The sequence below is a fragment of the Variovorax sp. PMC12 genome (assembly GCF_003019815.1).
In the GTDB taxonomy this organism is placed as follows: Bacteria; Pseudomonadota; Gammaproteobacteria; order Burkholderiales; family Burkholderiaceae_C; genus Variovorax.
In genome coordinates, this window is the sequence record NZ_CP027773.1 from 2858636 (window position 1) to 2972887 (window position 114252).

Below are 114252 nucleotides of genomic sequence, written 5' to 3' on the forward strand. Positions count from 1 at the left end.
CACGGTGTATTCGGCGTTCTGGCCACCCAGGCGCGGGTATTGGGCCGGCAGGCCGGCACCGTTGGGGCTGTGGCAGCCGGCGCAGGCGGGAATGGAGCGCTCGCCGATGCCGCCGCGGTAGATCTTCTCGCCCAGCGCCACGGTGTCCTTGTCCTTCGAGAAGCCGGTCTTGATCTTCTTGGAGGCCACGAACCAGGCGATGTCGCGCATGTCCTGGTCGCTCAGGTTGGCGGCCATGGGGCTCATGATGCTGTTCTTGCGCTTGCCGGACTTGAAGTCCTGCAACTGCTTGAGGATGTATTCGGGGTGTTGCTGCGCCAGCTTGGGGTTCGCCGCGATGGTCGAGTTGCCGTCGGCGTTGTGGCACGAGGCACAGCTCTGGACCGTGGGCGTGCTCGCGCTGAACAGCGTGTCCCCCTTGGCGGGGTCCGGCTTGGCCGGTTTGGCCGGCGCCGCAGCGGGAGCCGCGGCGGGTTCATCGGCTGCAGAACTCACGCTGGATGCGAGGCCCACGAGGGCCGCAAGCACAATATTGGCAAACAACTTCATATCGGGGGCTTCGAATTTATTGGCGCAAAACCTCACGATTCTACAATGTGGGTCTAGTTTCGAAAGTCCGTAGATGCCCTCCCCGCGCGCCAAGCCCGCTGCCTATCCTCCCCGCGCGGCGCCCGCCGCGGACCCCCAGGTCGCCGAACGCGAGCGCGTGGCGCTGGGCTGGCTGCACACAGCCCACTTCCTCACCAGCGCCCCGCAGCTGGAGCACCTCCCCCCTGTAGACCTGCCCGAGATCGCCTTCGTCGGCCGCTCCAACGCGGGCAAGTCGACCGCCATCAACACGCTCACGCAGCAGACGCGCCTGGCCTTCGCCTCCAAGACGCCGGGCCGCACGCAGCACATCAACCTGTTCGGCATCGGCAAGCAGAAGGTCGACGACGCCGTGCTGGCCGACCTGCCCGGCTACGGCTACGCGGCCGTGCCGCGCGAGGCCAAGCTGCGCTGGCAGCGCGTCATGGGCAACTACCTGATGACGCGCGAGAGCCTGCGCGGCGTGGTGCTGATGTGCGATCCGCGCCACGGTCTGACCGAACTCGACGAAATCCTGCTCGACGTCATCCGCCCGCGCGTGGAACAGGGCCTGAAGTTCCTGGTGCTGCTGACCAAGTCCGACAAGCTCACGCGCAGCGAAGCCGCCAAGGTGCTGTCGATTACGCGACTGAACGCCGGCGGCGGCGAGGTGAAACTGTTCTCCGCGCTGAAGAAGCAGGGCGTCGGCGAGGCTGCCGAACTGCTGTGGCGCTGGGTGCACCCGGAAGGCGGCGAGGCGCCGCCGGAGCCACCCGCGCCACCACCGGAGGCCTGACCCGGCAACAGGCTGCACCGGTCGTCCCATCTGCATAGTTCACTATCAAAAGAATAGCGACAGTCAACCCGAAGGAGACAAGAAGCATGATCGAGACATTCCAACGCAGCCTGCCCAATGGCACCACCCTGAGCTGCCGCGCCACCGGCGAGCCGGGCCGGCCGCTGATGGTGTTCCTGCACGGCTTTCCGGAGGCCGCGTTCATCTGGGACGAACTGCTCGAATATTTCGCGGATCCCGCCCACGGCGGCTACCGCTGCGTGGCACCCAACCTGCGCGGCTTCGAGAAGTCGAGCGCGCCGACCGACGTGGCGGCCTACAAACCGCACCTTCTGATCCAGGACATCCAGCAGCTCGCCGCCACCGAGAGCGCCGACGGCACCATGGCCGCGCTGGTGGCCCACGACTGGGGCGGCGCCTTCGGCTGGGGCTACGCCAACGCTTACCCGCAGCAGGTCGGCAAGCTGGTCATCATCAATTCGCCGCATCCGGGCACCTTCACGCGCGAACTGCGCAACAGCGCGGCGCAGCAGCAAGCCAGCGCCTACATGAACTTCCTCGCGCGCCCCGACGCCGAGGCGCTGCTCGCGGCCGACGACTTCAAGCGCATGTGGCCCTTCTTCACGCTGATGAAGGCCGGCCCGGACGGCTTCGGCTGGCTCACCGAAGAAGTGAAGCAGAAGTACCGCGAAGTCTGGGGCGCGGGCCTCACGGGCGCCTGCAACCTGTACCGCGTGACGCCCATGAAGCCGCCGCTGCCGGGCCAGACCATCGACGGCATTCCGGTGCTGCCGCGCGAACGGCTCACGGTGAATGTGCCGACCTTCGTGTTCTGGGCGCTCGACGACGCGGCGCTGCTGCCCGGCCTGCTCGACGGCCTGGAGGACTACGTGCCGAAGCTCGAGATCAAGAAGGTGCCGGACGCGACCCACTGGATCGTGCACGAGCAGCCGCAGTTGGTCGCCCGCGAGATCGAGGGCTTCCTGCAGCGCAACTGAGGCGGCCGCCGCCGGGCCGCCCCTAGGCGAGCCGCGCCTCCCCCATGGGGGGTGGAGTTACACGCAGCGAAGCGAAGTGAAAAGCCGGGGGGCTTTCAATATATAGGAGGCTCGCCCTCGGGGCGCGTTTTGAAGCGGCGGTGCACCCAGTAGTACTGGGAAGGCATCGTGTCGATGTAGCCCTTCAGCCGCTCGTTCATGAGCGCCGTGTCGGCCTCGACATCGTCGGTCGGGAAGTTCTGCCAGGTCGGCAGCACCTGGATCTCGTAGCCGTCGCGCGTGAGCTTCGACACCACCGGCACCACCTTGGCCTTGCCCAGCCGCGCAAAGCGCGACAGCGAAGGCACGGTGGCCGCCTGCACGCCGTAGAACGGCACGAAGATGGTCTGGTCGCGGCCGAAGTCCATGTCGGGCAGCAGGTACAGCAAGCCGCCCTTGCGCAGGCCCTGCAGCACCGGCTTGATGCCGTCCACCCGGTTGAGCGCCGCCACGTCGCCGAAGCGGGTGCGGCCTTCGCGGATCCAGGCATCGACCATCGGGTCGCGCTGGGTCGTGTAGATGGTGGCCGAGGGGCGCGCCGTGTGCATGGTCAGCGCGGTGGCCGCGGCGTCGAGGCCGTAGAAGTGCGGCGCGAACAGGATCATCGGCGCGTCGCCCTCGGCGATCTCGCGGATCTCCGAAGCCGCGCCGACCACCTTCAGCCGGCTCGCCACCACCTTTTCAGGGGCATGCCAGAGCCAGCCGCGGTCGAGCCACGACTGCGCCACGAAGACGAAGGTCTCGCGCGCGATGGCGCGGCGCTCGGCCTCCGACTTCCCGGGGAAGCAGACCGCGAGGTTGGTGTCGACCACGCGCCGCCGCGGCACGGCCACGGTATGCAGGATGCGGCCGAGGATCGCGCCGAAGCCGCGCACCAGCGGCAGGGGCAGCGGCGCGATCGCGCGCATGAAGCCGATGCCGAGTCGGGAACCGAGGCTCATGCGGCCTCTCCGGTGGCGGCGGCCACGCGCTCGCCGCGCGGCTCCTTGTAGCGGGCGTAGTCCCACACGTACTGGCCGGGCAGGCTGTGGATCAGCCGGCCGATGCCGTCGTTCATGGCCGCGGCGGCCTCCTCGATGGAGGCGGAGGGGTCGGTCAGCGCGGTGCCGACGATCGGCTCGAAGCGGATCACGTAGCCGGCACCCTTGGGCAGGCGTTCGCAGACGCTCAGGAAGCAGGCCGCGCCGGTCTGTTGCGCGAGGCGGGGAAGCAAGGTCATGGTGTAGGCGGGGCGGCCCAGGAACGGCGCCCAGACGCCCTGCCCCAGCGGGGGCACCTGGTCCGGCAGGATGCCGGTGTAGCCGCCACTGCGCAGCGTGCGGATGAGGCCGCGCACGCCGCTGTTGTTGGTGGGAAGCGTCTGCAGGCCGGGCCGGTCGCGCGAGCCGGCGGCGATCAGGTCGGCCATCCATTTCTTGCGCGCCGGGCGGAACAGCGCGGTGATGGGCCCGTAGGCCGCCAGGAAGCGTTCGCCGATGGCCTGGCCACACATCTCCCAGCTGCCCAGGTGCGGCGCGACGAGGATCACGCCCTTTTTCGCCTGCATGGCGGCCTCGAAGGCCTCGACGCCTTCCCAGCGCACCACGCGGTCCAGCACGGTCTGGCCGTGCGGGCGCAGCCAGAGCCAGGGCAGTTCGGACGCCATCTTGCCGGCGGCGGCGATGGCGGGACGGTATTGGCCCGGAGCGAAGCCCGCGCTCTCGGCGTTGGCCTTGAAGCGGCGGCGGTAGCCCGGCGCGCACCACCAGACCAGCCAGCCCAGCATGGCGCCGAGACGATGCATCAACGGCATCGGCAAGCGGGCAAGCAGGCGAAACAGGGTGATCATTGAAAACGGGAGGGGGTCAAAAAACGGACGCGCGCGCATGGTAGGCACGGCTCGAATAGAATTCAAATTGTCGCCGAGTTACGGAACAACTTGCAGGGCGACAAACACAAGCGCCGAGGCGATTGTGCCCCGCCGGGCAACCGGCATCTGCTAAAGCGTTCGCCAGGGCTCCGCAGAGTTGGCAACGCGCCAAATCACTTCAAGGAGTTTTGAACAAATGGCGAACGATTTCCTCTTCACTTCCGAATCCGTCTCCGAAGGCCACCCCGACAAGGTCGCCGACCAGATCTCGGATGCCATCCTGGACGCGATCTTCGAGCAGGACCCCCGCAGCCGCGTGGCCGCCGAGACGCTGACCAACACCGGCCTCGTGGTGCTCGCCGGCGAAATCACGACCAACGCGCACGTCGACTACATCCAGGTCGCGCGCGACACCATCAAGCGCATCGGCTACGACAACACCGACTACGGCATCGACTACAAGGGTTGCGCCGTGATGGTCTGCTACGACAAGCAGTCCAACGACATCGCCCAGGGCGTGGACCACGCATCCGACGACCACCTGAACACCGGCGCCGGCGACCAGGGCCTGATGTTCGGCTACGCCTGCGACGAAACGCCCGAGCTGATGCCCGCGCCCATCTACTACGCGCACCGCCTCGTCGAGCGCCAGGCCCAGCTGCGCAAGGACGGCCGCCTGCCGTTCCTGCGCCCCGACGCCAAGAGCCAGGTCACGATGCGCTACGTGGACGGCAAGCCGCACAGCATCGACACCGTGGTGCTCTCCACCCAGCACAGCCCCGACCAGAGCGAGACGCCGACCAAGATGAAGGCCTCGTTCAACGAAGCCATCATCGAGGAGATCATCAAGCCCGTGCTGCCCAAGGAGTGGCTCAAGGACACGCGCTACCTGATCAACCCGACCGGCCGCTTCGTCATCGGCGGCCCGCAGGGCGACTGCGGCCTCACCGGCCGCAAGATCATCGTCGACACCTACGGCGGCGCATGCCCGCACGGCGGTGGCGCGTTCTCGGGCAAGGACCCGTCCAAGGTCGACCGCTCGGCCGCCTACGCCGCGCGCTACGTGGCCAAGAACATCGTGGCCGCCGGCCTGGCGCGCCAGTGCCAGATCCAGGTGGCGTACGCCATCGGCGTGGCCGAGCCGATGAACATCACGGTCTACACCGAAGGCACCGGCGTGATCTCCGACGAGAAGATCGCCGAACTCGTGCGCGAGCACTTCGACCTGCGCCCGAAGGGCATCATCCAGATGCTCGACCTGCTGCGCCCGATCTACCAGAAGACTGCCGCCTACGGCCACTTCGGCCGCGAAGAGCCCGAGTTCACCTGGGAAGCCACCAACCAGGCAGCCGCCCTGCGCGCAGCCGCCGGCATCAAGGGCTGACGAGCCCCGGCCGCCGCTTCCTCAGGCAGCGGCGGCAGCCGAAGGAAAACGCACAGTGACCAGCAGCCCCCGCGCCTCGCGCGGATTGGCTGCCAGGTCCACGTTCGCATCGAAGGCGCGTGCGATCTCCCGCACGATGGCCAGCCCCAGGCCCGTGCCCTCGGTGTCCTGCGACACCCGGTAGAAGCGCTCGAACACGCGCTCGCGCGCCTCGGCCGGAATGCCGGGGCCGTTGTCTTCCACGGTCAGCTCGACCACCCCTTCCACCTTCCGCACGCCGACCGTCACCCGGCCGCCTTCCTGCGTGTAGCGCAAGGCGTTGTCCAGCAGGTTGGTGGCCAGCGCATCGAGCAGCGCCGGCTGGGCCTGCACCACGGCCTCGCCCGGCCCGGCCTCCGACTCCAGCCCCAGGTCGATGCCGCGACGGTCCGCCAGCGCCGCGAGCTGCTCGACGCAGCGCAGCGCCACCGCCGCGAGGTCGACCGGCTCCAGCCGCGTGTGTGCATCGCCGTGCTCGGCCTGAGCCAGCAGCAGAAGCTTGTTCGTCACGTCGACCAGCCGGCGGTTGCTGGTCTGCATCTCCTGCCACATTGCATCCATGTCGGCGCGGCGCGTGTCCCATTCGCCGCGGTGCTGCCGCGTGTAGCGCGCGAACTCGATCTGCGAGGCCTGCATGGCCAGCGGCGTGCGCAACTGGTGCGCCGCATCGGCAATGAAGCGCCGCTGCGCCTCCGAGTGCGCCTTCAGCTGCGCCACGAAACGGTTGATGGTGTCGGCCACCGGCCGCAGCTCGGAGTGCAATGCGCCCGGGTCCACCACCAGGTCGAGGTGCAGCGGGTCGCGCTGCGCGAGCTGCTGGCTCAGCCGCACGATGGGGCGCAGCTCGAGCGTCAACGCCGCCACGGCCAGCGCGATGGAGAGCGCCAGCGCCACCAGCAGGTACTCCATCGACGGCCACCAGAGCGTGCGCAGCATGTGGTCGCGGCTGCCCTCGGTCTTGCCGACGGCGATGGTGATGTCGCGCGCGCCGCCGGCCTCGTACATCGCGCGCGTGGTGACCACGGCGCGCAGCGGCACGCCGGCGAAGCGGGTGTCGTACCACTGCGCACGGTCGATTCCCACGGGCTTGCGCACGGCGGGCAGCGGGAAGTCGGCCGAGCCGGCCAGCACCTCGCCGTTGGCGCCGGTCACGCTGAGGAACACGCGGTCGCGCTCGGGCGACACGAACAGGCTCAGCGCCGACGGCGGCACGCTGGCCTTCACGTCCTCGTCTTCCCAGATCAGGCGGTCCGACAGCACCTTGGCCGACGACAGCAGGTCGTGGTCCTGCACATAGTCGGCCACCTCCGCGGCGTTGCGCCAGTTGAGGTATCCGCAGATGGCCACGAACACCGACATCGGCAGCAGCAGCCACAGCGCAAGGCGCAGGCGAAGGCTGGCGCGCCCGGGCACCCTAGTCTTCCTGGCGCGTGCGCAGCAGGTAGCCCACGCCGCGCAGCGTGATGATCGTCGCCTGGCTGGCCTCGAGCTTCTTGCGCAGCCGGTGGATGTAGATGTCGACCGCATCGGCGCTGGGCTCGTCGTCCAGGCCGAACATCGCGTCGATCAGCGCCTGCTTCGACACGGTGCTGCCGGCCTTCAGCATCAGCGTTTCAAGCAGCGTGCGTTCGCGCGGCGGCAGCGACAGCTCTTCGCCCGCCAGCGCGAACTGCCGCGTGCGCAGGTCGTAGCGCAGGTCGCCGCAGGCGATGTCGTTGGCCTTGCCCGGCATCTGACGGCGCACCAGCACCTTGATGCGCGCCACCAGCTCGCGGATCTCGAAGGGCTTGACGAGATAGTCGTCGGCGCCGATCTCCAGGCACAGCACCTTCTGGTCGAGCGACGCGGTGGCCGTGAGGATGATCACTGGCACCGTGTCGCCGCGCTCGCGCAGCCTGCGAAGCACGGCCTTGCCGGAGAGCTGCGGAATGTTCAGGTCGAGCAGCACCACGTCGTAGGCCGTCTGCGTGAGCAGCCTGTCGGCGGCGTCGCCGTCGTCCACGTGGTCGACCACGAACTCCTGCTCGCGCAGCAGGCTGGAGAGCCAGTGCGCGAGTTGCGGGTTGTCTTCGATGAGCAGCAGCTTCATGGGGCGGGAGTGGTGGCCGTGGATTCTAGGAAGCATCGGCAAGTCCTAGGGATAACCATGACAAATCATGCGGACCGCCGAAAGCTGGCCGAAAGACGCCGCTTCCTAGACTGGTCCCGTCCCGCGGCAGATGTGCGCGGAATCCCGATCCAATACCAACACGGAGAGACACCATGTCCCTGTCGCCATTCGCCACCCGCCGCACCCTGCTGGCCGCCGCCCTGTGCACCGCCCTTGCCGCCACCGCGCCGCTCGCGCAGGCCGCCGATGCGCCCATCACCATCATGGTGGGCGGCATCAACAAGATCATCTACCTGCCGGCCAAGCTCACCGACGCGCTGGGCTACTTCAAGGACGAAGGCCTGAACGTCGAGCTGCAGTCGCAGCCGGCCGGCGTCGACGCCGAGAACCAGCTGATCGCCGGTGCCGTGCAGGGCGTGGTGGGCTTCTACGACCACACCATCGACCTGCAGAGCAAGGGCAAGGAAATCCAGGCCATCGCCGTGTTCTGCAAGGTGCCGGGCGAAGTCGAGCTGGTGTCGACCAAGGCCGCGGCCGCCGGCTTCAAGACCATGGCCGACGCCAAGGGCGGCAAGACGCTGGGCGTGACCGGCCTGGGTTCTTCCACCGACTTCCTCACGCGCTACCTGGCCGACCGCGCCGGCGTGGCCTCCAAGGACTACTCGCTGCTGCCCGTGGGCGCAGGCAACACCTTCATCGCGGCCATGAAGCAGGACCGCATCCAGGCCGGCATGACCACCGAGCCCACGGTGTCGCAGATGCTCAAGACCGGCGACGCCAAGGTGCTGGTCGACCTGCGCACCGAGCACGACACCGTCAAGGCGCTGGGCGGCCTCTACCCCGCGGCCAGCCTGTACGTGCAGAACACCTGGGCCGAATCGCACAAGGCCGAGGCCACCAAGCTGGCCCGCGCCTTCGCCCGCACCATGGAGTACATCCACACCCACAGCGCCGAAGAGATCGCCGAGAAGGTGCCGCGCGACTACTACGGCAACGACAAGGAGCTCTACGTGCAGGCGCTGAAGGCCTCGCTGCCGATGTTCACCACCGACGCCAAGATGCCCGCCGGCGGCCCCGAGACCGTGCTGAAGGTTCTGGCCACCTACAAGCCGCTGGTCAAGAGCAAGAACATCGACCTGTCGAAGACCTACACCAACGCCTACCTGTCGGCAGCGGCGGCCAAGTGACCATGCGCAACGGAACACCTCCCAGCAGCGGCAGCAATGGCGCCGCGACGTCGGCGATCGACTTCAACGACGTGTCGCTGCGCTTCATCTCGCAGGACGGCAACGCCACCGTGGCGCTGCGCAACTTCAGCATGTCGGTGGCGCGCGGCGAGTTCGTCGCCATCGTCGGGCCCACGGGCTGCGGCAAGTCGACCACGCTGAACATGATCACCGGCCTGCTCAAACCCACCGTGGGCGACGTGAAGGTGATGGGCAAGCCCGTGACCGGCGTCGATCCGCGCATCGGCTTCGTGTTCCAGGCCGACGCGGTGTTCCCGTGGCGCAGCGTGGAAGACAACGTGGCCGCCGGCCCGATCTTCCGCGGCAAGCCGAAGAAGGAGGCGATGGAACTGGCACAGGAGTGGATCCACCGCGTGGGCCTCTCTAAGTTCGGCAAGCACTACCCGCACCAGCTCTCGGGCGGCATGCGCAAGCGCGTGGCGCTGGCGCAGACCTTCATCAACAACCCCGAGATCCTGCTGATGGACGAGCCCTTCTCGGCGCTGGACATGCAGACCCGCACGCTGATGCAGGACGAACTGCTGCAGCTGTGGTCGGGCAACGGCGGCAGCGTGGTGTTCGTCACGCACGACCTGGAAGAGGCGATTGCCCTGGCCGACCGCGTGTTCGTGCTGTCGGCGCGCCCCGCCACGCTCAAGCGCGTGTACGAGATCGACCTGCCGCGCCCGCGCGTCATGTCCGAGGTGCGCTACGACCCGCAGTTCATCGAGCTCTCCAAGCACATCTGGGACGACCTGCGCGAAGAAGTGGTGATCCAGTGAACACGACGACGACAAGAACCATGAACACACCCTCCACCACCACCCCGACGGCAGCCGTGCTGCCCTCGTCGCTCAGCGACGCCGCGCTGGCGCGCGAATCCGAGGTCGCGCAGGCGGCCATCCGCGGCCGCCGCCGCATGATCATCGGCCTGCGGCTGGCGGTGCTGGTGATCGCGCTCGGCGGCTGGGAGATCGCGGCGCGCCTGAAGTGGATCGACCCGTTCTTCTATTCGATGCCTTCGATGATCTACGACCAGCTCGTGGAGTGGATGCGCGACGGCACCTCGCAAGGCTCGCTGTGGATGCAGGTGGCGGTGACGCTCGAGGAAACGGTGATCGGCTTCCTGATCGGCTCCATCGCCGGCGTGCTGTGCGGCATCGTGCTGGGCCGCAACAAGCTGCTGTCGGATGTGTTCAGCCTCTACATCCAGATCGCCAACTCGATTCCGCGCGTGGTGCTGGGCTCGATCTTCGTGATTGCGCTGGGCCTGGGCATGGCCTCGAAGGTGGCGCTGGCGGTGGTGATGGTGTTCTTCGTGGTGTTCGGCAACGCCTTCCAGGGCGTGCGGGAGGCCGACAAGTACATGATCGCGAACGCGCAGATCCTGGGCGCTTCGCCGCGGCAGGTGACGATGTCGGTGGTGATTCCGTCGGCGATGTCGTGGATCCTGGCAAGCCTGCACGTGAGCTTCGGCTTTGCGCTGGTGGGTGCGGTGGTGGGCGAGTTCCTCGGCGCGAAGGAAGGCATCGGGCTGCTGATCTCCACGGCCCAGGGCGCGTTCAACGCCAGCGGTGTGTTCGCGGCGATGATCGTTCTGGCTGTGGTTGCATTGGCGGCCGATTTCCTGCTCAGTTCGCTGGAGAAGCGGCTGTTGAAGTGGCGGCCCGCTGCGTTCTGATTCTTTGGATTCGGTTATGTAAAAACGGCGGGCTTGTTGACCGCCGTTTTTCTTTCGGGGCGCGTGCGAAGGCCACCGGGTAGCTCCCTCCGCGAATGCCCCCCGGGCTTCGCCCTCCTCCTTTATTTCGCTGCGGGAGCTACCCGGCGCCCTTCGCACATGGACGCAGCGCTTGTTCGGCTCGACCAGCCAGTGCTCTGAACGATCACGACGATGGGGTGCTCTGCGCAGCGAAATAAAGGAGGAGGCTGCAGGCCGGGGGACATTCGCGGAGCAGAGTACCCCGTCGGCGGGATCGCGCCCCGAACGACCACACGTCAGAACCTGTAGGCGCCGCTCAACCCCACGGTCCAGTTCCGGCCCAGCGCCGGTTCGTAGAAACGCCCGTTGCCTTCATTGACGATCACCGAGCCTACGTAGCGGCGGTCGAACAGGTTGTCGACGCGCGCGAAGGCGTTGAGCTCCCAGCGCTCCCACTTCTTCAGGTAGCCGGCATAGACCGCCGCCACCGCATAGCCCGACGCCACGGCCGTGTTGACGTCGTTGGCCAGGATGCGCCCGAGCGCTCGCACTTCCGCGCCGGCACGCCAGCCCTCGGGCGGCACCCAGCCCAGCGACGCGAAAAGCGATTGCCTCGCGATGCCGGGAATGCGGTTGCCCGACGCCACGGTGTTGGCCGTGACGCAAGGCGACGGCGAGCAGAAGGCATCGCGGTAAGTCGCGTCCAGCCACGTGTAGGCCAGCTGCGTGCGCCAATGGCTGGCGGTCTCGTGCTGCCAGCCCAGCTCGAAGCCGTTGCGCTTGGTGCGGCCCGCGTTCTGGAAGGTCGCGCGGCCGCCGACGTTGGTGTCGGTCACGATCTCGTCGCGCGTGCGGGTCTGGAACAGCGCCGCCGTCAGCAGGCCGCCCGCGAGCCGGGCCTTGGCGCCGACCTCCAGGCTGTCGTTCATCGAAGGCCGCAGCGCGAAGTTGAGGCCGCTGGCGCCGTTCGCGCGGTACGACAGCTCGTTGAGCGTCGGCGTCTCGAAGCCGCGGCCGGCGGAACCGTACAGCGCGAGGTCGGGCGTGGCCTGGTAGCGCAGCGACGCCACGGGCAGCGTCTTGCCGTAGCGCGCGCTGCCGCTGTCGTCGCGGTTGGCGCCGATGATGTAGCGGTCGTGCGAATCGAAGTGCACGCTGCTGCGGCGCACGCCGGCCTCCAGCGTCCAGCGCTCGGCAAGGCGCCATGTCGCCTGCGCGTAGGGGTCGAGGTTCCAGACGGTGTTGAGCTCGTTGCGGCGCAGGCGCCCCTGCACGCCCAGCACCGGGTTTGCGAGCGGGCCCAGGTAGTTCTCGTATCCGCGCCGCTTTTCGCGCAGGTTGTCGTAGCCCAGCCCGGCAACCACGTCGAGCGGCCGGTCGGCAAGCTGCAGCGCGGCGCTCCAGCGCAGGTCGATGCCGCCGTACTGCCGCGACAGGTCGATCACGCCGCCCGCATGCAGCGGGTTCTGCTGCGCCGAAGGCGGAATCGACTGGTACTGCGTGGTCTCGCGCTGCCCGCCATAGACCATGAGGCGCAGCGCCTGGCCGGCGTCGATGCGGCGCTCGTAGAGCAGCCCGGCCTGCGTCTGCTCGACCGTCTTGCGCGTGTCGTACTGGGTGGCGAGCGGCGCGTTGCGCGGCGCCAGCGCGTACTGGTCGGCCGTGAGGCCGAGCGGGTCTTGCGCGTCGATGCGCACGCTGTTCATGACCAGCGTGAGCTTGTCGCCGTTGTCCAGCGCGATGCCCAGCTTGCCGTTGGCGATGTCGCGCCGCGCGGCGCTGTGCTCGCGCCAGCCGTCGGTGCGGAAGCGGCTGGCGTCGAGCATGTAGTCGACCGCGCCCTGCGAGCCGCTGAGCTGCAGCGACTGCCGCCAGGTGCCGAAGCTGCCGCCCGCGAGCGAATACGCCAGCCGCGGCGCTCCCTCGCCCGATGCGGTGAAGGCCTGCACCACGCCGCCGGAAGAATTGCCGTAGAGCGCGGAGAACGGTCCGCGCAAGACCTCGACACGGTCCACCGAGCCGATGTCGATGTTCGAGGTCTGGCCCTGCCCGTCGGGCAAGGTGGCGGGAATGCCGTCGACGTACAGCCGCACGCCGCGCACGCCGAAGGTGGAGCGCGCGCCGAAGCCGCGAATGGAGAGTTGCAGGTCTTGTGCGTAGTTCTGCCGGTTCTGCACCTGCAGCCCGGGCACGGCGCCCAGGCTTTCGGAGAGATTGACCTGCAGGCGGCTGTCGCGCATTTCTGCGCCGTCGACCCGGTCGACCGAGCCGGGCACGTTGAAAGGCGCGACCTCGCCGCGCGGCGTGGAAACCGTGATCTCTCGCAGTGCGGCCGGTGCCGCCTCCTGCGCATCGGCAGGCGACGGGACATGAAGCGACAGGCAGGCAACGGCGGCGGCGGCAACGGGCGAGAGTTTCATCGCGCCCATTCTGGGGCCATGCCGCCCGCCCGGGACCTCAGGCTTTCACCGGGTGCCGGCGAGAGCCGGGCGTCCTAGCGGGCGGAAGACCGCAGCCAGCCGAACCAGACGCACACGACAACCGGAACGCCCAGCGCGATCCAGGCAAGGATGTCGCCGAAGCCGCCGTCGCTGAAGAGCGCGGAGACCAGGCCCAGTGTCGTGAGCAGGCCGAGCACGATCGGCCAGCCCCACATGCGCCAGAAGCCGTGACGATGCTTCATGCCCGGGCCTTCATTGCCGCGGCCGGCTCGGGTGGCTGCGCGGCGGGTGCGGCGCTGCCGCGCTTGAGCCACAGGTACAGGCCGCTGCCCAGCACGATGATGGTCGCGATGTCGAGCAGCGCCCACAGAATCTGCATCGGCATGCCGCCGTAGTCGCCGAAGTGCAGCGGCTGCGACACCAGCAGCGCCGTGAGGTACCAGGGCAGCTTGGGCGCCGCCGTGACCTCCGCGGTCTTGGCGTCGACCAGCACCGGCTGGAACAGCTTGGAGCTGAAAGGCTCGTTGCCGCGCAGGAAGAAGGTGTTGTGGTGCGGGCTCGAGAACGAGGTGCCCGGGAACGCGATGAACGACAGCTTCATGCCGGGCGCGCGCTGCAGCGCGGCTTCCATCGAGCTTTGCACCGAGCCGCGCTGAGACACCGCCACCACCGGCTCGTTCTTGTAGGGCGCCAGCAGCGCGCTGAGCTGGTCGTACTGCCAGTACTTGATGAGCAGGTCGGCCCAGGTGTTGATCATGCCGGTGGAGCCCACCACGAACAGCCACACCAGCGTGACCACGCCCAGCAGGTTGTGCAGGTCGAGCCACTTCAGGCGCGGGCGCTTGTCGCGCCGCACCGTGCCGAAGTCGAGCTTGCGCATGAACGGCGAATAGAGCACCACGCCCGAGACGATGGCCACCAGCAGCAGCAGGCCCATGAAACCGAGGAACAGCTTGCCCGGCAACCCGGCGAACAGGTCGACGTGCAGCTTGAACATCACGTACATGAAGCCCTCGTCGAACTTGGGCTGGGCGAGCACGTCGCCCGTGCGCGCGTCGACCGCGACCGACTTGAAGTCGTCGGTGGGCGCCGGCGTGGGCGTGAGCGTGACGAACCACAGGCCGTCGTCGTCCTCGGGCTGCGAGGCGAACTGCACCACGCGGTCGGGGTGCTTGGCCTTGGCGATCTCCAGCACGCGGTCGAGGCTGATGCGCGGCGTGTCCGCCGGCATCTTCGGCGCCTCGACCTCGGTGCCGAGCAGGTGGCCGATCTCGTGGTGGAAGATCAGCGGCAGGCCCGTGATGCACAGCAGCAGCATGAACACGGTGCACACGAGGCTGCTCCACTTGTGCACCCAGGCCCAGGTCTTGATTGTTCGGCTGTTCATGTCGTGGCGGCTCCGCTCGAAGGGCGGCGATCAGAAGCGATAGGTGGCGCTGGCCACAACGCTGCGGCGCGCACCGAACCAGCAATCGCCGCGCGACAGGCAAGTGCTGAAGTAGGTCTTGTCGGTCGCGTTGTTGATGTTCAGCGCGTAGCGCCACCTGTCCGACTCGTAGGCCAGCATCAGGTCGAGCAGGGTCACCGAGGGCACGCGAGGCCCGGCGCTGGAGCCGTCCACGTCGGTGAAGCCGCTCATGTAGCGCACGCCCGCACCGGCGGAGAAGCCCGGCACCCCCGCGATGGAGAAACGGTACTTGCCCCACACCGAGGCCTGGTTGCGCGGCTGCTCGGTGAGCTTGGCGTCGACATCGATGTTGGTGTAGTTGGCGATCAGGTCGAAGTTGCGGCCCAGCGTCGTCTTGAGTTCTAGCTCCACGCCCTTGTTCTTCGTCGCATCGACCTGCCGGCCGTAGTCCGGGTTGGTGCTGTCGGAGACGAGGCGGTTCTTTTCCTTCAGCGAGAAGACCGACGCGGTGAAGCTCGTCGGCGAGCCGGCGGGCTGGTACTTGACGCCGGCCTCCACCTGCTCGCCGCGCAGCGGCTTGAACAGGTTGCCCTCGGCGTTGGTGCCGGCCTGGGGCGTGAAGGATTCGGTGTAGCTCAGGTACGGCGACCAGCCCGAAGGCAGCGTGTACATCACGCCCAGCCGGCGCGAGGTGGCGCTGGTCGTCTCCGAGGCGCTGCCCGCGGTGCCGGCGGTGCTGCGGTCGTAGCGCAGGCCGGCCACGAAGATCCAGTTGTCCAGCTTCATCTGGTCCTGCACGTAGATGCCGGCGTTGCGCTGGGTGGTGCGCGGCCTGCGCGTCAGCTCGGTGACCGGCACGTAGCCGACGCCATAGACCGGCGCGTAGGCGTCGATGGTGCTGTAGACGGAGCCTTCGGTCTTGTCCTGGCGCTGGCGCGAATACTCCGCGCCCACCAGCAGCGTGTGGCGCAGCGCGCCGGTGTCGAAATGGCCTTCGACGTGGTTGTCGATGCCGGTCATGCTGGTCCATGCCAGCGACTTGTCGTTGTAGCGGCCGAGCAGGCGCTGGCCGGCGGGGTCGAGCGACCAGCCGCCGGGCACGGAGAACGAATCCGCGTAGTGGTAGTGCGAGTCGTTGAAGGTGCGCGATGCGCGGAAGTTCTGCCTGAAGGTCCAGCGCTCGTTGAACTTGTGTTCGAACTGCCAGCCGAAGGTCTTGCGCTCGGTGTCGTAGCCGTCGCCCGGCTCGCCGATGAAACGGCTGGACGGCAGCGGGCCGTTGACGTTCGGCAGGATGGTGCCCTGCCAGGGGAAGAACTGCGAGGTGCTGCCGGTCTTGTCCTTCTGCCACAGGGCCTGCAGCGTCAGCGAGGTCGCGGCGCTGGGGCGCCAGGTGAGCGACGGCATGATGAGCGAGCGGTCGTCCGGCACGTAGTCGACCTGCGTGTCGGACTTGCGCTGCAATGCCACAAGGCGGTACGACCACTCGCCGTCGGCGGTCAGCGGGCCGGTCAGATCGGCCTGGAGCTGCTTGCGTCCGAAGGAGCCGAGCTGCACGCCCACCTCGCGGTAGGCCTGCTGCTGCGGCAGCTTGCTGACCATGTTGATCACACCGCCCGCGGTGCCTGCGCCGAACAGCATGCCGGCCGGCCCGCGCAGCACTTCGAGGCGCTCCAGCGTGTACGGGTCGGGCCGCGCCGTGGCGGTGTACCAGCCGGAGGAATAGGTCTGCAGCCCGTCGAGGTAGACGGACGGGTCGCTGCCGCGCACCGAGAAGCTGTCGGAGCGCGAATCGATGCCGTAGGCGTCGGAGCGCACGCCGGCGGCGTAGGTGAGCGCGTCCTGCAGGTTGGTGGCGCCCTGGTCGACCATCTGGTCGCGCGTGACGACAGTCACCGACTGCGGCGTCTCGGCCAGCGGCGTGTCGGTCTTGGTGGCCGTGACCGCATTCTTTGCGCGGTAGCCGATCACCGACGTCTTCGCGGTCTCGGCTTCGGCATTCGCGTCCACCCTCACTTCCGGCAGGGAAGCTGCGTTCGCCGTCTGGGCCAGCACCTGGTGCTGCGTGTAAATAGCCAGGCACCCCACCAGCACCGATGCGGCCTTGCGCCGCGCCACCAATCTAGACATTCCTTCTCCACTCCAAGACACAATTAAGAAGCATTCTCATTCTAATTGTCAAAAAGTCTCGGCCGGCCGATTTCCAGCAGGATCGCAAGGGCGTTGCGTTGCGAAATTGCGTCTTCAAAAAAGGGCCGAAAGGCTACGATCCCGCCCGCACGCTTCCTCTCATGCGTCGGCAGGCCCCATGTTCATCAAGCTCATTGCCTTTCTGTTTCCCGCGCTGCGCGGTCCGGCTCTGTGGCTGATTGCCCTTGCACTGACCGGCTGCGCCGGCCTGCCGCCGCGCGCGCCCGAGCCGCCGGTGAAATCCATCGCCGCCTCGCCGGCCACGGAGCTCGGCCGCGCGGCCATCGCCCTGAACACGCCGCCGGACGGGCTGACGAGCATGCGCCCGCTGATCGAGGCCTCGTTCGCGCTCGATGCGCGGCTCGAGCTGATGCGGCGGGCCCAGTCCTCCCTCGACGTGCAGACCTACCAGCTCGGCAACGACAAGACCGGCCGGCTGCTTCTGCGCGAACTGCGCAATGCCGCGCGGCGCGGCGTGCGCGTACGGCTGCTGCTCGACGACTTCTACACCGCCGGCATGGACCGCCTGCTGCTCGGACTGGCCGCCGAACCCAATGCCGAAGTGCGGCTGTTCAACCCCTTCGTGAATGCGCGCGACCATTCGTCGGGCCGCTGGCTGGAGTTCTTCTCCGACTTCCGCCGGCTCAACCACCGCATGCACAACAAGCTGTTCCTGGCGGACGGCGCGATGGCCATCGCGGGCGGACGCAACCTCGCCGACGAATATTTCCTGCGCAGCGAGAGCGCCAACTTCATCGACTTCGAACTGCTGCTGGCCGGCCCGGTCGTGCCCGAGGCCGCGGCCATCTTCGACACCTACTGGAACAGCGACGTGGTCTACCCGCTGCAGCGGGTCGCCAGCACCAGCCGCTCGACCGAGACGCTGAAAGCCGACTTCGAGGCCGCCACCTCCCCCGCCAACGCCCCGCCGCCCGGCCCCCTGCCCCTCACCGACCTGCTCGGCGACCCGCCCCTGGGCGCCCAGCTCGCCAACATCGACGAAGCGAAATGGATGCGCGCCGAGGCCAACGCCTCCGCCGACAGCCCGAACAAGGCGCTGGGCGTCATGGCGCATCCCACCGAATCGCTGGCGCAGCGCTTCCATGAGATGCTGGCCACGGCGCAGTCGAACGTGGTGGTGATCTCGCCCTACTTCATTCCGGGCGACGAGGGCATGGAGCGCATCCGCATGGGCCGCGAGCACGGCGTGAACATCACCGTCATCACCAACTCGCTGGCCGACAGCGACGAGCCGCTGGTCAACATCAACTACAACCGCTACCGCGTCGACATGCTCAAGCTGGGCGTGAACCTGTACGAGGTCAGCACCCAGCAGCTGCGGCGCAGCGGCCAGTTCCGCGACCTGCTGAAGAAGGCCCGCGGCCGCCTGCACGCCAAGCTGGCGCTGGTGGACCGCCAGTGGGTGCTGCTCGGCTCGATGAACCTCGACCCGCGCTCTGCCCGGCTGAACACCGAGTTCGGCGTGCGCGTGCGCAGCTTCGACCTGACGCAGGCGCTGCTTTTCGCCTACCAGCTCGACGACATCGAAGGCGTCTACCGCGTCACGCTCAAGCCCGACGGCCAGAACGTGCAATGGGTCGGCACCGGTGACGTCGACAACGAAGTGCTCGACAGCGAACCCGACTCCAGCATGCTGACGCGGCTGCAGCTGCTGCTGTTCTCCTGGTTCGTGCCGACCGACCAGCTGTAGCAGCCGTGACGCGGCGACGCCGTGCCGCGCATCGAATCTTAAAAAGCGACTAACAATCCCCGGGCATCATTCGGGCAGCCGCACCTGGTCACAAGAAATCCTGTCCCTTCGATGCACCTGCTTCTCGTGGAAGACGACGACATGCTGGGCGAAGCCGTGTGCGACGGCGCCCGGCAAGGCGGCTGGTCGATCGACCGCGTCGACTGCGCCTCCGCCGCCCGCGTCGCCCTGATCGATCATGCCTATGCCGCTGTGCTGCTGGACCTGGGACTGCCCGGCGGCGATTCGGGGCTGACGGTGCTGCGGTCGATGAGAACCCGCTACGACCCGACCCCGGTGCTGATCCTTACGGCGCGCGACCAGCTCAGCGAGCGCATCCATGGCCTCGATGCAGGCGCCGACGACTACCTGGTCAAGCCGTTCCAGTTCGACGAGCTGTGGGCTCGCTTGCGTTCGGTCATCCGCCGCAGCCGAGGGCGTGTGATACCGGTCTTCACGCGGGGCGACGTCGAGGTCGACCGCAGCCGGCGCATGGTCACCAGGGCCGGAGTCGAGGTGCCGCTGAGCGCGCACGAGTACCGCACGCTGCTCGCCCTGCTCGAGCGCCCCGGCCACGTCGTCACCCGCGACCAGCTGCAGGACGCGGTCTACGGAAACGCCAGCGTGGTCGAGAGCAACACCATCGCCGTCTTCATCCACCAGCTGCGTCGCAAGCTCGGCGACGACCTGATCCGGACCGTCCATGGCCACGGCTACGTCGTCGGCCAACGTTCGCCGTGAAGCCCAAGTCGCTGCATGCGCAGATGATCGCAATGATCGCTGCGACCATCGCGCTGTGCTGGGTCGGGGCGCTTGCGCTGCTGTTCGCATACCTCGCCCACAACAAGACCAGCACCTGGGACGACAAGCTCAAGACCATCGCCATCCGGCTGCTCACCACGATCCCCGCCGACGCCGACCTGACGGTGACGGGGCCCGCCCTTCGGCTGCGCAATCCGGCGCTGGAGCGCAGCGAGAAGCTGGCCTTCCAGGTCTGGATCAACCGCCGGCAACTTGCGGTGCCCTCGCCGGGCGCACCGGCGACTCCCCTGCGGCCCGACTTCGAGGATGGTCCGGCCACCACGGAAATTGCGGGCCAGCGCTGGCGCGTCTATTCGGTCTCGGATGCCGACGGACGAGTCCATGTGCAGGTCGGCAATCCCCATAGCGTGGTGGACGCCGAAATCCGCAACGACGCGCTGACCGGCCTGGTGCGCACTTCGCTCGTGCTGCTGGTCGTGGGCGCCCTCATGTGGATGGTCGTGCACACCTCACTGAAGCAGGTGGTGGCGCTGGAGGCCGCGATGCGCGGCCGCCGCAAGTTCGACCTCACGCCGCTGTCGCCGGATGCCTTGCCTCGCGAACTCCATCCGCTGGTGGCGTCGTTCAATCATCTGCTGCTGCAGCTTGCCGAATCGATCGAAGGCGAGCGCCGTTTCATCGGCGATGCCGCACACGAACTGCGCACGCCGCTGGCCGCGCTGCAGGCACAGGCGCAGATCGCGCTGCGCGCGAACACCGTGGCAGACAAGGACCTGGCACTGACCAAGCTTCTTCGCGTCGCGCAGAGCAGTTCGCGGCTGTCGGAGCAGTTGCTCGACCTGGCGCGCCTGAATGCCGGTGCCAATGCGCCGCAGCACACGCCGGAGGATCTCGGCGATCTCGTCCTGCACGTCGCGCGCGACTTCGACACGCATGCGCTGCAGCACGAGCGCTCCTTGCTCCTCGAAATAGGCAGGTGCACCATCCGCTGCAACGTCGACGAAATAGGCATCCTGCTGCGCAACCTGATCGACAACGCGCTGCGCTACACCTCGAAGGGCGGCCGCGTCAGGGTCGGCTGCGGCTACCAGCGGGACGCCGACCCGGGGCAAGCGCCAAAGGCGTATCTCGACGTGGCCGACGACGGCCCGGGCGTGCCGCCGCCGGAACGCCAGGCGATCTTCGAGCGCTTCCATCGGGCCGCCGGCACCTCGGCGCGCGGAAGCGGCATCGGCCTGTCACTGGTGGCCGGTATCGCGCAGTCGCATCACGCGACGATCGAAACCGGGAACGGACTGGACGGGCGCGGCTTTGCCGTCCGGATCGTGTTCCCTGCCGCAACGGCGGGCGCCGACGTTCAGAACCCGTAGACGTATCCGAGTCGCACGCCGGCCTGGTTCGCGCGACCGACCAGGGGACTGCTCTTGATGCCGCTGCCGAATCGGGTCGTACCCAGGTCCAGGAAGACTTGGTGCTGCGGCCCCAACGCATAGTCCACGCGCAGGCCTGCTTCGACATTGGCGGTGGCCTTGCCGGCATATTGGGCGCGGCCGCGGCGGACCTCGGCAGTCTTCACACCGTAGTAATAGTCGACGTATCTGCGGTCGACCCGCTGCAGCGCCACGCGCGGCGTGAAGCCGAAGGAACCCGCGGAAAAGCGCCGGTCCAGCTGCACCGCGAACCTCGTGCCCTTGCTGTTGCCCGAACCATCGGCCAGCAATTCGGCCGAGAGGTTTGCGATGTCGGTGCGCCAGATGGCCGCCCCGCCCAGCCAGATGCTGCCCTTGCGCTTGTCCATGCCGGCGAGGTAGGGCGAATCCTTGGACTCGTAGCCGTCGCTGGCGTAGCGTGCACGCAGACGCAGCAGCACAGGCCCCGCGGACGGCAACTTCACTTCGATGCCCGGGGGGCCCACGCTTATCCAGCTGTTCTCGTAAGCCACGAAAGGGATGGCCAGGGTCTTGTCCTTGAAATCGCGATAGGGCTTGCGCTCCATGATCGCGCCGATGCCAACCCCCCATTGCGGCGAGGCCACCTCGCCCGCGGTGTCTTCCGCGATCTGAATCTGCGCCCATGCCGGCGAAAGACCGGCGGCGCAGGCAGCGCTCATCGCGAAGAATGTGAAAGATGCGCGCGCGTGGCGCTTCCTGCCCGGGCTCGAAAGGCGGCTTGGCTTGGTCATGAAGATCCTCGGTTGAAAAATCCAGTGCTCCTGGCGAGCGCTGCCGTTCCGTATGCGTGGTTGGACCGCGAAACAGAACACGCCGCTGCCTGCGACGTGGATCCTGACGGGACGGCTTTAAGGACTTTTTAGGGATTCACTTCACGGATGCTTCGCTCTCGTCGCCTAGTAAACGTCCCGCCGATAGCGCCCTTGCGCGATGAGGTCTTCCAGCGCGGAGCGCCCCAGCACTTCCTCGAGCACGGCATCCACGCCGGCCGCCATGCCGTGCAGGCTGCCGCACACGAAGACCACGGCGCCGTCGCCGATCCAGCGCTGCAGTTCGGGCGCTGCGTCGCGCAGCCGGTCCTGCACGTAGATGCGCTCGGGCTGGTCGCGCGAGAACGCCAGGTCGATGCGGGCAAGAGCACCCTGCTCGCGCCACCGCGTGAGTTCGTCCATGAAGAAGGCATCGCACGCGCTCTGGCGTTCGCCGAACAGCAGCCAGTTGCGATGAAACCCCTGCGCCACGCGCTCGCACAGGTGTCCGCGCAACCCCGCATAGCCCGAACCGTTGCCGATGAAGATGCAAGGCCGCTCGTCCGCCACGGGTTCGAAGCCGGGGTTGGCCAGCAGGCGCAATTCCACTTGTGCCGACGGCATCGCATGCACCGTGAGCCAGCCCGAGGCGAGCCCCAGGCCCGACTCATGGCGCGCCTGCCGCACCAGCAGCCGGATGCGCCCTTCTGCCGGCACCGAGGCAATCGAGTAGCGACGCGGCGCCAGCGGCACGAGCGCATCGGCCAGCGCCTGGGCGTCTGAAACCTGCGACAGCGCTTCCGGCGCCGGCATCGCGCTGCATGCCAGGGCCTCGCGCAGCATGAGGGTGCGGCCTTCGAACCGCACCTGCGCATCGCCGTCCAGCGATGCCGAGCGCAGCAGGGCAGCCACCGTTTCCGGCGCATGGCGCGGCCGCAGTTCGGCCAGTGCGCCCGGTCGCCATGAAGGCAGTTCGCCCTGCACCGAAGGCGTCAGTTCGATCTCGCAAAGCGGATGCCCCAGGCTGCGCGGGTTGAGCAGGCGGCGCGCGCACAGCGTCCATGCGCCGAAAAGCTGCTCCTCGGGCACGGCGCCGAGCGCATCGGGCATCGCGCCGCCCCGGGCCCCGGGCATCGCGCCCAGGTGCCGCCGCCACACGGCCAGCGCACTGGCGTCGCCGTTGTCGACCTCGACCATCGGAAACAGCGACTGCGCACCGGCCGCGACCAGCGCATGGTCCAGCGTGTGTCCGAAGCCGCAGAAGCGCGCGTAGTGCCGGTCGCCCAGCGCCAGCAGGCCGTAGCGCAGGTGCGACAGCGCCTCGCCGCCGACCTGCGCAAGCCGCTGCGCGAACCGGCGCGCGGCATCGGGCGGGCCGCCCTCGCCGAAGCTGCTGGCGACGATCAGCACGTGCCGGTGGTGCCGCAACTGCTCGGGGTCCAGACGCGCCAGCGACGCCACGGTCACCGGCAGCCCCGCGCCCTCGAGCGCGGCGGCGCTGCGCATGGCAAGGCCCTCGGCCGTGCCCGACTGGCTCGCGAAGGCCACCAGCACGCGTTCCGACGCAGGCGCCATGCCGCCGGCCGGCCGCACCGCCGCTTCCAGCGCCGCGCGCTCGGCCCGCACCGCGCGCTTCTTGCGGCGCCGGTCGAGGTACAGCAGCCAGCCGGTGATGGAAAACACCGGCAGCATCAGCGCCGCCAGCAGCATCGCGATGCGCCCCGGCATGCCGAAGTAGGTGCCCATGTGAAGCGGATAGATCGCCGCCAGGAATCGCCCGCCCGCCGTCTTGCCGGCATGGCGCTCGTCCTGCGTCACCTCGCCGCCCGGCAGCCGCACCGTCATGCGGTTGCGCGCGCGTTCGTGGGCGGGCGCCGTGTCGAGCCAGGTGAACAGCACCGACGGCGCGGCGCCCGAGGGCACGCGCAGGATGACCTCGCTCCAGCCGCCGGTCTCGCGCGCCTTCTGCTCGAAGACAGCCCAGGCGGGCGCGACATCCACCGCGGCGGCATCGTCGCGCGCCACGTTGCGCATGCGCGGCGCGGTGCGCGCCTGCTGCGCGGCCACGCGGGGATGGCCGGCCATCGCATCGACACGGTCGCGCACCGCGTCGAAGGCCCAGTACAGCCCGCTGGTGGTGAACACGATGTACATCAGCAGCGCGCAGGTGCCCATCACCGAATGCAGGCCCCACAGAAAAGAGCGCCCCTTGAGCGCCGGATCGAAAGTGAGCCACGCGCGCCAGTCGAGCGGGCGGCGCGGCCATCGCAGATAGAGGCCCGAGAGCGACAGCAGCAGCAGGCCCATCGCCAGCACGCCGGCCACCACCCGCCCGGGCTCGCGCGGCAGCAGCAGCCAGCGATGCAGCGACTCGACCCATTCGAAGAAGCCGGCGCCCGCGAGCGGCGGCAGCGCAGTGCCCGCGTAGGGGTCGAGGTAGACGGTTTCACCGCGCCGCTCACCCGGCGGCGGCGCGAAGATCACCCGCGCGGCCGCGCCCGGCTCGGCGAACAGCGCGAGCGTTCCGACCTGGCGCCCGGGCCACGCCTGCCGTGCCGCCGCGAGCAGTTGCGCCGGCGTGAGCACGGGCACGGCCTGCGCCGGCACGTGGCGCCCGTGCGGGTTGAGTGCATCGATGATTTCCTCGCGGAACGACAGCACCGCGCCGCTCAGGCCGATGACGATCAGCACCGTGCCGGCCGTGATGCCGATCAGCCAGTGCAACTGGAACCAGAGCTGGCGCAGCGCGGGGAATTTCATCGATTCTTTGTTTTCAGCGGATGCCGGCGGTCCAGTCGACGGCCGCGTCGAACAGCATCCGGCCCGCGGGCGAAAGGTTGGTGAAGGTCTCGTTGCCGAGGAAGAACATCACGCGGCGCGCCGGCGCGAGCGACTCGTAGTCCATGGTGGCGCCCTTCTCATAGCCGAAGATGGCCGCCTTCTCTGGCTGGCCGTACAGCGTGGCGATGGTGGTGGCGCCCAGGCCCGGCTTGCCCCAGCTCATGCCGCCCTGCCTGGCGTAGACGTTCGTCACGCCGGCCGGCAAGCCCGCCGACATGGGATGCGGCGCATTGACCAGCCACAGGTAGCGCTCCTTGGCGGCTTCGCCGAAGTCCGTGTCATGCCGCTTGCCGGTCATGGCCAGGTCGTCGAGCAGGTCATTCTCCCAGGTGAGCAGCGGCACCGGCAGTTGGCGCCAGGCGCCGCTCACGTCCTTGGCGGCGACGGTGGACGAGATCACGACGAGGTCCGCGCCGGCCGCCACCGACGGCGCGGCCGACTGGTCCTGCAGCGTCACGGCAAAGCCGCGCGACTCGAGGTGTGCCTTGACCTTCTCGTCGGCCGGAAGGCTGGGGCCGTCGCGCTGCACCAGCAGCACGACCTTGCGGCCCTGCCCCGGCAACTCGGCGGCGCTTGCGTCTGCCGTCGAGAGGCCGCACGCCATCAGAAGAACGACGGCCACGCGGCGGGTGATGTGAATGAGCGGCTTCATCTAGAACTCGAAGGTCGTGAGGAACGAGACTTGGCGCGCATCGCCCATCGAGATGAAATAGGTGTTCGCTGCCGACGGGTAGTAGGTCTTGTCGAACAGGTTCTTCACGTTCAACTGGAACTTGACCTTCTTGCCATACAGGCGCGTGTCGTAGGTGGCGAAGGCATCGACCGTGGTGTAGCCCGGCAGCACGAAGCTGTTGGCCGAGTCGCCCGCGCGCTTGCCGACGTAGTGCGCGCCGGCGCCCATGCGCAGCCTTCCTTCGCCGCCGAACACCTGGCCGAAGTCGTACACGGCCGAGAGCGACGCGGTCTGCCGCGCCACGTTCCAGAGCCGGTTGCCGGCGTACAGCGGGTCTTCCGTGGTCTTGGCGTCGATGTAGGCGTAGCTCGCGATCGCGCTCCAGTTCTTGCTCAGCTGGCCCGCAACGTCCACTTCGAGGCCGCGCGAACGGGCCGCGCCCGAGGTGCGCCAGTCGGTGAGCTTGGTCACGTCGTTGAACTGCGAGACCAGCACGTTGCGCTTGTGGATGTCGAACAGCGCCACGGTGCCGGTCACGCCGCCGGGCATGTCGAACTTGGCGCCGAGCTCCCACGACTTGGCTTCCTCGGGCTTCACCGAAGCATCGAGCACGTAGCCGCTCGACAGCGGCGCGATGGTCGACGCCGGCTTGAGCGACTGGGTGTAGCTGCCGTAGAACGACACGGTATCGGTCCACTTGTAGATCAGCCCCAGGCGCGGCAGCAGCTTGGAGCCGTAGGTGTCGGTGTTGACCTTGAAGGGCCGCCCGCGCCCCGCAAGCTGCGACCACGCCTGGTAGCGCAGCGCGGCCACCGCGATCCAGCGGTCGTTCAGGTGAATGGAGTCCTGGAAGAACAGCGACTGGTTGTGCAGCCTGTCGGTCTGGTCGCTGTCGCTCGCCGACACGGTGCTCGACGGCGCCTCGAGGCCGTACACCGGCAACAGGTAGCTGAAGGTGCTCCTGGCGGCCTGGCGCAGCAGGTCGGCGCGGTAGATCCTGCGGTACTCGGCGTCCCAGCCGAACTGCAGGTCGTGGCGCATGCCGCCCAGCTCGACGGTGCCGTCGACATACGCGGTGGCGTAGCTGTCGGTGCTCAGCGCGCCGTGGGTGGCGTCGTTGCTGCGCGCGAGCGTGCCGCGCGTGGTGTTGATGCCGTTCACCCGCAACTGGTTGGCGTCGTAGGTTTCCTGGTTGTAGCTGAGGTTCAGGTGGCCGGCCCAGCCGCCGCCGAACTGGTGGTCGACCGAGAGCTGGCCCAGGTGCGTCTCGCCGCGCATCTCGTTGAAGGGCTCGTCCAGGCGCTGCGTCCTGGGCAGCGCCAGCGGGCGCTGGGTGCGCGGGTCGAGCGCGGTGCCGCGGTCGAAGGGCGTGACGTACCTGCGGTACTCGTACCAGAGCACGGCCTGGGTGTCGTCGCCGTACCAGGCCAGCGACGGCGCCACCAGCGTCTCGCGGTGCTTGCCGAAGTTGCGCCAGTAGTCCTCGTCCACATGGTCGACGATCAGCCGGTAGGCCAGCCCGTTCTCGCCGATGGGGCCGGTGGTGTCCAGCGTGGCGCCGCCGCCGTCGCGCCCGCCCGCGTAGCCCGAGCCCAGCAGCGACAGGCTCGTGCGCTGCCGCAGTTGCGGCTTCTTGCTCACCACGTTGATCACGCCGCCCGGGTCCATCAGGCCGTAGAGCTGCGACGACGGGCCCTTGAGCACTTCGACGCTCTCGGCCGCCGCGTTCATGCCGCGGCCCTGCACCAGCGGCATGCCGTTGTGCATGATCGAGCCGTCGCGGTTGCCGCCGAAGCCGCGCTTCATGATGGTGTCCTGCGTGCCGGCCAGGGTGTTGCCCTGGTTGATGCCGCTGACGTTGGTGAGCGCGTCGTCGATGTTGCGCGGACGCTGGTCGCGGATGACCTGCGCGGGCACCACGTTCACCACCTGCGGAATCTCCAGCACCGGCGCGGTGGTCCGCAACGTGGAGGCGTCGGGCGTGGGCTGGTAGCGGTCGTCCGCGTCGGCGGGTGCCGGCGCCGCGCGGGCCACCACGCGCACCGCCGGCAGCGTGCCGTCGGCCTCGCCCGATTCGCCCGCCGATGCCTCGGGCGCCGCGGCGCTCTTGCGCAGCGTGAATTCACCCGCCCCGCCTTCCACCGCCTCCAGCCCGGTGCCCGAGAGCAGCGCCGCAAAGCCCGCGCGCACCGTGTAGCTGCCTTGCAGGCCGGCGGAGTTCAGCGCCCGCGTGCTCGCGGGGTCGAAGGACAGCGCCACGCCCGACGCCGCGGCAAAGCGCCCGAGCACCGTGGCCAGCGGGCCGGCGTCGATGCGGTAGCTGCGGGCCGCCTGGTTCTGCGCGCGGGCGCCGTCGGCGGTGTCGGCGGCCACGGCCGCGATCGGCAGGGCCATCGTCGCGGCGAACAGGCACAGCAGCGCCTTGCGGACGGGGTTGGGTGATGAGGGGTGCGCGTGCATTCTTCGGAATTCCTTCGGCATTGATTGCGGATTCATGGTTCTCAATGGGTAGGCCGAACGAAATCGAAAAACATGAAAGGCGGCGGCCAAGAAAATGCAAATGCGCCGAAGCGCATGGCCGCATGCGGAATCAGGCAGGCACCAGCGACACCCAATAGCGCGTGAGGCCGCTCACGCGCACCGGAAACGCCCGCACGATGACAGCCAGCGCCTTGCCGGTGTCCATGACCGGAAAGGCGCCCGACACCCGGATGTCCGCGACGGCGGGGTCGCAGGCCAGCCGGCCGCGGTGGTAGCGCGCAAGCTCGGCCACCACGTCGCCCAGCCGCCAGTCGTTGACGACGAGGCTGCCGTGCTCCCAATCGGCCGATGCGGGATCGGCCGGCTGCGGCGCATCGACGCTGTCGCCGGTGAAGGCCACCTGCTGCCCGGCCTCCAGCCGCACCACGTTGCCGGGCGCGTGCGAGGCGCGGACCTCGACGGCGTCTTCGAGCACGCTCACCACCGTGCGCGCGCCGTCGCTGCGCACCGTGAAGCGCGTACCCAGCGCGAGGATGCGGCCATGCGGCGTCGCGACCAGGAAGGGGCGGCTGTCGATGCGCGCCGCACCCGGCAAGCCGCGGTGCCTTGCCGTCTCGGCCAGGATCTCGCCTTCGCGCAGGGTGACGAGCCTGTGCGCGGCGTCGATGGACACATCCACCGACGTGCGGGTGTTGAGCTTCAGCAGCGAGCCGTCGGCCAGCGTGACGGAACGCTGCTCGCCGGTGCCCGTGCGGTAGTCGGCCAGCCAGGCGCGCCAGCCGCCGTCGGTGCCGGCCACCTGCCACGACACGTATGCCAGCGAACCACCGCCCGCCAGCACGGCAATGCCGCGCAGCACCCGGCGCCGGTCGGCATGCGCAGCCCGCAGCGTGGAGGCCGCCACGTGCGCCGGCACGCGCTTGAACGTCGCCTGCATGGCCTCGAAGCGCTGCCAGGCGCGCTGGTGGTCGGGGTGAGCGCGATGCCAACGGCGCCAGTTCTCGCGGTCGGCCTCGGTGGCATCGCCGGAGCACAGCCGGGCGTACCAGGCGATGGCCTCCTTGCGGACCTCGGCTTCGCTGCGCGAGGGCGCGCCGATGCCGTCGGGCGTCAGCTCGAAGCCGGACTTCATCATCACGGCGCGAGCATGTAGCAATGCTCGAGCGCCTTGAGCATGTAGTTGTTGACCGTGCGCACCGTCACGCCCAGGCGGGCGGCGATTTCCGCATAGGTGAGTCCGTCGAGCTGCGACAGCATGAAGGCCTGCCGCACCGGCGGCTTCATGCCGTCGAGCATGGCGTCGATGGCCACCAGCGCCTCGAGCACGATGGCCCGCGCTTCGAGCGACGGCAATTGGGGTTCGGGCAGCGCGGCGAGGGTGTCGAGGTAGGCACGCTCCAGTGCCCGGCGCCGGTGGAAGTCGACGACCAGCCCGTGCGCGATGGTGGCCAGGTAGGCGCGCGGTTCAGCCGCGGCAACGGGCTCCCTCCTGCTCAGCAGCCGCACGAAGGTGTCGTGCGCCAGGTCGGCGGCGTTGTGCGAGCAGCCCAGCTTCTTGCGCAGCCAGGCGTGCAGCCATCCGTGATGGTTGCTGTAGAGCGTTTGCACCTCGTGCTGAACTAACGCGAACTCGCCGGCCGGCATGGGTGGGATCTCCGCGCAGCCGCGATGGCTTCGCTCGGTTATTAATACGAATAGTTCTCAATTGTACGCTTTCGCCGGATGCCTTCCAACCAGCTGGCACGCACACTGCCCTTGAAACGTCATCGATTGCCCTTATGATTAGCACTCGCTGCTGACGAGTGCTAACAGCCCTCGCTTCCAGTCGATGGGCTGCCGGCCTCCGGTCCGGCGCCCGACCACAAACCCGTTTCTTATCCATACATCCAGGAGATGCAATGAAACTTCGTCCTTTGGCCGATCGCGTGATCGTCAAGCGTGTTGACAGCGAAACCAAGACCGCCTCCGGCATCGTCATCCCCGACGCAGCCGCCGAGAAGCCCGATCAGGGCGAAGTCCTGGCCGTGGGCCCGGGCAAGCGCAACGACAAGGGCGAGCTGGCCGCACTGACCGTCAAGGTCGGCGACCGCGTCCTGTTCGGCAAGTACAGCGGCCAGACCGTCAAGGTCGGCGGCGACGAACTGCTGGTCATGAAGGAAGACGACCTGTTCGCGGTCGTCGAGAAGTAATTCAAACATCCCATTCGGAGTAATAAAACATGGCAGCAAAAGACGTAGTCTTCGGCGGTGAAGCCCGCGCACGCATGGTCGAGGGTGTGAACATCCTGGCCAACGCAGTCAAGGTCACCCTGGGCCCCAAGGGCCGCAACGTGGTGCTCGAGCGCTCGTTCGGCGCCCCCACCGTCACCAAGGACGGTGTGTCGGTCGCCAAGGAAATCGAACTCAAGGACAAGCTGCAGAACATGGGCGCCCAGCTCGTGAAGGAAGTGGCCTCCAAGACCAGCGACAACGCTGGTGACGGCACCACGACCGCTACCGTGCTGGCTCAAGCCATCGTTCGCGAAGGCTTCAAGTACGTGGCCGCAGGCATCAACCCGATGGACCTGAAGCGCGGCATCGACAAGGCCGTGACGGCCCTGGTCGAAGAGCTGAAGAAGGCTTCGAAGCCCACCACCACGTCGAAGGAAATCGCTCAAGTCGGCTCGATCTCGGCCAACAGCGACGAAACCATCGGCAAGCTCATCGCCGACGCGATGGACAAGGTCGGCAAGGAAGGCGTGATCACCGTCGAAGACGGCAAGTCGCTCGAAAGCGAACTGGACGTCGTCGAAGGCATGCAGTTCGACCGCGGCTACCTGTCGCCCTACTTCATCAACAACCCCGAGAAGCAATCGGCGCTGTTGGACAACCCCTTCGTGCTGCTGTTCGACAAGAAGATCAGCAACATCCGTGACCTGCTCCCCACGCTGGAACAAGTCGCCAAGGCCGGCCGTCCGCTGCTGATCATTGCCGAAGAAGTCGAAGGCGAAGCCCTGGCTACGCTGGTCGTGAACACGATCCGCGGCATCCTGAAGGTCGTGGCCGTCAAGGCTCCTGGCTTCGGCGACCGCCGCAAGGCCATGCTGGAAGACATCGCCATCCTGACGGGCGGCAAGGTCATCGCTGAAGAAGTGGGCCTGACGCTCGAAAAGGTGACGCTGGCCGACCTGGGCCAGGCCAAGCGCATCGAAGTGGGCAAGGAAAACACCATCATCATCGACGGCGCCGGCGCTGCTGCCGACATCGAAGCCCGCGTGAAGCAAGTGCGCGTGCAGATCGAAGAAGCCACGAGCGACTACGACCGTGAAAAGCTGCAAGAGCGCGTGGCCAAGCTGGCCGGCGGTGTTGCCGTGATCAAGGTCGGCGCCGCCACCGAAGTCGAAATGAAGGAAAAGAAGGCTCGCGTCGAAGACGCCCTGCACGCTACCCGCGCCGCAGTGGAAGAAGGCGTGGTTGCTGGTGGCGGCGTGGCTCTGCTGCGTGCCAAGCAAGCCGTGGGCGACCGCGTCAAGGGCGACAACGCCGACCAGGACGCCGGCATCAAGCTGGTGCTGAAGGCCATCGAAGCCCCCCTGCGCGAAATCGTGAACAACGCCGGCGGCGAAGCCTCGGTGGTGGTGAACGCGGTTCTGGCCGGCAAGGGCAACTACGGCTTCAATGCCGCCAACGACACGTACGGCGACATGCTCGAGCTGGGCATCCTGGACCCGACGAAGGTCACCCGCACCGCACTGCAGAACGCCGCTTCGGTGTCCTCGCTGCTGCTGACGACCGAAGCCATGGTGGCTGACGCTCCGAAGGACGACGCTCCTGCCGGCGGCGGCATGCCCGACATGGGTGGCATGGGCGGCATGGGCGGCATGGGCATGTAAGCCCGAAGGCCGGGAACACTTTCCCGGCCGAGCCGCTCGATCCGTCGAGCAACAAGAAGAGCCGGGCATGCCCGGCTCTTTTTTTTTGCCCGCGGGGCCGCGCGCCCGCCTACCAGCCGCCGCCGTTGCGGTTGGGTCCGCGCTGCGTGCCGTCCATGCCCGCGGGCGCCCAGGCTCCGATGGTGTGGCAAGCATGGCCCGGCGCGACCAGCTGGTGGCGCCGGGGCAGGTCGTCCACCGGCCTGACCAGCACCTCGACGCTGTCACGCGCCTCGCCGCATGCGACGACGACTCGGTGCAGGCCGGCACCGACACCCTCCAGGCTGGCCTGCCAGAGGCCGGCGCCCGCGTCCTGCATGGGAGACGGTGCGCCCGCGTCCAAGGACACCTCCATCGGCGCCGTGGCGTGGCCGATGCGCCGTGCCACGACCTGCAGCGTGCCGGGCCGCGGCACCTGGCGCGGGTCGGTCACGCGGGTGAGCAGGCGCACATCGCAGGGGCTCACGATCTGCACGTGCGGCCAGGGTTGGCCGATGCGGCGGAACCGCACGCTCGGCACCGAGTCGTGCACGCACACGAGCGAGAAGCCCGGCCGGCCGTCGTCCTCCTCGATCTGCGCGGTGGAGCGCGTGGCGCCGTAGACCACCCAGCCGTCGTTGAGCAGCTCGTTGTAGTGCGTGTGGCCGGTATCGACGAAAGCGACCCGGGCATCGGCGAACAGGCGCGCCAGTTGCTCGCCACCGTCCGCCATGTCGCCCGGAAAGGTGTGCATGAATACCAGCGGCGTCTGCCCTTCGGCCTGCGCCCGCGCGAGTTCGCGGGTGGCCCGATGCAGGTGGTGCGCGCTGAGCCGGAAGTCGGGGCCGCCCTGGCCCGCGCTCACCACATCCAGAAAGATGCAGCGATGACCGCCGAAGACTTCGCACTCCGGCCGCTGCGCCGGCGCGAAGGAAGCCTCGTAGGTCGCCAGGCTGCCGCCCTCGAAGTCGTGATCACCGGGGATCGCCCGCCAGGGCAGCGTCAGCGGGCTCAGCGCCTGCACGATCGCCGCGTACTGCGCTGCGATGGCGTGGTTGGCGTTGTCGCCCGGCAGGTAGACGAAGGCGGCATCGGCGGCATGTGCGTTGGCCTCCTGCACGATCTGCCGCAGCCGCGGCAGCGCGGCCCAGTCGTCGGCCTCGTCCATGTGCAGGTCGCCGACGTGGAGCCAGTAGATGGAGGAAGTCATGCGCCGGCCCTCCTGCGTTCGGCACCGCGAGCCGCCTCGCCGCCCGCGCCCGCACAGGCCGGCATCAGCAGCGCGCCGAAGCCGACCCACAGCGCCACCGAGACCAGCGCGAAGCCGCCCAGCACATAGAAGGCCAGCTGGTAGCCGAAGAGCTGGGCCAGCCAGCCGCCGATGGCTGGCGAAAGGCTCGCGCCCAGGCCCTGCACCGTCATCACCGCGCCCTGGCCGACGTTGACGCGGCCGGTGCCGTTGAGCAGGCAGGCCACCAGCCCCGGCACCGCCACGCTCTGCAGCCCGGCGCCGATGCCGTCGAGCGCCTGCACCGGCCACACACCCCACGACTCGATGAAGCTGCCGGCCAGCAGGCCGCGCACCGGCAGCGCAATGAAGGAGACCAGCATCACCAGCCAGTAGCCGCGCCCGGCCGCCATGCGCATCGCGATCAGCGCGGTGACGATCATCACGCCCTGCGCGACCACCACGGTGAGCGCCGTGAAGGCGGCCGGATCGCCCTTCCCGGCACCGACCACGGCCAGGCCGTAGAGCGGCAGCATCGCGCCGTTGCCGAGGTGGAAGCAGGCCAGCGCGGCGGCCAGGATGAGCATCGGCCGGTTGTGCAGCAGCGTGCGAAAGCCCTGGGCCTGCCCGGGTTCGCCGTCCTTCCTGTCGCCCTCCTCGTCTTCCAGGCCGCGCGCCGCGCGATGGTCGATCACGCGCCCGGGAATCGCCAGCACCGACGCGATCGCGAACACGCCGAAGGCCGCCGCGAGGAAGAAGATGGCCGGCATGCCGTACCTGTAGCCGAGCCAGCCCGACAGGCCGGCGCCGATCATGTTGCCGGCGTGGTTCCAGGCCTGGTTGCGGCCGTTCTGCGCATTGAAGCCGCGCTGGCGCACGATGCCCAGCGTCATGCCGGCGACTGCCGGACCGATGGCCGCACCGGCGATCGCCGTGGCGATCTGGCTGGTGGTGACGACGATCCAGGCCTGCGACCACAGGATCAGGAACGAAGCCAGCACGGTGCAGATGCCGGTGACGACGACGACCAGCCGCTTGCGCGTGGTGCTGTCGATGAAGGCGCCTGCCGGCACCGTCATCAGCATCCCGGCGATGCCGCCGGCGGTCATCACCGAGCCGATGGCGCCGGTCTGCCAGCCGCGCTGCTGCAGGAACACGCCGAGGAACGGCCCGATGCCGGCCTGCATGTCGGCCATGAAGAAGTTGAGCGAGCACAGCGCGCGCGTGGCGCGCTTGCGGTCGGCATCGCCATCGTTGCCGGGGTTGCCGACGCCGGGGGGTGCGCCGGATGGTGCGCCGGGTGCGGCGAGAGTCGAGGTGGACATGGTGAGGTCTCCTTGAAAAACTCAAGCCGTCAACAGCCGTGCGCCCAGCGCCAGGCACAGGGCCGGCGGCATCACGAGCACGCCGACCTTCAGGAAGCGCACGAAGCCCACGTCCTCGCCTTCGCGGCGAATCGCGATGAGCCAGAGGATGGTGGCGAGCGAACCGGTGATCGAGAGATTGGGGCCGAGATCGACACCGATCAGCAGCGCATCGACGATGGAGGCGGGCGGGTGGGCCTGCTGCACCATGGTGCTGGCCAGCAGGCCGGCCGGCAGGTTGTTGACCAGGTTCGAGCCGAAGGCCAGCAGCGTCCCGGCGATGGCCCCCGTGGCGCGTTCGCCGTGCTGCGCGCCCGCCATGAGCCACTGCGCCAGCCGCTCGGTCAGCCCGGTCCTGGAGATCGCCTCGACCAGCACGAACAGGCCCGCCACCAGCGGCAGCACCGTCCAGGACACCTCGCGCAGCAGCGGCAGCGGACTGGAACGGTCACGCAGCAGCACCACGGCAGCGGTGAGCACGCCCATCACGCAGGTCGGCAGGCCGAGCGACCAGTCCATGGCCGATACGGCCATCAGCACCACGGCGGTGGCGATCAGGCCGGCCAGCGCGGTGCGCCCTCCGCTCGATAGCGGCGCCATCCGCGACGGTACCTCGCAGCCGCCCGCCAGCTCGCGCCGCTGGGTGAAGCGCAACACCAGGAAAGTGCTCCCGATGGCCAGCACCGAGGGCAGCGTGAAATGCAGGAGCCAGGGCCACAGCGCCGGCATGTGCTCGCCGTAGAGCACCAGGTTGGCGGGGTTGGAGATCGGCAGCACGAAGCTCGCCGCGTTGGCGACGAAGGCGCAGATGAACAGATAAGGCAACGCCGGCGCGCGGGCCTGGCGCGCGGCGGCGAAGACGGCCGGCGTGAGCACCACCGCGGCGGCGTCGTTCGAAAGGAAGGCGGTGACCACCACGCCGACCAGATAGACCAGCAGGAACAGGCGGCTGCGCGAGCCCTTCGCCTGCCGGACCGCATGGCTTGCGACCCAGTCGAACAGGCCTTGGCGGCGTGCCGTTTCCGACAGCAGCATCATGCCGATCAGGAACAGGTAGACGTCAGTGCCCTTGCCGACGGCGGTGAGCGCGTCCGACAGCGGCAGCAGGCCCAGCGCCACCGCCAGCACGCCGCCCGTGACCGCCCACACCGCCTCCGGCCAGTTGAAGGGGCGAAGCAGCACGCCGGCCGTCACGGCCGCCGTGAGGCTCCAGAGGGACAGATGACTCGACATTGCAAACGCCTCGCGATGGGTTGTTTGTGTGACAGGCGAGGCGGAGTCTGGGCGACCGGACGCACGCGTCCTGTCGGCCAATGTCGCAGTGCGGCGCGGCCAGCGGGCGCACCTTGGCGCAGTCGCTGTGCGCGATCGATGTGGCAGGCCCGAAGAGTCAGCCTGCGCTCAGCAATTGGAAGCTATGGCGCAGCGACAGATACAGCGCGCGAAAGCGCGCATGCCGCGCGCGATGGCCTTCGGCGCCGGCGGTCCGGGGCTCGAAGCGCTGGCGCACCGCGGGCGGCGTGCACACCGCCTCCAGCGTGCCGCCATCGGCCAGCCAGGCCAGTCGCGCCGCGCCCAGCGCACCGCCGGCTTCACCGCCTTCGCCAAGCGTGAGCGGCACTTCGAGGATGTCGGCCAGCAGCTGCGACCACCAGGCGCTGCGCGCGCCGCCACCGACCAGGGCCAGCGCGCCCTCGGGCAGCCGCAGGGTGTCGAGGCCGTCGCGCAGGCCGAAGCTCACGCCCTCGACCACGGCGTAGGCGATTTCCGCCGGCCCGTGTGCATGCGTGAGCCCGAAGAGCACGCCCTGGGCATCGGGGTTGTTGTGCGGCGAGCGTTCGCCCGACAGGTACGGCAGGAACAGCGGGCACCGCTCGCGTTGCGCCGACGGCACCAATGCCGCCGCTTCGAGCAGCGCGGCCTCGTCGGCAAACTTGAAAGCCTTCGCGGCCCAGCTCACCGCGCTCGCGGCGGAGAGCATCACCGACATCTGGTGCCAGCGCTTCGGCAGCGCATGGCAGAAGGCGTGCATCGCCTGCGCCGGGTTCGGCAGGAAGCGGTCGGTCGACACGAACACCACGCCTGAAGTACCCAGCGAAACGAAGCCCTGCCCCGGCTCGACCAGCCCCATGCCGACCGCGCTGGCGGCGTTGTCGCCGGCACCGCCCGCGATCTTCACGCCGCCCGGCATGCCCCAGCGCGCCGCGAGTTCGGGCTTGAGCAGCGCCGAAACCTCGCTGCCTTCGACCAGCCGCGGCATGTGCGCGCGCGTCAGCCCGGTGGCGGCGAGCAGTTCGTCGGACCAGTCGCGCGCACCCACGTCGAGCCACAGCGTGCCGGCCGCGTCGGACATCTCGCTGACCGCCTCGCCGCTGAGCATGAAGCGCAGCCAGTCCTTCGGCAGCAGCACGCGCGCCACGCGGGCAAAGAGTTCGGGCTCATGCTCGCGCACCCACAGCAGCTTGGGCGCGGTGAAGCCCGGCATCGCGAGGTTGCCCGCGATGTCGCCGAGCCGCGGCACGGCGCGCGTGAGCGCTTCGCACTGCGCGCCGCTGCGGCCGTCGTTCCACAGGATCGCGGGCCGCAGCACCTCGCCGGCCGCATCGAGCAGCGTGGCGCCGTGCATCTGCCCCGACAGGCCGATGGCGCGCACCGCCGACAACGCCTCGCCGTGCGCCTCTCGCAACTGCGCCATGACCTGCTCGAGCGCCTGCCACCACTGGGCCGGCGCCTGCTCCGACCACAGCGGATGCGGCCTCTGGACCGTGAGCGGCGCGCGCGCCACGCCCACGATGCGGTGATCGTCGGCGAGCAGCAGCGCCTTGAGCTCGGACGTGCCGAGGTCGAGTCCAAGATACAAGATGACCCCCTGGTTTCGTGCTTGGTGGCAAGCTTAGGAAGAGATGCCGCCGCCGAAGCGCGTGTCGGCCTGGCGGCGGAATTCGCTGGGCGTCATGCCCTTGATCTCGAGAAAGCGCCGGTTGAAGTTGGCCACGTTGTTGAAACCCACCTGGTAGCAGATGTCGGTCACGTAGTGGTCGGTCTGCATCAGCAGGTGGCAGGCGCTGTTGATGCGCACGCGGTTGACGAAGTCGGTGAAGCTGTTGCCGGTGGAGCGCCTGAAGAAGCGGCTGAAGCGGCTTTCGCTCATGCCCAGTTCGGCCGCCACGTCGGACATCGAGATCGGGTCCGCCATGTTGTTGGTGATGCGGTTGACGATGCCGTTGATCTGGTCGACCTGCGCGTCGCCGTCCGCGCCCTGCGCGCCCTGCATCTGCACGCTCGACAGCAGCCGATAGTCGGTGCATTGGGAGAGATCGGCCATGAAGTCGAGGAACAGGCCCAGGCGCCGCACGCCGCGCGCGGCCTTGATGCGGTCCCAGTGCGCCTGTGCCTGCTGCGACATGCCGAAGAACTCGATGCCGTGGCGCGCGCGCTCCAGCAGCTGCATCACCTCGCGCAGTTCCGGAATGCCGGCGGCCGCGCTCTCGATGGGTTCGTGGCGGAACTGGATCACCCGGTCGCGCCCCGCCGCGCCGCCTTCGGGCACGTCCAGCGAGATCCAGTTGTGCGGCAGGCGCGGCCCGCACAGCACCAGGTGCCCGGGCTGGAACGGCCCGATCCAGTCGCCGATGAAGGCCTTGCCCGATGTCTCGGTGATCAGGTGCAGCTCGTAGTCTTCATGGAAGTGCCATCGCACCAGCGGGCTGGGGAAGCCGTGCGCCAGGCAGCGCACCAGGCCGGTTTCTTCGGGCGCCTCGTAGCCCAGCGAGGGGGAGCGCGCGAAGTCGCGTTCCAGCTCGGGTTGGCGCTGGCGGGGGACCGAGCGTTTGCGTGTGGACGTCGTCATGGCGGCACGGTTCAGGACCGGGAAGCAACAGCCGTATTTTCTTCCTTCGCCAGCGCGGCGTGAACCGCCTCCAGCGTGGGTGGATCGGCACCCTCGCGGGTGCAGTTGAGGGCGGCGGCGGTGGCGGCGAAGGCCATCACCTCGCGCCATGCGTCGTCGCCCAGCTCGCCGAGCTGCTCCGGCCGCTCGACGCCGTGCGCCAGCAGCGAGACCGACAGCCCCGCCGTGAAGGTGTCGCCCGCGCCGATGGTGTCGACCACCTCGACGCGCGGCGCGGCCACCGTGACCGGCGCGCGACCCGCGCGCCAGAGCGTGGCGCCGTCGCCGCCGCGCGTGACGATCACCGCGCGCGCGCCGGCCGCGAGGCAGTCGGCGGCCAGCGCGTCCACCGGCTGGCCGGGCGCGAGCAGCGCCGCGTCCTCGTCGCTCAGCTTGACCAGGTCGGCCATGCCGAACCAGCCGGCCACGCGCTTGCGGTAGGCGGCCATGTCGGTGATCAGGCTGGGCCGCACGTTGGGGTCGAACACGACCACGCGCTGCCCCCGGTTCGCGGCGACGAGGTCGGCGATGCGCGTGGCGGCCGGGTCCTGCAGCAGCGAGATCGACCCGAAGTGCAGGAAGCGGCACTCCGGCGGCAGCTGCGGCAGCGGCTCGGGCGCCCAGGTGGCGTCGGCGCTGCCCTGCGTGTAGAAGGCGTAGCGGTTGGTCTGCGGCGTGCGCTCGACGAAGGCCAGCGTCGACGGCGCGCCGCTGCGCAGGATGAAGCTGGTGTCCACGCCGTTCTTCTGCAGGAAGCCCATCAGCCGTTCGCCGAACAGGTCGGTCGACAGCTGCGTGAGAAAGCCGGTCGGCTGCCCGAGCCGCGCGCAGGCCACGGCGGTGTTCAGCGGCGAGCCGCCTTCATGGCCCAGGAATGCCAGGGTGCCCGCCTCGCCGGCGGTGAAATCGATCAGGGCTTCGCCCGTGAGTGCAATGCGCATGGTGTGTGGGTCGGGATTCGGTGTCGTCGGTCAGGGCAAGGTGCGCGCATCGGCCAGGAAGCCGCGCTCGGCGGACAGTGTCGCGGAATGGTCGAGCAGTTCGGCAAACAGCCGCGGCGGAATGGTGATGGCGCCCACGCCGAGCCCCAGCAGCGAAAGATACGCCTCGCGCGACCGGATGCTGGCCACCAGCAGCCGCGTACCCGAGGCCGGCCGCCGCGCCACCAGCGACTGCATCTGCGCGATCAGCGCCAGGCCGTCGATGCCCGCGTCTTCCAGCCGGCCGAGGTACGGCGCCGCATAGGCCGCGCCCAGTTGCGCCGCGAAGTGGGCCTGCTCGGGCGCGTACACGGCGGTCCAGGTGACGGGCACGCCCTGCGCGATGAGCCGCGCGCCGGCGTCCAGGCCCTGCCGCGTGGCGGGGATCTTGATGACGAGTTGGCCGCGGTCGAAGTGCGGCAACAAGGCTTGCGCGTCTTCGAGCATGCCGTCGACGTGTTCGGAACAGACCTGCGCCTGCACTTGGCGCGCGCCCAGTTCGATGCAGCGCGCGAGCAGTCCGGGCACGGCAGCGCGGCCGACGCCCGCGCGCTTGAGCAGCGTCGGGTTGGTCGTCACGCCGTGCACCACCGGGTGGGGCAGGCAGGTCTGTATCTCGGCCAGGTCGGCGCTGTCGAGGTACAGGTGGAAGTCTTCAATCATTTGTTGCTTCCTGTGGGGCGAGCTGTTTCGGGGTGAGTGCGCAGGGCACCGGGTACTCCCCTCCGCGAATGTCCCCCGCCGGCGTGAGCGCCCCACGAACAAAGCCCATGAAAAACAAAAACCGATCTCATCGACAACCCAGCTCAAGACATGACATTACCGCCATCGACATTCAAGGTCTGCGCCGTGATGTAGCGCGCCTCGTCGCTGGCCAGGAACACCGCCGCCCCCGTGATGTCTTCCGGCACGCCCATGCGGCCGAGCGGCACCGCCAGCCCGACCTGCCGCTTCTTCTCTCCGGGCGGCAGGCCCTCGGCCTTGGCGAACAGGCTGTCGACATGGTCCCACATCGGCGTATCGACCACACCGGGCGCAATGCCATTGACACGTATGCCGTGCGGCGCCATCGCCAGCGCGGCGCTCTGCGTGTAGCTGATGACCGCCGCCTTGGTCGCGCAGTAGTGCGACACCAGCGCCTCGCCCCGGCGTCCGGCCTGCGAGGCCATGTTGATGACCGAAGCGCCCTGCGTGCCCGCTTCCACCATGTGCCGCAGCACCGCCTGCATCACGAAGAACATGCCCTTCACATTGACCGCGAACAGCTTGTCGAACGACGCCTCGTCGCTGTCCAGCAGCGGCGCGAGGTCGAACACCGCGGCGTTGTTGAACAGCGTGTGCACCGGCCCGAAGGCGACCTGCGCCTGCGCCAGCATGTGGGTGATGGCGGCGGTGTCGGTCACGTCGGCAGCGATGTAGGCAAGCTTGCCCGGCTGCTTTTGCTGCAGCGCGCGCACCGCGTCGGGCGCGGCGGTGGCGCGGTCGACCACCGTGCAGCGCGCGCCCTCGGCGATGCAGGCTTGCGCCACGGCCAGGCCGATGCCGCCTCCCGCGCCGGTCAGCAGCACATGACGGTCTTGAAGGCGGGCGTTCATGGCTTGCTCCCTGTTTTTTCTGCGACGAAGCGCGCAACGCGCTCGTCGGCGCGGCGCACCGCGTCGACCAGCCGGGCGTCGCCGGCGATGTTGCCCCACAGCCCCGCATCGGCGCACAGCGCAGCAAACGGGTCGGCCGCATCGCAGATTGCATGCGCCACCGCTTCGTCCATGCCCTGGTCCTGGTAGGCGTAGGGCAGCGCACCCTGGTGCCAGCGCTGCAGGAAGGCCAGGAACAGCGCGGGCAGCATCGCCACGCTGTCGATGCCCTGGCCCGCCGCCAGCCGCTCGCGCACCGTCGGGGCGATGAAGCCGGGAATCTTCGAGAAGCCGTCCGCCGCCACGCGCTGGTTGGTGTCGCGGATGGCGGGGTTGCCGAAGCGGTCGAGCACCACGTCGCGATAGGCCGCGAGGTCGATGGGGCTGGGAGTCAGGCACGGAATGACGTCGTCGGTGACGTAGTCGAAGGCCATCCTGCGGATGGCCGCGTCGTGCGTGCCTTCGTGGATGAAGCCGAGCCCGACCAGCGTGCCCGCCCAGGCAATGCAGCTGTGCGTGGCGTTGAGGATGCGGATCTTGGCCTCTTCGTACGGCTGCACCGACTCGACCAGCTCCACGCCCACGCGGCCCCAGTCGGGCCGGCCGGCCGCGAAGTCGTCCTCGACGACCCACTGGATGAAGCTCTCGCCGGTGATGGCCGCCGGGTCGTCGCGCCCAGTGGCCGCCTTGACGCGCGCGCGCAGCTCGGGCGGCGGGCGCGGCGTGATGCGGTCGACCATCGCGTTCGGACAGCGCGTGTTCGCGTTCACCCAGGCCAGCAGGCCGGCGTCGCCCGCGAGTTCGATGAACTCCAGCAGCCCGGCGCGAAAGCGCTCGCCGTTGTGGCGCAGGTTGTCGCAGTTCAGCAGCGTCACGGCGCCGGCATCGGCCGCCTTGCGCGCGCGCAGGATGGCGCAGACCGCGCCGTAGATGGTCACGTTGTCGCCGCCGGCCTCGCCCTTGCGCGCGCGTTCCACATCGGCCGCGAGGTCGCTGAACGACAGGTCCAGCCTGCCCTTGTTGTCGAGGTAGTAGCCGGCCTCGGTCACGGTGAAGGACACGATGCGGGTCGACGGCGCCGCGCCGCGCGCGACCACGTTCGCCAGCGAGCGCTCCCACGGCAGCACCTCGCGGATGGCGTCGATCTGCTCGTAGCGGTATTCGCCCGCGGGCGACACGGTCTCGAGCGTGTAGCGCCCGCCCTGCGCCTGCAGCGCCGCGACGATGTCGGCCATATCCGGCCGGATGTTGGCGCCCGACAGCGACCAGCGGGTGTCGCCCGCGTCGATCAGCCGCTGCAGGTACACCGCCTGGTGGGCCCGATGGAACGAGCCCAGGCCGAGATGAAGCACCGTGAACTCCGTGGGAGCCGGTGGAATTTGCGCGATGGTCACGGGAATGTCCGTTGAAAAGGCGTTGGAAGAAATCTGGAATCGATCACGCGCCGACCGAGCGGCCTTCGCGGTTGAACAGGTGCAGCACCGACGGATCGAGCTCCACGGCCACGTCGTCGCCGGCCTGCAGCGGCGTGCGGTCGTTCTGCCGCGCGATCAGCGGCACGCCGCCCACGTCGACGTGGATCAGCGTGTCGGCGCCCAGCGCCTCGATCAGCTCGACGCGGCCCTGCACGTCGCTCACCGGCGCGCCCTGCTTCGGATGCACGCGCAGGCCTTCCGGCCGCACGCCCAGGAAGCCGTCGCTCGGCAGCCTGCCGCCGGTGGCGGCCGAGAAACTGGGAATGGCATTGGCCGCCACCATGTTCATCGACGGCATGCCGATGAACTGCGCGACGAACTGGTTGGCCGGGTGGTCGTACAGCTCCAGCGGCGTGCCGACCTGCTCGATCAGCCCGTCCTTGAGCACCACCACGCGGTCGGCCAGCGTCATGGCCTCCACCTGGTCGTGCGTGACGTAGATGGTGGTGGCGCCGAGCGCGCGGTGCAGCTTGTGGATCTCCACCCGCGTGTTGCCGCGCAGCGCCGCGTCGAGGTTCGACAGCGGCTCGTCGAACAGGAACACCTTGGGCGCACGCACGATGGCGCGGCCGATGGCCACGCGCTGGCGCTGGCCGCCCGAGAGGTCCTTGGGCGTGCGGTCGAGGTACTGCGTAAGGTTGAGCGTCTTGGCCGCGTACTCGACCTTGGTCTTGATCTCGTCCTTCGGCACGCCCGCCAGCTTGAGCGCGAACGACATGTTGTCGTACACGCTCATGTGCGGATACAGCGCGTAGCTCTGGAACACCATCGCCAGGTCGCGCTTGCCCGAAGGCGTCCAGGTGATGTCCTTGCCGTCGAGCAGCAGGTTGCCGCTGGTGATGGGCTCCAGCCCGGCAATCAGCCGCAGCAGCGTCGACTTGCCGCAGCCCGAGGGCCCGACGAAGACGATGAACTCGCCCTTCTTTATCTGCAGGTCGACGCCCTTGATGATGTGGATGTCACCAAAGCTCTTCTTGATGTTCTTGAGTTCGAGGTAGGCCATTCACGACTCCTTGATGTTTTGTGAGCGGGCAAACGAGGTGCCCACAGCGCTTGAGAGCGCGCAGCGCAATCCGGGAGCTGCCGCGGAACCGGCTTTGCCGGGCCGCTGGCGGCGCCCCCGCGAGGGGGTTGGCGAAGCGACACGAAGTGCGCGAAGACTGGGGGTGGTGTTCATTTCACGGCACCGAAGGTCAGGCCTTGGACGAGCTGCTTCTGGCTGAACCAGCCGAACACCACGATGGGCGCGATGGCCATCAGCGAGGCGGCCGACAGCTTGGCCCAGAACAGGCCCTCGGGGCTGGAGTACGAGGCAATCAGCGTGGCCAGCGTGCCGGCCTTGGCCGAGGTGAGGTTGAGCGCCCAGAAGGCTTCGTTCCAGCTCAGCACCAGGCACAGCAGCCCGGTCGATGCGAGCCCGCCCACTGACAGCGGCAGCACCACGTGGCGGAACTCGGTCCACAGGCTGGCGCCGTCCATGCGCGCGGCCTCCAGGATCTCGTTGGGAATGTCCTTGTAGGCGCTGTAGAGCATCCACACCATGATCGGCAGGTTCGACAGCGTGAACACGATGGTCAGCGCGGGCAGCGAGTCGAGCATGCCGGCGGTCTGCGCCAGCACGTAGATCGGCACCAGCGCGCCCACGGCCGGCATCATCTTGGTGGAGAGCATCCACATCAGGATGTCGCGCGTTCTCTTCGTGCGAAAGAACGCCATCGAATACGCCGCCGGCGCCGCGATCAGCAGCCCGATGACGGTCGAGCCCAGGCTGGTGATGAGCGAGTTGCGCGCATACAGCAGGTAGTCGCTGCGGCGCTGCACCTCGCCGAAGTTGTCGAGCGTGGGCTCGAAGATGAAAAGCGGCGGCACGTGGATGGCCTGCAGTTCCGTCTTGAAGGCCGTGAGGAACAGCCAGCCGAGCGGAAAGAACAGCAGCAGCGCGACGGCCCACGCACCCACGGTGCGAATGGCCTGCGGCAGGAAATTGCTGGGGGCTTGTTGTTGTTGCATGACGTGTGCGCCTCAGTCGAGGTTCTTGCCGATGATCCGGATGAGGAACACGGCAACTATGTTCGCCAGCACCACCGCGAACAGGGCGCCGGCCGAAGCCACGCCCACGTCGAAGTTCATGAGCGACTGCTTGAAGATCATGTAGGTCATGTTCGTGCTCGCGTTGCCCGGGCCGCCATTGGTGGTGATGGCGATCTCCGCGAACACGCTGAGCAGGAAGATCATCTCGATCATGATCACCACCGCCATCGGGCGGCCGAGGTGCGGAATGGTGAGATAGAAGAAGCGCTGCACCGGGCTCGCGCCGTCCATGCGCGCGGCCTCCATCTGCTCGCGGTCGAGCGACTGCAGCGAGGTGATGAAGATCAGGCAGGCGAAGGGCAGCCACTGCCAGGCCACCATGATGATCACCGACAGCAGCGGGAAGTCGGTGAGCCAGTCCACCGGCTGCGCACCGAAGAAGCGCCACAGGTCGGCCAGCACGCCGTAGATGGGGTTCATCATCATGTGCTTCCACAGCAGCGCGTTGACCGCGGGCATGACGAAGAACGGCGAGATCAGCAGCACCCGCACGATGCCGCGCCCGGGGAAGGGCTCGTTCACCAGCAGCGCGAGCAATACGCCCAGCACCACGGTGATGACGATCACGCTGCCGATCAGCAGCAGCGTGTTCCATGTGGCGGGCCAGAAGTCGGGGTCGGTGACGAAGTAGTGAAAGTTCTCGATGCCCGCGAACGTGCGCTCGCCGGGCTGCATGAGGTTGTAGTTGACGAACGAGAAGTACAACGTCATCAGCAGCGGCACGATCATCCAGAGGAAGAGCGTGAGCACCGCGGGCGCCATGAGGGCGCGGGGCAGGAGTCTTTTCATGGGCAAGTCCCTTCTTGTTGTCTCTGGCTCCTTCCCCCTTTGGGGGAAGGCTGGGATGGGGGCTGCCCCTGTTCAGGCGCGGCGTTGTCGCGAGCGCCGCGTGCCCCCACCCCGACCCTCCCCCAGCGGGGGAGGGAGCAAGCCCGGCTTGGCTTACTTGTAGTAGCCCGCCTTCTTCATCTCGCGTTCCGCCGCCGTCTGCGAGGTCTTCAGCGCCTGGTCCACCGTGACCTTGCCCGACAGCGCCGCGCTCATCTGCTGCCCCACCGCCACGCCGATGGCCTGGAACTCGGGAATCGCCGCGTACTGCACGCCGACGTACGGCGACTTGGGCAGCGTGCTGTCGGTCAGGTTGGCGCTGTCGATGGCCTTCTTCTCGGCTTCGGCGAACTTCGCGACCTTCTGGAACTCGGGGTTCGCGTAGGTCGACTTGCGCGTGCCGGTCGGCACCGAGGCCCAGCCGGTTTCCTTGGCCACCAGGTTGATGTAGTCCTTGGAAGTGGCCCACTTGATGAACTTCTGCGCCGCGTCGTCCTTGGTCGAGCTGGCGGGAATCGCGAGGTTCCACGACCACAGCCAGTTGGCGCCCTTGGGCGTGACGGCGGTCGGTGCCTGCGCGAAGGCCACCTTGTCGGCCACCTTCGACTGCTTCGGGTCGCTGATGAACGAAGCCGCGATGGTGGCGTCCACCCAGGCCGCGCACTTGCCTTCATTGAAGAGCGCCAAGTTCTCGTTGAAGCTGTTGGCCGAGGCGCCCGGAGGGCCGTCCTTCTTCATCATGTCGACGTAGAAGGTGATCGCATCCTTCCAGGGCTTGGTGTCGACCTGCGGCTTCCACTGCATGTCGAACCACTGGCCGCCGTTGGTGTTGACCAGCGTGGTCAGGAAGGCCATGTTGTCGCCCCAGCCCGGCTTGCCGCGCAGGCACATGCCGTACACGCCGTTCTTGGGGTCGTTGGCCTTGTCGGCGAACTCCTTGACCTGCGCCCAGGTCGGCTGGTCGGCGAACTTCACGCCCACCTTGTCGGCCAGGTCCTTGCGGTACATGAGCATGGAGCTCTCGCCGTAGAACGGGGCCGCGTAGAGCTTGCCCTCGTAGGACAGGCCGTTGCGGATGGCCGGCAGCAGGTCGTCGATGTCGTAGGCGGCATCGGTGGCGATGGGCTTGAGCCAGCCCTTCTTCGACCAGATCGGCGCCTCGTACAGGCCGATGGTCATCACGTCGAACTGGCCGCCCTTGGTGGCGATGTCGGTGGTCACGCGCTGGCGCAGCGTGCCTTCTTCCAGCGTGACCCACTTGAGCTTGATGTCGGGGTTGGCCTTCTCGAAGAAGGGCGTGAGCTTCTGCATCTCGATCATGTGGCCGTTGTTGACGGTCGCGATCACGAGTTCGGTGGCGGCCTGGGAAACGACGCCCGTGCCGATGAGTGCGAGGACGAAGCCCGCTTTCAGAAAACGCTTCATGTTGTCTCCTAGAGGTGAGCGACGCCCTGTTGTTGTCGGGTCGCCGTGCCGGGAATTCTGGAGAAGCGCGCCTGCGGCTTTGGTACTTCGAATGTCGGCACTGGTACTTTCATGCACCAGTTGACTGGGAGATTCCCTAGTCAGCGCAATACAGCATGCATACGGGGCGGTCCAAAGGCCTCAAACACACCGCCTCACACGCCGCCGAGCAGCTGGCGCCGGAACTGCACCGCCGCCGGCGACAGCGGCCGGCCCTCGCGGGTGATGAGGCAGATGGGCGGCACGCGCACCGGCAGCTCGATCGGCACGGTGCGCAGCACGCCCAGCCGGGCGTAGTGGCCGGCCTGCGAGGCGGGCATCACGGCCGCCATGTCGGAGTTCTCGAGCAGCGCCGTGATGGCGATCGGCGATGCCGTTTCGATGATGTCCAGCCGCGCCCGGATGCCGGCCTCGCGCATCGCCGCCTCGAAGCGCCCGCGCTGCGGCGAACCCGGCGGCTGCAGCACCCACGACCAGTGCGCCATGTCCGCCAGCGTGAGGTTGGCGCGCTCGAACACCGGATGCCCGGCGCGCACCACCACCACCTGCGACTCGCCCAGCAGCGGCACGCTCGCGTACCTGGCCTCGTCGTGCCCGTCGGTGAGCCGGCCCAGCACGAGGTCGACGTCGCCCTGCTCCAGCTGCGCCTGGATCACGTCGCTGGTCTCGACCACCACCGACACGGCCACCTGCGGATGGCGCCGGTGGTACTCCACCAGCGCCGGCGCCAGCAGCTCGGGCACCGCGCCCGGCACGCTGCCCACGCGCAGCGCGCCGCTCAGGCCGGAGCGCAGCGCCAGCATCTCCTCGCGGGCGGTGCCGAAGTCGCTGAGCACGCGGTGGGCATAGCGGATCAGGATCTGGCCGTAGGGCGTCGGCTCCATGCCGCGCGCAAGGCGCTCGAAGAGCCGTTCGCCGAGCGAGTCTTCCAGCTGCTGCAGCAGCTTGGTGGCCGCCGGCTGGCTGATGTTCATGGCCTCCGCCGCGCGGCCGAGGTGCCTGTGGGTGTCGAGCCGGGCCAGCAGGAGCAGCTGGCGTGGCCGCACATGGAGCATCAGCGAAGCGTCTGTGAGGCCGGGAGTCATGCACAAAAGTATATGGATTCCCCGGCTTTTTCGATTGGATCGCAAACCCGAAGCTCCGTACGCTCGGCGCCATAACATGCTGGAGACAACCCGATGAAGCTTTCTTTGCTGGCCCGCGCGGCGGGGCTCGCGGCGGCCCTGCTGGCCCCGATGGCGCCGCTCACGGCCGTTGCGCAGGCGCCCTACCCCGACAAGCCGATGCGCATCATGGTCGGCGCCTCGCCCGGTGGCGGCACCGACATCCTGGCGCGCGTGCTGGCCGACAAGTTCTCGCAGACCCTCAAGCAGACGGTGGTGGTCGAGAACCGCCCCGGCGCCTCGAACACCATCGCGGGCGAACTCACGGCCCGCGCGCCGGCCGACGGCGCCACCCTGCTGCTGGCCACCAACACCGCACAGGCGGTGGCGCCCCACATCCTCAAGCTCAAGTACGACCCGCTCAAGGACCTGCAACCCATCGGGCTGGTGGCGGTGATGCCCAACGTGCTGGTGGTGTCGGCCAGCTCGCCCTACAGGTCGGTGAAGGATCTCGTGGCGGCCATGGCTGCCAAGCCGGGCGGCTTCAAGTACGCCTCTTCAGGCATCGGCAGCACGCAGCACGTGGGCGGCGAGGCCTTCAACCTGTCCACCGGCATGAAGTCGATCCACGTGCCCTACAAGGGCAGCTCGCAGGCGCACGTCGACATCATCGCGGGCGAGGTCGACATGATGTTCGACAGCACCTCCTCGGCCATGGGCCAGATCAAGGCCGGCAAGTTCCGCGCGCTGGCCGTGAGCGCGCCCCAGCGCTCGCCCGAGTTGCCCGACGTGCCCACGCTGGCCGAGCAGGGCATCAAGGGCGCCGACGTGTCCACCTGGTACGGCCTGTACGTGACGGCCGGTACGCCGCGTCCCGCGGTCGAGCGGCTGAGCGCCGAACTCGGCCGCACGCTGAAGCTGGCCGACGTGCAGGCGCGCATCAAGGCGCTGGGCGGCGAACCCGGCGGCCTGACGGGCGAGCCCTTCGCGGCCATGAACCGGCAGGAGTTCGAGCACTACGGCCAGCTCGTGCGCGAAGCCAACATCAAGGCCGAGTGAGCCGGCCGCTACCTTTTTTCCACAACGCATCCGACAACATGCCCACCCCATCCCCAACCCCCGGCGTGACACTCGCCAAGCCCCGCATCGCCGTGCTGCTCGGCGACCCGAGCGGCATCGGCCCCGAAATGGCCGTGAAGCTGCTGGCGCGCCAGCGCAACCTGGATGCGGCCCGCGTGCTGCTGATCGCCGACCCGGTCGTGCTCGCGGCCGGCGAGCGGGTGGCGGGCGCGAAGCTCGATGTGCTGACGGCCGACAGCCTCGACACGCTGCGCTTCGAGGACGGCCGGCCCACCCTGCTCGCGAAGGACTGGATGCAGGGGCAGGAGCCGGTGCTGGGCGAATCGAACGAGCCATCGGGCCGGGCGTCGTTCGAGGCGCTGGAGCTGGCCACCGCCGCCGTGCGGCGCGGCCAGGCCGACGCGATCCTGTTCGCGCCGCTCAACAAGCATTCGCTGCGCCTGGGCGGCCTGGTGCACGAGGACGAGCTGCGCTACATGCAGGAGCGCTTCGCCGTCACCGGCTTCGTCTGCGAGTTCAACCTCACCGGCTCGCTCTGGACCTCGCGCGTGACCTCGCACATTCCGCTGAAGGACGTGGCGAGCCACATCACCGTGCAGGGCGTGAGCGACGCGGTGAAGATCATCGCCGCCGCGTTGCGCCGCTCGGGCGTGGCGCATCCGCGCATCGCGGTGACGGGGCTCAACCCGCACGCGGGCGACGGCGGCTCGATCGGCATGGAAGAAATCGAAATCATCGCGCCAGCCATCGAGCGACTGCGCGCCGAAGGCTTCGACGCGCGCGGCCCGTTCTCTCCCGACACGGTGTTCATCGGCGCGCGGCGCGGCGACGTCGACGCAGTGGTGTCGATGTACCACGACCAGGGCCAGATCGCGATGAAGCTCATGGGCTTCGAGCAGGGCGTGACCCTGCACGGCGGCCTGCCGGTGCCGGTGGCCACGTCGGCCAGCGGCAGCGCCTTCGACATCGCGGGCCGGGGCATCGCGCAGATCGAGGGGCTGCAGCAGGCCTTCGACCTGTGCGTGCGCATGGCCAGCGGCGCGCCGGTGCGCGTGCCGGCCGGCTGAGGCAAACAAAAAGGGCCGCTTGCGCGGCCCTCGGAAACCATGGCGCCTAACGGCGCCGCTTCAATGTTCAGGCGGCCGGCGGCGCACCGTGGGCGTTGGGCTCCGGCTGCGTCGGCTGCACGTAGAAATAGATCAGCACGAGGTTGATGACCGGGATCAGCATCAGCAGCTGGAGCCAGCCGCTCTTGCCAATGTCGTGCAGGCGGCGCGCGCCCACCGCCAGCGCGGGCAGCAGGAAGGCCAGCGCGGCGATCACGTACACGTATTGGTGGATAAGGCTCGCCACGATGAGAACGACCACCTCGGCAAGCACGAACCACCAGTACTCCGAGCGCGTGGCCCGGCCGGTGAAGTCGGCGTACTTGTTGAAGCAGGTCTTGACCGCTGTTTGAAAATCCATTTATCGGCTCCTCTTGATTGATCCCAGGGAAATTTCCCTGGGCCGATCATATCGGCGCATCTTTCAACCACAAATACAGCCAAAAACAGCCATCTGCTCGCAAACAAACGGCTTATTCAGTGCATTCCGGGCGGTCGATTCAGCTGCCGAGGCGCTTGAGGAGGCCGGCCGTGGAGGCGTCGAGGCCGGTGATGTCGCCCGAAGCCAGGCGCGGTTCGATGTCCCTGGCGAGCACCTTGCCCAGCTCCACGCCCCACTGGTCGAAGCTGTTGATGCCCCACAGCGCGCCGCTGGTGAACACGCGGTGCTCGTACATCGCGAGGAAAGCGCCCAGCGATTCGGGCGTGAGCTTCTCGAACACGAAGAAGGTGCTGGGCCGGTTGCCCGGGAAGTTCTTGTGGCCGCCCTCGTCGAGCTTGCCGACCATCAGCGCCTGCGCCTGCGCGAGCGCGTTGGCCAGCAGCTTGGGGTGATGGCCTTCGAGGTCGTGCGCGGCGTCGCGCACCGCCACGAATTCGAGCGGGATCACGTCCGTGCCCTGGTGCAGCATCTGGAAGTAGGCGTGCTGACCGTTGGTGCCCGGCTCGCCCCAAAGCACCGGCGAGGTGCCGAATGCCACCGGCTTGCCGTCCGCATCGACCTGCTTGCCGTTGCTTTCCATCTCGAGCTGCTGCAGGTAGGCCGGCAGGCGCTTCAGGGCGCTGTGGTACGGCGCGATGCCGCGGCTGGCGAACTTGTGGAAGTTGCGATACCAGACGTCGAGCAGGCCCAGGCGCACCGGCAGGTTCTGCGCGAGCGGCGCGGTGCGGAAGTGCTCGTCCATGGCATGCGCGCCTGCCAGCAGCCGGCGGAAACCGTCGGCGCCGATGGCCAGCGCAATCGGCAGGCCGATGGCCGACCAGAGCGAATAGCGCCCGCCCACCCAGTCCCAGAAGCCGAAGGTGGTGTCGATGCCGAACTTCTTCGCCGCTTCCACGTTGGTGGTGAGCGCCGCGAAGTGGCCCGCGATGTCGGTGCCGCCCGATTGCTCGTACCAGCGCTTGGCCGACTGCGCGTTGGTCATCGTCTCGGCCGTGGTGAAGGTCTTCGAGGCAATGAGGAAGAGCGTGTGCTCGGGCGCCAGGCCCTTCAGCACGCCCGCCAGTTCATGGCCGTCGACGTTCGACACGAAGTGGAAGCGCTTGCCCGGCGCGGCGAACTCGGCCAGCGCCAGCACAGCCATCTGCGGTCCGAGGTCGGAGCCGCCGATGCCGATGTTCACCACGTCGGTGATCGTGTGGTCGGCGCGCACCTTCTCGGCATAGGCCAGCATCGCGTCGAGCGTGGCGTGCACTTCGCGCAGCTCGTTCGCGGTCTTCGGGCCGGTGGGCGCATCGGCCGGCGCGCGCAGCAGCGTGTGCAGCACTGCGCGGTCTTCGGTGCTGTTGATGTGCTCGCCGGCGAACATGGCGTCGCGGTGCGCCTCGAGGCCGCATTCGCGGGCCAGCGTGAGCAGAAGCTCTTCCGTGCGCGCGTCGATCAGGTTCTTCGACAGGTCGGCGAACACATATGGCGCCTCCTGGCTGAAGCGCTCGAATCGGCCGGCGTCGTCGACGAAGGCATGGCGCACGTCGAACTGGCGGCCCGCGATATCGAAGGCAGATTGCAGCTGCGCCCAGGCCGGCGCACGGTCGCAGCGAAGTTGCATGGCCATGTCTACTTGCCGCTTTCCTGCATGAGCTTTTCGAGCTTCACCGCGTCGGCCGCGAAGGCGCGGATGCCTTCGGCGAGCTTCTCGGTGGCCATGGCGTCTTCGTTGAGCGCGAAGCGGAAGCCGGCTTCGTCGTAGCTCACCTTGGGCGCGTCGCCCTTGGCCGCGGCCTTGGCGTCGAGCGCGTGTTCGAGCGGCTCGTTGCTGGCGGCCAGCTCGGCCAGCAGCTCGGGGCTGATGGTCAGCAGGTCGCAGCCGGCCAGCGCCTTGATCTGCCCGACGTTGCGGAAGCTCGCGCCCATGACTTCGGTCTTGATGCCGTGCTGCTTGTAGTACTCGAAGATCTGGCGCACCGACTTCACGCCGGGGTCGTTCGCGCCGGCGCTGGCGGCCTCGTCCCACTTGGCGCCTGCCGTCTTCTTGTACCAGTCGTAGATGCGGCCCACGAACGGCGAGATGAGCTGCACGCCGGCCGCACCGCAGGCCACGGCCTGCGCGAACGAGAACAGCAGCGTCAGGTTGGTGCGGATGCCCTTCTGCTCGAGCGCGCGCGCGGCCTCGATGCCTTCCCACGTGGAAGCCACCTTGATGAGCAGGCGCTTCTCGGTGTCGATGCCTTCGGCCTTGTAGAGCGCCACGATGCGCTCGCCGCGCGCGATGGTCGCGGCGGTGTCGAACGACAGGCGGGCGTCGACTTCGGTCGACACGCGGCCCGGGATGATGGAGAGGATTTCGGTGCCGAAGCGCACCAGCAGGCGGTCGATGACCTCGTCGAGCGGCTTGCCCGCGTGCTTCTTCACGGTCTCGTCGAGCAGCGGGCGGTATTCGGGCTTCTGCACGGCCTTGAGGATCAGCGACGGATTGGTGGTCGCGTCCTGCGGCTTGGAAACGCTGAGTTGCTTGAAGTCACCGGTGTCGGCGACGACGGTGGTCCACTGGCGGAGGGCATCGAGTTGGTTCATGAAATCATTATCCTGTGCGGGTTATGACAAGTCCTGCACGCAGTTGCGCGTTGGCCGATGTTTTCATGCGCACCGTAGCACGGGTTTCCACGCGGCTCCATCAGCCTGATGCCCGTGGGGTTGTCCGCTTCTTCATGGGGCGCGTCCGGCCTCCTCGCCCTACAGCGGCTGTGGTCCGCGACTGACGGCCGGGCGCCCGCCCCCCACTTACCCTGAAGCGGATGCTGAACTTTTCCATCCCTTCCAGGAGTGCCCCATGACCCAACGCCCGCGCCCCACGGCGCCCGCCGTCCGACCTTTCGACGACCGCCGCACCAGCCATGCGATCGGCGCCATGGCCACGGCCTTCGTGGTGGGCGGCGTCGCGACCTGGCTGGCGCTGGGGGCGGCTCGCACCGCACGTGCCCAGCCGGCCGGCCCGGCCGACGGCGCTCCGCTGATGCGCGCGCCGCTGCAGGTGGTGGCCCCGGTCGACCTGCAGCGCTATGCCGGCATGTGGCACGAGCAGGCCCGCCTTCCCAATCGATTCCAGAAACAATGCGCCGGCCCCGTCACCGCGGAATACACGCCGCAGCCCGACGGCACCGTGCAGGTCGTCAACCGCTGCGTTCGGGAGGACGGCAACTTCGACGAGGCCGTCGGCACCGCGCGCGTGGTGCCCGTGGCGGGACAGCCCGGCGCGGGCCGCCTCGAAGTGCGTTTTGCGCCGGCATGGCTCAGCTGGTTGCCGCTGGTGTGGGGCGACTACTGGATCCTGAAGCTCGACCGCGAATACCAGGTCTCGCTCGTCGGCACGCCGGACCGGCAGTACCTCTGGGTGCTGTCGCGCGCGCCGCGGCTCGATGCCGCCGTGCTCGAAGCCGAACTCGACTACGCCCGCAGCCTGGGGTTCGACACCGACAAGGTCGTGCTCACCGGCAGGTAACGCTGCAGCTGCGAAGGCAGCATGGCCGGCGAGGTGCAATGGATGGCGTGCCAGCCGAAGGCACGGGCCATTTCCACGTTGGCGGCGGAATCGTCGATGAACACCGTCTGCTCGGGGTCGAGGCCATGGCGCATGGCCAGCACCTCGTAGATCTCGCGCTCCGGCTTGAGGAATTTCACGTCGCCAGAGAACACACCGCCGTCGAAGCGCCGCATGAAGGCATGCCGGCGCTCGATGGCCCTGGCGTAGGGCGCGGGCATGTTCGACAGGTAGTACAGCCGCAGCGGCTGGCCGGCTTCGCGGTGTTCCATGAGCTGCTCGAGCATGGCCACCGTCACCGGGATCGGCTCCAGCCGCTCGCCCAGACCCTGCAGCATCGCGTGCAACGGCTCCGGCGGCAGTGCCAGCCGGGCCGACATGCGGGCGATGGCGTCATCCAGCGTGCGGGTGCCGCAGTCGAAGCCTGTCCAGTCGTCGTGATGGAAAAGCGCCCGCCCCATCGCGGCCGCGGCGGCCTCGGTGGGTGCATGGGACGCCAGGTGAGCCTGTACCAGGCGGGCGGGCTCCCATGCGAACAGCACGGCGCCCAGATCGAAAACCACGTTCATGGCGCCATTGTTTCATGCGCCGGGCACCACGCTCACGCCGTGGGCTCCCAGGGACAGCGTCGCCTGGGCGCCGGCCGCCAGCGGCCGTGACAGGTCGGTCGACACCACGAAGACCGGCCCCAGGGTGGTGTCGAAGCCATATTCATAGAAGCTGCCCAGGTAGGCCGACTTGCGCAACGTGGCCGGCAGGCCGTCGGCCGCGCCGTGGGCGCCGATCTGCCAGGCCTCGGGCCGCACCGCCACCTTCACCGTGCCGGGCGCCACCGCGTAGCGCGGCTGCAGGCGCAGCGGGCCCAGCGCCACGCTTCCGTCTGACTGCGCCGTGGCGGGAAACACCATCGCCTCGCCCATGAAGCCGGCGACGAACTCGCTCTCGGGCCGGCCGTAGAGCTGCTCGGGCGTGCCGCGCTGGGCGATCACGCCGTGGTCCATGACGATGATCTGGTCGCTAACCGCCAGCGCCTCGCTCTGGTCGTGCGTGACGTAGGCCACCGTGAGCTTCAGCCGCTGCTGCAGCGCGCGGATCTCTTCGCGCATCTCGCGCCGCAGGCGGGCGTCGAGGTTGGACAGCGGCTCGTCGAACAGCAGCACCGCCGGCTCCAGCACCAGCGCGCGCGCCAGGGCCACGCGCTGCTGCTGGCCGCCCGAAAGCTCGCTGGGCAGGCGCTCGTCGAAACCGACCAGGCCCACGCCGCGCAGCGCCTCGCGCGCCCGCGCAGTGGCCTCGTCCTTCTTCACGCCGCTCATGCGCAGGCCGTAGCCCACGTTCTCGATCACGTTCATGTGCGGGAACAGCGCATAGCTCTGGAACATCATGCTGACGTTGCGCTCGGCCGGGCCCAGCGTGGTCACGTCGCGGCCGCCCATGAAGATCGAGCCCGAGGTCGGCGACTCCAGCCCCGCGATCATGCGCAGCGTGGTCGTCTTGCCGCAGCCCGAGGGGCCGAGGATGGTGGTGAGCGTGCCCACGGGCACCTCGAAGCTGATGCCCTTGACGGCCAGCGGCGCGTTCCTGTCGGTGCCGTAGCGCTTGGTGACGTTGCGGAATTCGATGCCGTTGCTCATGTGTTGTTCTCCCGTTTCAATGCACCGGCGCGGCCACCACGGGTGCCGCCCCCGCCTTGCGCCGCCCCAGCTTGCGCTCCCCCACCACCCACTGCACCAGCGCAATCGCCAGCGACATCAGGATCATGAGCACCGTGCAGTAGGCCAGCGCAATGCCGTAGTCGCCGTTGCCGACGCGGCCGATGATGTAGGTGGTGGCCAGTTCGTTCTCGGCCGTGACCAGGAAGATCACCGCGCTCACCGTGGTCATGGCGCGCACGAAGCTGTAGACCAGCGCGGCCACCAGGGCGGGCTTGAGCAGCGGCAGCACCACCTTGAAGAGCGTCTGCGAGGTCGATGCGCGCAGCATCAGCGAGGCTTCGTCGAGCGAGCGGTCGAGCTGCTTGAATGCCGCGGTGCCGGCGCGCACGCCCACCGGCAGATTGCGGAACATGAAGCACAGCACGATGATCAGCCCCGTGCCCGTGAGCTCGAAGGGCGGTACGTTGAACGCCAGGATGTAGCTCACGCCCAGCACCGTGCCCGGAATCGCGAAGGCCAGCAGCGCGCCGAACTCGAAGAGCCCCTGCCCCTTGAACTCGTTGCGCGCCAGCAGCCAGGCAATGAGCAGGCCCAGCGCGGCGGTGATCGGCGCCGAGATGCCCGCGAGCTTGAGCGTGGTGATCAGCGAGTTCCACGCCGTGCCCGCCCACACCAGCCCGAACTGCCCCCACTCCAGCGCGAAGGCGCTCTTGAAGTGGTTCAGCGTGAAGCTGTAGTCGCGCCCCCAGGTCTGCACGAAGCCGCCCGCGAAGGCGAACAGGTAGACCACCGCGGTGAACGCGATCCACGGCATGGCGATGCAGTAGATGGCGCGGCGCACGCCGTCGGGCAGCGCCATCGCGATGCCGGCGTCGCCCTTGCCGCTCACGGTGGTGTAGTTCTGCTTGCCCAGCAGGCCGCGCTGCAGCGCGAACACGCCGAGCGCGAACAGCGTGAGCACCCAGGCCAGCGAGGCCGCGCGGCCCTGGTCGTACTGCGCGCCGACGATGGCGAAGAAGATGTCGGTCGACAGCACCGAGAACTGCCCGCCCACCACCACCGGGTTGCCGAAGTCGGCAATGCTTTCGATGAAGCCGACCAGGAAGGCATTGGCCAGCCCGGGCTTCAGCAGCGGCAGCGTGATGGTGAAGAAGGTGCGGCGGCGGTCGGCGCGCAGCATCTGCGCCGCCTCTTCCAGGCTGGGCGCGATGCCCTGCACCACGCCGCGCATGATCATGAAGGCGATGGGCGTGAAGGCGAACAGCTGCGCCACCAGCACGCCCGGCATGCCGTAGAACCAGCGTGTGGGCTCGATGCCGAACACGCTCTCCAGCACCTGGTTGACGATGCCGGCGCGGCCGAACAGCAAGATGAGCCCGAGCCCCACCACGAAGGGCGGCGTGATGATCGGCAGCAGCGCCAGCACCCGCAGCGCGCCCTGCCCGCGCTTGCTGCCGCGCTCGGCCATCAGCGCCATCAGCGTGCCCAGGAAGGTGGTGCCGGCGGCCGTGAGCAGCGCCAGCACCAGCGTGTTCCAGGCCACGCCGCAGCGCACGCCGCCGCTCAGGCAGCCCAGGCCCCAGATGCGTTCGGTGAACACGCGGGCGACGAAGGCCGTGATCGACCACTGCCCGTCTTCATTGAAGAAGGCGCCCGACAGCGCCTTGCTTACCGGGTAGGCGATGAACAGCGCCATCAGCACGCCGCAGCCGACGACGGCAGCCGCCACGAACAGGTCGCCCTTGAACAGGCCCAGCCGCGCGATGCCGAAGGCCATCAGCAGCACCAGGGCCGTGAGCGCCACGAAGCCGCCCGCGCCGATGCCGAACTGGTTGACCGCCAGCTCGCCGAACTGCGCGTTGAGCGCGGCAAAGCTCCAGCCGCGCGCACCGATGGTGAAGCCCGCCACCGCCAGCCCGAGCGCGCCTGTCAGCCCACCCGCCAGCAGCCATCGCCCTTGCGCCTTGCCGGCCGGCAGCCAAGCGCCCACGGCGCACAGCAGCAGCCCCGCCAGCCCGATGAAGAGCCAGCCGCGCCCCTGCGTGGCCGCCTGCATCAGTCCGTTGGCGCCCTCCGCCTGGCTGAACACCTGCGGAACGGCTTCGTACCAGGTCGAATCCTGGATCGCATACCAGGGCAGCAGCAGGTAGGCCGCCAGGCCCAGCGCGACCCATGCCCAGATCCAGCGCTGCGAACGCCGGGCGGCGGCCAGCGACGCCGGATTGACCGGCGCGCCTTCGATAGCGCGCGCTTCCACTTAGCGGGGCAGCGAATTGACGTCTTTTTCCCAGCGCGCGATCAGGCGGCGGCGCTCGGCGCTGGCGCCGTACTTGGCGTAGTCGTAGTTGATGAACTTGATCTTCTTGAAGTCGGGAATGCGCGGGTCGAGCTTGGCGTTCACGTTGCTCGGCAGCTGGAACTGCTTGTTCGCGGCGCCCAGTTCCTGCGCGGCGGGCGTCAGCGCCCATTCATAGAACTTCTTGGCGGCGTCGAGGTTGCGTGCTCCCTTGATGATGCTCATGGAGCCGATCTCGGCGCCGGTGCCGTCGCTCGGCGTGATGGTCTCGACCGGGAAGCCCTGCATCTTCTCGCCGGGGCCGTCATGCACGAAGCTGATGGAGATGGCGGTTTCGCCGCGCGCCACCGCCTTGATCGGGCCGGTGCCCGAGCGGGTGTACTGGCCCACGTTCTTGTGCAGCGCCTTCAGGTACTCGAATGCCTTGTCCTCGCCCATCATCTGCACCAGCGTGGCGATCATGGTGTAGGCGGTGCCGCTCGACGCGGGGTTGGCCACCTGGATGTCGCCCTTGTATTCGGGCTTGAGCAGGTCGGCCCAGGTCTTGGGCACCGGCAGCTTCTTCTTGGCCAGCAGCTCGGGGTTGTAGCCGAAGCCCAGCGGGCCCGAGTAGATGCCGACAGTCTTGTAGCCCGACTGCTTGGCCTGCTGCTGCGCCCAGGGGTGCAGCTGCGACAGCGTGGGCGACTTGTATTCGAGCGTCAGGCCCTGTTCGGCCGCCTGCAGGTGCGGGTCGCCGGTGCCGCCGAACCAGACGTCGGTCTTGGGGTTGTCCTTCTCGGCGATCAGCTGGGCCAGCGCCTCGCCGGAACCCTTGAGCGCCATGTTGATGCGCACGCCGGTGGTACGCGCGTAGACGGTGGAAATCACGTTGCACCACTCGGCCTGGACCGAGCAGATGACATTGACGGTCTGCGCCGACGCCGCGGCCGACAGACCCAGCAGCGCGGCTGCGGTAAAAAGCTTGCTCTTCATTCGAAATCTCCACCTCGGCATAAAAAAATGGCCTTGCGGCCGTGGTGCAGCGTAGCTTTAGTACAGGTCTCGCGAATCGGTACAAGTACCATCGCGACTGGCACATCGGCCTGCTCGGCACTCAGACAAAGGAAAGTTTTCTCATGAGCTTCGATCTCGTTCTGTTCGGCGGTACTGGCGACCTCGCATGGCGCAAGCTCATGCCCGCGCTGTTCCAGGCATTCCGGCACGGCAGCCTGCCGCAAGACGGGCGAATCATCGGGGTGGCTCGCGACGATCACTCCGACGACCAGTACCGCGAGCTCATCCAGTCGCGCTTCAATGCGGTCGAAGGCGCCAAGCGGCCCTCGCCCGACGAGTTCAAGAAGTTCGCGTCGATGCTGCACTACCTGCGCATGGACCTGTCCAAGACCGAAGACTACGCGCGCCTCTCCGAACTGCTCAAGCAGCGCGACGCCGACACGGTGGTGATGTACGTGGCCACCGCGCCCGCGCTCTTCACGCAGGTGGTCGAGCAGATCGCCGCCGCCGGCATGAACGGCCCCAGGACGCGCATCGTGCTGGAAAAGCCGCTGGGCCACGACCTGGCTTCCAACCGCGCCATCAACGCGGCCGTGGGCAAGGTGCTCGAGGAAAAGCAGGTCTTCCGCATCGACCACTACCTGGGCAAGCCCTCGGTTCAGAACCTGTTTGCCATGCGCTTCGGCAATGCGCTGTTCGAGCCCATCTGGCGCCGCGAGCACATCGCCAACATCCAGATCACCATCGCCGAAGACCTGGGCGTGGAAAAGCGCGGCGCCTTCTACGACCAGACCGGCGCGCTGCGCGACATGGTGCAGAACCACGCGCTGCAGCTGCTGTGCGCCATCGGCATGGAGCCGCCGATCAACTCGCACGCCGACGCCATCCGCGACGAAAAGCTCAAGGTGCTGCGCGCGCTGAAGCCCTGGACGCCCGAGAGCCTGAGCCTGCACGCGGTGCGCGGCCAGTACACGGCCGGCACGGCCTACGGCGAGCGGGTGCAGGGCTACCGCGACGAGCCGGGCGTGAATCCCGACAGCCGCACCGAGACCTTCGTGGCGCTGCGCACCGAAATCGCCAACTGGCGCTGGGCCGGCGTGCCCTTCTACATCCGCACCGGCAAGCGGCTGGCCTCGCGCGACGCGCGCATCGAAGTCAATTTCAGGCCCACGCCGCACGCCATCTACCGCGCGCCGGCCGGCAACGTGAACAAGTTCGTCATCAACCTGCAGCCCAAGGACGGGCTGGAGCTGCACATGCTCGCGCAGGCCCAGGACAACCGCCAGCGCAGCAACGGCAACCAGAGCTCGGCCAACCAGCTGGCGCCGGTGCAGCTGGACCTGGACTTCGACAAGCGCTTCGGCGCCGAGCGCGTGGGCGCCTACGAGCGCCTGCTGCTGGACGTGATCGACGGCCGGCTCAACCTGTTCGTGCGCAGCGACGAGCAGGAAGAAGCCTGGCGCTGGGTCGAGCCGCTGATCGACAGCTGGGAATCGGACGGCGGCCCGCGCCCCTATGCGGCCGGCACCTGGGGCCCGAGCGCGTCGAGCGCGATGATCGCGCGCGACGGCTTCTCCTGGGGCGAGGAGCAGTAAGGCCAGCTCGGGCCCGGGCCGCGCTCAACCGAACTGCAGGCAACGCATGCTGAGCGTGCCCGACTGGAACCCCTCGTAGACCGTCTTCGCGCGCTCGCCGCTGCTGGCCGCGCCAAGGGCGTAGAGAAACGGGTAGTAGTGGTCGGGCGTGGCCACCGCGGTCGACGCGCCTTCGAGCTTGGCGTAGTCGACCAGCGCGCGGTCGTCGCGGCCGGCCAGCGCGGACTTCACCGCATCGTCGAAAGACTGCGCCCACGGGCGGCTGGCGCTCGGGCCGTCCGGCGTTCCGCGGTCGGTGGCGCGCAGGTTGTGCACCACGTTGCCGCTGCCCATCACCAGCACGCCCTTGTCGCGCAAGGCCGCCAGATCCCGCCCCACCGCATAGTGGAAGGCCGCCGGCTTGTCGTAGTCGATGCTGAGCTGGAACACGGGCACGTCGGCCTTCGGGTACAGGTGCTTCAGCACCGTCCAGGTGCCGTGGTCCAGGCCCCACTGGTCGGTGCCGATCACCGGCGCCTGTTTCACCGCGCCGACGGTTTCCCGCGCGAGCGCCGGGTGGCCGGGCGCGGGGTATTCGACGTCGAACAGCGCCTGCGGGAAGCCGCCGAAGTCGTGGATGGTCTTCGGCCGCTCCTGCATGCCGACGCCCGTGGCGCCCCGGCTCAGCCAGTGCGCCGACACGCTGAGGATGGCCGACGGCCGCGGCAGCTCCCGCCCCCACGCCGACAGGCGCCGCGTGAAGGCGTTGTCGGTGATGGCGTTCATGGGCGAGCCGTGCCCGATGAAGACGACCGGCATGCGCCGCGTGGCCGCGCCGGCGGCCTGCACGCTGCAGGCCAGGGAAGCCAGCACGGCGGTTGCGCCAAGGGCGGTGCCCATGAGGAAGCCGCGGCGGCCCAGTTCGGAGCTTGCAAGAGTGGTCGTGATCGGCATGGCGGCACTCTGCAACAGTTTTCTGCGCAAGGCGGTGCCTTTGCGCACACTTTTTCGAAGATGGGCGGCCGCCGCGCTAGATGCGCCCCTCTTCGACCGCGTGGCAAGCCACCTGCACGCCCTTGATGCCCAGCAGCTTCGGCCGCTCCGCCGAACAGCGCGCATTGGCATGCGGGCAGCGCGGATGGAAGGCGCAGCCCGTGGGCGGGTTCAGCGGATTCGGCACCTCGCCCTGCACCGGTGTGCGGGAGCGGCCGGTGTGCTTCATCTGCGGAATGGCGTCCAGCAGCATGCGCGTGTACGGATGCTGTGGCGCGGCAAACAGTTTCTGCTTGTCGGCCACCTCGACCAGCCGGCCCAGGTACATCACGCCGACCTGGTCGGCCACGTGGCGCACCACCGCGAGGTTGTGCGAGATGAAGAGGTAAGTCAGGCCCTGCTCGCGCTGCAGGTCCTTCATGATGTTGAGCACCTGCGCCTGCACGCTCACGTCGAGCGCCGAGGTGGGCTCGTCGCACACCAGGAACTCGGGCTGCGTGGCGAGCGCGCGGGCAATGGAAATGCGCTGGCGCTGGCCGCCCGAGAACTGGTGCGGATACTTGCTCATGTCCAGCGGCGACAGGCCGACCGACTTCAGCAGTTCGCCCACGCGTTCGCGCAGTGCGGCCTTGTCGCTGATGATGCCGTGCTCGCGCAGCGGCTCGCCGATGATGTCCTCCACGATCCAGCGCGGGTTCAGGCTCGCGTAGGGGTCCTGGAAGATCATCTGGATGCGGCGGCGCAGCTTGCGGCCTTCGGGGGTCTTGAACGCGGCGTGCGCGTCCTGCCCGTCGAACTGCAGGCCGCCGCGCGTGGGCGCATACAGGCCCACCAGCAGGCGGGCCACCGTGCTCTTGCCGCAGCCCGACTCGCCCACCAGCGCCAGCGTCTTGCCGCGCTCTATGGAGAAGCTCACGCCGTCCACCGCATGCAGCAGCACGCGCGGCTTGCGTTCGAGCACGCGGTTGAGCCAGGGCGGCGAAACGTCGAAGGTGCGGGCCAGGTCGTGGGCCACCACCAGCGGTTCGCCTGCCGCGGCGGGTGCGGTTGCGTTGCCGCGGGGTTCGATCACTGCTGCGCTCATCGCGTCACCTCGCTCAGGGGTTCTGCCGCTTCGGGCGTGGCGCGTTCGCCGGCCGCCAGGGCGTCGTGGTGCCGCGCGGCCAGTTCGGCCTGGCCGGTGTGCGGGTCGGTGGCGTCGTGCAGCCAGCAGGCGGCGCGGGTGGCGCCGGCGTGCATGAGTTCCGGCCGATCGGTCAGGCAGCGTGCAAAGGTGCGCGGACAGCGCGGGTTGTAGGCGCAGCCCGTCGGAATGGCGTTGAGCCGCGGCATGGCGCCGTCGATCTGGTTGAGCCGCTCGCGGTCGCTCGCCATGTCGGGAATCGATGCCATCAGGCCCGAGGTGTAGGGGTGCGCGGGCTGGTGGATCACCTCGTGCACCGGGCCGATCTCGGCGATGCGCCCGGCATACATCACGGCCACGCGGTCGCAGGTCTCGGCGATCACGCCCATGTCGTGGGTGATGAGCATCACCGCCGCGCCGCGCTCCTTGCAGATGCGCTTGAGCAGCTGAATGATCTGCGCCTGGATCGACACGTCCAGCGCGGTGGTCGGCTCGTCGGCCACGATGAGCTTGGGCTCGGCCGCCAGCGCCAGCGCGATCACCACGCGTTGCCGCATGCCGCCGGAAAACTGGTGCGGAAAGTGGTCGATGCGCTGCTCGGCGGCGGGAATGCCGGTGTCCTGCAGCAGGCCGATGGCACGCTTGCGGGCTTCGGCGTCGGTCACCGGCAGGTGCGCGCGGATGGTCTCGACCAGCTGCCGGCCCACGGTGTAGAGCGGGTTCAGCGAAGTCAGCGGGTCCTGGAAGATCGCGCCGATCTTGCGCCCGCGGATGGGCCGCATCGCATCGAAGCCGAGGTTGTCGATGCGCTGGCCATCGAGGCGGATTTCACCGCCCGCCACGCGGCCCGGCGCTTCGAGCAGGCCGATGATGGCCGCGCCCGTGAGCGACTTGCCGGCGCCCGACTCGCCCACCACGCCGAGGATTTCCCCGGGCGCGATGTCGAAGGAAATCCGGTCGAGCGCGCGCAGCGTGCCTCGGCGGTGCGGAAACTCGACGACGAGGTCTTTGACCTGGAGCAGCGTCATGGTGGCGTTCTCCTTCTTGTCTTCAGCGCAGGCGTGGGTTCAGCGCGTCGCGCAGCCAGTCGCCGAGCAGGTTCACGCTGAGCGCGATGAGCACCAGCATCAGGCCCGGAAACACCGTGATCCACCATTCGCCCGAGAACAGGTACTGGTTGCCGATGCTGATGAGCGTGCCCAGCGACGGCGAAGTCGGCGGCACGCCGACGCCCAGGAACGACAGCGTGGCCTCGGTGATGATGGCCGTGGCCACCTGGATCGTGGCCAGCACCATCACCGGCCCCATCACGTTGGGCAGCACGTGGCGCAGCATGATGCGCAGCGGCGCCACGCCGGTGACGCGCGCGGCCTGCACGTATTCCTTGTTGCGCTCCACCAGCGTGGAGCCGCGCACCGTGCGCGCGTACTGCACCCAGCCGGTCAGCGAGATGGAAATGATCAGCACGCCGAAGGCCAGCGACTCCTGCGCGTTGGGAAAGAGCGCGCGGCCGACACCGGCAATGAGCAGTGCCACCAGGATGGGCGGAAACGACAGCATCACGTCGCACACGCGCATGAGGAACGAATCGAGCCAGCCGCCGAAGAATCCGGCAACCAGGCCCAGCACCACGCCCACCACGACCGACAGCACCACCGACACGAGGCCGACGATCAGCGAGATGCGCGCGCCATAGATGACGGCCGAGAGAATGTCGCGCCCCTGGTCGTCGGTGCCCAGCAGGTACTTGGACGAGCCTTCGGCGCTCCAGGCGGGCGGCAGCCGCGCGTCGCCGAGTTCGAGGGCGGCCAGGTCGAAGGGGTTGTGCGGCGACACCCAGCCGGCGAACACCGCGCAGACCACGCAGACCAGCGCGATGAGCGCGGCGGCAATGGCGACCGGCGAGGTGCGAAAGCTGTAGCCGACATCGCTGTCGAGCCAACGGGCAAATGTTTTTTTCATCGTGAAGCAAATCCGCGTAAGGCCGCCGCCGGGCCGCCCCAGGGCGGCCGTGCCACCCCCTTTGGAGGGGGGTGGCGAAGTCACATGCAGCGCAGCGGAGTCAAAGCCGGGAGGCAGGCATCCTTACGGCTTGATGCTCATCCACTTGAAGTACATGAAGTTGTCAGCCAGCTGCACCAGCTCGACCTTCTTGCTCACGCCCCAGGCCAGCGACTGCTGATGCAGCGGCAGGTGGCCCACGTCGTCGGCGTGCATCTTGAAGGCTTCCTTGATCAGCTCGTTGCGCTTGGCCTTGTCGGTCTCCGACTGGATCTGCTTGGTCAGCTCGTCCAGCTTGGGATTGCAGTAGGCGCCCAGGTTGAACTGCCCGGTGCCCTTGTCGTCCGGGCAGGAGGTGAGCGAGCTCAGCGCGTTGTGCGCGTCGTAGGTGGTCGGGGTCCAGCCCAGCATGTAGAAGCTGGTGTCGCGGCGCAGCACCTTGGGGAAGTAGGTGCCCTTGGTCTCGGCCACCAGGTTGATCTTGACGCCGATCTTCGCGAGGCTGGACGCCACGCTCTGGCAGATCTGGCCGTCGTTCACGTAGCGGTCGTTCGGGCAGTTCAGCGACACCTCGAAGCCGTTGGGGTAGCCGGCTTCGGTCAGCAGCTTCTTGGCGGCTTCGACGTCATAGGGCAGGCGCTTGTCCTGCTCTGCGGTCCAGCCGTTGATGCCGGGGCCGACCAGCAAGGCGGTGGGGCGCGAGGCGCCGCGCATCACGGTGCGCTGGATGCCGGCGATGTCGATGGCCTGGTAGAAGGCCTGGCGGACGCGCTTGTCCTTGAACGGGTTCTTGCCCTTGATGTTCGAGTACTGCAGCTCGTCGCGCTTCTGGTCCATGCCCAGGAAGATGGTGCGCAGCTCGGGGCCGGTGATGACGCGGGCGTTGGGCGCGGCATTGATGCGGGCGATGTCCTGCACCGGCACGGGTTCCATCACGTCCACTTCGCCGGAGACCAGCGCGGCCACGCGGGTGGCGGGGTTGGCGATGGGCGTGAAGATGATCTCCTGCGCGTTGCCGTCGATCTTGCCCCAGTAGGTGCCGTTGCGCGTGAACACGGTGCGCACGTTGGGCTGGCGCTCGCGCACGCGGAACGGACCGGTGCCGTTGGCCTTGAACGAGGCAGTGTTCTCGATGCCCTTGCGGCGGTCGACCGGCTTGGTGGCCTGGTTTTCCTCGCACCACTTCTTGCTCATGATCATCGTCAGCGAGATCACGTCGGGCAGGATGGGGAACGGGCCGTTGGTCTCGATCTCGACCGCGAGGTCGCCGACCTTGCGCACGGCCTTGATGTCGCTCAGCGTGGCGCGCATGTCGGAGCCGTCGCCCTGGGCGCGCGCGAAGCTGAACACCACGTCGTCGGCGGTGAAAGGCGTGCCGTCATGGAACACCACGCCCTTGCGCAGTTCGAAGCGCCAGACGTTCGGCGAGGTCTGCTTCCAGCTGGTGGCCAGCAGCGGTGCGAGGCTCAGGTCCTTGTTGCGGCCCACGAGGGTTTCATACACGTTGGCGGTGACGCTCAGCTGCAGCGATTCGTTGAGCGAGTGCGGGTCCAGCGATAGCGCGTCCCCCTGGTTCGCGATGCGGATGGTCTGCGCGCCGGCGACCATGCTGACGGCGCTCAGGGCGCACAAAACGGCGGCCGCGGCCACATTCTTCTTGAAACTCATGGGAACACTCCTCGGGTTGGAATCAAACAAATCACGGCGCCGCGGTAGCGGCGGCTTTCCCTGGCTGCGCGCCGCGGGTGGCGGCAAGCGGCATGCCCTGCTCGATCAGGCCCGCGTGCAACGCGGCGCCCAGCGGCAGGATCTCGTCATTGAAGTCGTAGCGGCTGTTGTGCAGGAAGGCGCCGTCGCGCACGTCCTGGCCGATGCGCAGATAGGCGCCCGCCTTCTTCTGCAGCATGAAGGAGAAGTCTTCGGCGCCCATGCTGGGCTCCATGCTGCGGTCGACGTTCTTCGCGCCGACCAGCGACTCGGCCACGTCGGCCGCGAACATGGCCTCGGGCGCGGTGTTGATGGTGGCGGGGTAGATGCGCTCGTACTTGATGGTGGCGGTGGCGCCGAAGCCCGACGCGATGGCCGCGCACAGCTCGTTCAGCCGCTGCTCGACCTGCGCCTGCACCCGCGCGCTGAAGGTGCGCACGGTGCCCACCAGCGTGGCCTCGCCGGGCACCACGCTCATCGCGCCGAGGTCGCCGGCCTGCATCGCGCAGATGCTGATGACGGCGGCATCGATCGGGCGCACGTTGCGCGAGACGATGGTCTGGGCCGCGGTGATGATGTGCGCCGCGACCACGACCGGGTCGACGGTCAGGTAGGCATGCGCACCATGGCCGCCCTTGCCCTTGATGTTGATCGTGATGCGGTCGGCCGCGGCCATCATTGCGCCGCGGTTGATGCCGACGGTGCCGGCCGGCATGGCGGGCCAGTTGTGCATCGCGTAGACGGCGTTCACGGGGAAGCGGTCGAACAGGCCGTCCTCGATCATCACGCGCGCGCCGGCGAAACCCTCTTCGCCGGGCTGGAAGATCAGCACGGCGGTGCCGTCGAAGTCGCGCGTCTCGGCAAGGTAGCGTGCCGCGCCGACCAGCATGGCGGTGTGGCCGTCGTGGCCGCAGCCGTGCATCAGGCCGTCGCTGGCGGAGCGCCAGCCGAAATCGTTGTCCTCGCGCATGGGCAGCGCGTCCATGTCGGCGCGCAGGCCGATCATCCGGCCGCTGGCCGTCGAGCGCCCGCGGATGACGCCGACCACGCCGGTCTTGCCGATGCCCTCGTGGATCTCGTCGACACCGCAGGCGCGCAGGGCCTCGCGCACGCGGCCGGAGGTGTAGACCTCTTCGAAGCCGAGTTCGGGGTGGGCGTGCAGGTCGCGGCGAAAGGCCGTGATCTCGGGGTAGAAGCTGGCGATGTGCGCGAATGCGCGGCCGGATGCCTTCAGGCGCGGAGCTTCTGCTGTCGCTGCGGTCATGTCAGTGCCCTCCCGCCTTGCCGACGCGCAGCCGCGGATCGACCACGAAGTACAGCAGGTCGACCACGAGGTTGATCACCACGAAGATCAAGGCAATCAGGCACAGGTAGGCGGCCATCACCGGAATGTCGGCGAAGGTCACGGCCTGGATGAACAGCAGGCCCATGCCGGGCCACTGGAACACCGACTCGGTGATGATCGCAAAGGCGATGAGGCCGCCGAGCTGCAGGCCGGTGATGGTCATCACGGGCACCAGCGTGTTCTTGAGCGCATGGCCGAAATGTATCGCGCGGTTCGACAGGCCGCGGGCGCGCGCGAACTTGATGTAGTCGGTGCGCAGCACTTCGAGCATCTCGGCGCGCACCAACCGCATGATGAGCGTGAGCTGGAAGATCGCCAGCGTCACCGCCGGCAGCACGATGTGCTGCCAGCCGTCGACGCTGAAGAGACCGCTGCTCCACCAGCCGAACTTGACGGTCTCGCCGCGCCCGAAGCTCGGGAACCAGCCCAGCGTCACGGCAAAGACGAGGATCAGCAGGATGCCGATCAGGAATGTGGGCAGCGACACGCCGAGCAGCGACACCGTCATGAAGAACTGGCTCAGGAAGGTGCCCCGGCGCAGTGCGGTGTAGACACCCATCGGAATGCCGATGAACAGCGCCAGCACGGCAGCCACGAGCGCCAGTTCGAGCGTGGCCGGGAAGCGCTCGCCGATCAGGCGCGACACCTTCGCGCCCTGGCGCAGGCTCAGCCCGAACTCGCCTTGGGCGGCATTGACCAGGAAGTGCCAGAACTGCACGAAGAAGGGCTGGTCGAGCCCCAATGCGGCGCGCAATTCACGGATCTGGTCGGGCTTCGCGTCCTGCCCCAGGAGGAACACGACGGGATCACCGACATATTGGAACAAGAGGAAGGCGATGAACGCGACCGCGACCATCACGATCACGGCCTGGATCAGGCGGCGCAGTACGAAGGCAATCATTCAGTAAACAAAGTGAACTGGCATGCTAGCAGTGCAAGGTGCGTGCCCGCACGGTGGTTCCCCGAGGGTGCAGTCCGTGATTTCCCCAAGGGCAGCATGAAAACCGCAGACGAAAAAAAGCCACTCGACTTTCGCCGAGTGGCTTTTGGCTTTTTCATTCGAAGCTGGCTTGCGCCAGCGTCAAATTAGAAAGCGTGACGGATACCGAAGTCGTAGCCGGTCGAGGTCTTCGGGGTGAAGGTGCCAGCTGCGTTTTGGTAGAAGCCAGGGCCGCCAACGGTCAGGCCAGCGCCGTTCTTGTTGCTGATGCGAGCAACCGTAGCGTACAGAGCCGTGCGCTTCGACAGGTTGTGCACGTAGCCCAGAGCCAGCTTGTTAGCCTTCGGGTCGGCGTTGTTGTTCAGCACGAACGGGTTGTAAGGCTGGTTCGTGTCGTACTTGACTGCCGAGTACGAAGCGCGGATCAGGCCGGCACCGACGGGAACCGTCACGCCGATCAGGTAGCCCTTCAGGTCGATGTCGTTGCGGCCGCCCAGGAAAGGCGTCACTTCGTAGTCGATCTTGTTCTTGGCTTGCGACACTTCACCGAACAGCTTCACGGGACCGAAGTCATACGAAGCGCCCAGGTTCAGGGTGTTGACCTTGGTGGTCGTGCCAGCGTAGTAGTTGTCGCCAACAGTGCTCGAACCGTAGGCCAGAGCCACGTCCAGAGGACCGTTCGCGTAGCCGAAACGGCCACCGACGTAACGACCTTGACGAGCGGCGTTAGCCGTCGTGGGCGTGTAGATGCCGTTGTCGTACTTGGTCTTCTCGCTCATGCCGTACATCACTTGGCCATAGAAGCCGCCGAGGTTCGGGGGCAGGAAGTAGCCAATGGTGTTGCTTGCGCGAACGTAGTTGCTGGAGCCGACGTTGGTGAACGCGCCGGTCGAAGCTGCGGGGGTACCGAAGTTGCCGAACGTGCCATTGGCCGTCGAGATCAGGTTGGTGCCAACGCCGTTGGTGCCGAACGGATCGAACACGGTGTCGTTCCAGAACGTCGGGGTGTAGTCACGACCCAGGCGGATTTCACCGAAACCACCCGACAGGCTCACGGTAGAGCGACGTGCGAACGTAGCGATACCTTGTTGGCCGTCGTCGTTGGAGATCGGGGCTTCGAGCCAGAAGCTGGCTGCCAGGCCACCACCGAGGTCTTCCGTACCACGGAAGCCCAGACGGCTGGAGTTGTAGCCCGAGTTAGCCAGTTGACGGCTGCTGGTCTTGACCGAACCTTGGTTCAGGTAGACGGGAATGCCGAAAGCATTGGGGAACACGGTCGGGTTCAGGTCACGTGCCGTGCTCGAATAGCCGCTGATCGACGCGTCGACCACACCAAACAGAGTGACGGACGACTGAGCCGAGGCAACACCGGCGACAGCCAGGGCAGCCAGAGCAACTAGAGATTTTTTCATTGCAAGTTTCTCCAAGGTTAAACATAGGGCTCCGGTGCGAAGGGCTCACCGTGACTGGCACATTTGTGCTCCCACCGGACCCCGGGCCAACCTCCTTTTGGGAAGTTGATGCTATTGCACCAGAGCCGCTGCGGCAGGGCAAAACAAATCTCCCGAAATGTTGGCTGGTCTGCGCGTTTCGTTGCAGTCCTGCAACAAAGGTCTTAGGGCAGCTTCGCTCCACTATATGAAATGCAATGCCCGTTCGATCCGGGGTTTCCCGTGTGCGGTCAAATAGGAGCATGACTGCTTTGTTTGATCCCGTCCTGACCGCGGCGGACGCGGCATTGCGCACCCTGTTTGCCCGTCCCCATGCAACCCGGGCACTGCCTGCGCCTTCCCAGGCACCGGGCGAAATGAGCGAGGCGGAGCGCCGCGAAGCCGGCGCGTTGATGCGCGTGAACCATGTCGGTGAAGTCTGCGCGCAGGCGCTTTACACGGCCCAGGCCGCCGTGGCACGTGATCCCGCCCTGCGCGCGCATTTCATCGAGGCCGCGCATGAGGAAACGGATCACCTGGCCTGGACACGCCAGCGCCTCGATGATCTGGGGGCGAGGCCGTCCCTCCTGAATCCGATCTGGTATGCCGGGGCATTCGGCCTCGGCCTCGTTGCGGGGCGTCTTGGAGACCCATTGAGCCTGGGCTTCGTCGCGGAGACGGAGCGCCAGGTGGAGGCCCACCTGGACAGCCATCTGGACCGGCTTCCGCCCGCGGACAGCGCCTCTAGAGCCGTGGTCGAGCAGATGAAGGTTGACGAAGCACGCCACGCCGCGCAAGCCGTCGATGCAGGCGCCGCGGAGCTGCCCGCCCCGGCCAAGGCGTTGATGCGCATGGCTTCCCGCGTGATGACCACGCTGGCGCACCGCATCTGAGGGCGGCCGCCAGCTTCAGGTCTCGATCAGGTCGAAGCTGGTCGTGATTTCAGCGGTCTTCGCCAGCATGATGCTGGCCGAGCAGTAGGTTTCGTGGCTCAGCGCAATCGCACGCTCCACAGCGGCGGCCGGAATGCCCTTGCCGGCCACGGTGAAGTGCATGTGGATCTTGGTGAAGACCTTGGGATCCTTTTCAGCGCGCTCGCTGGTGAGCTTGACACTGCATCGCTCCACCTGGTGACGCCCGCGCTTGAGGATCAGCACGACGTCATAGGCCGTGCAGCCACCCGTGCCGGCCAGCACGGTCTCCATCGGCCTGGCGGCCAGGTTCTGGCCGCCGTTCTCGGGTTTTGCGGCGTCAGGGGCGCCATCCATCATCAGGACGTGGCCGCTGCCCGTCTCGGCCACGAAGCCCATGGCCGACCTGGTGCCCGAGTCGCCGGTCCAACTTACTGTGCATTCCATGAAATATTGGGTTTCCATTGAGGGATGTCGGGCAAAAATGCACGCCGACACCCGCTTGTGTGTGGGAAAAGCATCACTCGCTTGTTGCATCGCAACAAACAGCCGATATACTTTATTTCATTGCGCAAACGTATGCGCACCCAGTTGTCTCCTCCACCCTTCCAATTGGTGGATTTAGCCCCGAGCTGCAAAGCTCGGGGCTTTTTTCTTTCCGCGCCACCCTTGCGCCCCCTGAGGCCACTCTAGTTTTCGCGCCGAAAGGGCAGTTGCTCTGGCTGCCCTGGCTGTCGCCGGTGTTGCCTCGGCCCAGTCGTCCGTCACCCTGTTCGGTGTGGTCGACGCATCGATCAGCGGCTATTCGAGCACCTCGCGTGACCTGAAGCCCACCGTTCTGAACAACAACTTCGGCGCTGCCACCTATACGAACCGGGGCAGCGTCAAGGTCAGCCGTACGGCCCTGGCCAACTCTGGCTACAACACCAGCCGCCTGGGCTTCCGTGGCACGGAAGACCTTGGTGGCGGCCTGGCAGCCAGCTTCTGGCTCGAAGCCCCCGTCTCCAACGACGACGGCGCCACTGGCGTTTCGACCTTCTCGCGTCGCTCGACCGTGAGCCTGTCGGGCGGTTTCGGTGAAATCCGCCTGGGTCGTGACTACACCCCGACCTTCTGGAACGACACCGTGTTCGACCCGTTCGGCACCAACGGCGTGGGCTCCAACCTGATCAACACGGCCAGCGGCTACAACTTGAGCACGGGCGGCGCCAAGGACACCGGCGGCTTCGGCGGCAACCAGAACTACTCTCGCGCCAGCAATTCGATCGGCTACTTCCTGCCGCCGAACCTCGGTGGCTTCTATGGTCAAGTGATGTACGCGTTCCACGAGAACGACAAGTACAGCAGCGGCCGATTCACCCCGGAAGACAGCGCCACCTCGAAGAGCCGCGCAGGCCGTTACATCGGCGGTCGCATCGGCTACGCCAACGGTCCCCTGGACGTGGCAATGGCCTATGGCAATAGCACGGTCGGCGATCAGTTCTACGCAGGCACCACCGACTCGGTGAAGACCTTCAACCTGGGCGCCTCGTACGACTTCGGCCCCGCGAAGCTGTTCGGCGAACTGTCGCGCCTCAAGAACTCGCGCGACTACGCAATCAGGCCGATCACCGGTGCGCGTTCCGACGTCGATCTGACCGGTTACCTGATCGGTGTGACCGTGCCGGTGGGCGCTGGCCTGATCCGCGCGTCGTACTCGGCAGTCAAGTACGACCGCAACCTGCCCTTCGACTACTTCAACCCCGCCAACAACCTTGATCCGAAGGCCAACAAGCTGGCTCTTGGCTACGTGCACAACCTGTCGAAGCGCACCGCTCTGTACGCAACGATCGCTCGCGTCAGCAACAAGAACGGTGCCGCCCTGACCGTTGGCGGCCCTGGCTTCTACAAGGTTACGGATCGCGTGTTCACGCCGAAGACCTCGACGGGCTACGACTTCGGCGTCCGCCACGCTTTCTGATCTTCTCGGTCTGATCCCGATGCTGGCTCCTGCCAGTTCGAATCAACAGCAAAGCCTCGAGTCGCCCGGTTCACGCCGGGCGGCTTTTTGGCCTTTCCATCCCACTTTTTCAGCTGCCCCGGCTACGCCGGCTTTGCAGCAACCCCACATTCATTTCTCCGCTCAACACCGATGCGTAGAAACGTTCGACCATGTTGACGCTCGTACGCGCATTGCGCGCCAAGGTCAGCATGTCGATCCCCTGCCCGTACAAGAGCCGCAGCGTGATTGCGGTATGGCGCAAGCAATACAGCGTCCTCGACTGGCCCAACGGCCCTTTCTCGAGACCGGCCTTTTCGAGCACCCAGTGAAAGAAGAAGTTGAGCACCGCCAGCGCATGCTCGCGGTTTTTCAACTGCGGCATGAAGATGTAGTCTTCCGCGCCGCCGTACCCATGCTCGCCGCGATAGGCGAGCAAGCATTCGTACACGCGCACCGCGGGACGAAGACTCACGATGGGCTGGCTGTGCCGCTTGGTCTCCGGCAAGTTCATCCGCAGATACACGTGCTTGCCGCGCACGATCTCGATGTGCTTGTGCTTCATGAGCTTGATGTCGCTCGGACGCACGAAGGTGTTAACCATCCATCGAATCAGCCAGGGCAACTCGTCCGGCATCACAAGCAACTCGCGCGCTATCCAGAAACGTTCGCCGGCAGCAAGTTGATCGAGCACCGGATGCGATTGCCCTCGCAAGCTGCGCGCGGTTTCGATGATCGTCCGGTACTCCGCCACGCTGAAGCTCCCACGCGGCTGGCTGCGCACCTTGACCTTTGGAAAGGCAGGCGCATCGCGAAGCACGCCGATGTGAACGCCGTGCATGACCACCTTGCGCAGCAACACGAGGTACTGGGCAATCGTCGTACTGGTGAAGCCCTGCTCACCCAGGTGATCGATCAAACGTTGCGCGTCCGCAGTTGCAAACGACTGCGCAGGCACATCACCCAACAGCGGAACGATGTGCGCGCGCAATCTGTTGCCCATCACCTGCCAGGTGGCACGCCCGATTTCCTTTCGCTGAACGCGCGCGGCCTCCGCCTGCATCAGCCCTTTCGAAAGATCACTGACAGAAATTGATAACAGATTTTGCTCAATCGTAAATTGATTGGCGGTGGTATGAATCGCGGGATAGGTGCGTCCAAAAAATCCCGAATCATTAGCGGCAGGGGCTTTGTTGAAGAGGTTTATGACATTTGTGTCCATGTCATATCCCGCATGCAATCGCGATGCCTCTTATCATCGACAGTTAACAACTGAAAACTCCCTTGGAAAAAATCGTGCGCAATGCACCTGTTACTCCGGCGCTGACGCCCGCCGACTATCTCAGAAAAATACTCAACGCCCGGGTCTACGACGTGGCCGTCGAGTCCGCGCTCGAGAAGGCGCGTGCGCTCAGCGCGCGACTCGGCAACACGGTGCTGCTCAAGCGCGAAGATCAGCAGCCGGTCTTCAGCTTCAAGCTGCGTGGTGCCTATAACAAGATGGCGCACTTGAGCGCGGCGCAATTGGCGAGCGGCGTGATTTGCGCATCGGCCGGCAATCACGCGCAAGGCGTTGCATTGGGCGCGCGCAAGCTCGGTACGCGCGCCGTCATCGTCATGCCGGTGACGACACCCAAATTGAAGATCGACGCAGTGCGCGGTTTCGGCGGCGAAATCGTCTTGCATGGCGACAGCTATTCAGATGCGTATCTGCACGCACTCGAACTGCAGGCTCAACAAAACCTCACCTTCGTTCATCCGTTCGACGACCCCGATGTCATTGCAGGCCAGGGCACGATCGCAATGGAAATCCTGCGCCAGCACCAGGGCCCGCTCGATGCGGTGTTCGTCGCGATCGGCGGCGGCGGACTGATCTCGGGCGTGGCCAACTACATCAAGGCCGTGCGCCCCGAGATCAAGGTGATCGGCGTGCAGATGAACGACTCCGACGCGATGATGCAATCGGTCGCGGCACACCAGCGCGTGAACCTGCCGGACGTCGGCCTGTTTTCGGACGGCACTGCCGTCAAGCTGGTGGGCGAGGAGACCTTCCGCATCGCCAACGAACTCGTCGACGACTACATCGCAGTGGACACCGACGCCGTGTGCGCAGCCATCAAGGACATCTTCGTCGACACGCGCAGCATCGTCGAGCCCGCCGGAGCGCTGGCCGTGGCCGCGATCAAGGAATACGCGGCGAAGCACGGCCGCCAGGGCGAGACCTACGCGGCGATCCTCTGCGGCGCCAACATGAACTTCGACCGGCTGCGCTTCGTGGCCGAGCGCGCCGAGGTCGGCGAGGAACGCGAGGCATTGTTCGCCGTCACGATGCCCGAAGAGCGCGGCAGCTTCCGCCGCTTCTGCGAGCTGATCAGCGAAATGCCGGCCAGCGATTCCGAGGGCGGTGGCGCGCCGCGCAACGTCACGGAGTTCAACTACCGCATCAGCGATGCCGCCAAGGCGCATGTGTTCGTCGGCCTCACGACCTCGGCGCGCGGCGAGTCGGCCACCATCGCACGAACCTTCAACGACCACGGCTTCGACTCGCTCGACCTCACGCACGACGAGCTTGCGAAAGAGCATCTGCGGCACCTGGTCGGCGGACGCACGGGCCTCGCGCACGACGAGCGCCTGCTGCGCTTCGTGTTCCCGGAACGGCCGGGCGCGCTGCTCAAGTTCCTGAGCCTGATGCAACCGAACTGGAACATCAGCCTGTTCCATTACCGCAACCAGGGCGCCGACTACGGCCGCATCCTCGTCGGGCTGCAGGTTCCGGCCGGCGAGTCGACGGAGTTCACGGCCTTCCTCGAAACGCTGGGCTATCCCTACGTCGAGGAAACGGCAAACCCCGCATACCGGCTCTTCCTGCAAGCCTGAGCGGAAGACCGAAAAACGAAAGCCGGCGCAAGGCCGGCTCGATTCGTCGTTCGCGTGGTGCGCGTGGTTGGCGTTATTGCGCTTGCGCCGGCATCGGCTGCGGCGCCATGGCCGCGGGCGGCGCGGCCTGCGGCAGTCCGACAGGCGACACGACGACCGGCGTGGGAGAAGTCACTGTGGGAAGCACCGGCGACGCGCTCACGCTGATGGGCGCGCGCACCGGCAGTTGCAGGGTGAACGCCGCCGGCCCGTCGACCTGCGCGCCCAGCGTTGCCGAACGCAGGCCCACGGACTGCAGCACGTAGTTGTCGCCCACCTTGGAGCCGACGCGGAACGGGCGCGGCGGCTTGCCGTCGATGGCAATGAGCGCCGCCCCCTGCTTCGACGGGTCCGCGACCACGCCCGACAACGCGAAGCGGCTCGCTGCTTCCGGCGCTACCGGCGCCGCGCTCGACGCGGGCAGCACGCCCAGCAGGCGGGCCACCGCATCGGAATCAGCCGCCACCGAAGGGCGCGGCATCGATGCCGCTGCGGCCACCGCGTCGGCGGGCGAAGCCAGCCGGAGTACCCAGAACACCGCGGCACCGGCGGCCAGCGCCCAAACTCCCGTGGTTGCAAGTGGGGCATGCCAGCGGGCGGCGGAGTAAGGACTTGTCATGGCCGCGGATTATCATGCAGCGCGCTTTCCGAATCATGTCGTCCAACCTATGAACAAATTCCTTCGTGCCGCCACCCGCACCGCCCAACGCGGCTTCACGCTGATCGAGCTGATGGTGGTGCTGGTCATCATCGGTGTGCTGGCCGCACTGATCGTGCCGAACGTGATCGAGCGCGCCGACGACGCCCGCGTGACTGCCGCACGCACCGACATCAACAATCTCATGCAGGCGCTCAAGCTCTACCGCCTGGACAACCAGCGCTACCCCACCGCCGAGCAAGGCCTGCAGGCGCTGCTCACGCGCCCGACCACCGGCCCGGCCGCGCCCAACTGGAAGCCCTACGTGGAGAAGCTGCCCAACGACCCGTGGGGCCACCCTTACCAGTACATGAACCCGGGCATCAAGGGCGAGGTCGATGTGCTTTCGTTCGGCGCCGACGGCCAGAGCGGCGGCGAAGGCAAGAATGCCGACATCGGCAGCTGGCAGTAGCGGCATTGGCGCGCGGCGCCGCAACCAGCCTCCGCGCTGCTCATCCTCCGGCTTCACACTGCTGGAGCTGATCGTCGTGATCGCGATCATCGCGATCGCCACCGCCGCCGTGAGCTTTGCGATGCGCGACACCAACGCCGCCAAGCTCGACCGCGAAGCCGACCGGCTCGCCGCCCTGCTCGAATCGGCCCGCGCGCAGTCGAGGGCCAGCGGTGTCGCCGTACGCTGGCGCCCCGTGGAAGGCAGCTTCGTGTTCGACGGCCTGCCGCCCGACGCACTGCCCAGCGGCTGGGCCGCCGAAGGCATCACGGCCCAGCCCGCGCTTGCCAACGGCACGCCGGTGCCCGTGTTGCAGCTCGGTCCCGACCCGATCATTCCGGCGCAGCAGGTGACGCTCTTTTCCGCCGGCCCACCCGCACGCACGCTGCGCATCGCCACCGACGGGCTGCGCCCGTTCACCGTCTTTGCGGACGCACCATGACCAGCAGCAGGCCCGCCACATTCGCCTCGCGCAAGGCGCGCATCAGCGGCTTCACGCTGATCGAAGTGCTGATCGCGCTGGGCATCGTCGCGATCGCATTGGCCGCCGGCTCGCAGGCCACGATGTCGCTCACGCGCAACGCGCAGCGCCAGTCCGACCTGGTGCTGGCCGACCTGTGCGCCGAGAACGAGCTCGCCAAGGCCCGCCTCGCACGGCAGATGCCGGCCGTGGGCGACTCGGGCTCCATCTGCGCGCAGGCCGGCCTGTCGTTCAACGTGACGACGACGACCACGCCCACGCTCAACCCGAATTTCCGCCGCGTCGACGTGCAGGTGCGCGACGAGGCCAATGCGCCCATCCTGCGCATCTCCACCGTGGTCGGGCGCTACTGATGCACGACGCCCGCCAGGCCCGTCCGGGCACAACTTCACGCGGCTTCACGCTGATCGAGCTGCTGGTGGCCATCGCGGTGATGGCGCTGCTTTCGCTCGTGAGCTGGCGCGGGCTCGACAGCATGTCGCGCGCCACCACCCAGAACAAGCAGCGCGCCGACGCGGTCCTGACCCTGCAGGCCACGCTCGCGCAGTGGGGCGCCGACCTCGACGCCATGACCACGCTGGCGCAGACCCGTCCGATCGACTGGGACGGCCGCGTGCTGCGGCTCACCCGGCGCGGCGGCGACACCACGTCGCCTTCGGTGCTGGTGGTGGCCTGGGCGCTGCGGGCCGGCCCCGACGGCACGCGCTGGCGGCGCTGGCAGTCACTGCCCTTCACCACGCGCGGCGAATGGCAGCAGGCCTGGAACCTTGCGGCCGCGTGGTCGCAGGACGGCGGCACGCAGACCGGCGGCGCTTCCGACACCGCGCTGGTGCCCGTCAACAGCTGGCAACTCTTCTATTTCCGCGACAACAGCTGGGTGCCCGCCAGCCAGCTGGCCAGTGTCGCGCCCAACCCCAACAACCCGGCGGGCCCCGTCATCGCGATGCCCGACGGCGTGCGCCTCGTGCTGAGCCTGCCGCCGGGCGACGGCCTCTCGGGCACGCTCACGCGCGACTGGGTCCGCCCGACCGTGGGATCGCCCAGATCATGAGCACGACGACCCGCCGCAACCAGTCGGGCGCCGCGCTGCTGGCGGCGATGCTGACCGTCATGCTGGTCGCGACCTTCGCGGCCGCCGCGCTGTGGCAGCAGTGGCGCGCTTCGGAGGTCGAAGGCGCCGAGCGCGCGCGCGTGCAGGCGGCATGGGTGCTGATCGGCGCGCTCGACTGGTCGCGCCTGATCCTGTCCGAGGACGGGCGCGCCGGCGGCCCCGACCACCTGGGCGAGCCGTGGGCCGTGCCCCTCGAGGAAGCGCGGCTCACCAGCTTCCTGTCGGCCGAGAAGAACGTGGCCAGCGACAACCTCGAGGGCCTGCCCGACGCGTTCCTCTCGGGCCGCATCGTCGATGCGCAGTCCAAGCTCAACGTGCTGTCGCTGGTCGACGGCGGCAAGCCGGTGCCGGCCAGCGTGGCCACCTTCACCCGCCTGTTCAACCTGCTGGGCCTGCCGCTGTCGGAGCTCAACCGCATGACGGCGGGGCTCGCGGGTGCGCTGGCCAGCGACAGCGGTGCCGACGGCAGCGGCGCGCCGCTGATGCCGCAGGAAGTCTCGCAACTGGTGTGGCTCGGCCTCTCGCCTTCCACCGCCGCGGCACTGGAACCCTACGTGACGATCCTGCCGGTGCGCACCACGCTGAACATCAACACGGCCAGCGCCGAGGCCATCAGCGCGAGCATGGAGTCGCTCAGCATCGCCAATGCGCGCCAGCTCGTCGAGCGGCGCACGCGCGCCTTCTTCAAGGACCTGGCCGCCGCCAATGCCGCGCTGCCCAGCGGCGGCGCTCCATTCAATGCCGCGCAGCATGGCGTGGGCACGCAGTTCTTCGAGGTCTACGGCAAGCTGAGGCTCGACCGCACCTGGGTCGAGGAGCACTCGCTCCTACAACGCAACGGTGTCACGGTGACGACGGTCTGGCGCACGCGCGGCGCCGGCGCAACGAACTCTCCGGTCAAACCCTGATTTCGAGCGCATTTTTGTTAACAAAAGGTCCTCCAACGCCCGTCACGTCAACAAGTTACGCTATCGAAATCAGAGCGCCAGCCTGTAAGACGCCCACCTACAATCACCGGCTTTTCCAACATCGACATGACTCCCCTGCTGCTCATTGCCCCCCTCCCTCCGGCAGATGCCGCGAGCGAGTACGACTGGGCCCAGGCAGGCGACGACGGCATTGCATTGCGCAACCAAGGCCGCGCGCTGCTGGCGCTCCTGCCATCGAGCACTGAAGTCATGCTCGGCATTCCCTCCGCGGCGCTGTCGTGGCACCGCGTCACCCTGCCCAAGGGCAGCACCGGCAGCGCCTCGAAACTGCGCGCCGTGCTGGACGGCCTGCTCGAAGAACACCTGCTCGACGAACCCGAAGCCCTGCACTTCGCGCTCGAGCCCGACGCCAAGGCCGGCGTGCCCGTGTGGGTCGCGGCCTGCAACCGCATCTGGCTGCGCAGCATCGTGCAAGGGCTCGAAGCGGCCGGGCGGCGCGTGGTGCGCATCGTCCCGGAGTTCGCACCGCAGCCGGCCGACGGCCCGCCGCTGCTGCAGATCACAGGCGAGCCCGAAGCACCGCAGCTCACGGTGTGCGACGCCGACGGCGTGGTCTCGCTGCCGCTGGCCGGCGCGGGGATGGCCCTGTCGGACGGCCTTCCGCTGGACACCGCGGTCATCACCACCGAGCCCGCCGTGGCAGAGGCCGCCGAGCACCTGCTGGAGCGCCGCGTGCCGATCGTGCAGACGCCGCAGCGCTGGCTGCAGGCCGCGCGCACGCCGTGGGAACTCGCGCAGTTCGACCTTGCCGCGACCGGCCGCGCGCGCGCCGGCAAGAAGTTCGCGTCGGTGCTGCAGACGCTGCGCTACGCCCCCGAATGGCGCGCCGTGCGCTGGGGCGTGGTCGTGCTGCTGCTGACGCAGCTGATCGGCCTGAACGCCTGGGCCTGGAAGGAGCGCAACGCGCTCGACGCCAAGCGCCAGGCCGCCAGGGCCATGCTGACCCAGACCTTCCCCTCGGTGAAGATCGTGGCCGACGCCCCGCTGCAGATGCAGCGCGAAGTGGCGGCGCTGCAGCAGGCCGTGGGCGACGTGGTCGGCAGCGACTTCGAACCCATGGTCGGCGCCCTCGCCACCAACCTCCCGCCCGGCAAGACCCCGACCGCCGTCGACTACAGCGCCGGCCAGCTGCGCCTGCGCGGGCTCGGTCTGCAGCCCTCCGAGGTCTCGCAGATCACCAACGCACTCACGCCGCGCGGCTACAACGTTCGCACCGAAGGCGACCTGCTGCTGGTCCAGGCCGAGGCCACCCGATGAACTTCAGCGAACAGCTCAAGGCCCGCTGGGCCACTCTTGAAACGCGCGAGCGGCGCATGGTCGCGGTCGCCGTCACGCTCGTGGCGCTGGCCCTGCTCTGGTGGATCGCGCTGGCGCCCGCCCTGCGCACGCTGGCCGCGGCGCCGGCCGAACACGCGCAGCTCGACGCCCAGCTGCAGCAGATGGCAACGCTGCAGAACCGCGCGAAGGCGCTGCAGTCGCAGCCGCGGCTGAACCGCGACGACGCGATGCGCGCCCTCGAAACATCCGTGCGCGAAGGCCTGGGCAACGGCAACGCCCAGCTCATGACGACCGGCGGCGACGGCGCCGCCACCGTCACGCTGCGGTCGGTGCCCGCTAACACTGTCGCCCAGTGGCTCGCGCAGGCACGCGGCAACGCGCATGCAGTGCCGCGCGAGGCGCACCTGACCCGCGCCCCCGTCGCCTCCGCACCCACGCCCACGCCCTCAGCCGGCAACAAGGACGCTTCGTCCGCGCCGCAGGTCCGCTGGGACGGCACCGTCGTCATGGCGCTGCCCGCAGCACGATGAGCCATCCCGCATGGTGACCCGGCCTCCCTCCTCCGGTCCCGCGCCGCGCCGCGGCTGGCGCTGGGCGCTGCTCGGCATCGCGATCGGCGTGGTGCTGACGGTGCTGATGTTCGCGCCGGCGCGCTGGCTGTCGGCGGCGCTGTCGGACTGGAGCCAGGGCCGGCTGGTGCTGGCCAACCCGCGCGGCACCGTCTGGAACGGCACGGCCGCCGTGGTGTTCGCCAGCGGTGCCGGCGGCGCCGAGGCGGTGTCGCTGCCCGGCCTGCTGCACTGGCGCATGCGTCCGGGCTGGGGCGGCATCTCCGCCAGCCTCGACCTGCCCTGCTGCGCGGCCCAGCCGCTGCAGCTGCGCGCCAGCCCGCGCGCCGGCGGCGTGCAGCTCGAATGGCAGGACAGCCGCTCGCGCTGGCCCGCCAGCATGCTCACCGGCCTGGGCGCGCCCTGGAACACGCTCAAGCTCGACGGCGCGCTCGACCTCACCACCAAGGCCTTCGCGATGCAATGGGACGGCCCCGCGCTGCGCATCGCGGGCCAGGCCACGCTCGACGCCACCGACGTTTCCTCCAGCCTGTCGACCTTGCGTCCGATGGGCAGCTACCGGCTCACGCTCGAAGGCGGCAACCGCCCCACGCTGCTGCTCAGCACGCGCGAAGGCAGCCTCGAACTGAACGGCAGCGGCAGCTGGAACGGCACCACCTTCCGCTTCAACGGCGAAGCCAATGCCGCGCCCGGCCGCGAAGACGCACTTTCCAATTTGTTGAACATCATCGGACGGCGCGACAACGCGCGTTCGATCATCACCCTGGGTTGATCCTCATGATGAAGCCACTGTTTTCGACCGGCACCGTCGCGCTCGCCGTGCGCGTGCTGATCGCGGCCACGTTCCTGCAGGCCGCGCCCGCGGCCTTCGCGCAGGCGGGCGACGCGCCGCGCCGCGGCGAGCCGATCACGCTCAACTTCGCCAATGCCGACATCGAGGCCGTGGCCCGCACCATGGCCGTGGTCACGGGCCGCGACGTGGTGGTCGATCCGCGCGTCAAGGGCACCATGAACCTCGTCACCGACCGCGCCATCCAGCCGGCGGCTGCGTTCAACCAGTTCGCCTCGGCGCTGCGCCTGCAGGGCTTCGCGGTGGTGGAGGCCGACGGCCTCTACAAGGTGGTGCCCGAGGCCGACGCCAAGCTTCAGAGCAGCGCCGTCAACACCTCCATCGGCGCCGTCTCGTCCAGCGGCAGCAACCAGATCGTCACGCAGATCTTCCGGCTCAACTACGAGTCGCCGAACAGCCTGCTGCCGGTGCTGCGCCCGCTGATACCGCCGAACAACACCATCAACGTGAATCCGGGCAACAACTCGCTCGTGATCACCGACTACGCCGACAACATGCGCCGGCTGGCCCGCATCATCGCGTCGCTCGACGTGCCCAACGCGTCCGACGTCGAGGTCATCCAGCTCAAGCACTCGGTCGCCACCGACATGGTGCCGCTGCTCACGCGGCTGGTCGACGGCAGCGGCTCGGGCGCACCGGGCGCGGCCGCCGCCCCGGGTGCCGCCGATGCATCGTTCCGCACCACGCTGCTGGCCGATCCGCGCAGCAATGCGCTGATCCTGCGCGCAGCCAACCCGGCGCGCGTGCAGCTGGTGCGCACGCTGGTCGAGAAGCTCGACCGGCCCGCCGCCGAAAGCAGCAACGGCGCGGCCGGCAACATCTACGTGGTCTATCTGAAGAACGCCGATGCGGTGCGCCTCGCGGCCACGCTGCGCGCGGCCATGGCCGCCAACCAGCAGTCCGGCACCCCGGGTCAGCCCGGCGCGACGGGCGGCAGCTCGGTGCCGCAGCAGAGCGCGCCGCAGGCCATGCAGGTGAACCTGAACAGCGGCGGCGGCCAGAACGGCAGCTCGCCCGCCGCCAGCGCACCGCTCAACAACGCCAACCAGCCCTCGACCGGCGGCCAGATCCAGGCCGATCCGTCGACCAATTCGCTCATCATCACCGCGCCCGAGCCGCAGTACCGCCAGATGCGCGCCGTGATCGACCGGCTCGACGGCCGCCGCGCGCAGGTCATGATCGAGGCGCTGATCGTCGAAGTGGGCGACACCGCCGCCGCGAAGTTCGGCGTGCAGTGGCAGAGCGCGCTGGGCAACAACGCCGTGCTCGGCACCAACTCGTCGGTGGCGGGTGCCAACCTGCTGACGCTGACGCAGGCGCTGGCCACCAAGAACCCGGCCAACCTCAACCTGACCTCGGGGCTGAACCTGGGCATTGCCGGCAAGATCGGCGGCCAGTACATCCTGGGCGCGATTGCCAGCTTCTTCGACAGCGACAAGGACTCCAACGTGCTGTCCAAGCCCAACCTGCTGACGCTGGACAACGAAGAGGCCAAGATCGTGATCGGCCAGAACGTGCCCTTCGTCACCGGCCAGTACGCGAGCACCTCGGGCTCCGTGGGCGTCAACCCGTTCACCACCGTCGAGCGCAAGGACGTCGGCCTGACGCTGCGCGTGCGCCCGACCATCAACGAGAACGGCACGGTGAAGCTGACGATCTTCCAGGAGACCTCCACGGTCGACCCGAACACCGTCAACAACCCGAACGGCCCCACCACCAGCAAGCGCTCGATCGAATCGAGCGTGCTGGTGGAAGACGGCGGCCTCGTCATGCTCGGCGGCCTGCTGTCGGACACCTACAACAACACGGTCGAGAAGGTGCCGGTGGCCGGCGACATTCCCGTGCTCGGCAACCTGTTCAAGAGCCAGGCGCGCACGCGCGAGAAGCTCAACCTCATGATGTTCCTGCGCCCGGCGGTGATGCGCGATGCCGTTTCCACCGAGGCCTTCGCCTACGACCGCTACGACGAGATCCGCGGCATGCAGCAGCGCTCGCAGCCCGACACCTCCAACGTGATGCTGCGCGGCGTCGACGGCGCGAACGTGCTGCCCGAGCTTGCCCCGCCGGCGCGCGCGGCGGAGCCGCCCCGGCGCGTCGAGTCGCGCATCGAAGGCACCCAGCTCATTCCGCCGCCGCGCCCGGCTGCGGACAACCGCCGGCTGGCTCCGAGCCCGCTGCGCGGCACGCTGCCGCCCACGGCCGACCCCGCCACGGCGCGCGAACTGCCCTGATGCCTCTACCATTCCCCGTCGCCAAGCCAAGAACGCACACGCCCCGCTGATCCCGCCCATGCGCTATCCCCTGCCCTACGCGTTCGCACGCAGCCAGCAACTCCTGCTCGAGGAGACCGACGACGGCAGCTACACGCTGTGGATGTCGAGCCATCCGGCGCGCAGCGCGGTCGGCGAGGTCTCGCGCAAGTACGGCGTGCGGACCTTCGAGGTGCTGGCCGACGGCCCGCTGGCGCAGCGCATCAGCGCGGCCTATGCGCAGGGCGAGTCGAGCGCGGCCGCGGTGGTGAGCGAGGTGCAGAACGAAGCCGACCTCTCCCGCATGATGCAGGAGCTGCCCGCGGTCGAAGACCTGCTGGCCAGCGCCGGCGACGCGCCCATCATCCGCATGCTGAACGCGCTGCTCACGCAGGCCGCGCGCGACGGCGCCAGCGACATCCACATCGAGCCCTACGAGCGCACGTCGTCCGTGCGCTTTCGCATCGACGGCACGCTGCGCGAGGTGGTGCAGCCCAACCGCGCGCTGCACGCCGCGCTGATCTCGCGCCTGAAGATCATGGCCGACCTCGACATCTCCGAGAAGCGGCTGCCGCAGGACGGGCGCATCAGCTTGCGCATCGGCACGCGCGCGGTCGACGTGCGGGTGTCGACGCTGCCCAGCGCCCACGGCGAACGCGCCGTGCTGCGCCTGCTGGACAAGAGCGAATCGAAGCTCACGCTCGAGTCGGTGGGCATGCAGGGCGACACGCTGGAGCGCTTTGAGAAGCTCATCGCGCAGCCGCACGGCATCATCCTGGTGACCGGGCCCACGGGCTCGGGCAAGACCACCACGCTGTACGCCGCGCTGGCCCGGCTGGACGCGAGCCGCAGCAACATCATGACGGTGGAAGACCCCATCGAATACGAGCTGCCGGGCGTGGGCCAGACGCAGATCAACGCCAAGATCGAACTCACCTTCGCGAAGGCCCTGCGCGCCATCCTGCGGCAGGACCCCGACGTGATCATGATCGGCGAAATCCGCGACTTCGAGACCGCGCAGATCGCCATCCAGGCTTCGCTCACGGGCCACCTGGTGCTGGCCACGCTGCACACGAATGATTCCGTCAGCGCCGTCACGCGCCTGACCGACATGGGCGTGGAGCCCTTCCTGCTGAGTTCGTCGCTGCTGGGCGTGCTCGCGCAGCGCCTCGTTCGCAAGGTGTGCACGGCATGCGCCGGCGCCGGCTGCGAGGTCTGCGGCCAGACCGGCTACCAGGGCCGCACCGGCATCTTCGAGCTGCTGGTGGCGGACGAGACCGTGCAAGGGCTGATCCACGGCAAGGCCGCCGAAAGCGAACTGCTGCAGGCCGGCGCGCGCGGCGGACTGCGCCTGATGCGCGAAGACGGCGAGCGGCTGGTGCAGGCCGGCATCACATCGCGCGCCGAACTGCTGCGCGTCACGCGCGACTGACCAGCGCCCCGGCCGCCCCATGCCCGCCTATTCCTTCGAAGCCATCGATGCCAGCGGCCAGTCGCGCGAAGGCGTGCTGGAAGCCGACACCGCCCGCAGCGCGCGCAGCCTGCTGCGGGCGCAGGCGCTCATTCCGCTGTCGGTCAAGCCGGTCGGCAGCGACCACGTCAACGGCACCGGCCAGCGCAGCGGCATGTCGCGCTGGCTCGGCGGCGGCAAGCGGGTCTTCAACTCCACCGGCCTCGCCGTGTGGACGCGCCAGCTCGCGGGCCTCGTGTCGTCCGGCCTGCCGCTGGAACGCGCGCTCACCGCGCTCACCGATGAAGCCGAATCGGAGCCGCAACGCAACCTCGTCGCCTCGCTGCGCGCGGAAGTCAACGCGGGCTCGCCGTTCGCGCGGGCGCTGTCGGCGCACTCGCGCGAGTTCTCGCCCATCTACACGGCGGTGATCGGCGCCGGCGAGCAAAGCGGCAACCTCGGCCTGGTGCTCGACCGGTTGGCCGACGACCTCGAGGAGCGCCAGGCGCTGCAGCAGAAGCTGATCGGCGCGGCGCTGTACCCGGCCATCGTCACGCTGGTGGCGATCGTGATCGTGATCTTCCTCGTGAGCTACGTGGTGCCGCAGGTGGCGCAGGTGTTCGCGGGCACCAAGCGCTCGCTGCCGTTCCTCACCACGGTGATGCTGTCGCTGAGCGCGGGCGTGCGCAACTACGGCTGGTGGATGCTCGGTGCCGTCGTGCTGGGTGCCGTCGGCATGCGGATGGCGCTGGCGCAGGAAGCCTTCCGCCTCAAGTTCGACGCGGCCTGGCTCAGGCTGCCGCTGGTGGGCAAGCTCGCGCGCGGCTACAACGCGGCGCGCTTCGCGAGCACGCTCGCCATGCTGGCCACGGCCGGCGTGCCCATTCTTCGTGCGCTGCAAGCCGCTTCCGAAACGCTGGGCAACCGCGCGATGCGCGCCGACGCGCTCGACGCGCTGGTGCTGGTGCGCGAAGGCGCGCCGCTGGCCTCGGCGCTGGCGCAGAAAAAGCGCTTTCCGGGCCTCGTGTCGATGTTCGCGCGCCTGGGCGAGCAGACCGGCACGCTGCCGCTGATGCTGCAGCGCGCGGCCAACCAGCTCGGCGCCGAAGTGCAGCGCCGCGCGATGCACCTGGCCACCATCCTCGAGCCGCTCCTGATCGTGGCGATGGGCGGCGTGGTCATGCTGATCGTGCTCGCGGTGATGCTGCCGATCATCCAGCTGAACCAGTTCGTCAAGTGACGGCCACCGCCAGGCAGGACGCAACATGCCCGTAACCCTCGAAGACAAGCTCGTGGTCGCGATCTCCTCGCGCGCCCTGTTCAACCTCGAAGAAGAAAACACGATCTTCGAGTCGGGGGACAACGAGGGCTACATGAAGCTGCAGCTCGACCGCATCGACGTGCCGGCCGCGCCCGGTATCGCGTATTCGCTGATCCGCAAGCTGCTGCGCTTCAACGACGACGGCGTGCAGCGCGTGGAGGTGGTGATCCTCTCGCGCAACGACCCGGTGTCGGGCATGCGCATCTTCAGGTCGAGCGCGGCCGCCGACATCAAGCTGCAGCGCGGCGTGTTCACGCAGGGCCGCCCGCCCTTCGGCTACCTGCGCCCGCTGCGCGCCCACCTGTTCCTGTCGGTCAACGCGCAGGACGTGCGCGAGGCGCTCAATGCCGGCTTTCCGGCCGCGCGCGTGCTGGTCGAATCGGTGAAAGCCAGCGACGCCTGGCCGAACGAAGTGCGCATTGCCTTCGACGGCGACGCCGTGCTGTTCTCCGACGAGGCCGAGCGCGTGTTCCAGGCCGAGGGCCTCGACGCCTTCCAGGCACACGAACTCAGCAAGGCCGACCTGCCGCTGCCCGAAGGCCCGTTCAAGCCGCTGCTGATGGCGCTGCACCGGCTGCAGATGGCCGGCAATGCGCAGATGCGCATCCGTACCGCACTGGTCACCGCACGCAGCGCCCCGGCGCACGAGCGCGCCATCCGCACGCTGATGAAGTGGAACATCCGCGTCGACGAGGCCATGTTCCTCGGCGGCCTGCCCAAGGGCGAGTTCCTGCGCGAGTTCGAGCCCGACTTCTTCTTCGACGACCAGACGGGGCACGTCGACGCGGCCTCGCGACATGTGCCTGCCGGGCACGTGAGCAGCGGCATCAGCAACGAGCCCTGAACCGAGCGCCCGGCCTCGTGCTTGCCCCCGCTGCTGACCGGGGCAAGAATGCCGGCATGCTGATCCTCCGACACGCCGACATCCTGGTCACCATGGACACCGAGCGGCGCGAAATCGCCGACGGCGCCGTGGTGTGCGACGGCCCCGCCATAGCCTGGACGGGTCCCACCGCCGACTTGCCCATCGCGTATCACGAGGCCCTGCGCGACGGCCGCGCCGAGGCCATCGACATGCGCGGCCACGTGGTGATGCCGGGCCTGGTCAACACGCACCATCACATGTACCAGAGCCTCACGCGCGCCGTGCCCGAGGCGCAGGACGCCGAGCTGTTCGGCTGGCTCACCAACCTGTACCTGCTGTGGGCGCGCATCACGCCCGAGATGATCCGCGTGTCGACGCAGACCGCGATGGCCGAGCTGATGCTCTCTGGCTGCACCACCACCAGCGACCATCTCTACCTGTTCCCCAACGGCTCGCGGCTCGACGATTCGATCGAGGCGGCCGACGCCATGGGCATGCGCTTCCACGCGGCGCGCGGCAGCATGAGCGTGGGCCGCAGCGCCGGCGGCCTTCCGCCCGACGAGGTGGTCGAGACCGAGGAAGCCATCCTGCGCGACAGCGAACGCCTCATCGGCCGCTGGCACGACGCCTCGCGCCATTCGATGCGCCGCATCGTGCTGGCGCCCTGCTCGCCGTTCTCGGTGTCGCGCGACCTGATGCGCCTGTCGGCGGAGCTGGCACGCGAGCGCGGCGTGTCGCTGCACACGCATCTGGCCGAGAACGACAACGACGTCGCCTACTCGCGCGAGAAGTTCGGCATGACACCGGCCGAGTACGCCGAAGACCTGGGCTGGGTCGGCCGAGACGTGTGGCATGCGCACTGCGTGAAGCTGGACGAGGCAGGCATCGCGCTGTTCGGCCGCACCGGCACCGGCGTGGCGCACTGCCCCTGCTCCAATATGCGGCTGGCCTCTGGCATCGCGCCCATCGGCGCCATGCGGCGCGCGGGCGTGCCCGTGGGCCTGGGCGTGGACGGCAGCGCGTCGAACGACGGCGCGCACATGCTGGGCGAGGCGCGCCAGGCCATGCTGCTGCAGCGCGTGGGTTACGGCCCGGCGGCGATGACGGCGCGCGAGGCGCTCGAGATCGCCACGCTGGGCGGCGCGCGTGTGCTGGGGCGCGACGACATCGGTGCGATCGCGCCCGGCATGTCGGCGGACATCGTGGCCTTCGACATGCGCGGCGTCGCGCATGCGGGTGCCGGACACGACCCGGTGGCGGCGCTGGTGTTCTGCACGCCGGCATCGGTGTCGCTGAGCGTGATCGGCGGCATGGTCCGCGTCCGCGGCGGCGAATTCACCGGGATCGAACTGGCACCGCTGCTGGCAAGGCACCGCGACCTCGCACGCACGCTGTACGAAGCCGCGCGTCACCCGCACACCGCCTGAGCCGTGCGGCGCTCAGCGCCGCATCGTGTCGAGCTGCGTGACGGGGGCGCTGTCGTTGCCCCATGAACCACGGATGTAGGTGAGCACCGCCGCCACTTCGGCGGCATCGAGCGTCTGGCCGAACGGCGGCATGCCGTAGGGGCGCGGGTTGCCCGCCGTGGTGGGCAGGAAGCCGCCGTGCGCAATGACCTGCATCAGGTTGGTCGGCCGCGCCATGTTCACGGCGCGGTTGCCCGCAAGCGGCGGGTAGGCGCCGATGGCACCCTGGCCCTGGTCGCCGTGGCAGTAGGCGCAACGCTGGTCGTAGATCTTCGCGCCGCGCGCCATCGTGCCGGCATCATGGCGGATGGGCGCCCTGGGGCCTGCGGACGCGGCCGGCGTGGCGGCCGTGTCGGGCAGGTCTTTCAGGTAACTGGCCATTGCGCCCAGGTCCGCATCGCTCAGGTATTGCGTGCTGCGGAACACCACGTCGGCCATCGGGCCCATGACCGAGCCGCGCGGCGCGACACCGGTCTTGAGCAGCGCGACGACGTCGGCGCTCGGCCAGTCGGCCACGCCGGCTTCGTGCGGATCGGTGAGCGACGGGGCGTACCAGTTTTCCACCGCGATCAGCCCGCCCGACAGGCCACGCTTGGTTTCGGTGGCGCCCAGCGAATTGCGGCTGCCGTGGCAGGCGATGCAATGGCCCAGCCCGTCGACCAGGTAGGCGCCGCGGTTCCACTCGGCCGGCTTGCCCGCATTGGCGACGAAGGGCTCGGGCTTGAAAGAGAGCGCACGCCACACGACCAGCGCGGCCTGCGTGTCGTACGGAAAGCGCAGCCGGTGCTCGCGGTTCTGCTCCGACGCCGGCGCCAGGCTGCGCAGGTAGGCGTAGATGGCGTCCGAATCCTCGCGCGTCACCTTGGTGAAGTTCGGATACGGAAATGCCGGGTACAGCAGGCGCCCGTCCTTGCTGCGCCCGTTGTGCATCGCGCGCCAGAAATGCGCACTGCTCCAGCCGCCGATGCCGGTCTGCGCATCGGGCGTCAGGTTGCTCGAATAGATGGTGCCGAAAGGCGTCTCGATGGGCAGGCCGCCCGCATAGGGCCGGCCGCCGCGCGTGGTGTGGCAGCCCGCGCAATTGCCGGCCAATGCGAGGTAGCGGCCGCGCTCGACCAGCTGCGGCGTGGCGTTGAAGCTCTCGGCCTGCGCGGGCAGCGCGTCCTCGCCGCGCAGGTTCATCGCCACCAGGACGCCGGAGACCAGCGCCAGCAGCACGATCAGCGCCAGCACCACCCACACGGTGCGCCGCAGCAGGCTCCTGGGTGCTTCTTTCGTCACTTCGCGGTACCGCCGCAGGCGATCGGCATCGGCGCCGGCAGCGACGCAACAGCCTTGGTGTTGGCCGGCATCGGCTGCGTCGCCAGCCAGCTCGCCACCGCATTGACGTCCGAGGTCCACATGCGGCGGCCGACTTCGGCCATGCAGTCGGGCGCGATGGCATGCCGCTCGTTCGTGAGCCAGGCGCCGAGCTGCGATGCCACATAGAGCCGCGGCAGCCCCAGCAGGCCCGGGGTGGCGGGCTGCACGCCGGTCAGGGCCGCGCCGTGGCACTGCACGCAGGCCGGGAGCCGGCGCTCGGCGTCGCCTTGCAGCGCGAGCACGCGGCCGCGCTCCAGCACTTCGGGCTTGGCGTCGCTGACTGGCGAGATCGGCGGATAGGGCAAATCGAGCCCGGCAAAGTATTCGGCAATCTCGCGCAGGTAGGCGTCGGACATGTGCTGCACCATGTACGCCATGTCGCTGTTGGAGCGCCGCCCGTCGCGGAAGCTCACGAGCTGGTTGAAGAGGTAGCCGGCCGGCTTGCCCGCCAGGCGCGGAAAGTAGCCGGCATTGGTGGTCGCGCCTTCGCGGCCGTGGCAGGCGATGCATGCGGCCACGCGCTGCTCGATGGTGTCGGGCACGGCGGCGGGCGTCGCGGCACCTGCAGTCCCGGCCAGGCCGGACACCACGAGCAGCAGCGCGGTCGCGGCGAATCGGAGGCCGGCCTTCATGCGCCGGCTGCGAAGTGCGCCAGGGCCAGCAGCCCGGCGATCAACAGCAGCACCAGGACCAGCGCCACGCCGATGAGCGGCAGGATGCCGACCTGCGCGGTCCGCTTGTCGGCATCGGCACGGCGGCCGCCCAGCCCGATGAAACTCCAGAGAACGGCGCGCACCGCGCCCAACAGATTCGACATGAGGACTAGTGTGGCCCCGTCGGGCAAAAAAGAACAGATGCAGATTCGCCTCAATTGACCGGTGCAGATGAAGTGCTGCCCCGCAACGGCATGCGCTCAGCGAGCGGGCAATGCAAACACTCGGCCGCCTGATCGCCGAAGCGTCCTGAACAGCAGGAACGACGCGATGCTCACGTTCACCAGGTTCCAGCCGATGCCGTTCAGGAAGGCCGCGTGGTAGCTGCCCGTGAGGTCGAACACCTTGCCCGACATCCAGCCGCCCAGCGCCATGCCGAACAGCGTGAACATCAGCACCGTGCCCACGCGGGCACCCGCTTCCGCCGGCGGAAAGTGCTCGCGCACGATGATCGCGTACGAAGGCACGATGCCGCCCTGGAACAGCCCGAACAGCGCGGAGATCACATAGAGCGGCACCAGCCCGTCGAAAGGCAGGAACAGCAGCAGCGCCACGCACTGCAGCAACCCGCCCAGCAGCAGCGTGCGCAGCCCGCCGATGCGGTCGCAGATGGCGCCCCACACCAGCCGGCTCACGATGCCGAAGCCCAGCATCAGCGACAGCATCATCGCGCCCTGCGCGGGGCCATAGCCGAGGTCGCCGCAGTAGGCCACGATGTGCACCTGTGGCATCGCCATCGCCACGCAGCAGGCCACGCCGGCCACGCACAGCAGGCCCTGCGCCGTGCCCATGCTCAGGCCGAAGGGCCGTGCCGGGTCTCGCGGGAGTGCCGTTCTCGATGCACTGACCTCGGCAGGCGCCTGCGCAAGCGCCGGCGGCCGCGCACGGAAGCAAAGGGCCAGCAGCGCCATCGTGATGCCGCAGAAGACGCCCATGCCGATGTAGGTCTGGCGCCAGCCCACCAGCTCGACGAAATGCTGCGCGATCGGCGGCCACACCGCGCCCGCCAGGTAGTTGCCGCTCGCGCACACCGCGACCGCGATGCCGCGCCGCTTGACGAACCACAGCGAGGTGTCTGCCACCAGCGGCGCAAAGGCCACCGAACTGCCGAGCAGCCCCACCAGCAGTGCCTGCGCGACGGTGAACGAGACGATGCCGCCCGACATGCCGGTCGTGATGTACCCCGCGCCCAGGAACACCGAGCCGAACAGCAGCGGCCACATCACGCCGACGCGGTCGGCCAGCTTGCCCATCAGGACGCCACCGAGGCCGAAGCCCAGCATCAGCAATGTGTAGGGAAGCGAAGCATCGGCGCGGGCGATGCCGAATTCGGCCTGCACCGCGGGCAGCATGACCGACACCACGTACATGCCGCTGCTGCCGACCGTCATGATCAGCAGCGTGAGTCCCAGGCGCAGCATGGCGTAGCGTGAATCCGCCTGGTGGGCGGTTGTCTCTCGGGTCGTCGTCATTGTTCTTCTCCGCGCCGGGAAGGGCCAGCGCATGTCGCGTGGCATTCTCGCGGAAGACAGCCGCAGGCGTTGGTGCTGCACGGCAATGGCTGAAGCGCGCGGCGGCCGCGCCGAAGGCGCCGCAACCGCCTGCCTGCGGGGGTCAGCCTTCGGCCAGCACCGGCACCGCGACACTCACGGAAGCCTTCGGCACCGGCACACCGGGCTTCGGCTTGTCGTCGCAGGCGCCCACGAGCAGGCCCAGACAGAACAGAAGAACAAAGGATGTGCTTCGCATGCAGGCCATGCTATGCCTGCCCCGCGGCGCGTCAAGTCGGACGCCGCCGCGTGCCGGGGCCGCGCGGCTTCGATCAGGCCGTGGGGCGCTCGCCGCGCTGCAGCCGCTGCTCGATGTCCTCGAGCACCTTCGGCAGGTCGGCCACGCTGTCGATCACGTAGTGCGCACCGGCAGCCTCGAGTTCGGCGGTGGCGCGCGTGCGGCGCTCCTGCTGCTGCGCTTCGTCGAGCGCCTGCCACTCGGCCAGCGTGAGACCGTTGGCGTTGCCGCTGATGGCCACGCCCACGGCCCAGGTGCCCGCGTTCAGCCCTTCCTGCAGGCCGACGCCGGTGTCGTCCACCTTCACCACCGTGTGCGGCGGCCACACGCCGAGGTCGGCGAAGCAGCGGTACATCATGAGCGGCGACGGGCGGCCTTCGGCGAGGTCGCCGCCGCACACCAGGTTGTCGGGCGCATAGCCGCCGGCCGCGGCGATGGGCACGACGACTTCCATGATCGGGCGGTTGTAGCCGGTGGTGGATCCGATCTTCAGGCCGCGCTGGCGTGCCACGTTCACCGCTTCGACCGCGCCCGGAATGAAGGTGGCGTGGTCGCGCGCGCTGGCTGCGCTCATCGGCGTGAAGATTTCGTAGAGCCTGTCGACGTCGGCATCGCTGAAAGCGTGGCCCTGCCTGGCTTCCCACTGGGCGGCGATGCGCGGCAGCGTGCCGAGCGCCTTGATGTGGTCCCACTTGGCCACGCCCATCGGGCCGCGCGCCTCGGCGATGGTGATGTCCACGCCGAACTGCTCGAACAGCTTCACGAAGGCGCCCATGGGCGCACAGGAGCCGAAGTCGAGGATGGTGCCGGCCCAATCGAAGACGACGGCCTGGAGCTGGGAATGGTTGTGGGCGTTCATGGCTGCAAGGACAGGAAGAATGGGAACGGGGGCAAGCGCGGCGGGCGCCTCACCATTGCTCGAAGACGTCGTGCGCAATGCCGAAGCCGGTGCTGGCACCGCTGCCGCTGGTGACGATCACCACGCGCGTGGCGTCGTCGGGCGCGTCGATCACGCAGGGCGTGGTCTTCGACGAGGGGTACACGCCGGTCCAGCGCTCGGTGACCCGCGCGGTCTCGAGGTTGAGCGTGCTGCGCAGATGGCGCAGGATGAGCTGGTCGACCTCTTCCATGGCGAAGGGCTCCGGGGCGTCGCCATAGTGATGCGAATCGCCCACCACCAGCGAGCCGTCGGCGCTCTGCACCACGATCAGGTGGATGCCGTGTTCCAGCGAAGCGGCCTCCTCCTGCTGCAGGCGGGCACGCAGCGCGGCGGCTTCGGGCAGCGTGCTGTAGCCCTCGTAGCGCACCAGGCTCAGGTCCGTCATCACCGAGCCCGGCAGCTGGAAGCCCGCTTCGGGCTTCACGCGCAGCATCTGCAGGCGGCACAGCGTGAGTTCGTGCGCGGCCATGCGATCGGCAAAGAGGCCGTGAAGATCGGTGTTGGTGCAGACAGCCACGCGCTCGGCATGCAGCGTGCCGCGCGAGGTGCGCACGCGCGGCGCCTGCACCTCGAGCACCGCTTCGCCGAAGCGGAACGTCACGCCGTGCGCCTCGGCCAGCCACCTTGTGAGCAGGCCGATGGCGGTGCGCGACTCGACACGCAACTCATGCGGGCTGAACAGCACCGAGCATGCGTCCGACAGGTTCAGCGCCGGCGCCTTGGCTTGCGCATCGGCGGCGTCGAGCAGCTCGCAGGCTTCGCCCATCGGCGTGCGCATGAAGGCTTCGAGTACGTCGTGCGCCTCGGGCCGGCAGGCCGCGAGCCAGAGGTTGCGGTGCACGATGTCGATGCCCGCACAGAGCGCGATGCGCTGCCACACGTCGCGTGCGTGCATGGCGCGGCGCCAGGTGTCGCCGGGCGCCTGCCCGGTGATGGTGATGAAGCCGAAGTTGCGGATCGAGGCGCCGATGCAGGCCGCGTCGCGCTCCACCACGCAGACCTTGAGGCCGCGCTGCACCGCGGTGTAGGCATGGGCCAGGCCGACGATGCCGGCGCCGACCACGACGAGGTCGAAATGATCGGGATGATGGGCTTGGGTACCGGGCATTACCGGTGTCTCCAGTTCTGGGTGCGCTTGAGCGCCCAGTGCCCCGCCAGCGCGAACACTCCGCGGCCGACGGCGGCCGTGAGCATGATCAGCGAGGCCATGGCCGCGGCGGGCGCGACGTCGCCGGCATCGTCCATGTTGAGCACGGCAATGGCGGCCAGCGAGGTCTGCGGCGAATAGAGGAACACGACGGCCGACACGGTCGTCATCGCGTTGACGAAGAAATAGCCGCCCACGTTGAGCACGGTGGGCAGCGCCACCGGCAGGTGCACGCGCCACAGCGTGCGCCAGAACGGCACGCCCATCGACTCGGACACCAGCTCGTACTCGCGGTCGAGCTGGCGCAGCGCAGTGAGCGACGTGAGGTGCGCCACCGAGAAGAAGTGCGCCACGGTGCACACCACCAGGATGGTCATGCTGCCGTAGATGGCGCGCAGCGGGTTCGACGGCGAGATGAAGAAGAAGATGTAGCCCACGCCCAGCACCAGCCCGGGCACCGCCAGCGGCAGGTTGGCCAGCAGGTTGAGCAGTTCGCGCAGCAGCCCGAAGTGGCGCGGCTTTTCGACCAGGTAGGCCGAGACGAAGGTGATGAACGCGCCCGCGACGGCGGCGCACACGGCCAGCCGCAGCGAATTGAAGTAGCTGCCCCAGCCGCCGCCGTCCATGTTGCTGAAGTCGTAGTTCTTGAACGAAGGCGCCAGGTTGTAGGGCCAGTAGGTGGCCAGCGACGCGAACACCGCCATGCCGATCATCACCAGGATGCCGCAGGCCGTGAGCACGCAGAAGGCCAGCAGCGCGCGGTCGCGCACCTTCACCGGCTCGGGCTGGTAGGGCGTGGCACGCGCCGACAGCGCCGCCGCCTGCTTGCCGCGCACATGCCGCTCCACCAGGAAAGACAGCACCGCCGGAATCAGCAGCACCAGGCCCACCACCGCGCCCATCTGGAAGTTCTGCTGCCCGACCACCTGCTTGTAGATGTCGGTCGCGAGCACGCCGGTCTGGCCGCCCACCACCTTCGGCACGCCGAAGTCGGTGATGACCAGCACGAACACCACCATTGCGGCCACGATGAGGCCATAGCGCGAGGACGGCAGCGTCACCGTGCGGAAGATGCGCCAGCGCGAGGCGCCCAGCGTCTGCGCGGCCTCGTAGAGCCGTCCGTCGGAGGTGGCCATGGCCGTGGTGAGGATCAGCAGCGCATGCGGCAGCGTCCAGAACACCGAGCCCAGCACGATGCCCAGCGGCCCGTAGATCGACACGTCGCCCATCAGCCCCTTGAACAGGCCCTGGTTGCCGAACAGGTAGACCAGGCTGATGGCCGGCAGCAGCGACGGCGCCAGCAGCGGCACCAGCGCCACCGCCCGCAGCAGGCCCTTGGCCGGCATGCACGACAGCGTGAGGCCGTAGGCGTAGACGTAGGCGATGGCGGTGCAGATCACCGCGCTCAGGGCCGCGAGCCCCAGGCTGTTGAACGCCGATTGCACCAGCGCCGGGTTGTCGAGATAGCGCGCGAAGTTGGCCAGGCCGACGAAGGCCCCCGCGCGGTCGAAGAAGCTCTGGCCGACCAGCGCGCCGACCGGCAGCGCGACGATCACGACCAGCAGCAGCACGACCAGCAGAACGGCCGCGCCGGTGATCCAGCGTTCGCGATCGAACGCGCTTGCGTGCTTTGCCATGGGGGGCACCATGGCGATGGTGTCTGGGGAACTGTTCATGTCGGGTCGCGACGCTGTTGTTCGGGGCGCGCGCACAGGCCGCCGGGTACTCCCCTACGCGAATGTCCCCCGGGGCTGCGCCCCTCCTCCTTTATTTCGCTGCGGGGAGCACCCGACGCCCTGCGCACGGGGCACGCCGCTGGTGCTCGGCCGATCAACGACTGCGCTGTCCAACGATCACGACGATGCGGTGCCTTGCGCAGCGAAACAAAGGAGGAGGCCGAAGGCCGGGGGACATTCGCGGAGCAAGGTACCCCGTCGGCGTGAGCGCGCCCTGAAAGGCGAACGTCAGACACAACACGAAAACCCAAAGGACAACCGCTCATCTCAATGCGCCAGAACGGACAGCGCATTCAACGGCAACTGGATGTGCACCATGCTGCTCGGCACCAGCGGCTCGCCGCCACCGCCGCGCGCGTCGGCCGGCAGCTCGGCTTCGATCTCGATGCCCAGCGGCTCGCAGGCCAGGCGGGCCGAGGTGCGGTTGCCGAAGAATTCGGTGTCGAGCAGGCGCGCCGCGAAGCTGTTGGCGCCGAGTTCGGTGCCGTAGCGCTTCACGACCACGTGCTCGGGGCGGATGCCCACGGTGGCCTGCGCGCCGACGCTCAGGTTGCCGGGGGCGCAAAGCAGCTCGCTGTCGCGCACGCGTACCTTGCCGTCGGCCAGCACCGTGGCGGGAAGCATGTTCATGCGGCCCACGAAACCGGCCACGAAACGGGTGCGCGGCTGGCGGTACAGCTCGTCGGGCGTGCCGGCCTGCTCGATGCGGCCGTTGTGCATCAGCACCACGCGGTCGGCCATCGACAGGGCTTCTTCCTGGTCGTGCGTGACCATGATGGTGACGATGCCCAGGCGCTTCTGGAGCGCGCGGATTTCGCTGCGCAGGCTGGCGCGCACCTGCGCGTCGAGCGCGGAGAGCGGCTCGTCGAGCAGCAGCAGGCGCGGATTGGGCGCCAGCGCGCGTGCCAGCGCCACACGCTGCTGCTGGCCGCCCGAAAGCTGCACCGGGTATTTGTCGGCATGCGCGGCCAGCCCGACCAGGTCGAGCATCTCGCGCGAGCGCTTGGCCATCTCGCGGGCCAGCGCGCCGGTGGGGTGCAGGCCGTAGGCGATGTTTTGCGCGGCCGTGAGGTTGGGGAACAGCGCATACGACTGGAACACCACCCCGAAGCCGCGCGCCGCGGGCGGCAGGCCCGCGATGTCCTGCCCGCCCAGCAGGATCCGGCCGTTGTCGGCACGCTCGATGCCGCAGACGATGCGCAGCAGCGTGGTCTTGCCGCAGCCCGAGGGGCCGAGCAGGCACACGAACTCGCCGGGCTCGATGTCGAGGTCGATGCCGTCGAGCACGCGGGTGGCGCCAAAGGACTTGCCGATGCCGCGAAGGGAAAGAAAGCTGCTGCTCGTCATGGCCGGATACCGCCTGGGGGTTGGATCAGAGGGGCTTCTTTTCCGACTTGGACTCGTAGCGCTTGGACCACTCCGTCAGGATGCGGTCGCGGTTGGCGGCAGCCCAGGCGAAGTCGTTCTTGGCCAGCAGCTTCTCGACGTCGCCCGGCACGAACTCGAGCTTTTCCTGCACGCCCGGCAGCGCCAGTACGGCGAAGTTCTTGGCATACAGCTCGTTGGCCTGCCTGGTGACGGCCCAGTCGGCCAGCGCCTTGGCGGCTTCCTGCTTCTTGCTGGTCTTGATGATGCCGGTGGCTTCCATGTCCCAGCCGAGGCCTTCCTTCGGCAGCACGATGTCGATGGGCGCGCCTTCGCGCTTGGTCTTGTTGGCGCGGTATTCGAAGGACATGCCCAGCGCGAACTCGCCGGCGCCGGCCTGGCGGCAGGGCTTGCTGCCCGACTGGCTGTAGATGCCGATGTTCTGGTGCAGCGCGTCCATGTACTTCCACGCCTTTTCTTCACCCATCATCTGGATCCAGCCCGAAACCATCAGGTAGCCGGTGCCCGACGCGGCGGGGTTGGGCATGGTGATCTGGCCCTTGTAGACCGGGTTGGTCAGGTCGGCCCAGCTGGTGGGCTTGGGCAGGTTCTTCTTCGCGGCTTCGGCGGTGTTGAAGCAGATGGCCGACGACCACACGTCCATGCCGACCCACTTGGGCGGGTTGGCCGCGTCGCGCATGTTGGGCTTGATGGCGTCCAGGCCCTTGGGCGCGTAGGGCTGGAGCATGCCTTCCTTGTCGAGCAGCATCAGCGAGGTGGCGGCCAGGCCCCACACCACGTCGGCCTGCGGGTTGGCCTTTTCGGCCAGCAGCTTGGCGGTGACGATGCCGGTGGAGTCGCGCACGAACTTCAGTTCGATGCTCGGGTTCTCCTTTTCGAAGGCGGCCTTGTAGGCCTGCACCTGGTCGGCCTCGAGCGCGGTGTAGACCAGCAGTTCGGTGCGGCCCTGGGCCGATGCGGCAAATGCCAGCGAGAACAGGACGGCCGGCACGAGGGCGCGGCGGAGTTGACGGTGCAGCATGGTGGAGATTCCCAAGTGGAAAAAGAAGTGAGGCAATTCGGAAGACGCTGCGGGCAGGAGACCGAAAGTACGCAAATCCTGTCCAGCGACGAATGCGGCGATGCTGGCAGCGGCATGTGACAGGGATTTGTCAGATGCCTCAAAAAAACACAAATCCCCAAAATGGCGCCAGGGGCAACCGGCGTCGTCATCCGCATGTCACCGCTGCGCGCCAGACTTCGCGCGCTGTCACCCGCGCTTTCCCTCCGCCCGCTGCGTTCCACTTCCATGACACTCGACCTCGCCGAGATCGCCCGCCTGTTCGCCGAACGGGGCGGGGTTGCCTATGCGGGCGAGCCCGTCACGCAGCTGGAACACGCGCTGCAATGCGCCTGGCTCGCGGAACAGGCCGGCGCCAGCGACTCATTGGTGACGGCCGCATTGCTGCACGACCTGGGCCACCTGCTGATCGCCGAGCACCAGACGCTATCGCACTCTCCTACAGAGCTCGGCATCGACGACCGCCACCAGTACATCGCCCTGCCCCTGCTGCGCGGCGCCTTCGACGCTGCGGTGCGCGAGCCCATACGGCTGCACGTGGACGCCAAGCGCTACCTGTGCGCCACGCGGCCCGGCTATTTCTCGAAACTCTCGCCCGACTCGGTGCGCAGCCTCGCGCTGCAGGGCGGCGTGATGGACGACGAGGCGGCCCGGCGCTTTGCCGAGCACCATTGGGCCGATGACGCCGTGCGGCTGCGCCTGTGGGACGAAGAGGCGAAGACGGAAGGACTGAAGACGCCCCCGCTGGCGCATTTCGTGGCCGTTGCGGCGCGGGTGATGCTGAACTGAGCGGTTCTCCAGGCGGCGGGAGCGATTCAGCCCCATCTAAGAAACATATGTTTTCCTCATGGCGAGCGGCGCACGAGCGCCGAGAGGAAAACCGCATGTCTTCATCCCCCTCCATCACCGCGCGCACGGGCACGCTGGTCCAGGTCCTGCGCCGGGTATTCAAGCTCGCGGCGCCCTACTTCAGCTCCGAGGAAAAGTGGCGCGCCCGCGCGATGCTGCTGACCATCGTCGCGCTGAACCTGTTCTACGTGTACGTGGCCGTGCTCGGCAACGAGTGGTACGGCCGCTTCTACGACGCGCTGCAGAACAAGAACGCGGCGGTCTTCTGGCACGAGGTGGGCGTGTTCGGCTGGATCGCCTTCGCCAACATCGCGGTGCAGGTGCTCAAGTTCTACGTGACCCAGCTGCTGCAGCTGCGCTGGCGCACCTGGATGACGCGCAGCTACCTGTCGCGCTGGATGGCCGACCGCACCTTCTATCACCTGGAACTGGCGCGCTACGCCGGCAAGGACGGGCAGACGCCGGACAACCCGGACCAGCGCATCCAGGAAGACATGCAGATCTTCACCAGCGCCACGATGTCTCTCTCCATGGGCCTGCTGAACGCCGTGGTCACGCTCATGAGCTTCATCGGGCTGCTGTGGGGGCTGTCGGGCAATTTCTCGTTCACGTTCAACGGCACCACGCACCAGATCGTCGGCGCGATGGTCTGGGTGGCGCTGGGATATTCCGTGCTGGGCACCGTCATCACGCATTTCATCGGCCGCCCGCTGATCGGCCTGAATTTCAGGCAGCAGCGCTTCGAGGCCGATTTCCGGCACCACCTGGTGCGGGTGCGCGAATACAGCGAGGCCATTGCGCTGGACCACGGAGAGAAGGTCGAGCGCGACCAGCTCGACCTGCGCTTCAGCAACGTGCTGCGCAACTACCTGCTGCTGATCAAGCAGCAGAAGAACCTGGTCACCTTCACTTCGTTCTTCGGGCAGGCGGCCGTGATCTTTCCTTTTCTGGTGGCGGGGCAGCAGTACTTTGGCGGCGCGTTCCAGCTGGGCCACCTGATGCAGATCGGCTCGGCCTTCGGCAAGGTGCAGGAGTCGCTCAGCTGGTTCGTCGACAACTACGACAGCGTGGCCGTGTGGCGCGCCACCACCGACCGTCTCACCAGCTTCGACGACAGCATGGCCGCCAATGCCGCGAAGGACGATGGCCTGCAGCGCGCGCACGCCGCGGTGCTGCACACCGATGACCTCGGGGTCGCGCTGCCCGACGGCACGCCGCTGCTCGCCGGCGCCGCGCTGGCGGTGAAGCCCGGCGACAGCGTGCTGCTGCAGGGCCCGTCGGGCAGCGGCAAGTCGACGCTGTTCCGCTCGTTCGCGGGCATCTGGCCGTTCTCGAAAGGCCGGCTGCAGGTGCCCGACAACGTCGCCTTCATGCCGCAGCGGCCCTATGTGCCCGACGGCAAGCTGCGCGACGCGCTGACCTATCCCAACCCGGCCACGAACTTCAACGACGACCAGCTGCGCCAGGCCCTGGCCGACGCCCTGCTGCCCGACCTGGTGAACCGCCTCGACGAGAGCGACGCCTGGAGCCAGAAACTTTCCGGCGGCGAGCAGCAGCGCCTGGCCATTGCGCGCGTGCTGCTGAAGAAGCCGGCGTGGCTGTTCGCCGACGAGATCACCAGCGCGCTGGACGCGCAGGCCGAGGGCGTGCTCTACAAGCGCCTCGCGGCCACGGTGCAGGCGGCCGGCGGCGCGATGGTGTCCATCGCGCACCGCGCGGCCGTGGGCGACTTCCACAACCAGCGCTGGACGATGGTGCCGCAGGCGGAGGGCGCGGCCGGCGGCGGGCCGCGCTACCGGCTGGACACCGCGGCCGTTCAGCCGGCGGCGGCGTAGCGCTCCCAGCCCTTCTTGCGCAGGTCGCAGGCGGGGCACTCGCCGCAGCCATAGCCCCAGGCCTGGCGGTGCGTGCGGTCGCCGAGGTAGCAGGTGTGGGTTTCCTCGACGATCAGGTCGACCAGCGGCTCGCCGCCCAGGCGGTGGGCCATCTGCCAGGTCTCGGCCTTGTCGATCCACATGAGCGGCGTCTCGATGACGAGGCGGCGCTCCAGACCGAGCGACAGGGCGAGCTGCATGGCCTTCATGGTGTCGTCGCGGCAGTCGGGGTAGCCGGAGAAGTCGGTCTCGCACACGCCGGTGACGATCACCTGCAGCCCGCGCCGGTACGCCAGCGCGCCGGCCAGGGTGAGGAACAGCAGGTTGCGCCCCGGCACGAAGGTATTGGGCAGGCCGTCGGCCTGCATCGCGAAGGCGACCTCCTCGGTCAGCGAGGAGCCGCCGAGCTGCGCCAGCGCCGCCAGCGTGAGCACGTGGTCTTCGCCCAGGCGGGGCGCCCACTCGGGAAAGCGCTCGCGCATCTTCGCGAGGATGGTGCCGCGCACGTCGAGCTCGACGCGGTGGCGCTGCCCGTAGTCGAAGCCCAGGGTTTCGACGCGCTGGTACTTCGAGAGCGCGTCGGCGAGGCAGGTGGTCGAGTCCTGGCCGCCGGAGAAAAGAACGAGGGCGGTGGTGTGCAGGGGCATATCCGTCAACGGCGGGCCGTTGTAGTCCAAAGGCGCAATTTTCGCAGGCCGCCCAGGCTGCGCGGATACCATGCCGCGAATGAGCACTAAACACTTGGTTGCATGGGCAGTCACCTTCGTGGTGCTGTTGGTGATCGACATGATCTGGCTGGGCGTCGTCGCCAAGGGCATGTACCAGGAGGCCATGGGCGACCTGATGTCGCCGAATCCGCGGCTGGCCTTTGCCGCTGTTTTCTACCTGGTCTACCCGATAGGCCTGCTGCTGTTCGCGATCATGCCCGGCGTCGAGGCGCAGAGCGTGGTTCGCGCGGCCGTGCTGGGCGCGCTGTTCGGCATGTTCTGCTACGCCACCTACGACCTGACCAACCTCGCGGTGATCCGCAACTGGCCGCTGGCCCTGTCGTTCATCGACATCGCCTGGGGCACGGTGGTGAGCGGCGTGGCGGCGGCGGCGGGCGCGGTGGCCTGGCGCTGGATGGCGGCGCGCTGAGCAAGCGTCCTCCCCGCTAGCAAGCGGGCATGACACGCCGGAGTCTTCCGGCGTGTTTCTTTCTTGAAATTCGCTGAACTTTTTCAGCGGACATGCGTCGTCATGGCCGAGTCACGCGACGTCTTTAGATTTCACCTCCGGAACATCTGTGCGCCACGCGCACTACTCAAACAATCCTCCGGAGGAGTCGCATGACCCAACGCTTCATTGCCCCAGCGCTGCTGGGCGCTTCGCTATTGCTGTCCGCCTGCGGCGGCAGCAACCACGGCCCCCAGCTGCTGCCGCTGCCGCAGCAACCGCAGCAGCCCGCCGCACAGCCCCAGAAGAACGTGCTGTTCTTCCTGGGCGACGGCATGGGCATCACCACCATGACCGCCGCGCGCATCTACAAGGTCGGCGAAGACGGCGACCTGACGATGGACACGCTGCCCGAGACGGCCTTCGTCCACACCTATTCGAACGACGCCCAGGTGACTGACAGCGCGCCGTCGATGTCGGCCTACATGACCGGCGTGAAGATGAACAACGAAGTCATCTCCATGAGCCCCGAGACCAAGGCCACCGACGCCTCGGGCAAGGCCTATCACGTCAACTTCGACAGCACCTGCCCCTCGGGCAACGGCCAGGCCGTCGAGACCCTGCTGGAGCAGAGCAAGGCCAAGGGCTATGCGACCGGCGTGGTGACCACCACGCGCATCACGCACGCCACGCCCGCCGCCACGTACTCGCACGTGTGCCACCGCGACGCCGAGAACACCATCGCCGCGGCGCTGGTGCCGGGCGGCGCGGGCTACAACGGCAAGCTGGGCGACGGCGTCGACGTGTTCTTCGGCGGCGGCACGGACTACTTCCTCTCCAAGGAAGCGGGCGGCAAGCGCAACGACAAGCGCGACCTGATCGCCGAACTGAAGACCGCCAAGTACAGCTACGCCGGCAGCAAGACCGAGTTCGACAAGCTGCCAGTCGACGGCACCACCAAGATCGCCGGCCTCTTCACCAAGAGCCACATGGCCTACGACCTGGACCGCGACGCCACCAAGGAGCCGAGCCTGGCCGAAATGACCGGCAAGGCCATCGACGCCCTGGCCGCGCGCAAGAAGGGCTTCTTCCTGATGGTGGAGGGCGGCCGCATCGACCACGCGCTGCACGCCACCAACGCCCGCCGCGCGCTGCAGGACACCGGCGCCTTCGACGACGCCATCAAGCTCGCGCTCGACAAGATGCAGGCCATCGACCCGGGCCTGAAGAACACGCTGGTGGTGGTCACGGCCGACCATGACCACACGCTGCAGCTCAACGGCTATGCCGCGCGCACCGGCAAGACCGAGCCGGGCAAGCCGGGCGTGCTGGGCCTGGTGAAGGACTACGTCGACAACAGCAAGACCAGCAAGGACGTGGACGGCAACCCGTACACCATCATCGGTTTCGGCAACGGCCCCGTCCGCCTGGCCACGCGCGGCCCCATCGACAGCACCGCGCTGGAAAGCAAGGACTACCGGCAGGAAGCCGTGGTTCCCACGGACGCGGCCAGCGACTCCGAAACCCACGGCGGTGCCGACGTGTTCCTCGGCGCGCAAGGCCTGGGCGCCGACAACTTCTCCGGCGTCATCACCAACACCGACGTGTTCGGCCTGATCAAGAAGGCGGTCGGCCTGTGAGGGGCCGCAAGCGCTCATCGACGAACACCAACATGAACACGACCATGAACCGCATCACCCGCAAGACCCGCCTGGCCGCCGCCCTCTTCTGCGCCGCCGCCGGCACCCTGGCCGGCAGCGCACACGCCGCCGGCGAAGCCAAGAACGTCATCTTCTTCCTCGGCGACGGCATGGGCCCGGTCACCGTGACCGCCGCGCGCATCTACAAGGGCGAAAAGCAGCTGGCGGCCAAGCCCGGCTCGCTCGTGAGCCCGGAGCGCGCGAACCTCGTCATGCAGTCGCTGCCGTACGCGGCCCGCGTGAAGACCTATTCGCTCGACGGCCAGACCACCGACAGCGCCCCCTCGATGGCCGCCTACATGACCGGCGTGAAGATGCGCAACGAGGTGATCTCGATGTCGAGCGACACCGTTGCCGTGGACAGCACCGGCAAGCAATACATCAACGGCGAGAACACCACCTGCCCGCCGACCAACGGCAAGGCCGCCGACACGCTGCTCGAGCTGGCCAAGGCCAAGGGCCGTTCGGTGGGCGCCGTTTCGACCACGCGCGTGGGCCATGCCACGCCGGCCACCACCTATGCCCACATCTGCAATCGCAACGGCTACAACACCATTGCCGAGCAGAGCGTGCCGGGCCATGCCAACTACAACCCCAAGCTGCTCGACGGCGTCGATGTGCTGATGGGCGGCGGCCAGCGCAACTACCTGCCGGTGGCGACCAACCCCAGCAGCAAGCGAACCGACGGCGTCGACCTGGTGGCCGCAATGAAGGCCAAGGGCTACACCTACGTCGACACCGGCACCAAGCTCAAGGCCGTCGACACGGCCGCAACCGGCAAGCTGCTGGGCCTGTTCTCCCAAAGCGAGATGGCCTACGAACTCGACCGCACGAAGCAGAGCCTGGACCAGCCCAGCCTGTCGGACATGACCGAGAAGGCCCTCGGCGTGCTCAGCAAGAACGACAAGGGCTTCTTCCTGATGGTGGAAGGCGGCCGCATCGACCACGCACTGCACGGCACCAATGCCAAGCGCGCGCTGGAAGACACGCTGGCCTTCGACGCGGCCATCCAGACCGCGCTCGACTTCATGAACAAGAAGGACCCGGGCCTGAAGAACACGCTGGTGGTGGTCACCGCCGACCATGACCACGCGATCGCCTTCAACGGCTATCCGAAGATCGGCAACCCGATCCTGGGCCTGGTCAACGGCTACGCCGACGGCAAGCCCACGAAGGCGGCGGACGGCAAGCCGTACACCACGCTGGTGTTCGGCAACGGCGGACGCCCCAACGCGACCGCCGGCAGCGACGTCAACGCGGAAGACGGCAACAAGAAGTGGATCGCGCCCGCGCGCGCCGCCTCGCGCGACGACCAGACCGCCATGGACACCACCGACGACAACTTCCTGCAGGAAGTCGGCATCAACCTGGGCTCGCCTGGTGCTGAAACCCACGGCGGCGGAGACGTGATGCTGTTCGCCGGCGGCGCCGGCTCGAAGATCTTCAAGGGCACCATGGAGAACATCAAGGTGTTCAACAAGGTCAAGGAAGCGGCCGGCCTGTGACCGCATCCGTGACGCTCAAGACGCTGCTGGCGGCCACCGCCCTGGTGGCCTTCCCGCTGGCAGCCAGCGCCGCGGGCGATGCCGAGGCGCCGGACCAGAACCTGCGCATCCAGCACCACATGATGTCGATCGGCAAGGACGGCGTTCAACGCGAGAGCCGCTACGCCGACCTGATGTTCCGCCGTGCCGGCTCGGTGTGGGTCGAGCGCGAATTGCCGCCCGCGCTGCGCGAGGACCACGACCACGAAGCCCGCGAGGGCAAGGTGCACATCGGCCACGCGCATGCGGACAACACGGCCGCCCCGCTGTGGGTGCGCCGCGACGCCGCGGGCAAGGTGCAGGTGGGCATGGTGCTGCGCGAGCAGCGCAAGCTGATCGACATCGACGCGGCCAACTACGGCAACGTCGGCTACAGCGGCTCGTGGGCCAACTCCTACTGGCTGGTCGATCCGGCGAGCCTGGCGCGCATGAAAGACCTGGGCGCGGCGGGCAAGGGCGTGCAACGCTACGAACTGAAGCAGGGCGAGGGCACGCTTCGCATCGACTGGGACACGGCCGGCCGCTATGCCCGCAAGATCGAGCAGCGCAACGCGCGCGGTACTTCCGTCAACGTCATGACCGCCTCGGCCATCCCGGCGCCGAAGACCTTGCCGTGGAAGGCCACCGAAGCCTACGAGCGCGGCGACTACTCGGACCTGCTGGACTGACCGGGTTCAGCCCGGCTTGCGCGGTGCGCCGCGCATGGCCCCGAGCCCCTGAAAAGGCTGCGGGGCTTTTTCTTTGGTACTCAGAGAAAACGCTCTAGCAGCTTGCGCGAGGCCCGGTCAAGCGTCTTCACATCGGGAATGCGGAACTGCACGCCGTGCGCGCTCGCAATGAGCAGCGCCCCGCCTTCGAGCCGGCGGATGTCTTCCTCGGCCTTCAGCACAAAGGTGGTGTCGCCACGGTCGGTGCTGATGGTCCAGGTGCTGGGCACGCCGAAGCTCGACACGCCGTGCAGGCGCAGCAGCGTTGGGGCGAAGTCGCGCACCGCGAGTTCTTCCTGCAGCAGCGCCTTGGCCTGCGCCGGCAGTTGATCGACGCTGTCGATCCAGACAAGCTCGCGCCCTTCGCTGCCCACCAGCGACACGCCGTGGTCCGGCGCGCTCAGCGGAAAGGCCCGCACCGGCACGACGCCGGCGTGGCGTTCGCCTTGCGCGTCGGTCAGTACGAGGCGGCCGAAGGCGTCGCGCTCCAGCTGGAAGTCGTTGCTGCTGTGGGTATTCATGCGTCCCCCGCCGGATGGGCTGCGTGGGCGATGGGCAAAGGTGCCTGCGCGCTGGCGCGCTCGTTCGCGGCACCTTCGCTCGCATCGTCATCGGCCTGGCGCAACTGCGCCTGGTAGAGCCGCCAGTAGGCGCCCTGCTTCGCCATCAAGGCGTCGTGCGGCCCGACCTCGACCACTTCGCCGCGGTCCATGACCACGAGCCGGTCGGCCTTGCGCAGCGTCGACAGGCGGTGCGCGATGGCGATGGTGGTGCGGCCCTGCACGAGGTTGTCGAGCGCCTTCTGGATTTCCTTCTCGGTCTCGGTGTCCACCGCCGAGGTGGCCTCGTCGAGGATCAGGATGCGCGGGTCGATCAGCAGCGCCCGCGCGATGCTGATGCGCTGGCGCTCGCCGCCCGACAGGCCCTGCCCGCGCTCGCCCACCAGCGAGTCGTAGCCGTGCTGCAGCCGCAGGATGAAGTCGTGCGCGTGCGCAGCGCGCGCGGCGGCCACGATCTCTTCGCGCGTGGCGTCGGGCTTGCCGTAGGCGATGTTCTGCGCGATGGTGCCGAAGAACAGGAACGGCTCCTGCAGCACCAGCCCTACGTGGCGCCGGTAGTCGGCCACGGCGAAGCGGCGGATGTCGGTGCCGTCGACCTTGATGGCGCCGTCGGTCACGTCGTAGAAGCGGCAGATCAGGTTGACCAGCGTGCTCTTGCCCGAGCCGCTGTGGCCCACCAGGCCGATCATCTCGCCGGGCTCGATCACCAGGTCGAGGTCGTGGATGACGGCGCGCGAGCCGTAGCGGAAACCCAGCCCGCTCATCTCGATGCGCCCCTGCACGCGCTCGACCTTCACCGGGTTGGCCGGCTCGGGCACGTTGCTCACGTGGTCGAGGATGTCGAAGATGCGCTTGGCGCCCGCCGCCGCCTTCTGCGTGACCGAGACGATGCGGCTCATGGAATCGAGACGCGTATAGAAACGGCCGATGTACGCGATGAAGGCGGTGAGCACGCCCACCGTGATGCTGCCGCGCGCCACCTGCCAGATGCCGAAGGCCCAGACCACGAGCAGGCCGATTTCGGTGAGCAGCGACACGGTCGGCGTGAACAGCGACCAGGTGCGGTTGAGCTTGTCGTTGACCTGAAGGTTGTAGGCGTTGGCGACGCGGAAGCGCTCGGCCTCGCGGCGTTCCTGCGCGAAGGCCTTGACCACGCGGATGCCGGGAATGGTGTCGGCCAGCACGTTGGTCACCTCCGACCAGACGCGGTCGATCTTCTCGAAGCCGGTGCGCAGGCGGTCGCGCACGACGTGGATCATCCAGGCGATGAAGGGCAGCGGCACCAGCGTGACCACCGCCAGCAGCGGATTGATGGAGATCAGGATGACGGCGGTCATCACGATCATCAGCACGTCGTTGGCGAAATCCAGTGCGTGCAGCGACAGGAAAACGTTGATGCGGTCGGTTTCCGAGCCGATGCGCGCCATCAGGTCGCCGGTGCGCTTGCCGCCGAAATAGTCGAGCGGCAGGGTCAGCAGGTGCTCGTAGGTGGTGGTGCGCAGGTCGGCGCCGATGCGCTCGGACACCAGCGCCAGCAGGTAGGTGCGAGCCCAGCCCAGCCCCCAGCCAACCAGCGCCGCGACCAGCAGGCCGCCCAGGTACAGGCCGACGCGCATGGTGTCGATCTTCTGCCCGTTCTGGAACGGAATCAGGATGTCGTCCATCAGCGGGATGGTCAGGTACGGCGGCACCAGGGTGGCGGCGGTGGAAATCAGGGTCAGGACAAACCCCAGGATCAGCTGCTTGCGGTACGGCTTGGCGAAACGGCCCAGGCGCAGCAGCACCCAGGTCGAGGGCGGGGTCTGGAGTTCGGTGTCGGCAACGGCGGCATCGTCGCCGTCGGCGGCCTCGGCCGGCTCGGGTGTCGCCTTGGCGACATCGGACATGCGCTGACCGAAAAGCTTGAGCAGGCGCAGCGCCGCCACCTGGTGGGCCAGGGTGTAGCGCCAGCGGCCCAACCGGCCCTCGGAGCCCGTCAAATCAAGGGTTCCGACGCCGGAATGGTCGGAAAGCCGCAGCGCCAGGGAGGCGTCCGTCAGTGGCCACTCACGCCATTCGCCGCCCGGATCGAGCGCGATCAGGCGCCGGTCAGTCAGGGCGACTAGGCCGCAAGCGAAGCGAAGTTGGTCGTCGAGGTCAACCGACAGTATTACCAGAACGTTTTCCGCGACTGCGAGCCGGTTTTTCAGCGCGTCTGAAGCCGCCTCTGTTTCGCCCTCCCGGGTGCCGACTGGATCGTGATGTTGCATTGTGTTTCTTTGACTCTTGCCCGTCGCGGGCCGCATGGACCGCGTCATGGCGCCCTTGGTCGGGCGCCGATTCTGACCGATCGCCATGGGCGCGCTTGAAGGCGCCGCGGTGCTCGGCCAAAGCACATCGAACGTTTGCATGACCCGTTTCGACGACATCCAATTGCTGCGCATCAATTATTTGCGCGGTCCCAATCTCTGGACCTACCGTCCGGTGCTCGAAGTCTGGCTCGATCTGGGTCAACTGGAAGACTACCCCTCCAACAAGATAGACGGCTTCACCGACCGCCTGACCGGGCTGCTGCCGGCGCTCATCGAGCACCACTGCGGCGTCGGCGAGCGCGGCGGCTTCATCCAGCGCCTGACCGAAGGCACATGGTCGGGCCACGTGCTCGAACACGTGGTCATCGAGCTGCTGAACCTGGCCGGCATGCCCACCGGCTTCGGGCAAACCCGCAGTACTTCCGAACACGGCGTGTACCGCATGGTGTTCCGGGCGCGCGACGAGCAGGTCGCCCGCGTGGCGCTCGCCGAGGGCCACCGCCTGCTGATGGCCGCCATCAACAACGACCCGTTCACCGCCGCCGACGTGCAGAAGGCCGTCGACGCGGTCAAGGCCAAGGTCGAGGACTGCTACCTCGGCCCGAGCACCGCCGCCATCGTGGCCGCCGCCACCGACCGTGGCATTCCCCACATGCGGCTGAACAGCGGCAACCTGGTGCAACTGGGCTACGGCGCCAACCAGCAGCGCATCTGGACCGCCGAAACCGACTACACCAGCGCCATCGGCGAATCGATCGCCAGCGACAAGGAACTGACCAAGTCCCTGCTCGCGAGCTGCGGCGTGCCCGTGCCCGAAGGCCAGGTAGTCGCCAACGCCGAAGAAGCCTGGGAAGCCGCCGAGGACATCGGCCTGCCCGTGGTCGTGAAGCCATCCGATGCCAATCACGGCCGGGGCGTCTCGCTCGAACTGACCACCCGCGAGGAAGTCATTGCCGCCTTCGCGGTCGCCGAGCCCGAGGGCAGCGACGTGATGGTCGAGCGCTTCATCCGCGGCCACGAACACCGCCTGCTGGTGGTGGGCGGCGAAGTGGTGGCGGCCGCGCGCGGCGAGATCATCACCGTGACCGGCGACGGCCAGGCCACGGTGCGCGAACTGATCGAGAAACAGCTCAACAGCGACCCGCGCCGCGGCGCCGAGGAAGAGTTCCCGCTCGACGTGATCGTCATCGACACCGACGCCAAGCTGCAGCTCGAACTCAAGCGCCAGGAGCTGGACGCCGACGCCGTGCCGGCCGCCGGCCGCGTGGTCACGATCCAGCGCAACGGCAACATGGCCAACGACTGCACCGACCAGGTCCACCCCGAAGTCGCGCACGCCGCCGTGCTGGCCGCGCGCGTGGTGGGCCTCGACATTGCCGGCATCGACCTCGTGGCGCTGGACATCTCCAAGCCGCTGGGCCCGCAGCGCGGCGCCATCGTCGAAGTCAACGCCGGCCCCGGCCTGCTGATGCACCTGAAGCCGGCCGTCGGTTCGCCGCGCCCGGTGGGCCGCGCCATCTGCGACCACCTGTTCCCCAACGACGCGCCCGGCCGCATCCCCGTGGTCGGCGTGGCCGGCTCGCGCGACACCGCCGTGCTGGCGCGCCTGGTGGCGTGGCTGGTCGGCCTGGGCGGGCGCCACACCGGCCTGGCCTGCCGCGACGGCCTGTTCCTGGAGCGCCGCCGCGTCGACGCGCGCGACAGCGCCAACTGGGACGCCGGCCACCGCCTGCTCGTGAACCGCGCCGTGCAGGCCGTGGTGATCGAGAACGGCGCCGAGACCATCCTGCGCGACGGCCTCTCCTACGACCGCTGCGAAGTCGGCATCGTCACCGACCTCGACGGCTGCGAAGCCCTGGCCGACTACGACATCACCGAGAGCGACCAGATGGTCAAGGTGCTGCGCACGCAGGTCGACGTGGTGCTGTCCGAAGGTACCGCCGTGCTGAATGCCGACGACGCCCGCGTGGCCGGCCTCGCGCCGCTGTGCGACGGCGCCGTCATCCTCTATGCGGCCGACCCGCAGGCCGCCGCGCTCACCGCACACCAGGCCGCCGGCGGCAAGGCCGTGCTGGTGCGGCAGGACCGCGTGGTGCTGGCCAACGGCAGCAGCGAGTCGTTCCTGCCCGGCCTCGGCCGGCTGACCGTGTGGCGCGCCACCCATGCCGGCGTGAGCCTCGAGAGCCTGCTGGCCGCCGTGGCCGCGGCCTGGGCCATGGGCATTCCGCTGAACCTGATCGGCGCCGGCGTGGAGGCCTTCGAGGCCGACCTGCAGGCCGCGCTGGCCTCGCTCCAGCTGTCGCAGACCCAGCCCCTTCAACCCCAGCTGGCCTGAGCCCCCGCGCCAGCCCGCAAGCAGTCCCACGCCGACCATGAAAGTCACCCGCATCCGGGCCCTCCGCGGGCCCAACCTCTGGAGCCGCCACACCGCCATCGAGGCCGTCGTGGCCTGCCACGGCGACGAGAACGCCGTCAGCCGGCTCGCCGGCTTCGAGGACCGCCTGCGCGCCCGCTTCCCCACCATCGGCGAGCTGCACCCGATGGTGCTGGGCCAGCCGCTGGCGCTGGCCCACGTGCTCGAGAACGCCGCCGTCGCGCTGCAGGCCCAGGCCGGCTGCGCCGTCAACTTCGGCCACACCTCGCCCACGGTGGAAGAAGGCGTCTACCAGGTCGTGTTCCAGTACACCGAGGAGGCCGTGGGCCGCCGCGCCGCCGAACTGGCCGAACAGCTCATCGCCGCCGCCCAGGCCGACACCCCCTTCGACGCCGAAGCCGCCATCACCGAGCTGCGCGACCTCGACGAATCCGAGCGCCTGGGCCCGAGCACCGGCTCCATCGTCGACGCCGCAGTGGCGCGCGGCATTCCGTACCGCCGCCTCACGAGCGGCAGCCTGGTGCAGTTCGGCTGGGGCTCCAAGCAGCGCCGCATCCAGGCCGCCGAGGTCGACAGCACCAGCGGCGTGGCCGAATCGATCGCGCAGGACAAGGAACTGACCAAGCAGCTGCTCAATGCCGCCGGCGTGCCGGTGCCGCTGGGCCGCCCCGTGCGCGACGCCGAAGACGGCTGGGCCGCCGCGCTCGAAATCGGCCTGCCCGTGGTGGTGAAGCCGCAGGACGGCAACCAGGGCAAGGGCGTCACGGTCAACATCAACACGCGCGAAGAGCTTTTCTCGGCCTACGACTCGGCCGCCGCCTACGGCGAGGTGATGGTCGAGAAGTTTCTCCCGGGCTTCGACTTCCGCCTGCTGGTGGTGGGCGACCGCCTGGTGGCCGCCGCGCGCCGCGATCCGCCGCAGGTCATCGGCGACGGCGTGCTCACCGTGCGCCAGCTGGTCGACACCGTGAACCTCGACCCGCGCCGCGGCGAGGGGCATGCCACCTCGCTCACCAAGATCCGACTGGACGACATCGCCATCGGCCGGCTCGAATCGCAGGGCCTCACGCCCGACAGCGTGCCCGCGCGCGGCCAGCGCGTGGTGCTGCGCAACAACGCCAACCTGTCCACCGGCGGCACCGCCACCGACGTGACCGACACCGTGCACCCCGAAGTCGCGGCGCGCGCCGTCGACGCGGCGCAGATGGTCGGCCTGCACATCTGCGGCGTCGACATGGTCTGCGAGAACGTGCTGCGCCCGCTCGAGGAGCAGCACGGCGGCGTGGTCGAAGTCAACGCCGCGCCCGGCCTGCGCATGCACATCTCGCCTTCGTTCGGCCGCGGCCGCGCGGTGGGCGAAGCGGTGATGGACACGCTCTTCGCCCACGGCGACGACGGCCGCATCCCGGTGGTCGCCGTCACCGGCACCAACGGCAAGACCACCACCGCGCGCCTCATCAACCACCTGCTGGCTTCCAGCGGCCTGCGCACCGGCATGACCAACACCGACGGCGTGTACGTCGACGGACGCCAGACCGACAGCGGCGACTGCAGCGGCCCCAAGAGCGCGCGCAACGTGCTCATGCACCCCGACGTGGACGCGGCGGTGTTCGAAGTGGCCCGCGGCGGCGTGCTGCGCGAGGGCCTGGGCTTCGACCGCTGCCAGGTGGCCGTGGTCACCAACATCGGCAGCGGCGACCACCTGGGCCTGAACTACATCACCACGGTGGAAGACCTCGCGGTGCTCAAGCGCGTGATCGTGCGCAACGTGGCCGCCGACGGCTACGCCGTGCTCAACGCCGCCGACCCGAACGTCGCGGCCATGGCCGCGGGCTGCCCGGGCCACGTGATCTTCTTCAC

Annotated in this window: 99 protein-coding genes (2 of these 99 only partly in view); 39 read left to right on the top strand and 60 right to left on the bottom strand. The window is 68.3% G+C overall.

The window, feature by feature from the left end; genetic code table 11:
- On the bottom strand, window positions 1–549 hold the 5' portion of the coding sequence (locus C4F17_RS13425; protein ID WP_081268055.1) for a c-type cytochrome. The gene continues 132 nt to the left of window position 1, outside the view; only the first 549 of its 681 coding nucleotides appear in the window; it begins with the start codon at window positions 547–549; its stop codon lies beyond the left edge, outside the window.
- Between the two features lie 73 nt (window positions 550–622).
- On the opposite strand from C4F17_RS13425, the gene yihA reads away from it, so the two are divergent.
- Together yihA and C4F17_RS13435 are read left to right on the top strand one after the other, a co-directional pair.
- Window positions 623–1363 (top strand): ribosome biogenesis GTP-binding protein YihA/YsxC, encoded by a 741-nt coding sequence (gene yihA / locus C4F17_RS13430; protein ID WP_081268056.1) that lies wholly within the window; start codon window positions 623–625, stop codon window positions 1361–1363.
- An 86-nt stretch (window positions 1364–1449) separates the two neighbouring features.
- The gene (locus tag C4F17_RS13435) at window positions 1450–2361 is read left to right on the top strand and encodes an alpha/beta fold hydrolase (protein WP_106935559.1); all 912 of its coding nucleotides are present in this window, start codon (window positions 1450–1452) and stop codon (window positions 2359–2361) included.
- 95 nt (window positions 2362–2456) lie between these two features.
- On the opposite strand, the gene C4F17_RS13440 is transcribed toward C4F17_RS13435, so the two are convergent.
- Both C4F17_RS13440 and C4F17_RS13445 read right to left on the bottom strand, forming a co-directional pair.
- Entirely contained in the window at window positions 2457–3341 is an 885-nt protein-coding gene (locus C4F17_RS13440; protein ID WP_081268058.1) for an LpxL/LpxP family acyltransferase, read from the bottom strand.
- Window positions 3338–4228 (bottom strand): lysophospholipid acyltransferase family protein, encoded by an 891-nt coding sequence (locus C4F17_RS13445; protein WP_106935560.1) that lies wholly within the window; start codon window positions 4226–4228, stop codon window positions 3338–3340. The genes C4F17_RS13440 and C4F17_RS13445 overlap by 4 nt, the downstream gene beginning before the upstream one ends.
- A gap of 217 nt (window positions 4229–4445) precedes the next feature.
- Here C4F17_RS13445 and metK point away from each other — a divergent pair, with 217 nt between their 5' ends.
- Window positions 4446–5633: a methionine adenosyltransferase gene (gene metK / locus C4F17_RS13450; protein WP_081268060.1), complete on the top strand. Its 1188-nt coding sequence runs from the start codon at window positions 4446–4448 to the stop codon at window positions 5631–5633.
- A gap of 21 nt (window positions 5634–5654) precedes the next feature.
- On the opposite strand, the gene C4F17_RS13455 is transcribed toward metK, so the two are convergent.
- Window positions 5655–7085, bottom strand: a complete 1431-nt coding sequence (locus C4F17_RS13455) for a sensor histidine kinase (RefSeq protein WP_234382816.1) — start codon at window positions 7083–7085, stop codon at window positions 5655–5657.
- Between the two features lies 1 nt (window position 7086).
- The gene (locus C4F17_RS13460) at window positions 7087–7761 is read right to left on the bottom strand and encodes a response regulator transcription factor (RefSeq protein WP_081268062.1); all 675 of its coding nucleotides are present in this window, start codon (window positions 7759–7761) and stop codon (window positions 7087–7089) included.
- A gap of 173 nt (window positions 7762–7934) precedes the next feature.
- Between C4F17_RS13460 and C4F17_RS13465 the strand changes: the two genes are divergently transcribed.
- Genes C4F17_RS13465 through C4F17_RS13475 form a run of 3 tightly spaced genes read left to right on the top strand, consistent with a single transcriptional unit; the run spans window position 7935 to window position 10689 of the window.
- Window positions 7935–8969 carry an ABC transporter substrate-binding protein gene (locus C4F17_RS13465; RefSeq protein WP_106935562.1) on the top strand — a complete coding sequence of 345 codons (1035 nt, stop codon included), beginning with the start codon at window positions 7935–7937 and terminating at the stop codon, window positions 8967–8969.
- A gap of 2 nt (window positions 8970–8971) precedes the next feature.
- Complete coding sequence (locus C4F17_RS13470; RefSeq protein ID WP_106935563.1) at window positions 8972–9790, top strand: ABC transporter ATP-binding protein; 819 nt, start codon at window positions 8972–8974, stop codon at window positions 9788–9790.
- Window positions 9791–9810: 20 nt separating this feature from the next.
- On the top strand, window positions 9811–10689 hold the full coding sequence (locus tag C4F17_RS13475; RefSeq protein ID WP_106935564.1) for an ABC transporter permease: 879 nt from the start codon (window positions 9811–9813) through the stop codon (window positions 10687–10689).
- A gap of 317 nt (window positions 10690–11006) precedes the next feature.
- On the opposite strand, the gene C4F17_RS13480 is transcribed toward C4F17_RS13475, so the two are convergent.
- From C4F17_RS13480 to C4F17_RS13495, 4 genes are all read right to left on the bottom strand, one after another.
- A complete protein-coding gene (locus C4F17_RS13480; RefSeq protein ID WP_106937542.1) occupies window positions 11007–13130 on the bottom strand; it encodes a TonB-dependent receptor in 2124 nt (707 codons plus the stop codon).
- Between the two features lie 74 nt (window positions 13131–13204).
- The gene (locus C4F17_RS13485; RefSeq protein WP_106935565.1) at window positions 13205–13393 is read right to left on the bottom strand and encodes a hypothetical protein; all 189 of its coding nucleotides are present in this window, start codon (window positions 13391–13393) and stop codon (window positions 13205–13207) included.
- Window positions 13390–14538 (bottom strand): PepSY-associated TM helix domain-containing protein, encoded by a 1149-nt coding sequence (locus C4F17_RS13490; RefSeq protein ID WP_106935566.1) that lies wholly within the window; start codon window positions 14536–14538, stop codon window positions 13390–13392. The genes C4F17_RS13485 and C4F17_RS13490 overlap by 4 nt, the downstream gene beginning before the upstream one ends.
- Before the next feature lie 30 nt (window positions 14539–14568).
- On the bottom strand, window positions 14569–16689 hold the full coding sequence (locus C4F17_RS13495; protein WP_106935567.1) for a TonB-dependent siderophore receptor: 2121 nt from the start codon (window positions 16687–16689) through the stop codon (window positions 14569–14571).
- 178 nt (window positions 16690–16867) lie between these two features.
- Here C4F17_RS13495 and C4F17_RS33630 point away from each other — a divergent pair, with 178 nt between their 5' ends.
- The 3 genes from C4F17_RS33630 to C4F17_RS13510 all read left to right on the top strand — a co-directional run bounded on the left by C4F17_RS33630 (window position 16868) and on the right by C4F17_RS13510 (window position 20631).
- Window positions 16868–18460, top strand: a complete 1593-nt coding sequence (locus C4F17_RS33630) for a phospholipase D family protein (protein WP_106935568.1) — start codon at window positions 16868–16870, stop codon at window positions 18458–18460.
- A gap of 111 nt (window positions 18461–18571) precedes the next feature.
- Window positions 18572–19240: a response regulator transcription factor gene (locus C4F17_RS13505; RefSeq protein WP_081268070.1), complete on the top strand. Its 669-nt coding sequence runs from the start codon at window positions 18572–18574 to the stop codon at window positions 19238–19240.
- Entirely contained in the window at window positions 19237–20631 is a 1395-nt protein-coding gene (locus C4F17_RS13510) for a sensor histidine kinase (RefSeq protein WP_106935569.1), read from the top strand. The genes C4F17_RS13505 and C4F17_RS13510 overlap by 4 nt, the downstream gene beginning before the upstream one ends.
- Here C4F17_RS13510 and C4F17_RS13515 read toward each other — a convergent pair.
- The 6 genes from C4F17_RS13515 to C4F17_RS13540 all read right to left on the bottom strand — a co-directional run bounded on the left by C4F17_RS13515 (window position 20619) and on the right by C4F17_RS13540 (window position 29100).
- The gene (locus tag C4F17_RS13515) at window positions 20619–21371 is read right to left on the bottom strand and encodes a MipA/OmpV family protein (RefSeq protein WP_234382818.1); all 753 of its coding nucleotides are present in this window, start codon (window positions 21369–21371) and stop codon (window positions 20619–20621) included. The two genes, C4F17_RS13510 and C4F17_RS13515, sit on opposite strands and share 13 nt — an antisense overlap.
- A 237-nt stretch (window positions 21372–21608) precedes the next feature.
- Window positions 21609–24221, bottom strand: coding sequence for a sulfite reductase flavoprotein subunit alpha (locus tag C4F17_RS13520; RefSeq protein WP_106935570.1), 2613 nt, complete (start codon window positions 24219–24221; stop codon window positions 21609–21611).
- A gap of 13 nt (window positions 24222–24234) precedes the next feature.
- Window positions 24235–24954, bottom strand: a complete 720-nt coding sequence (locus C4F17_RS13525) for a hypothetical protein (RefSeq protein WP_106935571.1) — start codon at window positions 24952–24954, stop codon at window positions 24235–24237.
- A complete protein-coding gene (locus C4F17_RS13530) occupies window positions 24955–27435 on the bottom strand; it encodes a TonB-dependent siderophore receptor (protein ID WP_106935572.1) in 2481 nt (826 codons plus the stop codon).
- A 130-nt stretch (window positions 27436–27565) separates the two neighbouring features.
- On the bottom strand, window positions 27566–28591 hold the full coding sequence (locus C4F17_RS13535) for a FecR domain-containing protein (protein WP_106935573.1): 1026 nt from the start codon (window positions 28589–28591) through the stop codon (window positions 27566–27568).
- Window positions 28591–29100 carry a sigma-70 family RNA polymerase sigma factor gene (locus C4F17_RS13540; RefSeq protein ID WP_106935574.1) on the bottom strand — a complete coding sequence of 170 codons (510 nt, stop codon included), beginning with the start codon at window positions 29098–29100 and terminating at the stop codon, window positions 28591–28593. Before C4F17_RS13540 ends, C4F17_RS13535 begins: the two co-directional genes overlap by 1 nt.
- Window positions 29101–29354: 254 nt before the next feature.
- Between C4F17_RS13540 and C4F17_RS13545 the strand changes: the two genes are divergently transcribed.
- Together C4F17_RS13545 and groL are read left to right on the top strand one after the other, a co-directional pair.
- A complete protein-coding gene (locus C4F17_RS13545; protein WP_007835162.1) occupies window positions 29355–29645 on the top strand; it encodes a co-chaperone GroES in 291 nt (96 codons plus the stop codon).
- 29 nt (window positions 29646–29674) lie between these two features.
- Window positions 29675–31327: a chaperonin GroEL gene (gene groL, locus C4F17_RS13550; RefSeq protein WP_081268077.1), complete on the top strand. Its 1653-nt coding sequence runs from the start codon at window positions 29675–29677 to the stop codon at window positions 31325–31327.
- 109 nt (window positions 31328–31436) lie between these two features.
- Here the strand turns inward: groL and C4F17_RS13555 are convergent, their stop codons facing one another.
- The 14 genes from C4F17_RS13555 to C4F17_RS13620 all read right to left on the bottom strand — a co-directional run bounded on the left by C4F17_RS13555 (window position 31437) and on the right by C4F17_RS13620 (window position 47383).
- Window positions 31437–32555, bottom strand: coding sequence for a metallophosphoesterase family protein (locus tag C4F17_RS13555; RefSeq protein ID WP_106935575.1), 1119 nt, complete (start codon window positions 32553–32555; stop codon window positions 31437–31439).
- Window positions 32552–33898 (bottom strand): MFS transporter, encoded by a 1347-nt coding sequence (locus C4F17_RS13560; RefSeq protein WP_106935576.1) that lies wholly within the window; start codon window positions 33896–33898, stop codon window positions 32552–32554. Before C4F17_RS13560 ends, C4F17_RS13555 begins: the two co-directional genes overlap by 4 nt.
- Window positions 33899–33919: 21 nt before the next feature.
- Window positions 33920–35170: an arsenic transporter gene (locus C4F17_RS13565; RefSeq protein WP_106935577.1), complete on the bottom strand. Its 1251-nt coding sequence runs from the start codon at window positions 35168–35170 to the stop codon at window positions 33920–33922.
- A gap of 157 nt (window positions 35171–35327) precedes the next feature.
- Window positions 35328–36797 (bottom strand): xylulokinase, encoded by a 1470-nt coding sequence (gene xylB, locus C4F17_RS13570; RefSeq protein WP_106935578.1) that lies wholly within the window; start codon window positions 36795–36797, stop codon window positions 35328–35330.
- A 33-nt stretch (window positions 36798–36830) separates the two neighbouring features.
- Window positions 36831–37787, bottom strand: coding sequence for an AraC family transcriptional regulator (locus C4F17_RS13575; RefSeq protein WP_081268082.1), 957 nt, complete (start codon window positions 37785–37787; stop codon window positions 36831–36833).
- An 11-nt stretch (window positions 37788–37798) separates the two neighbouring features.
- Window positions 37799–38767, bottom strand: coding sequence for a carbohydrate kinase family protein (locus C4F17_RS13580; protein ID WP_106935579.1), 969 nt, complete (start codon window positions 38765–38767; stop codon window positions 37799–37801).
- Window positions 38768–38797: 30 nt separating this feature from the next.
- Window positions 38798–39469 carry a transaldolase family protein gene (locus tag C4F17_RS13585; RefSeq protein WP_106935580.1) on the bottom strand — a complete coding sequence of 224 codons (672 nt, stop codon included), beginning with the start codon at window positions 39467–39469 and terminating at the stop codon, window positions 38798–38800.
- A gap of 143 nt (window positions 39470–39612) precedes the next feature.
- The gene (locus C4F17_RS13590; protein ID WP_106935581.1) at window positions 39613–40401 is read right to left on the bottom strand and encodes an L-iditol 2-dehydrogenase; all 789 of its coding nucleotides are present in this window, start codon (window positions 40399–40401) and stop codon (window positions 39613–39615) included.
- The gene (dalD, locus tag C4F17_RS13595; protein WP_106937543.1) at window positions 40398–41792 is read right to left on the bottom strand and encodes a D-arabinitol 4-dehydrogenase; all 1395 of its coding nucleotides are present in this window, start codon (window positions 41790–41792) and stop codon (window positions 40398–40400) included. The genes C4F17_RS13590 and dalD overlap by 4 nt, the downstream gene beginning before the upstream one ends.
- A gap of 85 nt (window positions 41793–41877) precedes the next feature.
- A complete protein-coding gene (locus tag C4F17_RS13600) occupies window positions 41878–42918 on the bottom strand; it encodes an ABC transporter ATP-binding protein (RefSeq protein ID WP_106935582.1) in 1041 nt (346 codons plus the stop codon).
- 170 nt (window positions 42919–43088) lie between these two features.
- Window positions 43089–43925 carry a carbohydrate ABC transporter permease gene (locus tag C4F17_RS13605; RefSeq protein WP_106935583.1) on the bottom strand — a complete coding sequence of 279 codons (837 nt, stop codon included), beginning with the start codon at window positions 43923–43925 and terminating at the stop codon, window positions 43089–43091.
- A 12-nt stretch (window positions 43926–43937) separates the two neighbouring features.
- The gene (locus tag C4F17_RS13610) at window positions 43938–44795 is read right to left on the bottom strand and encodes a carbohydrate ABC transporter permease (protein ID WP_081268489.1); all 858 of its coding nucleotides are present in this window, start codon (window positions 44793–44795) and stop codon (window positions 43938–43940) included.
- Between the two features lie 153 nt (window positions 44796–44948).
- Window positions 44949–46259, bottom strand: a complete 1311-nt coding sequence (locus C4F17_RS13615; RefSeq protein WP_106935584.1) for an ABC transporter substrate-binding protein — start codon at window positions 46257–46259, stop codon at window positions 44949–44951.
- Between the two features lie 194 nt (window positions 46260–46453).
- Window positions 46454–47383 carry a LysR family transcriptional regulator gene (locus C4F17_RS13620; RefSeq protein WP_199851947.1) on the bottom strand — a complete coding sequence of 310 codons (930 nt, stop codon included), beginning with the start codon at window positions 47381–47383 and terminating at the stop codon, window positions 46454–46456.
- A gap of 93 nt (window positions 47384–47476) precedes the next feature.
- Here C4F17_RS13620 and C4F17_RS13625 point away from each other — a divergent pair, with 93 nt between their 5' ends.
- Window positions 47477–48460, top strand: coding sequence for a Bug family tripartite tricarboxylate transporter substrate binding protein (locus C4F17_RS13625; protein ID WP_106935585.1), 984 nt, complete (start codon window positions 47477–47479; stop codon window positions 48458–48460).
- 38 nt (window positions 48461–48498) lie between these two features.
- A complete protein-coding gene (locus tag C4F17_RS13630) occupies window positions 48499–49548 on the top strand; it encodes a 4-hydroxythreonine-4-phosphate dehydrogenase PdxA (RefSeq protein ID WP_081268492.1) in 1050 nt (349 codons plus the stop codon).
- Between the two features lie 67 nt (window positions 49549–49615).
- On the opposite strand, the gene C4F17_RS13635 is transcribed toward C4F17_RS13630, so the two are convergent.
- From C4F17_RS13635 to tal, 3 genes are all read right to left on the bottom strand, one after another.
- Window positions 49616–49948, bottom strand: a complete 333-nt coding sequence (locus C4F17_RS13635) for a DUF805 domain-containing protein (protein ID WP_081268493.1) — start codon at window positions 49946–49948, stop codon at window positions 49616–49618.
- A gap of 139 nt (window positions 49949–50087) precedes the next feature.
- Window positions 50088–51641 (bottom strand): glucose-6-phosphate isomerase, encoded by a 1554-nt coding sequence (pgi, locus tag C4F17_RS13640; RefSeq protein ID WP_106935586.1) that lies wholly within the window; start codon window positions 51639–51641, stop codon window positions 50088–50090.
- A gap of 2 nt (window positions 51642–51643) precedes the next feature.
- Window positions 51644–52600 (bottom strand): transaldolase, encoded by a 957-nt coding sequence (tal, locus tag C4F17_RS13645; RefSeq protein WP_106935587.1) that lies wholly within the window; start codon window positions 52598–52600, stop codon window positions 51644–51646.
- A gap of 256 nt (window positions 52601–52856) precedes the next feature.
- Here tal and C4F17_RS13650 point away from each other — a divergent pair, with 256 nt between their 5' ends.
- Entirely contained in the window at window positions 52857–53525 is a 669-nt protein-coding gene (locus tag C4F17_RS13650) for a lipocalin family protein (RefSeq protein WP_106935588.1), read from the top strand.
- Here the strand turns inward: C4F17_RS13650 and C4F17_RS13655 are convergent.
- From C4F17_RS13655 to C4F17_RS13670, 4 genes are read right to left on the bottom strand one after another with little or no spacing between them, the layout of a single operon-like run.
- Complete coding sequence (locus C4F17_RS13655) at window positions 53471–54133, bottom strand: HAD family hydrolase (RefSeq protein WP_081268497.1); 663 nt, start codon at window positions 54131–54133, stop codon at window positions 53471–53473. The two genes, C4F17_RS13650 and C4F17_RS13655, sit on opposite strands and share 55 nt — an antisense overlap.
- Before the next feature lie 12 nt (window positions 54134–54145).
- Complete coding sequence (locus C4F17_RS13660) at window positions 54146–55198, bottom strand: ABC transporter ATP-binding protein (RefSeq protein ID WP_106935589.1); 1053 nt, start codon at window positions 55196–55198, stop codon at window positions 54146–54148.
- 16 nt (window positions 55199–55214) lie between these two features.
- Complete coding sequence (locus tag C4F17_RS13665) at window positions 55215–57476, bottom strand: ABC transporter permease (RefSeq protein ID WP_106935590.1); 2262 nt, start codon at window positions 57474–57476, stop codon at window positions 55215–55217.
- Entirely contained in the window at window positions 57477–58490 is a 1014-nt protein-coding gene (locus C4F17_RS13670) for an ABC transporter substrate-binding protein (RefSeq protein ID WP_081268500.1), read from the bottom strand.
- A gap of 143 nt (window positions 58491–58633) precedes the next feature.
- Here C4F17_RS13670 and zwf point away from each other — a divergent pair, with 143 nt between their 5' ends.
- Window positions 58634–60106, top strand: a complete 1473-nt coding sequence (gene zwf / locus C4F17_RS13675) for a glucose-6-phosphate dehydrogenase (RefSeq protein WP_081268501.1) — start codon at window positions 58634–58636, stop codon at window positions 60104–60106.
- Between the two features lie 24 nt (window positions 60107–60130).
- On the opposite strand, the gene ygiD is transcribed toward zwf, so the two are convergent.
- The 8 genes from ygiD to C4F17_RS13715 all read right to left on the bottom strand — a co-directional run bounded on the left by ygiD (window position 60131) and on the right by C4F17_RS13715 (window position 69606).
- Window positions 60131–61039 (bottom strand): 4,5-DOPA dioxygenase extradiol, encoded by a 909-nt coding sequence (gene ygiD / locus C4F17_RS13680; protein WP_106937545.1) that lies wholly within the window; start codon window positions 61037–61039, stop codon window positions 60131–60133.
- A 76-nt stretch (window positions 61040–61115) separates the two neighbouring features.
- Window positions 61116–62162, bottom strand: coding sequence for an ABC transporter ATP-binding protein (locus C4F17_RS13685; RefSeq protein ID WP_081268502.1), 1047 nt, complete (start codon window positions 62160–62162; stop codon window positions 61116–61118).
- Entirely contained in the window at window positions 62159–63229 is a 1071-nt protein-coding gene (locus C4F17_RS13690; RefSeq protein WP_106935591.1) for an ABC transporter ATP-binding protein, read from the bottom strand. Before C4F17_RS13690 ends, C4F17_RS13685 begins: the two co-directional genes overlap by 4 nt.
- Before the next feature lie 22 nt (window positions 63230–63251).
- On the bottom strand, window positions 63252–64163 hold the full coding sequence (locus C4F17_RS13695) for an ABC transporter permease (RefSeq protein WP_081268504.1): 912 nt from the start codon (window positions 64161–64163) through the stop codon (window positions 63252–63254).
- Between the two features lie 123 nt (window positions 64164–64286).
- Window positions 64287–65870, bottom strand: a complete 1584-nt coding sequence (locus tag C4F17_RS13700; protein ID WP_106935592.1) for an ABC transporter substrate-binding protein — start codon at window positions 65868–65870, stop codon at window positions 64287–64289.
- Window positions 65871–65901: 31 nt separating this feature from the next.
- On the bottom strand, window positions 65902–67173 hold the full coding sequence (locus tag C4F17_RS13705) for a M20 aminoacylase family protein (RefSeq protein ID WP_106935593.1): 1272 nt from the start codon (window positions 67171–67173) through the stop codon (window positions 65902–65904).
- 1 nt (window position 67174) lies between these two features.
- On the bottom strand, window positions 67175–68155 hold the full coding sequence (locus C4F17_RS13710) for an ABC transporter permease (RefSeq protein ID WP_081268507.1): 981 nt from the start codon (window positions 68153–68155) through the stop codon (window positions 67175–67177).
- A gap of 185 nt (window positions 68156–68340) precedes the next feature.
- Window positions 68341–69606, bottom strand: a complete 1266-nt coding sequence (locus tag C4F17_RS13715) for a porin (protein WP_106935594.1) — start codon at window positions 69604–69606, stop codon at window positions 68341–68343.
- 281 nt (window positions 69607–69887) lie between these two features.
- On the opposite strand from C4F17_RS13715, the gene coq7 reads away from it, so the two are divergent.
- A complete protein-coding gene (gene coq7, locus C4F17_RS13720) occupies window positions 69888–70517 on the top strand; it encodes a 2-polyprenyl-3-methyl-6-methoxy-1,4-benzoquinone monooxygenase (RefSeq protein WP_106935595.1) in 630 nt (209 codons plus the stop codon).
- Window positions 70518–70532: 15 nt separating this feature from the next.
- On the opposite strand, the gene C4F17_RS13725 is transcribed toward coq7, so the two are convergent.
- Window positions 70533–70982, bottom strand: a complete 450-nt coding sequence (locus tag C4F17_RS13725) for an OsmC family protein (protein ID WP_106937546.1) — start codon at window positions 70980–70982, stop codon at window positions 70533–70535.
- A 271-nt stretch (window positions 70983–71253) separates the two neighbouring features.
- Between C4F17_RS13725 and C4F17_RS13730 the strand changes: the two genes are divergently transcribed.
- Window positions 71254–72495, top strand: coding sequence for a porin (locus tag C4F17_RS13730; RefSeq protein WP_106935596.1), 1242 nt, complete (start codon window positions 71254–71256; stop codon window positions 72493–72495).
- Between the two features lie 109 nt (window positions 72496–72604).
- Here the strand turns inward: C4F17_RS13730 and C4F17_RS13735 are convergent, their stop codons facing one another.
- Window positions 72605–73735, bottom strand: coding sequence for a hypothetical protein (locus tag C4F17_RS13735; RefSeq protein ID WP_106935597.1), 1131 nt, complete (start codon window positions 73733–73735; stop codon window positions 72605–72607).
- Between the two features lie 50 nt (window positions 73736–73785).
- On the opposite strand from C4F17_RS13735, the gene ilvA reads away from it, so the two are divergent.
- Window positions 73786–75390, top strand: coding sequence for a threonine ammonia-lyase, biosynthetic (ilvA, locus tag C4F17_RS13740; protein WP_106935598.1), 1605 nt, complete (start codon window positions 73786–73788; stop codon window positions 75388–75390).
- Between the two features lie 73 nt (window positions 75391–75463).
- Here the strand turns inward: ilvA and C4F17_RS13745 are convergent, their stop codons facing one another.
- Window positions 75464–76048 (bottom strand): type II secretion system protein N, encoded by a 585-nt coding sequence (locus C4F17_RS13745; protein ID WP_106935599.1) that lies wholly within the window; start codon window positions 76046–76048, stop codon window positions 75464–75466.
- Window positions 76049–76097: 49 nt separating this feature from the next.
- Here C4F17_RS13745 and gspG point away from each other — a divergent pair, with 49 nt between their 5' ends.
- The 13 genes from gspG (at window position 76098) to C4F17_RS13810 (ending at window position 89167) form a co-directional block, all read left to right on the top strand.
- Window positions 76098–76538 carry a type II secretion system major pseudopilin GspG gene (gene gspG, locus C4F17_RS13750; RefSeq protein WP_081268515.1) on the top strand — a complete coding sequence of 147 codons (441 nt, stop codon included), beginning with the start codon at window positions 76098–76100 and terminating at the stop codon, window positions 76536–76538.
- Window positions 76513–77019 carry a GspH/FimT family pseudopilin gene (locus C4F17_RS13755; protein WP_081268516.1) on the top strand — a complete coding sequence of 169 codons (507 nt, stop codon included), beginning with the start codon at window positions 76513–76515 and terminating at the stop codon, window positions 77017–77019. Before gspG ends, C4F17_RS13755 begins: the two co-directional genes overlap by 26 nt.
- A complete protein-coding gene (gene gspI, locus C4F17_RS13760) occupies window positions 77016–77411 on the top strand; it encodes a type II secretion system minor pseudopilin GspI (RefSeq protein ID WP_081268517.1) in 396 nt (131 codons plus the stop codon). Before C4F17_RS13755 ends, gspI begins: the two co-directional genes overlap by 4 nt.
- Window positions 77411–78109: a PulJ/GspJ family protein gene (locus tag C4F17_RS13765; RefSeq protein WP_106935600.1), complete on the top strand. Its 699-nt coding sequence runs from the start codon at window positions 77411–77413 to the stop codon at window positions 78107–78109. The genes gspI and C4F17_RS13765 overlap by 1 nt, the downstream gene beginning before the upstream one ends.
- A complete protein-coding gene (gspK, locus tag C4F17_RS13770; protein ID WP_106935601.1) occupies window positions 78106–79077 on the top strand; it encodes a type II secretion system minor pseudopilin GspK in 972 nt (323 codons plus the stop codon). The genes C4F17_RS13765 and gspK overlap by 4 nt, the downstream gene beginning before the upstream one ends.
- 126 nt (window positions 79078–79203) lie before the next feature.
- Window positions 79204–80415 (top strand): type II secretion system protein GspL, encoded by a 1212-nt coding sequence (gene gspL / locus C4F17_RS13775; RefSeq protein ID WP_106935602.1) that lies wholly within the window; start codon window positions 79204–79206, stop codon window positions 80413–80415.
- Window positions 80412–80966 carry a type II secretion system protein GspM gene (gene gspM, locus C4F17_RS13780; protein WP_106935603.1) on the top strand — a complete coding sequence of 185 codons (555 nt, stop codon included), beginning with the start codon at window positions 80412–80414 and terminating at the stop codon, window positions 80964–80966. Before gspL ends, gspM begins: the two co-directional genes overlap by 4 nt.
- 10 nt (window positions 80967–80976) lie before the next feature.
- Window positions 80977–81777, top strand: a complete 801-nt coding sequence (gene gspN, locus C4F17_RS13785; RefSeq protein ID WP_106935604.1) for a type II secretion system protein N — start codon at window positions 80977–80979, stop codon at window positions 81775–81777.
- Between the two features lie 5 nt (window positions 81778–81782).
- Window positions 81783–84086 (top strand): type II secretion system secretin GspD, encoded by a 2304-nt coding sequence (gene gspD, locus C4F17_RS13790; protein WP_106935605.1) that lies wholly within the window; start codon window positions 81783–81785, stop codon window positions 84084–84086.
- A 58-nt stretch (window positions 84087–84144) separates the two neighbouring features.
- Window positions 84145–85536: a GspE/PulE family protein gene (locus C4F17_RS13795; protein ID WP_081268524.1), complete on the top strand. Its 1392-nt coding sequence runs from the start codon at window positions 84145–84147 to the stop codon at window positions 85534–85536.
- Window positions 85537–85555: 19 nt separating this feature from the next.
- Complete coding sequence (gene gspF / locus C4F17_RS13800; protein ID WP_081268525.1) at window positions 85556–86794, top strand: type II secretion system inner membrane protein GspF; 1239 nt, start codon at window positions 85556–85558, stop codon at window positions 86792–86794.
- Between the two features lie 25 nt (window positions 86795–86819).
- Window positions 86820–87719 (top strand): 5'-nucleotidase, encoded by a 900-nt coding sequence (locus C4F17_RS13805; RefSeq protein ID WP_081268526.1) that lies wholly within the window; start codon window positions 86820–86822, stop codon window positions 87717–87719.
- Window positions 87720–87775: 56 nt separating this feature from the next.
- Window positions 87776–89167, top strand: a complete 1392-nt coding sequence (locus tag C4F17_RS13810) for an 8-oxoguanine deaminase (protein WP_106935606.1) — start codon at window positions 87776–87778, stop codon at window positions 89165–89167.
- Between the two features lie 12 nt (window positions 89168–89179).
- Here the strand turns inward: C4F17_RS13810 and C4F17_RS13815 are convergent, their stop codons facing one another.
- The 10 genes from C4F17_RS13815 to C4F17_RS13855 form a co-directional block, all read right to left on the bottom strand.
- Window positions 89180–90460: a c-type cytochrome gene (locus C4F17_RS13815; RefSeq protein ID WP_234382908.1), complete on the bottom strand. Its 1281-nt coding sequence runs from the start codon at window positions 90458–90460 to the stop codon at window positions 89180–89182.
- A 23-nt stretch (window positions 90461–90483) separates the two neighbouring features.
- Window positions 90484–91200, bottom strand: coding sequence for a c-type cytochrome (locus tag C4F17_RS13820; protein WP_081268528.1), 717 nt, complete (start codon window positions 91198–91200; stop codon window positions 90484–90486).
- Window positions 91197–91385 (bottom strand): DUF2970 domain-containing protein, encoded by a 189-nt coding sequence (locus tag C4F17_RS13825; protein ID WP_106935607.1) that lies wholly within the window; start codon window positions 91383–91385, stop codon window positions 91197–91199. Before C4F17_RS13825 ends, C4F17_RS13820 begins: the two co-directional genes overlap by 4 nt.
- 96 nt (window positions 91386–91481) lie before the next feature.
- A complete protein-coding gene (locus C4F17_RS13830; RefSeq protein ID WP_106935608.1) occupies window positions 91482–92753 on the bottom strand; it encodes an MFS transporter in 1272 nt (423 codons plus the stop codon).
- A gap of 142 nt (window positions 92754–92895) precedes the next feature.
- The gene (locus C4F17_RS33635) at window positions 92896–93030 is read right to left on the bottom strand and encodes a hypothetical protein (protein WP_267898692.1); all 135 of its coding nucleotides are present in this window, start codon (window positions 93028–93030) and stop codon (window positions 92896–92898) included.
- 73 nt (window positions 93031–93103) lie between these two features.
- The gene (gene phnX, locus C4F17_RS13835; protein ID WP_106935609.1) at window positions 93104–93928 is read right to left on the bottom strand and encodes a phosphonoacetaldehyde hydrolase; all 825 of its coding nucleotides are present in this window, start codon (window positions 93926–93928) and stop codon (window positions 93104–93106) included.
- 49 nt (window positions 93929–93977) lie between these two features.
- Window positions 93978–95117 carry a TIGR03364 family FAD-dependent oxidoreductase gene (locus C4F17_RS13840; RefSeq protein WP_106935610.1) on the bottom strand — a complete coding sequence of 380 codons (1140 nt, stop codon included), beginning with the start codon at window positions 95115–95117 and terminating at the stop codon, window positions 93978–93980.
- Entirely contained in the window at window positions 95117–96832 is a 1716-nt protein-coding gene (locus tag C4F17_RS13845) for a putative 2-aminoethylphosphonate ABC transporter permease subunit (RefSeq protein ID WP_106935611.1), read from the bottom strand. Before C4F17_RS13845 ends, C4F17_RS13840 begins: the two co-directional genes overlap by 1 nt.
- A 327-nt stretch (window positions 96833–97159) precedes the next feature.
- Window positions 97160–98239, bottom strand: coding sequence for an ABC transporter ATP-binding protein (locus tag C4F17_RS13850; protein ID WP_106935612.1), 1080 nt, complete (start codon window positions 98237–98239; stop codon window positions 97160–97162).
- A gap of 25 nt (window positions 98240–98264) precedes the next feature.
- Window positions 98265–99299 carry a putative 2-aminoethylphosphonate ABC transporter substrate-binding protein gene (locus C4F17_RS13855; RefSeq protein WP_081268535.1) on the bottom strand — a complete coding sequence of 345 codons (1035 nt, stop codon included), beginning with the start codon at window positions 99297–99299 and terminating at the stop codon, window positions 98265–98267.
- 267 nt (window positions 99300–99566) lie between these two features.
- Here C4F17_RS13855 and C4F17_RS13860 point away from each other — a divergent pair, with 267 nt between their 5' ends.
- Together C4F17_RS13860 and C4F17_RS13865 are read left to right on the top strand one after the other, a co-directional pair.
- Window positions 99567–100127 carry a phosphonate degradation HD-domain oxygenase gene (locus C4F17_RS13860; protein WP_106935613.1) on the top strand — a complete coding sequence of 187 codons (561 nt, stop codon included), beginning with the start codon at window positions 99567–99569 and terminating at the stop codon, window positions 100125–100127.
- A gap of 95 nt (window positions 100128–100222) precedes the next feature.
- Window positions 100223–102022 carry an ABC transporter ATP-binding protein/permease gene (locus C4F17_RS13865; RefSeq protein ID WP_106935614.1) on the top strand — a complete coding sequence of 600 codons (1800 nt, stop codon included), beginning with the start codon at window positions 100223–100225 and terminating at the stop codon, window positions 102020–102022.
- Here the strand turns inward: C4F17_RS13865 and queC are convergent.
- Entirely contained in the window at window positions 102004–102708 is a 705-nt protein-coding gene (queC, locus tag C4F17_RS13870) for a 7-cyano-7-deazaguanine synthase QueC (protein WP_081268538.1), read from the bottom strand. The genes C4F17_RS13865 and queC overlap by 19 nt on opposite strands.
- Window positions 102709–102787: 79 nt before the next feature.
- Between queC and C4F17_RS13875 the strand changes: the two genes are divergently transcribed.
- The 4 genes from C4F17_RS13875 (at window position 102788) to C4F17_RS13890 (ending at window position 107128) form a co-directional block, all read left to right on the top strand.
- Window positions 102788–103198: a DUF2177 family protein gene (locus tag C4F17_RS13875; protein WP_081268539.1), complete on the top strand. Its 411-nt coding sequence runs from the start codon at window positions 102788–102790 to the stop codon at window positions 103196–103198.
- 191 nt (window positions 103199–103389) lie between these two features.
- Window positions 103390–104856 carry an alkaline phosphatase gene (locus C4F17_RS13880; RefSeq protein ID WP_106935615.1) on the top strand — a complete coding sequence of 489 codons (1467 nt, stop codon included), beginning with the start codon at window positions 103390–103392 and terminating at the stop codon, window positions 104854–104856.
- Window positions 104857–104888: 32 nt separating this feature from the next.
- On the top strand, window positions 104889–106421 hold the full coding sequence (locus C4F17_RS13885; RefSeq protein WP_234382077.1) for an alkaline phosphatase: 1533 nt from the start codon (window positions 104889–104891) through the stop codon (window positions 106419–106421).
- Window positions 106418–107128, top strand: a complete 711-nt coding sequence (locus tag C4F17_RS13890; RefSeq protein ID WP_106935616.1) for a hypothetical protein — start codon at window positions 106418–106420, stop codon at window positions 107126–107128. Before C4F17_RS13885 ends, C4F17_RS13890 begins: the two co-directional genes overlap by 4 nt.
- Before the next feature lie 80 nt (window positions 107129–107208).
- Here the strand turns inward: C4F17_RS13890 and C4F17_RS13895 are convergent, their stop codons facing one another.
- Both C4F17_RS13895 and C4F17_RS13900 read right to left on the bottom strand, forming a co-directional pair.
- A complete protein-coding gene (locus tag C4F17_RS13895; protein WP_106935617.1) occupies window positions 107209–107688 on the bottom strand; it encodes a cyanophycin metabolism-associated DUF1854 family protein in 480 nt (159 codons plus the stop codon).
- The gene (locus tag C4F17_RS13900; protein WP_106935618.1) at window positions 107685–109976 is read right to left on the bottom strand and encodes a cyanophycin metabolism-associated ABC transporter; all 2292 of its coding nucleotides are present in this window, start codon (window positions 109974–109976) and stop codon (window positions 107685–107687) included. Before C4F17_RS13900 ends, C4F17_RS13895 begins: the two co-directional genes overlap by 4 nt.
- Before the next feature lie 139 nt (window positions 109977–110115).
- Here C4F17_RS13900 and C4F17_RS13905 point away from each other — a divergent pair, with 139 nt between their 5' ends.
- Together C4F17_RS13905 and cphA are read left to right on the top strand one after the other, a co-directional pair.
- Window positions 110116–112353, top strand: a complete 2238-nt coding sequence (locus C4F17_RS13905; protein ID WP_437437566.1) for a cyanophycin synthetase — start codon at window positions 110116–110118, stop codon at window positions 112351–112353.
- A gap of 37 nt (window positions 112354–112390) precedes the next feature.
- Window positions 112391–114252: the 5' portion of a cyanophycin synthetase gene (gene cphA, locus C4F17_RS13910; RefSeq protein WP_106935619.1), read on the top strand. 706 nt of this gene lie beyond the right edge of the window; the window shows 1862 of its 2568 coding nt (coding positions 1–1862); its start codon is at window positions 112391–112393; the stop codon falls past the right edge of the window.

Excerpts from the sequence above, each read along its gene's own strand:
- C4F17_RS13540 (WP_106935574.1), bottom strand. The coding sequence starts at position 29,100 with ATGCCGGCCGGCGAGTTCGCGTTAGTTCAGCACGAGGTGCAAACGCTC.
- C4F17_RS13530 (WP_106935572.1), bottom strand. The coding sequence starts at position 27,435 with ATGCACGCGCACCCCTCATCACCCAACCCCGTCCGCAAGGCGCTGCTG.
- gspG (WP_081268515.1), top strand. The coding sequence starts at position 76,098 with ATGAACAAATTCCTTCGTGCCGCCACCCGCACCGCCCAACGCGGCTTC.
- C4F17_RS13600 (WP_106935582.1), bottom strand. The coding sequence starts at position 42,918 with ATGGCCTACCTCGAACTCAAGAACATCAAGAAGAGCTTTGGTGACATC.
- C4F17_RS13525 (WP_106935571.1), bottom strand. The coding sequence starts at position 24,954 with ATGAAGCCGCTCATTCACATCACCCGCCGCGTGGCCGTCGTTCTTCTG.
- phnX (WP_106935609.1), bottom strand. The coding sequence starts at position 93,928 with ATGAACGCCCACAACCATTCCCAGCTCCAGGCCGTCGTCTTCGATTGG.
- queC (WP_081268538.1), bottom strand. The coding sequence starts at position 102,708 with ATGCCCCTGCACACCACCGCCCTCGTTCTTTTCTCCGGCGGCCAGGAC.
- C4F17_RS13905 (WP_437437566.1), top strand. The coding sequence starts at position 110,116 with ATGACCCGTTTCGACGACATCCAATTGCTGCGCATCAATTATTTGCGC.
- C4F17_RS13715 (WP_106935594.1), bottom strand. The coding sequence starts at position 69,606 with ATGAAAAAATCTCTAGTTGCTCTGGCTGCCCTGGCTGTCGCCGGTGTT.
- C4F17_RS13765 (WP_106935600.1), top strand. The coding sequence starts at position 77,411 with ATGCACGACGCCCGCCAGGCCCGTCCGGGCACAACTTCACGCGGCTTC.
- C4F17_RS13705 (WP_106935593.1), bottom strand. The coding sequence starts at position 67,173 with ATGACCGCAGCGACAGCAGAAGCTCCGCGCCTGAAGGCATCCGGCCGC.
- C4F17_RS13685 (WP_081268502.1), bottom strand. The coding sequence starts at position 62,162 with ATGAGCGCAGCAGTGATCGAACCCCGCGGCAACGCAACCGCACCCGCC.
- C4F17_RS13470 (WP_106935563.1), top strand. The coding sequence starts at position 8,972 with ATGCGCAACGGAACACCTCCCAGCAGCGGCAGCAATGGCGCCGCGACG.
- C4F17_RS13480 (WP_106937542.1), bottom strand. The coding sequence starts at position 13,130 with ATGAAACTCTCGCCCGTTGCCGCCGCCGCCGTTGCCTGCCTGTCGCTT.
- C4F17_RS13795 (WP_081268524.1), top strand. The coding sequence starts at position 84,145 with ATGCGCTATCCCCTGCCCTACGCGTTCGCACGCAGCCAGCAACTCCTG.
- C4F17_RS13820 (WP_081268528.1), bottom strand. The coding sequence starts at position 91,200 with ATGAAGGCCGGCCTCCGATTCGCCGCGACCGCGCTGCTGCTCGTGGTG.
- C4F17_RS13655 (WP_081268497.1), bottom strand. The coding sequence starts at position 54,133 with ATGAACGTGGTTTTCGATCTGGGCGCCGTGCTGTTCGCATGGGAGCCC.
- C4F17_RS13725 (WP_106937546.1), bottom strand. The coding sequence starts at position 70,982 with ATGGAATGCACAGTAAGTTGGACCGGCGACTCGGGCACCAGGTCGGCC.
- C4F17_RS13840 (WP_106935610.1), bottom strand. The coding sequence starts at position 95,117 with ATGCCCGGTACCCAAGCCCATCATCCCGATCATTTCGACCTCGTCGTG.
- C4F17_RS13485 (WP_106935565.1), bottom strand. The coding sequence starts at position 13,393 with ATGAAGCATCGTCACGGCTTCTGGCGCATGTGGGGCTGGCCGATCGTG.
- C4F17_RS13545 (WP_007835162.1), top strand. The coding sequence starts at position 29,355 with ATGAAACTTCGTCCTTTGGCCGATCGCGTGATCGTCAAGCGTGTTGAC.
- C4F17_RS13755 (WP_081268516.1), top strand. The coding sequence starts at position 76,513 with ATGCCGACATCGGCAGCTGGCAGTAGCGGCATTGGCGCGCGGCGCCGC.
- ygiD (WP_106937545.1), bottom strand. The coding sequence starts at position 61,039 with ATGCCGATCACGACCACTCTTGCAAGCTCCGAACTGGGCCGCCGCGGC.
- C4F17_RS13670 (WP_081268500.1), bottom strand. The coding sequence starts at position 58,490 with ATGAAGAGCAAGCTTTTTACCGCAGCCGCGCTGCTGGGTCTGTCGGCC.
- C4F17_RS13880 (WP_106935615.1), top strand. The coding sequence starts at position 103,390 with ATGACCCAACGCTTCATTGCCCCAGCGCTGCTGGGCGCTTCGCTATTG.
- C4F17_RS13855 (WP_081268535.1), bottom strand. The coding sequence starts at position 99,299 with ATGCTGCACCGTCAACTCCGCCGCGCCCTCGTGCCGGCCGTCCTGTTC.
- gspN (WP_106935604.1), top strand. The coding sequence starts at position 80,977 with ATGGTGACCCGGCCTCCCTCCTCCGGTCCCGCGCCGCGCCGCGGCTGG.
- pgi (WP_106935586.1), bottom strand. The coding sequence starts at position 51,641 with ATGGCCATGCAACTTCGCTGCGACCGTGCGCCGGCCTGGGCGCAGCTG.
- C4F17_RS13535 (WP_106935573.1), bottom strand. The coding sequence starts at position 28,591 with ATGATGAAGTCCGGCTTCGAGCTGACGCCCGACGGCATCGGCGCGCCC.
- C4F17_RS13625 (WP_106935585.1), top strand. The coding sequence starts at position 47,477 with ATGAAGCTTTCTTTGCTGGCCCGCGCGGCGGGGCTCGCGGCGGCCCTG.
- C4F17_RS13435 (WP_106935559.1), top strand. The coding sequence starts at position 1,450 with ATGATCGAGACATTCCAACGCAGCCTGCCCAATGGCACCACCCTGAGC.
- C4F17_RS13700 (WP_106935592.1), bottom strand. The coding sequence starts at position 65,870 with ATGAGTTTCAAGAAGAATGTGGCCGCGGCCGCCGTTTTGTGCGCCCTG.
- C4F17_RS13605 (WP_106935583.1), bottom strand. The coding sequence starts at position 43,925 with ATGCAACAACAACAAGCCCCCAGCAATTTCCTGCCGCAGGCCATTCGC.
- C4F17_RS13475 (WP_106935564.1), top strand. The coding sequence starts at position 9,811 with ATGAACACACCCTCCACCACCACCCCGACGGCAGCCGTGCTGCCCTCG.
- C4F17_RS13845 (WP_106935611.1), bottom strand. The coding sequence starts at position 96,832 with ATGAACAGTTCCCCAGACACCATCGCCATGGTGCCCCCCATGGCAAAG.
- C4F17_RS13690 (WP_106935591.1), bottom strand. The coding sequence starts at position 63,229 with ATGACGCTGCTCCAGGTCAAAGACCTCGTCGTCGAGTTTCCGCACCGC.
- C4F17_RS33635 (WP_267898692.1), bottom strand. The coding sequence starts at position 93,030 with ATGCGAAGCACATCCTTTGTTCTTCTGTTCTGTCTGGGCCTGCTCGTG.
- tal (WP_106935587.1), bottom strand. The coding sequence starts at position 52,600 with ATGAACCAACTCGATGCCCTCCGCCAGTGGACCACCGTCGTCGCCGAC.
- C4F17_RS13900 (WP_106935618.1), bottom strand. The coding sequence starts at position 109,976 with ATGCAACATCACGATCCAGTCGGCACCCGGGAGGGCGAAACAGAGGCG.
- C4F17_RS13440 (WP_081268058.1), bottom strand. The coding sequence starts at position 3,341 with ATGAGCCTCGGTTCCCGACTCGGCATCGGCTTCATGCGCGCGATCGCG.
- C4F17_RS13805 (WP_081268526.1), top strand. The coding sequence starts at position 86,820 with ATGCCCGTAACCCTCGAAGACAAGCTCGTGGTCGCGATCTCCTCGCGC.
- C4F17_RS13875 (WP_081268539.1), top strand. The coding sequence starts at position 102,788 with ATGAGCACTAAACACTTGGTTGCATGGGCAGTCACCTTCGTGGTGCTG.
- C4F17_RS33630 (WP_106935568.1), top strand. The coding sequence starts at position 16,868 with ATGTTCATCAAGCTCATTGCCTTTCTGTTTCCCGCGCTGCGCGGTCCG.
- metK (WP_081268060.1), top strand. The coding sequence starts at position 4,446 with ATGGCGAACGATTTCCTCTTCACTTCCGAATCCGTCTCCGAAGGCCAC.
- C4F17_RS13610 (WP_081268489.1), bottom strand. The coding sequence starts at position 44,795 with ATGAAAAGACTCCTGCCCCGCGCCCTCATGGCGCCCGCGGTGCTCACG.
- C4F17_RS13710 (WP_081268507.1), bottom strand. The coding sequence starts at position 68,155 with ATGATTGCCTTCGTACTGCGCCGCCTGATCCAGGCCGTGATCGTGATG.
- C4F17_RS13650 (WP_106935588.1), top strand. The coding sequence starts at position 52,857 with ATGACCCAACGCCCGCGCCCCACGGCGCCCGCCGTCCGACCTTTCGAC.
- C4F17_RS13735 (WP_106935597.1), bottom strand. The coding sequence starts at position 73,735 with ATGGACACAAATGTCATAAACCTCTTCAACAAAGCCCCTGCCGCTAAT.
- C4F17_RS13590 (WP_106935581.1), bottom strand. The coding sequence starts at position 40,401 with ATGAACGCCCGCCTTCAAGACCGTCATGTGCTGCTGACCGGCGCGGGA.
- C4F17_RS13495 (WP_106935567.1), bottom strand. The coding sequence starts at position 16,689 with ATGTCTAGATTGGTGGCGCGGCGCAAGGCCGCATCGGTGCTGGTGGGG.
- C4F17_RS13620 (WP_199851947.1), bottom strand. The coding sequence starts at position 47,383 with ATGACTCCCGGCCTCACAGACGCTTCGCTGATGCTCCATGTGCGGCCA.
- gspI (WP_081268517.1), top strand. The coding sequence starts at position 77,016 with ATGACCAGCAGCAGGCCCGCCACATTCGCCTCGCGCAAGGCGCGCATC.
- gspL (WP_106935602.1), top strand. The coding sequence starts at position 79,204 with ATGACTCCCCTGCTGCTCATTGCCCCCCTCCCTCCGGCAGATGCCGCG.
- C4F17_RS13560 (WP_106935576.1), bottom strand. The coding sequence starts at position 33,898 with ATGTCCACCTCGACTCTCGCCGCACCCGGCGCACCATCCGGCGCACCC.
- yihA (WP_081268056.1), top strand. The coding sequence starts at position 623 with ATGCCCTCCCCGCGCGCCAAGCCCGCTGCCTATCCTCCCCGCGCGGCG.
- C4F17_RS13555 (WP_106935575.1), bottom strand. The coding sequence starts at position 32,555 with ATGACTTCCTCCATCTACTGGCTCCACGTCGGCGACCTGCACATGGAC.
- C4F17_RS13520 (WP_106935570.1), bottom strand. The coding sequence starts at position 24,221 with ATGAAATTCCCCGCGCTGCGCCAGCTCTGGTTCCAGTTGCACTGGCTG.
- C4F17_RS13615 (WP_106935584.1), bottom strand. The coding sequence starts at position 46,259 with ATGAAGCGTTTTCTGAAAGCGGGCTTCGTCCTCGCACTCATCGGCACG.
- C4F17_RS13445 (WP_106935560.1), bottom strand. The coding sequence starts at position 4,228 with ATGATCACCCTGTTTCGCCTGCTTGCCCGCTTGCCGATGCCGTTGATG.
- zwf (WP_081268501.1), top strand. The coding sequence starts at position 58,634 with ATGAGCTTCGATCTCGTTCTGTTCGGCGGTACTGGCGACCTCGCATGG.
- C4F17_RS13465 (WP_106935562.1), top strand. The coding sequence starts at position 7,935 with ATGTCCCTGTCGCCATTCGCCACCCGCCGCACCCTGCTGGCCGCCGCC.
- C4F17_RS13810 (WP_106935606.1), top strand. The coding sequence starts at position 87,776 with ATGCTGATCCTCCGACACGCCGACATCCTGGTCACCATGGACACCGAG.
- C4F17_RS13895 (WP_106935617.1), bottom strand. The coding sequence starts at position 107,688 with ATGAATACCCACAGCAGCAACGACTTCCAGCTGGAGCGCGACGCCTTC.
- C4F17_RS13695 (WP_081268504.1), bottom strand. The coding sequence starts at position 64,163 with ATGAAAAAAACATTTGCCCGTTGGCTCGACAGCGATGTCGGCTACAGC.
- C4F17_RS13575 (WP_081268082.1), bottom strand. The coding sequence starts at position 37,787 with ATGACGACGTCCACACGCAAACGCTCGGTCCCCCGCCAGCGCCAACCC.
- C4F17_RS13660 (WP_106935589.1), bottom strand. The coding sequence starts at position 55,198 with ATGAGCAACGGCATCGAATTCCGCAACGTCACCAAGCGCTACGGCACC.
- C4F17_RS13885 (WP_234382077.1), top strand. The coding sequence starts at position 104,889 with ATGAACACGACCATGAACCGCATCACCCGCAAGACCCGCCTGGCCGCC.
- C4F17_RS13565 (WP_106935577.1), bottom strand. The coding sequence starts at position 35,170 with ATGTCGAGTCATCTGTCCCTCTGGAGCCTCACGGCGGCCGTGACGGCC.
- C4F17_RS13635 (WP_081268493.1), bottom strand. The coding sequence starts at position 49,948 with ATGGATTTTCAAACAGCGGTCAAGACCTGCTTCAACAAGTACGCCGAC.
- C4F17_RS13850 (WP_106935612.1), bottom strand. The coding sequence starts at position 98,239 with ATGACGAGCAGCAGCTTTCTTTCCCTTCGCGGCATCGGCAAGTCCTTT.
- C4F17_RS13865 (WP_106935614.1), top strand. The coding sequence starts at position 100,223 with ATGTCTTCATCCCCCTCCATCACCGCGCGCACGGGCACGCTGGTCCAG.
- C4F17_RS13585 (WP_106935580.1), bottom strand. The coding sequence starts at position 39,469 with ATGATTGAAGACTTCCACCTGTACCTCGACAGCGCCGACCTGGCCGAG.
- C4F17_RS13830 (WP_106935608.1), bottom strand. The coding sequence starts at position 92,753 with ATGACGACGACCCGAGAGACAACCGCCCACCAGGCGGATTCACGCTAC.
- gspK (WP_106935601.1), top strand. The coding sequence starts at position 78,106 with ATGAGCACGACGACCCGCCGCAACCAGTCGGGCGCCGCGCTGCTGGCG.
- C4F17_RS13580 (WP_106935579.1), bottom strand. The coding sequence starts at position 38,767 with ATGCGCATTGCACTCACGGGCGAAGCCCTGATCGATTTCACCGCCGGC.
- C4F17_RS13515 (WP_234382818.1), bottom strand. The coding sequence starts at position 21,371 with ATGAGCGCTGCCTGCGCCGCCGGTCTTTCGCCGGCATGGGCGCAGATT.
- C4F17_RS13460 (WP_081268062.1), bottom strand. The coding sequence starts at position 7,761 with ATGAAGCTGCTGCTCATCGAAGACAACCCGCAACTCGCGCACTGGCTC.
- C4F17_RS13505 (WP_081268070.1), top strand. The coding sequence starts at position 18,572 with ATGCACCTGCTTCTCGTGGAAGACGACGACATGCTGGGCGAAGCCGTG.
- gspM (WP_106935603.1), top strand. The coding sequence starts at position 80,412 with ATGAACTTCAGCGAACAGCTCAAGGCCCGCTGGGCCACTCTTGAAACG.
- C4F17_RS13825 (WP_106935607.1), bottom strand. The coding sequence starts at position 91,385 with ATGTCGAATCTGTTGGGCGCGGTGCGCGCCGTTCTCTGGAGTTTCATC.
- C4F17_RS13745 (WP_106935599.1), bottom strand. The coding sequence starts at position 76,048 with ATGACAAGTCCTTACTCCGCCGCCCGCTGGCATGCCCCACTTGCAACC.
- gspD (WP_106935605.1), top strand. The coding sequence starts at position 81,783 with ATGATGAAGCCACTGTTTTCGACCGGCACCGTCGCGCTCGCCGTGCGC.
- C4F17_RS13860 (WP_106935613.1), top strand. The coding sequence starts at position 99,567 with ATGACACTCGACCTCGCCGAGATCGCCCGCCTGTTCGCCGAACGGGGC.
- C4F17_RS13490 (WP_106935566.1), bottom strand. The coding sequence starts at position 14,538 with ATGAACAGCCGAACAATCAAGACCTGGGCCTGGGTGCACAAGTGGAGC.
- gspF (WP_081268525.1), top strand. The coding sequence starts at position 85,556 with ATGCCCGCCTATTCCTTCGAAGCCATCGATGCCAGCGGCCAGTCGCGC.
- groL (WP_081268077.1), top strand. The coding sequence starts at position 29,675 with ATGGCAGCAAAAGACGTAGTCTTCGGCGGTGAAGCCCGCGCACGCATG.
- C4F17_RS13630 (WP_081268492.1), top strand. The coding sequence starts at position 48,499 with ATGCCCACCCCATCCCCAACCCCCGGCGTGACACTCGCCAAGCCCCGC.
- coq7 (WP_106935595.1), top strand. The coding sequence starts at position 69,888 with ATGACTGCTTTGTTTGATCCCGTCCTGACCGCGGCGGACGCGGCATTG.